Source organism: Micromonospora sp. URMC 106, assembly GCF_051386395.1.
Classification (GTDB): domain Bacteria; phylum Actinomycetota; class Actinomycetes; order Mycobacteriales; family Micromonosporaceae; genus Micromonospora.
The window spans coordinates 57,672-173,014 of sequence record NZ_JBPQTP010000001.1 but is presented as its reverse complement, the minus strand read 5'-3'; the positions used below and the strand labels follow the sequence as shown (position 1 = coordinate 173,014).

The 115,343-nt window shown below is 74.1% G+C and carries 92 protein-coding genes (2 of these 92 cut by a window edge); 51 read left to right on the top strand and 41 right to left on the bottom strand.

The features are described 5' to 3' along the window. The 5 genes from ACSNOB_RS00650 to ACSNOB_RS00630 all read left to right on the top strand — a co-directional run. Positions 1 to 146, top strand: the final stretch of a protein-coding gene (locus ACSNOB_RS00650; protein ID WP_436684502.1) for a Dyp-type peroxidase. The gene continues 1,087 nt to the left of window position 1, outside the view; 146 of the gene's 1,233 nt are visible here — the last part of the coding sequence; the start codon falls outside the window, past its left edge; its stop codon occupies positions 144 to 146. A 28-nt stretch (positions 147 to 174) separates the two neighbouring features. Next, a complete protein-coding gene (locus ACSNOB_RS00645; protein WP_436684500.1) occupies positions 175 to 771 on the top strand; it encodes a copper resistance CopC family protein in 597 nt (198 codons plus the stop codon). Positions 772 to 1,043: 272 nt separating this feature from the next. Continuing rightward, positions 1,044 to 3,017 (top strand): cytochrome c oxidase assembly protein, encoded by a 1,974-nt coding sequence (locus tag ACSNOB_RS00640; protein WP_436684499.1) that lies wholly within the window; start codon positions 1,044 to 1,046, stop codon positions 3,015 to 3,017. Between the two features lie 135 nt (positions 3,018 to 3,152). Then, positions 3,153 to 3,488, top strand: a complete 336-nt coding sequence (locus ACSNOB_RS00635) for a YnfA family protein (protein WP_436684497.1) — start codon at positions 3,153 to 3,155, stop codon at positions 3,486 to 3,488. 456 nt (positions 3,489 to 3,944) lie between these two features. After that, positions 3,945 to 4,496 (top strand): winged helix-turn-helix domain-containing protein, encoded by a 552-nt coding sequence (locus ACSNOB_RS00630; protein ID WP_436684496.1) that lies wholly within the window; start codon positions 3,945 to 3,947, stop codon positions 4,494 to 4,496. 214 nt (positions 4,497 to 4,710) lie between these two features. Here ACSNOB_RS00630 and ACSNOB_RS00625 read toward each other — a convergent pair whose 3' ends face one another. Further along, positions 4,711 to 9,078: a S8 family serine peptidase gene (locus ACSNOB_RS00625; RefSeq protein ID WP_436684495.1), complete on the bottom strand. Its 4,368-nt coding sequence runs from the start codon at positions 9,076 to 9,078 to the stop codon at positions 4,711 to 4,713. A 355-nt stretch (positions 9,079 to 9,433) separates the two neighbouring features. On the opposite strand from ACSNOB_RS00625, the gene ACSNOB_RS00620 reads away from it, so the two are divergent. The 3 genes from ACSNOB_RS00620 to ACSNOB_RS00610 all read left to right on the top strand — a co-directional run bounded on the left by ACSNOB_RS00620 (position 9,434) and on the right by ACSNOB_RS00610 (position 10,813). After that, on the top strand, positions 9,434 to 9,961 hold the full coding sequence (locus ACSNOB_RS00620) for a winged helix-turn-helix domain-containing protein (protein ID WP_436684494.1): 528 nt from the start codon (positions 9,434 to 9,436) through the stop codon (positions 9,959 to 9,961). A 136-nt stretch (positions 9,962 to 10,097) separates the two neighbouring features. Then, positions 10,098 to 10,409 (top strand): ArsR/SmtB family transcription factor, encoded by a 312-nt coding sequence (locus tag ACSNOB_RS00615; RefSeq protein ID WP_393110628.1) that lies wholly within the window; start codon positions 10,098 to 10,100, stop codon positions 10,407 to 10,409. Then, a complete protein-coding gene (locus tag ACSNOB_RS00610; protein ID WP_436684492.1) occupies positions 10,406 to 10,813 on the top strand; it encodes an SRPBCC family protein in 408 nt (135 codons plus the stop codon). The genes ACSNOB_RS00615 and ACSNOB_RS00610 overlap by 4 nt, the downstream gene beginning before the upstream one ends. A gap of 80 nt (positions 10,814 to 10,893) precedes the next feature. On the opposite strand, the gene ACSNOB_RS00605 is transcribed toward ACSNOB_RS00610, so the two are convergent. The 3 genes from ACSNOB_RS00605 to ACSNOB_RS00595 form a co-directional block, all read right to left on the bottom strand. Then, positions 10,894 to 11,823: a diacylglycerol/lipid kinase family protein gene (locus ACSNOB_RS00605; RefSeq protein WP_436684491.1), complete on the bottom strand. Its 930-nt coding sequence runs from the start codon at positions 11,821 to 11,823 to the stop codon at positions 10,894 to 10,896. Between the two features lie 132 nt (positions 11,824 to 11,955). Further along, the gene (locus ACSNOB_RS00600; RefSeq protein WP_436684489.1) at positions 11,956 to 14,583 is read right to left on the bottom strand and encodes a discoidin domain-containing protein; all 2,628 of its coding nucleotides are present in this window, start codon (positions 14,581 to 14,583) and stop codon (positions 11,956 to 11,958) included. Positions 14,584 to 14,816: 233 nt separating this feature from the next. Next, on the bottom strand, positions 14,817 to 16,016 hold the full coding sequence (locus ACSNOB_RS00595) for an ROK family transcriptional regulator (protein WP_436684487.1): 1,200 nt from the start codon (positions 16,014 to 16,016) through the stop codon (positions 14,817 to 14,819). Between the two features lie 175 nt (positions 16,017 to 16,191). Between ACSNOB_RS00595 and ACSNOB_RS00590 the strand changes: the two genes are divergently transcribed. From ACSNOB_RS00590 to ACSNOB_RS00570, 5 genes are all read left to right on the top strand, one after another. Continuing rightward, positions 16,192 to 17,493, top strand: coding sequence for an ABC transporter substrate-binding protein (locus ACSNOB_RS00590; RefSeq protein ID WP_436684486.1), 1,302 nt, complete (start codon positions 16,192 to 16,194; stop codon positions 17,491 to 17,493). Positions 17,494 to 17,560: 67 nt separating this feature from the next. Continuing rightward, positions 17,561 to 18,544 carry a carbohydrate ABC transporter permease gene (locus tag ACSNOB_RS00585; RefSeq protein ID WP_436684484.1) on the top strand — a complete coding sequence of 328 codons (984 nt, stop codon included), beginning with the start codon at positions 17,561 to 17,563 and terminating at the stop codon, positions 18,542 to 18,544. Further along, positions 18,537 to 19,376 carry a carbohydrate ABC transporter permease gene (locus ACSNOB_RS00580; protein ID WP_436684483.1) on the top strand — a complete coding sequence of 280 codons (840 nt, stop codon included), beginning with the start codon at positions 18,537 to 18,539 and terminating at the stop codon, positions 19,374 to 19,376. The genes ACSNOB_RS00585 and ACSNOB_RS00580 overlap by 8 nt, the downstream gene beginning before the upstream one ends. A 3-nt stretch (positions 19,377 to 19,379) precedes the next feature. Further along, a complete protein-coding gene (locus tag ACSNOB_RS00575; protein WP_436684481.1) occupies positions 19,380 to 20,780 on the top strand; it encodes a GH1 family beta-glucosidase in 1,401 nt (466 codons plus the stop codon). Between the two features lie 270 nt (positions 20,781 to 21,050). Continuing rightward, positions 21,051 to 21,566 (top strand): GNAT family N-acetyltransferase, encoded by a 516-nt coding sequence (locus tag ACSNOB_RS00570; protein ID WP_436684480.1) that lies wholly within the window; start codon positions 21,051 to 21,053, stop codon positions 21,564 to 21,566. A 129-nt stretch (positions 21,567 to 21,695) separates the two neighbouring features. Here ACSNOB_RS00570 and ACSNOB_RS00565 read toward each other — a convergent pair whose 3' ends face one another. Beyond that, positions 21,696 to 22,439, bottom strand: coding sequence for a YqjF family protein (locus tag ACSNOB_RS00565; protein ID WP_436684478.1), 744 nt, complete (start codon positions 22,437 to 22,439; stop codon positions 21,696 to 21,698). A gap of 254 nt (positions 22,440 to 22,693) precedes the next feature. Here ACSNOB_RS00565 and ACSNOB_RS00560 point away from each other — a divergent pair, with 254 nt between their 5' ends. After that, positions 22,694 to 23,035 (top strand): MmcQ/YjbR family DNA-binding protein, encoded by a 342-nt coding sequence (locus tag ACSNOB_RS00560; protein ID WP_436684477.1) that lies wholly within the window; start codon positions 22,694 to 22,696, stop codon positions 23,033 to 23,035. A 93-nt stretch (positions 23,036 to 23,128) separates the two neighbouring features. Here ACSNOB_RS00560 and ACSNOB_RS00555 read toward each other — a convergent pair whose 3' ends face one another. The 3 genes from ACSNOB_RS00555 to ACSNOB_RS00545 are packed head-to-tail and all read right to left on the bottom strand — an operon-like array spanning position 23,129 to position 28,133. Continuing rightward, positions 23,129 to 26,386, bottom strand: a complete 3,258-nt coding sequence (locus ACSNOB_RS00555) for an ATP-binding protein (RefSeq protein WP_436684475.1) — start codon at positions 26,384 to 26,386, stop codon at positions 23,129 to 23,131. After that, positions 26,383 to 27,063, bottom strand: a complete 681-nt coding sequence (locus ACSNOB_RS00550) for a hypothetical protein (RefSeq protein WP_436684474.1) — start codon at positions 27,061 to 27,063, stop codon at positions 26,383 to 26,385. Before ACSNOB_RS00550 ends, ACSNOB_RS00555 begins: the two co-directional genes overlap by 4 nt. Then, positions 27,060 to 28,133, bottom strand: a complete 1,074-nt coding sequence (locus ACSNOB_RS00545) for an endonuclease domain-containing protein (RefSeq protein WP_436684473.1) — start codon at positions 28,131 to 28,133, stop codon at positions 27,060 to 27,062. The genes ACSNOB_RS00550 and ACSNOB_RS00545 overlap by 4 nt, the downstream gene beginning before the upstream one ends. A gap of 189 nt (positions 28,134 to 28,322) precedes the next feature. Here ACSNOB_RS00545 and ACSNOB_RS00540 point away from each other — a divergent pair, with 189 nt between their 5' ends. Continuing rightward, positions 28,323 to 28,502 (top strand): SIP domain-containing protein, encoded by a 180-nt coding sequence (locus tag ACSNOB_RS00540; RefSeq protein ID WP_436684549.1) that lies wholly within the window; start codon positions 28,323 to 28,325, stop codon positions 28,500 to 28,502. A 40-nt stretch (positions 28,503 to 28,542) separates the two neighbouring features. Here ACSNOB_RS00540 and ACSNOB_RS00535 read toward each other — a convergent pair whose 3' ends face one another. From ACSNOB_RS00535 to rpmB, 4 genes are all read right to left on the bottom strand, one after another. After that, positions 28,543 to 31,386: an AfsR/SARP family transcriptional regulator gene (locus ACSNOB_RS00535; protein ID WP_436684472.1), complete on the bottom strand. Its 2,844-nt coding sequence runs from the start codon at positions 31,384 to 31,386 to the stop codon at positions 28,543 to 28,545. A gap of 379 nt (positions 31,387 to 31,765) precedes the next feature. After that, complete coding sequence (gene rpsN, locus ACSNOB_RS00530; RefSeq protein WP_436684470.1) at positions 31,766 to 32,071, bottom strand: 30S ribosomal protein S14; 306 nt, start codon at positions 32,069 to 32,071, stop codon at positions 31,766 to 31,768. After that, on the bottom strand, positions 32,071 to 32,238 hold the full coding sequence (rpmG, locus tag ACSNOB_RS00525) for a 50S ribosomal protein L33 (protein WP_436684468.1): 168 nt from the start codon (positions 32,236 to 32,238) through the stop codon (positions 32,071 to 32,073). The genes rpsN and rpmG overlap by 1 nt, the downstream gene beginning before the upstream one ends. Continuing rightward, a complete protein-coding gene (gene rpmB, locus ACSNOB_RS00520; protein WP_436684467.1) occupies positions 32,238 to 32,474 on the bottom strand; it encodes a 50S ribosomal protein L28 in 237 nt (78 codons plus the stop codon). Before rpmB ends, rpmG begins: the two co-directional genes overlap by 1 nt. A 188-nt stretch (positions 32,475 to 32,662) precedes the next feature. Between rpmB and ACSNOB_RS00515 the strand changes: the two genes are divergently transcribed. Next, the gene (locus tag ACSNOB_RS00515) at positions 32,663 to 33,964 is read left to right on the top strand and encodes a CobW family GTP-binding protein (protein WP_436684466.1); all 1,302 of its coding nucleotides are present in this window, start codon (positions 32,663 to 32,665) and stop codon (positions 33,962 to 33,964) included. Between the two features lie 23 nt (positions 33,965 to 33,987). On the opposite strand, the gene ACSNOB_RS00510 is transcribed toward ACSNOB_RS00515, so the two are convergent. Both ACSNOB_RS00510 and ACSNOB_RS00505 read right to left on the bottom strand, forming a co-directional pair. Then, positions 33,988 to 37,062: a BTAD domain-containing putative transcriptional regulator gene (locus ACSNOB_RS00510; RefSeq protein WP_436684465.1), complete on the bottom strand. Its 3,075-nt coding sequence runs from the start codon at positions 37,060 to 37,062 to the stop codon at positions 33,988 to 33,990. A 447-nt stretch (positions 37,063 to 37,509) separates the two neighbouring features. Continuing rightward, on the bottom strand, positions 37,510 to 37,953 hold the full coding sequence (locus ACSNOB_RS00505; RefSeq protein WP_436684464.1) for an STAS domain-containing protein: 444 nt from the start codon (positions 37,951 to 37,953) through the stop codon (positions 37,510 to 37,512). Positions 37,954 to 38,132: 179 nt separating this feature from the next. Between ACSNOB_RS00505 and ACSNOB_RS00500 the strand changes: the two genes are divergently transcribed. The 9 genes from ACSNOB_RS00500 (at position 38,133) to ACSNOB_RS00460 (ending at position 48,479) form a co-directional block, all read left to right on the top strand. Next, positions 38,133 to 38,885, top strand: coding sequence for a GAF and ANTAR domain-containing protein (locus tag ACSNOB_RS00500; protein WP_436684463.1), 753 nt, complete (start codon positions 38,133 to 38,135; stop codon positions 38,883 to 38,885). 620 nt (positions 38,886 to 39,505) lie between these two features. After that, the gene (bla, locus tag ACSNOB_RS00495; protein WP_436684462.1) at positions 39,506 to 40,453 is read left to right on the top strand and encodes a class A beta-lactamase; all 948 of its coding nucleotides are present in this window, start codon (positions 39,506 to 39,508) and stop codon (positions 40,451 to 40,453) included. Between the two features lie 102 nt (positions 40,454 to 40,555). Further along, positions 40,556 to 41,155, top strand: coding sequence for a TetR/AcrR family transcriptional regulator (locus ACSNOB_RS00490; RefSeq protein WP_436684461.1), 600 nt, complete (start codon positions 40,556 to 40,558; stop codon positions 41,153 to 41,155). Then, a complete protein-coding gene (locus tag ACSNOB_RS00485; RefSeq protein WP_436684460.1) occupies positions 41,152 to 42,780 on the top strand; it encodes an isovaleryl-CoA dehydrogenase in 1,629 nt (542 codons plus the stop codon). Before ACSNOB_RS00490 ends, ACSNOB_RS00485 begins: the two co-directional genes overlap by 4 nt. 223 nt (positions 42,781 to 43,003) lie before the next feature. Continuing rightward, positions 43,004 to 43,426, top strand: a complete 423-nt coding sequence (locus ACSNOB_RS00480; RefSeq protein ID WP_436684459.1) for an acyl-CoA thioesterase — start codon at positions 43,004 to 43,006, stop codon at positions 43,424 to 43,426. Positions 43,427 to 43,523: 97 nt separating this feature from the next. Continuing rightward, the gene (locus ACSNOB_RS00475; protein ID WP_436684458.1) at positions 43,524 to 44,801 is read left to right on the top strand and encodes an MFS transporter; all 1,278 of its coding nucleotides are present in this window, start codon (positions 43,524 to 43,526) and stop codon (positions 44,799 to 44,801) included. A gap of 232 nt (positions 44,802 to 45,033) precedes the next feature. Then, positions 45,034 to 45,789: an alpha/beta fold hydrolase gene (locus ACSNOB_RS00470; RefSeq protein ID WP_436684457.1), complete on the top strand. Its 756-nt coding sequence runs from the start codon at positions 45,034 to 45,036 to the stop codon at positions 45,787 to 45,789. Continuing rightward, positions 45,786 to 47,105, top strand: a complete 1,320-nt coding sequence (locus ACSNOB_RS00465) for a cytochrome P450 (RefSeq protein WP_436684455.1) — start codon at positions 45,786 to 45,788, stop codon at positions 47,103 to 47,105. The genes ACSNOB_RS00470 and ACSNOB_RS00465 overlap by 4 nt, the downstream gene beginning before the upstream one ends. A gap of 84 nt (positions 47,106 to 47,189) precedes the next feature. Then, positions 47,190 to 48,479, top strand: a complete 1,290-nt coding sequence (locus tag ACSNOB_RS00460; protein ID WP_436684454.1) for a carbohydrate-binding protein — start codon at positions 47,190 to 47,192, stop codon at positions 48,477 to 48,479. Positions 48,480 to 48,540: 61 nt separating this feature from the next. Here the strand turns inward: ACSNOB_RS00460 and ACSNOB_RS00455 are convergent, their stop codons facing one another. Both ACSNOB_RS00455 and ACSNOB_RS00450 read right to left on the bottom strand, forming a co-directional pair. Next, positions 48,541 to 49,629 (bottom strand): hypothetical protein, encoded by a 1,089-nt coding sequence (locus tag ACSNOB_RS00455; protein ID WP_436684453.1) that lies wholly within the window; start codon positions 49,627 to 49,629, stop codon positions 48,541 to 48,543. A gap of 66 nt (positions 49,630 to 49,695) precedes the next feature. Continuing rightward, on the bottom strand, positions 49,696 to 50,286 hold the full coding sequence (locus tag ACSNOB_RS00450; protein WP_436684452.1) for an RDD family protein: 591 nt from the start codon (positions 50,284 to 50,286) through the stop codon (positions 49,696 to 49,698). Between the two features lie 315 nt (positions 50,287 to 50,601). On the opposite strand from ACSNOB_RS00450, the gene ACSNOB_RS00445 reads away from it, so the two are divergent. After that, on the top strand, positions 50,602 to 51,774 hold the full coding sequence (locus ACSNOB_RS00445; protein WP_436684451.1) for a sensor histidine kinase: 1,173 nt from the start codon (positions 50,602 to 50,604) through the stop codon (positions 51,772 to 51,774). After that, positions 51,771 to 52,433 (top strand): response regulator, encoded by a 663-nt coding sequence (locus tag ACSNOB_RS00440; RefSeq protein WP_436684450.1) that lies wholly within the window; start codon positions 51,771 to 51,773, stop codon positions 52,431 to 52,433. The genes ACSNOB_RS00445 and ACSNOB_RS00440 overlap by 4 nt, the downstream gene beginning before the upstream one ends. A gap of 163 nt (positions 52,434 to 52,596) precedes the next feature. Here ACSNOB_RS00440 and ACSNOB_RS00435 read toward each other — a convergent pair whose 3' ends face one another. The 4 genes from ACSNOB_RS00435 to ACSNOB_RS00420 all read right to left on the bottom strand — a co-directional run bounded on the left by ACSNOB_RS00435 (position 52,597) and on the right by ACSNOB_RS00420 (position 55,873). Continuing rightward, a complete protein-coding gene (locus ACSNOB_RS00435; RefSeq protein WP_436684449.1) occupies positions 52,597 to 53,019 on the bottom strand; it encodes a DUF6223 family protein in 423 nt (140 codons plus the stop codon). Positions 53,020 to 53,184: 165 nt separating this feature from the next. Continuing rightward, positions 53,185 to 54,207, bottom strand: a complete 1,023-nt coding sequence (locus tag ACSNOB_RS00430; protein ID WP_436684448.1) for an ATP-binding protein — start codon at positions 54,205 to 54,207, stop codon at positions 53,185 to 53,187. A 171-nt stretch (positions 54,208 to 54,378) separates the two neighbouring features. Then, positions 54,379 to 55,491 (bottom strand): LLM class flavin-dependent oxidoreductase, encoded by a 1,113-nt coding sequence (locus ACSNOB_RS00425; protein WP_436684447.1) that lies wholly within the window; start codon positions 55,489 to 55,491, stop codon positions 54,379 to 54,381. Continuing rightward, positions 55,481 to 55,873, bottom strand: a complete 393-nt coding sequence (locus ACSNOB_RS00420; protein ID WP_393112610.1) for an SCO5389 family protein — start codon at positions 55,871 to 55,873, stop codon at positions 55,481 to 55,483. Before ACSNOB_RS00420 ends, ACSNOB_RS00425 begins: the two co-directional genes overlap by 11 nt. A gap of 210 nt (positions 55,874 to 56,083) precedes the next feature. On the opposite strand from ACSNOB_RS00420, the gene ACSNOB_RS00415 reads away from it, so the two are divergent. The 7 genes from ACSNOB_RS00415 to ACSNOB_RS00385 all read left to right on the top strand — a co-directional run bounded on the left by ACSNOB_RS00415 (position 56,084) and on the right by ACSNOB_RS00385 (position 63,890). Next, positions 56,084 to 57,067, top strand: a complete 984-nt coding sequence (locus ACSNOB_RS00415) for an ABC transporter substrate-binding protein (protein WP_436684446.1) — start codon at positions 56,084 to 56,086, stop codon at positions 57,065 to 57,067. Further along, positions 57,064 to 58,038, top strand: a complete 975-nt coding sequence (locus ACSNOB_RS00410) for a FecCD family ABC transporter permease (protein ID WP_436684445.1) — start codon at positions 57,064 to 57,066, stop codon at positions 58,036 to 58,038. The genes ACSNOB_RS00415 and ACSNOB_RS00410 overlap by 4 nt, the downstream gene beginning before the upstream one ends. Further along, positions 58,035 to 59,009 carry a FecCD family ABC transporter permease gene (locus ACSNOB_RS00405; RefSeq protein WP_436684444.1) on the top strand — a complete coding sequence of 325 codons (975 nt, stop codon included), beginning with the start codon at positions 58,035 to 58,037 and terminating at the stop codon, positions 59,007 to 59,009. The genes ACSNOB_RS00410 and ACSNOB_RS00405 overlap by 4 nt, the downstream gene beginning before the upstream one ends. Further along, entirely contained in the window at positions 59,006 to 59,803 is a 798-nt protein-coding gene (locus ACSNOB_RS00400; RefSeq protein WP_436684443.1) for an ABC transporter ATP-binding protein, read from the top strand. The genes ACSNOB_RS00405 and ACSNOB_RS00400 overlap by 4 nt, the downstream gene beginning before the upstream one ends. Beyond that, positions 59,800 to 61,521, top strand: coding sequence for an ABC transporter ATP-binding protein/permease (locus ACSNOB_RS00395; protein ID WP_436684442.1), 1,722 nt, complete (start codon positions 59,800 to 59,802; stop codon positions 61,519 to 61,521). Before ACSNOB_RS00400 ends, ACSNOB_RS00395 begins: the two co-directional genes overlap by 4 nt. Next, positions 61,521 to 63,362, top strand: coding sequence for a thiol reductant ABC exporter subunit CydC (gene cydC, locus ACSNOB_RS00390; protein WP_436684440.1), 1,842 nt, complete (start codon positions 61,521 to 61,523; stop codon positions 63,360 to 63,362). Before ACSNOB_RS00395 ends, cydC begins: the two co-directional genes overlap by 1 nt. 72 nt (positions 63,363 to 63,434) lie before the next feature. Beyond that, positions 63,435 to 63,890, top strand: coding sequence for a hypothetical protein (locus tag ACSNOB_RS00385; RefSeq protein WP_436684439.1), 456 nt, complete (start codon positions 63,435 to 63,437; stop codon positions 63,888 to 63,890). Between the two features lie 96 nt (positions 63,891 to 63,986). On the opposite strand, the gene ACSNOB_RS00380 is transcribed toward ACSNOB_RS00385, so the two are convergent. Then, on the bottom strand, positions 63,987 to 64,541 hold the full coding sequence (locus ACSNOB_RS00380; protein ID WP_436684438.1) for a hypothetical protein: 555 nt from the start codon (positions 64,539 to 64,541) through the stop codon (positions 63,987 to 63,989). Between the two features lie 485 nt (positions 64,542 to 65,026). Between ACSNOB_RS00380 and ACSNOB_RS00375 the strand changes: the two genes are divergently transcribed. Both ACSNOB_RS00375 and ACSNOB_RS00370 read left to right on the top strand, forming a co-directional pair. Next, positions 65,027 to 65,557 (top strand): hypothetical protein, encoded by a 531-nt coding sequence (locus ACSNOB_RS00375; protein WP_436684437.1) that lies wholly within the window; start codon positions 65,027 to 65,029, stop codon positions 65,555 to 65,557. Between the two features lie 189 nt (positions 65,558 to 65,746). Next, a complete protein-coding gene (locus tag ACSNOB_RS00370) occupies positions 65,747 to 68,497 on the top strand; it encodes an AAA family ATPase (RefSeq protein WP_436684436.1) in 2,751 nt (916 codons plus the stop codon). A 26-nt stretch (positions 68,498 to 68,523) separates the two neighbouring features. Here ACSNOB_RS00370 and ACSNOB_RS00365 read toward each other — a convergent pair whose 3' ends face one another. The 3 genes from ACSNOB_RS00365 to ACSNOB_RS00355 form a co-directional block, all read right to left on the bottom strand. Next, a complete protein-coding gene (locus ACSNOB_RS00365) occupies positions 68,524 to 70,002 on the bottom strand; it encodes a hypothetical protein (protein WP_436684434.1) in 1,479 nt (492 codons plus the stop codon). 276 nt (positions 70,003 to 70,278) lie between these two features. Next, complete coding sequence (locus ACSNOB_RS00360; protein ID WP_436684433.1) at positions 70,279 to 70,959, bottom strand: ABC transporter ATP-binding protein; 681 nt, start codon at positions 70,957 to 70,959, stop codon at positions 70,279 to 70,281. After that, positions 70,956 to 72,026 carry an ABC transporter permease gene (locus ACSNOB_RS00355; protein ID WP_436684432.1) on the bottom strand — a complete coding sequence of 357 codons (1,071 nt, stop codon included), beginning with the start codon at positions 72,024 to 72,026 and terminating at the stop codon, positions 70,956 to 70,958. Before ACSNOB_RS00355 ends, ACSNOB_RS00360 begins: the two co-directional genes overlap by 4 nt. A 180-nt stretch (positions 72,027 to 72,206) precedes the next feature. On the opposite strand from ACSNOB_RS00355, the gene ACSNOB_RS00350 reads away from it, so the two are divergent. After that, positions 72,207 to 73,406 (top strand): sensor histidine kinase, encoded by a 1,200-nt coding sequence (locus ACSNOB_RS00350; RefSeq protein ID WP_436684430.1) that lies wholly within the window; start codon positions 72,207 to 72,209, stop codon positions 73,404 to 73,406. Then, a complete protein-coding gene (locus ACSNOB_RS00345) occupies positions 73,403 to 74,035 on the top strand; it encodes a response regulator transcription factor (RefSeq protein ID WP_436684429.1) in 633 nt (210 codons plus the stop codon). The genes ACSNOB_RS00350 and ACSNOB_RS00345 overlap by 4 nt, the downstream gene beginning before the upstream one ends. Before the next feature lie 147 nt (positions 74,036 to 74,182). Here ACSNOB_RS00345 and ACSNOB_RS00340 read toward each other — a convergent pair whose 3' ends face one another. Next, positions 74,183 to 74,476, bottom strand: a complete 294-nt coding sequence (locus ACSNOB_RS00340; protein WP_393112582.1) for a DUF1330 domain-containing protein — start codon at positions 74,474 to 74,476, stop codon at positions 74,183 to 74,185. Between the two features lie 111 nt (positions 74,477 to 74,587). After that, positions 74,588 to 75,376: an SIR2 family NAD-dependent protein deacylase gene (locus ACSNOB_RS00335; RefSeq protein WP_436684428.1), complete on the bottom strand. Its 789-nt coding sequence runs from the start codon at positions 75,374 to 75,376 to the stop codon at positions 74,588 to 74,590. 264 nt (positions 75,377 to 75,640) lie between these two features. Between ACSNOB_RS00335 and ACSNOB_RS00330 the strand changes: the two genes are divergently transcribed. Then, positions 75,641 to 76,363, top strand: coding sequence for a VOC family protein (locus ACSNOB_RS00330; protein ID WP_436684426.1), 723 nt, complete (start codon positions 75,641 to 75,643; stop codon positions 76,361 to 76,363). Positions 76,364 to 76,508: 145 nt separating this feature from the next. Here ACSNOB_RS00330 and ACSNOB_RS00325 read toward each other — a convergent pair whose 3' ends face one another. Further along, positions 76,509 to 78,785, bottom strand: coding sequence for a DUF6461 domain-containing protein (locus ACSNOB_RS00325; RefSeq protein ID WP_436684425.1), 2,277 nt, complete (start codon positions 78,783 to 78,785; stop codon positions 76,509 to 76,511). 271 nt (positions 78,786 to 79,056) lie between these two features. Here ACSNOB_RS00325 and ACSNOB_RS00320 point away from each other — a divergent pair, with 271 nt between their 5' ends. Next, complete coding sequence (locus ACSNOB_RS00320; protein WP_436684424.1) at positions 79,057 to 80,748, top strand: glycoside hydrolase domain-containing protein; 1,692 nt, start codon at positions 79,057 to 79,059, stop codon at positions 80,746 to 80,748. 121 nt (positions 80,749 to 80,869) lie between these two features. Here ACSNOB_RS00320 and ACSNOB_RS00315 read toward each other — a convergent pair whose 3' ends face one another. The 8 genes from ACSNOB_RS00315 to ACSNOB_RS00280 all read right to left on the bottom strand — a co-directional run bounded on the left by ACSNOB_RS00315 (position 80,870) and on the right by ACSNOB_RS00280 (position 90,223). Further along, complete coding sequence (locus ACSNOB_RS00315) at positions 80,870 to 81,844, bottom strand: acetylxylan esterase (protein ID WP_436684422.1); 975 nt, start codon at positions 81,842 to 81,844, stop codon at positions 80,870 to 80,872. Between the two features lie 93 nt (positions 81,845 to 81,937). After that, positions 81,938 to 82,627 carry an N-acetylmannosamine-6-phosphate 2-epimerase gene (locus tag ACSNOB_RS00310; protein ID WP_436684421.1) on the bottom strand — a complete coding sequence of 230 codons (690 nt, stop codon included), beginning with the start codon at positions 82,625 to 82,627 and terminating at the stop codon, positions 81,938 to 81,940. After that, positions 82,624 to 83,574: an ROK family protein gene (locus ACSNOB_RS00305; RefSeq protein WP_436684419.1), complete on the bottom strand. Its 951-nt coding sequence runs from the start codon at positions 83,572 to 83,574 to the stop codon at positions 82,624 to 82,626. Before ACSNOB_RS00305 ends, ACSNOB_RS00310 begins: the two co-directional genes overlap by 4 nt. 2 nt (positions 83,575 to 83,576) lie before the next feature. Beyond that, positions 83,577 to 84,515 carry a dihydrodipicolinate synthase family protein gene (locus ACSNOB_RS00300; RefSeq protein WP_436684417.1) on the bottom strand — a complete coding sequence of 313 codons (939 nt, stop codon included), beginning with the start codon at positions 84,513 to 84,515 and terminating at the stop codon, positions 83,577 to 83,579. Then, positions 84,512 to 85,588 (bottom strand): oligopeptide/dipeptide ABC transporter ATP-binding protein, encoded by a 1,077-nt coding sequence (locus tag ACSNOB_RS00295; protein ID WP_436684415.1) that lies wholly within the window; start codon positions 85,586 to 85,588, stop codon positions 84,512 to 84,514. The genes ACSNOB_RS00300 and ACSNOB_RS00295 overlap by 4 nt, the downstream gene beginning before the upstream one ends. Next, positions 85,585 to 87,543 carry a dipeptide/oligopeptide/nickel ABC transporter permease/ATP-binding protein gene (locus ACSNOB_RS00290; RefSeq protein ID WP_436684414.1) on the bottom strand — a complete coding sequence of 653 codons (1,959 nt, stop codon included), beginning with the start codon at positions 87,541 to 87,543 and terminating at the stop codon, positions 85,585 to 85,587. Before ACSNOB_RS00290 ends, ACSNOB_RS00295 begins: the two co-directional genes overlap by 4 nt. Then, positions 87,543 to 88,499, bottom strand: a complete 957-nt coding sequence (locus tag ACSNOB_RS00285) for an ABC transporter permease (protein ID WP_436684413.1) — start codon at positions 88,497 to 88,499, stop codon at positions 87,543 to 87,545. Before ACSNOB_RS00285 ends, ACSNOB_RS00290 begins: the two co-directional genes overlap by 1 nt. A gap of 98 nt (positions 88,500 to 88,597) precedes the next feature. Then, positions 88,598 to 90,223: an ABC transporter substrate-binding protein gene (locus tag ACSNOB_RS00280; RefSeq protein ID WP_436684412.1), complete on the bottom strand. Its 1,626-nt coding sequence runs from the start codon at positions 90,221 to 90,223 to the stop codon at positions 88,598 to 88,600. 204 nt (positions 90,224 to 90,427) lie between these two features. Between ACSNOB_RS00280 and ACSNOB_RS00275 the strand changes: the two genes are divergently transcribed. From ACSNOB_RS00275 to ACSNOB_RS00260, 4 genes are all read left to right on the top strand, one after another. Further along, complete coding sequence (locus ACSNOB_RS00275) at positions 90,428 to 91,093, top strand: FadR/GntR family transcriptional regulator (protein WP_436684410.1); 666 nt, start codon at positions 90,428 to 90,430, stop codon at positions 91,091 to 91,093. Then, positions 91,090 to 91,245 carry a hypothetical protein gene (locus tag ACSNOB_RS00270; protein WP_436684409.1) on the top strand — a complete coding sequence of 52 codons (156 nt, stop codon included), beginning with the start codon at positions 91,090 to 91,092 and terminating at the stop codon, positions 91,243 to 91,245. The genes ACSNOB_RS00275 and ACSNOB_RS00270 overlap by 4 nt, the downstream gene beginning before the upstream one ends. A 75-nt stretch (positions 91,246 to 91,320) precedes the next feature. After that, positions 91,321 to 92,505 (top strand): NAD(P)/FAD-dependent oxidoreductase, encoded by a 1,185-nt coding sequence (locus ACSNOB_RS00265; RefSeq protein ID WP_436684407.1) that lies wholly within the window; start codon positions 91,321 to 91,323, stop codon positions 92,503 to 92,505. A 199-nt stretch (positions 92,506 to 92,704) separates the two neighbouring features. Continuing rightward, a complete protein-coding gene (locus tag ACSNOB_RS00260) occupies positions 92,705 to 93,526 on the top strand; it encodes a hypothetical protein (protein WP_436684405.1) in 822 nt (273 codons plus the stop codon). A gap of 10 nt (positions 93,527 to 93,536) precedes the next feature. Here ACSNOB_RS00260 and ACSNOB_RS00255 read toward each other — a convergent pair whose 3' ends face one another. Then, positions 93,537 to 93,956 carry a hypothetical protein gene (locus ACSNOB_RS00255; protein WP_436684404.1) on the bottom strand — a complete coding sequence of 140 codons (420 nt, stop codon included), beginning with the start codon at positions 93,954 to 93,956 and terminating at the stop codon, positions 93,537 to 93,539. A 571-nt stretch (positions 93,957 to 94,527) separates the two neighbouring features. On the opposite strand from ACSNOB_RS00255, the gene ACSNOB_RS00250 reads away from it, so the two are divergent. From ACSNOB_RS00250 to ACSNOB_RS00230, 5 genes are all read left to right on the top strand, one after another. After that, positions 94,528 to 94,899 (top strand): MmcQ/YjbR family DNA-binding protein, encoded by a 372-nt coding sequence (locus tag ACSNOB_RS00250; RefSeq protein WP_436684402.1) that lies wholly within the window; start codon positions 94,528 to 94,530, stop codon positions 94,897 to 94,899. Positions 94,900 to 95,348: 449 nt separating this feature from the next. Next, positions 95,349 to 96,032 (top strand): HAD family hydrolase, encoded by a 684-nt coding sequence (locus ACSNOB_RS00245; RefSeq protein WP_436684400.1) that lies wholly within the window; start codon positions 95,349 to 95,351, stop codon positions 96,030 to 96,032. Next, positions 96,029 to 96,910 carry a metallophosphoesterase gene (locus ACSNOB_RS00240; RefSeq protein ID WP_436684398.1) on the top strand — a complete coding sequence of 294 codons (882 nt, stop codon included), beginning with the start codon at positions 96,029 to 96,031 and terminating at the stop codon, positions 96,908 to 96,910. The genes ACSNOB_RS00245 and ACSNOB_RS00240 overlap by 4 nt, the downstream gene beginning before the upstream one ends. Beyond that, on the top strand, positions 96,858 to 97,931 hold the full coding sequence (locus tag ACSNOB_RS00235) for a threonine ammonia-lyase (RefSeq protein ID WP_436684396.1): 1,074 nt from the start codon (positions 96,858 to 96,860) through the stop codon (positions 97,929 to 97,931). The genes ACSNOB_RS00240 and ACSNOB_RS00235 overlap by 53 nt, the downstream gene beginning before the upstream one ends. Before the next feature lie 100 nt (positions 97,932 to 98,031). Beyond that, complete coding sequence (locus tag ACSNOB_RS00230) at positions 98,032 to 98,742, top strand: SAM-dependent methyltransferase (protein WP_436684394.1); 711 nt, start codon at positions 98,032 to 98,034, stop codon at positions 98,740 to 98,742. Between the two features lie 104 nt (positions 98,743 to 98,846). Here ACSNOB_RS00230 and ACSNOB_RS00225 read toward each other — a convergent pair whose 3' ends face one another. Genes ACSNOB_RS00225 through ACSNOB_RS00210 form a run of 4 tightly spaced genes read right to left on the bottom strand, consistent with a single transcriptional unit; the run spans position 98,847 to position 109,308 of the window. After that, the gene (locus tag ACSNOB_RS00225) at positions 98,847 to 99,140 is read right to left on the bottom strand and encodes a phosphopantetheine-binding protein (RefSeq protein ID WP_436684392.1); all 294 of its coding nucleotides are present in this window, start codon (positions 99,138 to 99,140) and stop codon (positions 98,847 to 98,849) included. A gap of 1 nt (position 99,141) precedes the next feature. Further along, complete coding sequence (locus ACSNOB_RS00220; RefSeq protein WP_436684390.1) at positions 99,142 to 102,231, bottom strand: non-ribosomal peptide synthetase; 3,090 nt, start codon at positions 102,229 to 102,231, stop codon at positions 99,142 to 99,144. A gap of 14 nt (positions 102,232 to 102,245) precedes the next feature. Further along, on the bottom strand, positions 102,246 to 103,754 hold the full coding sequence (locus tag ACSNOB_RS00215) for an AMP-binding protein (protein ID WP_436684388.1): 1,509 nt from the start codon (positions 103,752 to 103,754) through the stop codon (positions 102,246 to 102,248). A 1-nt stretch (position 103,755) separates the two neighbouring features. After that, the gene (locus ACSNOB_RS00210; RefSeq protein WP_436684386.1) at positions 103,756 to 109,308 is read right to left on the bottom strand and encodes an amino acid adenylation domain-containing protein; all 5,553 of its coding nucleotides are present in this window, start codon (positions 109,306 to 109,308) and stop codon (positions 103,756 to 103,758) included. A 141-nt stretch (positions 109,309 to 109,449) separates the two neighbouring features. On the opposite strand from ACSNOB_RS00210, the gene ACSNOB_RS00205 reads away from it, so the two are divergent. Continuing rightward, positions 109,450 to 112,251: a condensation domain-containing protein gene (locus ACSNOB_RS00205; protein WP_436684384.1), complete on the top strand. Its 2,802-nt coding sequence runs from the start codon at positions 109,450 to 109,452 to the stop codon at positions 112,249 to 112,251. Between the two features lie 81 nt (positions 112,252 to 112,332). Here the strand turns inward: ACSNOB_RS00205 and ACSNOB_RS00200 are convergent, their stop codons facing one another. Next, complete coding sequence (locus ACSNOB_RS00200) at positions 112,333 to 113,772, bottom strand: protein adenylyltransferase SelO (RefSeq protein ID WP_436684382.1); 1,440 nt, start codon at positions 113,770 to 113,772, stop codon at positions 112,333 to 112,335. 264 nt (positions 113,773 to 114,036) lie between these two features. On the opposite strand from ACSNOB_RS00200, the gene ACSNOB_RS00195 reads away from it, so the two are divergent. Next, a protein-coding gene (locus ACSNOB_RS00195) for a glycosyl hydrolase family 18 protein (RefSeq protein WP_436684380.1) crosses the window boundary here: on the top strand, positions 114,037 to 115,343 show its 5' portion. It continues 1,240 nt past the right edge of the window; the window shows 1,307 of its 2,547 coding nt (coding positions 1-1,307); it begins with the start codon at positions 114,037 to 114,039; the stop codon falls past the right edge of the window.

The following is a 115,343-nucleotide window of genomic DNA, read 5'->3' as shown; positions in this document are numbered from 1 at the left end:
TCGCCCGCCAGTTCCTGCCCATCCAACGACGCCTCGCCGAACGGGACCTGCTCAACGAGTGGACCACTCCGATCGGCTCCGCCGTCTTCGCCATTCCGCCCGGCTGCCCCGACGGCGGCTGGATCGGCCAACAACTGCTCGGCTGAGCAGCACGCACCAGGAGATGCACCGAGAATGAACACCCGGTTCCGTCGCCCGACCACGGTGGGTCTCGTCGCCGCCGCGCTGGCCGCCGTCGCGCTGCTGCTCGTGCCGGCCGCTCCCGCCGCCGCCCACAACACGTTGCGGTCCGCCAGCCCCGCCAAGGAGGCCCGGCTGGCGACGGCGCCGACGCGGGTCACGCTGACGTTCCTGCAGAAGCTCGACCCGGCCTTCACCACCGTCGCGCTGACCGACGCCGCCCAGGAGAGGGTCCCCACCGGCGAGCCCGTCGTCACCGGCACGACGGCTACGGCCACGATCGACCGACCGCTGGCCGACGGCACCTACACCGTCGCCTACCGGGTCGTCTCCCCCGACGGGCACCCCGTACAGGGCTCCTACCGGTTCACGGTCGCGGGCCCCTCCGCGAGCGCCGGCGCGGCGGTCACCGCGCCGAGCAGCGCCCCAGCGGCCCTCGACCCGTCCACCACGTCGGCCGACCCCGCCGTCGCGAGCGGCTCCCGAAACGGCGGGGCGGGCACCCCCGTGCTGGTGATGGCCGCCGGGGTGCTGGCAGTCGTCGTCGGCGGGGTCGCGATCCTGCTACGTCGTCGCCGCGCCAGCGCCTGACCCGCGCGCCGCCACTCGGCAACAGCTCGACGCGCCAACGGCGGACCCGCTCGGCCGCACCGCCGGACAGCCCGGTCGCGCGCTCCGCCGCCATCTGACCTCAGCAAGGGACCGACGTGCCAGACACCATCTCCCACCCGGCTCACCCCGCCCGTTTTCCGGACGCCGATCCCCCTGCCGTGTCGCGGGCGGGCGACGTCGACCAGACGGACGGGTCGCCCTGCCCCGGCACTCGGCCGGCGGCCGGGGGGCGCGTCGGACGGCTCGTACCGGTGGCGGCCGTCGCGTCGGCGGTGGCCGTGCTCCTGCTCGGGCTGCGCGCCGGCGACGCGCTCGCCGTCGCGATCCCCGGCCTGCCGGATCCGGGGCCGGTCACGGCGTGGGCGCTGCCCGTGGTGCGGCTGCTCGCCGACGGCCTCGCCACCCTGACGGTGGGGATGCTGGTGACGGCGGCGTTCCTGCTGCCGGGCGACGGCCGCAGCGTGTCCCCGCGCGGCTGGCTGCTGCTGCGCCGCGCGGGGGCGCTGGCCGCGGGCTGGGCGGCGGTCGCGACGACCCTGATCGTGCTGACGGTCTCGGACCTGCTCGGCGCTCCCGTGGACGAACTCACCGTGGCCACCGTGTTCAGCTTCGCCTTCTCGATCTCCCAGGGCCAGGCGTTGCTGCTGCAGGCGGGGCTCGCCCTGACGGCGGCGGTGCTCGCCCGGGCGGGGGTGTCGCGGGGGCTCGCCGCCGTGGCGGCGCTGGTCGCGCTGGTCGCGCTGCTGCCGCCGGCGTTCACCGGGCACGCCGCCGGCGCGGGCAACCACCAGGTCGCGGTGACCAGCCTCGCCCTGCACGTGCTGGCCGCCGCGCTCTGGGTCGGTGCGCTCGCCGCGCTGCTGATGGTGCGCCGCAGCCGGCAGCTCGCCGACGCCGTCGACCGGTACAGCCGCCTCGCCCTGGGTTGCTTCGCGGCCGTGGCGGTCAGCGGGTCGGCCAACGCCGCCGTGCGCCTCGGCGCCGTGGCGGAACTGTGGCAGTCCCGCTACGGCTGGCTGGTCCTCGGCAAGCTCGGCGCCCTGGCGATCCTCGGCGCCCTCGGCGCCGTGCACCGGTCGCGGACCCTGCCGGCCCTGCGCGCCGGCCGGGGCGGCGCGTTCGTCCGGCTGGCCGCCGGCGAACTGGTCGTGTTCGCCGCCACCGTCGCGCTGGCGGTGGCGTTGTCCCGCAGCCCCACCCCGACGGCGGAGGATCCGCTCGACGCCGACCCGATCACCGAACTGCTCGGCTTCCCGATGCCCGCACCGCCGAGCCCAGCGCTCCTGCTGGGGCAGCCGCTGCCGGACATGTTCTTCCTGACCCTCACCGTCGCGGGCGTCGGCGGCTACCTGACCGGCGTGTGGCGGCTGCGCCGGGCGGGGCACCGCTGGCCTGCCGCCCGCACCGCCAGTTGGCTGGCCGGCATGCTGCTGCTGGCCGCGATCACCAACCTGGGAGTGGCCCGTTACGCGTACGTGCTGTTCAGCGTCCACATGGTGCAGCACATGGTGCTGTCGATGCTGGTGCCGATCCTGCTCGTCGGCGGCGCCCCGGTCACCCTCGCCCTGCGCGCCCTGCGCCGCCCGGCCGATCCGCAGGTCCGCGGCGCCCGGGAGTGGCTGCTGGTGGCGCTGCACAGCCGGCCCGCGAGGCTGCTGACCCATCCCCTGGTCGCGCTGGGCATCTACGCCGGCAGCCTCTTCGGCCTGTACTTCAGCGACCTGCTCGGCACGCTGATGCGGTCCCACGTCGGCCACCTGGCCATGCTCACCCACTACGTGATGGCCGGGTATCTGCTGTTCTGGGTGCTCATCGGCGTCGACCCCGGCCGGCCGAGGCTCGCCCCTCCGCTGCTGGTGATCCTCCACCTGGCCTCGATGATGGCGCACGGCTTCTTCGGCCTCGTCCTGATGCAGACCACCACGGTCATCGCCCCGGACTGGTACGTGGCGGTCCACCCCGGGTGGGCGTCGTCCCTGCTCGACGACCAGAAGCTGGGCGCGGGCATCGCGTGGGCCTTCGGGGAGGTACCCGCCGCGGTCGTCATGATCGTGCTGGTCCGGCAGTGGATCCGCGCCGACCAGCGGGAGCAGGGCCGCCTCGACCGGGCGGCCGACCGCGCCGAGGCCACCGGCGAGGAGGACGACCTGGCCCGGTACAACGCCTTCCTCGCCGCCGCCCGGCACCCCGGTCCGGGCGACGGCGGCGGCCCCGCGCGCGCGTGAGCGGCCGATGGCACCGACCGCGCGAGTCGCACTGCTCGCCGGCAACGCCCGCCGCCCCCTGCTGTTCGCGGCACGGGGCCGCGGGGAAGGCCCGCGTCGGCCACAACTGACCGGCCTCCCGCTACGGTCCGAGGCATGACGGTCGTCCGCTCGATCCTGCTGTTCCTGCTCGCCGCGCTCGCCGAGATCGGCGGCGCCTGGCTGGTGTGGCAGGGCTGGCGCGAGAACCGCGGCCTGTGGTGGATCGCAGCCGGGGTCGTCGCGCTCGGGTGCTACGGCTTCGTCGCCACCTTCCAGCCCGACCCGAACTTCGGCCGCATCCTCGCCGCCTACGGCGGGGTCTTCGTCGCCGGTTCCCTGGTCTGGGGAATGGTCGTCGACAAGTTCCGCCCCGACCGCTACGACATCGTCGGCGCGGCCATCTGCCTCGTCGGGGTCGCGGTCATCATGTACGCCCCGCGCGGCGAGTGATCCTCGGCGGCCCGGACGATCCGCTGCCTGGGCGGCGGACCGGAGCGCCCCGATCCGCGGCTCGTTCCCCCGCATCGCCTGCTGATGCGGCGACGCGGATGCGAAAACCGGAATTGTCCTTCGCGCAATTCGAGGTGCGCCGAACCGCATTACCACAGGCGCGTGTCCTGACGGTGTCGTGCGTGGAACGCCGCGAGGCGGACCACGGGAACCCGAACAGCAGCTCACGGCATGGAAACGGGGCAGGTCGAGGAGCGCGGTGGAGCCAGCGCGAAATGTCGCCCGGCGATGCCCTCGGGCGCCGCCGACAGCCATTCATGGATGCCGAAACGTAACTATCCTTGGCCGGAACGAAGTGACACCCTACTAGGGTCACCGTGTCGATTGATCGTCGTCGCGGAGTGTTCCGGAATGGGTGGGGAGCCGGAAGGGGTGGGCATGAGGGGAAGCCCGGCCGTGTCCTTGGTCATCGGCATCGCCTCCTCGCCGGCCGAACGCAGACAGCTCGCGCGACTGCTCGGCGGGACCGAGGCGTTCCTGATCGTCTCGAACGTCGAGCAGGCGCGGGAGTTCCTCGACGTGGCCGAGACGAACCGCACACCGGCAGCCGAGACGACGCGCACGCCCGCGCCGGCGGCCGAGACGCCCGGTGCAGCCGCGGCGGCCGCGCCCGTCCAGACCGTCGTCGCCGAGGCCGTGGCGGGCGCCGCCGCGCCACCCCCGCCCGACCTGAGCGTCGACTCCGACCGGCGGGTGCTGCGCTGGCTGGACCGCGAGATCGGGTTGACCCGGCTGGAGCACGATCTCCTGCTGTGCCTGGTCGGCGCGCCCGGGCAGGTCTGGACCTACGAGCGGCTGCACCTCAAGGTCTGGGGCAACGAGCACCTCGGTCGCGGCTCCGACATGCACTCGGTGGTGCGGCGGGTGCGACGCAAGCTCGCCCGGCTGAACGCCTCCGCGACGATCCACGCGGTCCGCGGGGTCGGCTTCCGCCTCTCCCCGGCCTGACCCTCGCGGCCCGCGGGTCGGTTGCCGTCCCGCCCCCGCCCGACCTCGCGAAGGCGAAATCCACTCCCGCCCCGGCCTGGCCCGACCTCGCGGTCCGCCGGCCCCGCCCCGGCCTCCGGGGCGCCGCCGAGTCGACGGCTCGTGGTCCGCAGAGCTGATCCGGCCCGCCCGGTCGGTGACCAGGCGGGCCGGACTGTCAACTAGCGGTCAGCGCTCAACAGCGGATGGGCGACAGTGCGAAGTCCTCCACCGTCGGGGTGGTGGTGTTGATCCTCGTCTGACGGGTCTGGGGCTTCCAGCCGTCCTTCGCGACGATCATCGTCATCGGGTTGTTCCGGCGGTCCATCCAGTAGGCGTACCTGCCGTCGGCGTCGGTGGCGAACGTCCACGACATCGCCCACGAGTCGACCTGGACGACCGCGCCGGGAAGCGGTGCGCCGGCGCCCTGGCAGCTCGTCCCGGTGACCGTACCCATCAGCTTGCCCCACGTGCTCGGCGGCCGCACGTTCATCGTCACCGCCACCGGCGGCACCGCGTACGGCGTGTTCTCCTTGATGGCCACCGAGGCGGAGTAGGTGCCCGGCTGGTCGACGTTCGCCGTCATCCCGACGGTGACCGTGACCTGCTCGCCCGGCGCCAGCGTGGCCGTGGTCCTGTCGATCGTCATCCAGCTGACGTCGGCGGCACCCTCGGCGCACTCCTCGAACCCGGGCAGCGCCTCGCTGTCCGCGGTGGCGGTGAAGCTGCCGGACGAGCCGCCGACCTTGTAGAAACCGCACGCCGCGGCACCGCGGTACCGCGCGGTGTTGGCGTTCGGCAGGTTGGACCACGAGTCGGTGGCCGGGTCGTAGGCGAAGCCGGCGTTGGTGATGGCCCCGCCCTGCGAGCCGCCGACGACGAGGAGCCTGCCGCCCGCGACCGCGAACGAGCTGGCCCAGTTGTCGGCCGGCGCGTCGGCGATGGCGGTCCAGCTGTTGGCGCCCGGGTCGAAGGCGTAGCCGGCCTTCTGCGCGGCGGAGCCGTCGTTGCCGCCGGTGCAGTAGACGACGCCGTCGATCCCGCCGCAGGAGGCGAAGGCCACCGCCTTCGGATAGTCGGGCAGGGTCTCCCAGCTGTCGCTGCCCGGGTCGTAGCGGACGACGTCGTTCGACATCGGCGTGCAGGACGCCGTGGTGCAGCCACCGATGGCGTACAGCTTGCCGCCGACGACCGCCTGTCCGGCCGCGGAGCGCGGCGCCGGGTTGTCGGCCTTCTCCGTCCAGGTGTTGGCCGCCGGGTCGTAGGACCAGGTGGTGCCGTCGGGGCCCGCCGCCGCCCAGCCACCGGTCGCGATGATCTTTCCGTCCACGACGCCCACCGTCATGGCGGTACGCGCGCCGGGAAGATCGGCGATCGGTGCCCAGGTCTGCGCGATCGGGTCGTAGACGAAGTTCTTCGTCGTGGACGTGGACCCGTTGCTGCCGCCGATCGAGTAGACCTTGCCGTCCAGGTTCACCACCCGGTTGTCCATCACGTTCGCCGGGTAGTCCGCGATGTCGGTCCAGGGCGCGGCCTGTGGGCCGACCGGGGCCGACGACGCCGTCGCCGACTTGCCGGACGCCGTGGCGGCGAACGACGTCGGCGTGGTGAGCCGCTGCTCCGGCGCGCCGGTGGACCCGAGGACCTGCTGCTTGCTCATCCGGGACCCGTCGGCCCGCAGGAGCGTGAACCCGCCGTCGCGCTCGCCGAACTCGACGGTGGCCGGGGCCCCGCCGGTGTTGGTCACCGTGAACGCCTTGCTGACCCTGCCGGTGGGCATCTGGACCGTTCCGCTCACCTGGGCCGGCTTGACCGACAGGCGGCCGGCCGCCAGCTGGAAGTTCGCGGCGGTCGCCCAGTCGGTCTGGACGTCGACCTGCTTGCGCTGGCCGACGTAGTTGGCGGCCTTCGCGGTGAACGGGTGCTGGCCGGTCAGGGAGGAGAACAGCCAGTAGAAGCCGTCCGCCAGCCCCGGGTCGTCGGGGGTCGCCACGGTGGTGGCCTTCTCGGCCGGCCGGTCGTCGCTGGTGACGGTGGCCCCGTTGACGTAGCCGCTGGTGTTCTTGTCGCGGACGTGGCCGAGCACCAGGCCGCCGTTGGTCGGCTCGCAGACGACCTGGCTGCCGATCAGCACGTTGTCGACCTGCCACCACCACTCGTACGAGGCGTCGTAGTAGTGGAACCGGACCCGGGTCTGTGCCTGGCCGGCGGCCTGCGGGATCGGGATCTCGGTCACCCGCGGTCCGCGGACGTCGGCGGCCTGCCGGAGCACGTTCGTCCAGGTGGTGCCGCCGTCGATGCTGAGGTCGACCTCGGCGCGGTCGCTGCCCAGCCAGTTGTAGTCCTGGTTGAACCGGATCACCGGCGTCGCGACGTCGGTCAGGTCGACGACCGGGCTGACGAGCGACGTGTCCTGGCGCCCACCGGAGCCGTACTCGTCACTGTCGATGATGGCGAAGTTGCCGGTGCCGCCGGTCAGGTTGCCGCGGCCACCCTCGTCCGTGAACTTCCAGACCTGACCGCTGCCCGCGTGGTCCACGACGGACCAGCCGGCCGGCACCGTGGCGCCGTTGAAGGTCTCGAACTCGCCGTCGGAGCCGAACGTGTATCCGGGCGCGGTGGTGCAGGCGTTGGCCTGCACCGGCACGGCGACGTTGGCGGTGACGTTGCCGCCGACGACGACGACCTCCTTGGTCACGGTCTGGTAGCCCGGGTACTGCGGCTCGACCTTCAGCTTGTACGTGGCCGAGGCCGGGAGCGTGAGGCTGTAGCGGCCGTTGACGGGCGTGGTGTAGTCGGACACGCCCGACGGGCCCTCGACGGTCACCTTGGCGTACAGCGGCCAGCCGTGACCGGAGCCGTCCGTGACCGATCCGCCGACGGTGACGCTGGGCACGGCCGTCAACGCGACGTCGGTCGTCGTGGTCGCGTCGCGGCTGACGGTTGCCGGCGTCGTCCTGCCCTGGTAGCCGAACGCCGTCACGGCGACCTGGTAGTCGCCGACCGGCAGCAGGGACGAGTACGTGCCGTCGGCGGCGGTGGTCAGCTCGCGCTCCGCCGCGCCGGTCAGGGTGACCGTGGCGCCGGCGATCGGGGCGCCGGTGCCCGCGTCCGTGACGGTGCCGGCGAGGGTGCCGGTGTCGCCGATCGGAGCGGCGTTGAGCAGCGCGAGGGCGTCCAGCCGGCCCTCGCCGTACACGTTGTTGTCGTCGGCGGTGCCACCGCACTGGGCGTCGGCCTTGTCGACCGCCGAGTTGTCCAGCAGCGCGCGGGTCGCGTTGATGTCACCGACGAGCGCCGGTGCCGCCGACCACAGCAACGCGACGGTGCCCGCGAGGTGCGGGGCGGCCATCGAGGTGCCGTTGTAGCTGGCGTAGCCGCTGCCCGGGATGCTGGATCGCACGTTGACGCCGGGTGCGGCGATGTTGGGCTTGAGCTCGCCGTTCTGGCCGGCGCCGCGGGACGAGAAGCTGGCGACGTTGTTGTTGATGTCGTAGGCGCCGGCCGAGTAGTTGCTGACCAGGCTGCCCGGGGAGCCGCTGGTTTGGCACGCCGAGCCGCTGTTGCCGTTGGACCAGATCCCGAAGATGCCGGACGCGGCCCAGGCGAGCGTCACGTCCTCCATGAACGGGTCGTTGGAGGGAGCCGTGGTGCCCCAGGAGTTGTTGATGATGTTGGGCCGCTTGCTGGCGTCGGGGTTCTGGCCGCTGAGGTCCGTCGGCTCGAGCATCCACTGGCCGGAGGTGACCAGGGCGGCGTCGTTCGGGCAGCAGCCGTTCGCCGCGATCCAGGTGACCTCGGGGGCGACCCCGATCTGGTTCGCGCCGGCGGAGCCGGCCATCGTGCCCATCGTGTGCGTGCCGTGGCCGTTGCTGTCGCAGGGCGCGGCGGCGCAGGTGCCGGCGGCGTTGAACCAGTTGTAGTTGTGGTCGAATGTGCCGTCGCCGTTGTTGCCGCGGTAGGAGTTCACCAGCGCGGGGTGGTCGAACTGGACGCCGGTGTCGATGTTCGCCACCGTGATGCCGGCGCCCTTGACGCCGTACTGGGACCAGACGTCGTCGGCGTTGATGTTGGCGATGCCCCACTCGAGGGCGTTCACCGTCTTCTCGTCGGTGCCCTTGGTGACCTCGGGCACCGTGTAGGCCACCGGGGCGTACAGGCCCTCGACCTCGGCGTGGGCGGCGAAGCTCTGCGCCATGGCCAGCGAGCCGCCGCTCACCTTGATCGCGTTGGTCGCCCAGAAGGTCTGGTACTTCGCGCCCGCGCCGTCGAGCTCGGCCCGGATCTTGGTCTGGCTGTCGGCGGCGGTCTTCTTCAACGCCGCCGCGACCGCGGCGCCCCGCTTGTCCCAGTCCTTGATCGCGGTGGCCTGGCTCAGGTCCGCCCGGTCCCGGAAGCGGATCCAGAAGTCCCCTTCGGTCTTGCCCTGGAGTTGCTTGCTGAGTTCCGGCCGGATCTTGTCGGCCGGGGAGGTGGCTCCTGTCCCGGCCGGCGCGGCCTGTGCGCCCGTGCCGGTGGCGGCCAGACCTGTGACGACGAGGATCATCGCCGCGCCGGCGCTCACCAGGGATCTGGCTGTGCGCCTTGTGGGTGGATGTCTGAACATCGGTGGTGCCTCCTCCAGAACGACCCAGAGTTGAACGAGCCATGGTGGAGGGTGCAGGGACTCATCCCATGTGGATGAACCGGAACGGACCCCCTGGTGCCCCCCAAGGCACCGCGCGGGTCACGCCGGCTGCCCGTCTGGACACTATGATCGACACGAGAGGACGATCAAGAACGTGACGTAAGCAATCTGTCACCATCCGTTGGTCCGCTCTCGGGGAGCTTGCCAATTCTTGTCACGATCATGACGAAGCTGGGCAGAAATTTGCCCCTCTTTCCGGGTGGGTGCTGTGGGGGCACACGACGAAAGCAGGGTGCCGGACGGATCCGATCCGGCCGAGGAACCGTTCCCGCTGGTGATCGCGGTGACACCGTCACCGGTCGAGCGGATCCGGCTCGCGGAACGCCTCGAGGGCGTTGCGCCGCTGCTGCTGGTCTCCGACCTCGACGAGCTGCGCAGGCTGATCGCGGCCCCGCAGCGGCTGCCCCCGGCGCCGCCCGGGCGGGCGTCCCCCGCGGTCGAGGCGGCCGACGACACGCTGCTGATCGACTCGGCCCGGTCGACCGCGCGCTGCCGGGGCCGCGAGGTCGGCCTGACGCGACTCGAGCACGACCTGCTGACCTGCCTGAACACCGAGCCGATCCGGGTCTGGAGCTACGCCGAGCTGCACCGGTCGGTCTGGCGCGACGAGGGGCTGCAACGCAAGGCCGACGTGCAGTCGCTGGTGAAGCGGCTACGGCGCAAGCTCACCGGCATCGGCACCGGCGTGACCATCGACGCGGTGCGCGGCGTCGGATTCCGGCTGACCGACCACCAGCAGCCGAGGGTCAGCGGCTCCTAGGGTCCGCCTACGTGCGCAGCCCGCAGCGACGGGATCCGCGACGAGGTCTGCCTGACTTGGGCAGCCCGCGTCGGGGGCCGCGCTAAAGTGTCGGAAATCCGTGACATGTCGGCAACTTCCGACGTATCTTGGGGCGGTGCCCGAAGACGACGTGTTCCTCGCCCTGGCGAACCCTGTTCGCCGCAGGCTGCTGCAACTGCTCACGGAGGGGCCTCGCACGGCCGGGGAGCTGGCCGACCAGTTCGACCTGAGCCGGCCGGCCGTGGCCGAGCACCTGCAGGTGCTGCGGCGCGCGGCGCTGGTGCACGACGAGCCCAGAGGCCGGCAACGGCACTATCACCTGACCCCGGCCCCACTCGCCCAGGTCGGCGAGTGGCTGCACCCGTTCGAACGATTCTGGCGTGAGCGGCTGCGCTCGCTCGCCGATGTCGCCGAGGAGGACCAGTGACCACCACCGACACCATCGCCGTGGACCAGTTCGTCGACGCCCCGCCGAGCAGGGTCTGGCGCACGCTGACCGACCCCGAACTGCACGCCCGCTGGTGGGTGCCCGGCGACATCGCCGCCACCGTCGGCCACCGCTTCCACCTCCAGATGCCGGGCTGGGGAGCGGTGCCCTGCGAGGTTGTCGAGGTGGTCCCCGAACAGAAGCTCGTCTACACGTTCAACGAGACGTGGACGCTGACCTGGCGGCTCGCCGCGGAGGGCAGGGGCACGCGGTTGCTCTTCGAGCACAGCGGATTCGACCTCGATCAGAAGTCCGAGCGTGACGCCTTCAACCGGATGGGCCCCGGATGGCGCGACAAGGTGCTGCCGCAGCTCGCCCGGACCGCCGCTGAACCCGCCGGCTGAGCGTGCGCGGAACTACTGACGTCCTCCCGCGCCCGCGGCGGCGGGCCCGTCGGCCGGGACCGGAACCCACCGGTTGCGCCCTAACGGTCCGGGCTGTCGGCGGAGGCCATGACGCGCAGCGCGTTGGGGTCCAGGCCGATCCGGACCGGGGTCTCGCCGTACGGCTCCCCGTCGACCTCCACCCGCGCCGGCCGGTCGGTCTCCAGCCAGAGTTCGCGTACGGCGAGGAACGGCTCCTCGCCCAGGGTGCGACGGTGGCCGGTCGCCGCGTTGCGGGCCGTGTCGCGCAGCAGCCCACGGCGGGTGGGGCCGCCCACCGGGTACGCGACCAGCAGCCGGTCGTCGGCGTTCGCGTCCGCGGTGATCAGCCGCCCGGCGTGGAAGCCGCCGTTCGCCACGTACAGCTGGTGGGTGACGAAGTCGTGCCGCCGTCCCTCGGCGCGCACGGTGGCGCGCAGTGACCGGTGCCGGGTCAGCAGCGCCAGGGCGGTCATCGGGTACGCGAGCCGGCCGATGACCCGCTTGAGCCGGGGTGGCGTCCTGAGCATCACGTCGGCGGACAGGCCGATGCCGACGTGGTTGGTGAACCGCATGCTGCCCACGAGGCCGAGGTCGACGTCGATCACCTTGCCGTCGGTCAGGACCGCGACCGCCGCGTCGAGATCGAGCGGGATGCCGAGCGTGCGCGCGAAGTTGTTGGTGGTGCCCAGCGGCAGCAGGCCGAGCGCCATGTCGCGGTGGGCGAGCAGGCGGGCGGCGGTGCCGATCGTGCCGTCGCCGCCGCCGGCGACCAGGAGGTCCGGCCCGAGGTCGGCGGCGGCGGCGAGGCTCTGCTCGAGCTCGGCGGGCCGGTCGACCGGGTACGTGGCGAGCAGGGTGAAGCCCGCCGCGACCAGCCGCGACCGGGTCTCCTCGTAGAGCTGGCGGCCTCGGCGGGAATGGGCGTTGACGACGAGCGCCGCTCGCCGCTCCCGCCGGATGGCCGCGCTCAGCTCCTGCTTGGTCCGCATAGGGCCCGACCCTAGCGGCGGCCGGGCACGCGCCCGCGCACGGTCCGGTGCTCGCCGGACGCGGCTTCGCCCTGGGGCACCGGTGGTGGGCGCGGCCGGGACGACCAGGCCCGCGCCCACCACCGGGGACGGTCACGGATAGTTCGTCAGGTACACCTGCTGGTTGCTGGCGTTCGCGGTGCCGCCGGTGTTGTTGACCACCCGGTTGATGGTGCCCACGCCGCCGAGGGAGACGGTGACCATGTTGGTGAACCGCACGTTCGGGTTGGTCGGCGCCTCGATGGCCCGGTCGGCGACGACCGCCGGGTTGACGTTGAAGTAGCAGTAGCTGCCCAGCCCCCACGCCTGGTGACTGGTCACCGAGTCGGCCACCTTGTACGCGGCCCAGCCCCGGGTGGACCCGTTCGTCCAGGCGGCCTGGTTCGGCGGGTCGTACGGCATCTCGTTCTGGTAGAAGTACGTCCGGCCGCCGTTGCCGTTCCAGACGGTCTGGTACTTCTGGTAGTGCTCGACGAAGAGGCCGTACATCGTCACGTTGTCGCCGTTGACGGTGAGGCCGGTGTCGGCGGTGTTCACCGCCCAGCCGACGCCGTCGCCGTGGTCGGCCCGCCACAGCCACATGTGGTCGCCGATCACGTTGTCGCTGTTGACGGTCAGCGTGTTGGTGGCCCGGCCGACGCCCGGCCCGCCGATGCGGAAGAAGACGTCGTGCAGCGAGGTCGGGTTGGCGGCGTGGCTGGCCGCCGAGCCGGGCGGGCCGACCTCCATCAGCACCGGCGAGTTGACCTGGCCGGCCTCGAACATGATGCCGGCCACCTTCACGCCGTCGACGTCCGCCACGCGCATCGCGACGGTGCCGTTGTCGGCCTGGATGGTGGCCAGGCCGAGGCCGAGGACCACCGTGTCGGCGCGGTCGACCCGGATCGGTTCGGTGACGTGGTGCACGCCCGGGGTGAACAGCAGGTGCCGGCCCTGGGCGAGCGCGGCGTTGATGGTGGCCGCGCTGGTGCCGGGCCGCACGACGTAGAACTGGCTGAGCGAGATGGACGAGCCGGCCGGGGTCCTGCCGTACCAGCTGGTGCCGGTGGAGTTGGTGCGCAGCGCGGGCACGAAGACGCGGTACTCGCCGGTGCCGTCGACGTAGAGGAACGGCTTCTCCCGCACCTGCGGGGTCTGCGCGATGACGGTGTGCGACGGGTTCGGGAAGTGCGGCGGCGGCGCGCCGACCACGCCCTGGAAGACCATGTTCCACACCGAGCCGGTCCAGCCGTTGCCGAACTCGCTGTTGCGCGAGTACCACTGCTGCTGGGAGCCGGAGACGACGAGGCCGTCGATGCGGGTGTCGGCCATCAGGCCGCCGCTGGACCAGCCGTCGCCGCCGTTCCAGAGCTGGATCTGGTTCTGCGCGCCGCGCAGGTGCATCCGCCGGTACGGCGCGGCCTGCGACACCGCCCACCGCTCGACGGTCACCCCGGCGGGCAGGGTCACCGACAGGTTCTCCGCCGCGCGCCAGAAGTTCTGGGTGGCGTTGCCCCCCATCCAGAACGCCTCGACCCGGACGTGGCCGTTGAGGTTGACGTCGTCCGGGCTCATGCCGAGGCCGGCGACCTGGGTGAAGAAGCCGAGGTTGACGTCGGCGGTGTAGTTGCCCGGCTTGAACAGCACGGCGTAGCGCTGCGGGCCGAACTGGTTGGTCTCCTGCTGCGTGAAGAGGGTGTCCAGCCGGCTCTGGATGGTGGCGGTCGGCGTGGACGGGTCGAAGACGAAGGTGTTGGGGCCGAAGTTGGGGTTGCGCGGGTCGGTCGGCTCGACCGGTTCGCCGGTGTCGCCGCCGGTGATGTGCACCTGCAGTTCCCAGAGCGAGTAGCCGTAGCCGGTGGCGCGCGCGGTGCCGTACATCCGCAGGTAGCGGCCGGTGCCGGCGACGGTGAGGGTCTGCGTGCCGCCGGTGCCGGTGGTGGTGCTGTGGATGGTGGTCCAGGCGGCGCCGTCGTCGGAGGTCTGGAGCTGGAACGCCCGGGCGTACGCGGCCTCCCAGGTCAGCACGACCCGGCAGATCGTCCGGGTGCCGCCCAGGTCGACGCGCAGCCACTGGGGGTCGCTGGCCGTGCTGGCCCAGCGGGTGCCCGGGTCGCCGTCGACCGCGGCCGAGGCGGGCAGCCCGGCGTTCTCCACCGACGAGGCGGTGGCCGGGCGCCCCTGGGCGGCGTTGGCGCTGCCGCAGGCGGGATCGGCACCGCCGGTCTCGCCGTAGACCTGGAATTCCCACAGCGAGTAGCCGTAGGCGGTGCCGCGCGCGGTGCCGTACATCCGCACGTACCGGCCGGCGCCGCTGACGGTGAGGGTCTGCGTGCCGCCGGCACCGGCGGTGGTGCTGTGGATGGTGGTCCAGGCGGCACCGTCGTCGGAGGTCTGGAGCTGGAAGGCCCGGGCGTAGGCGCCCTCCCAGGCCAGGGTGACCTGGCTGATGGTGGCCCGGGCGCCGAGGTCGACCTGGAGCCACTGGGGATCGCTGAAGGCGCTCGACCAGCGGGTGCCGGTGTTGCCGTCGACGGCCGCCGCGGCGGGGGTGCCGGCGTTCTCGGTGGACGACGCGGTGACGGGGCGGCCCTGGGAGAGCAGGACCGGCGCGGCCTGCGCCGGGGGCGTCAGGCCGGTCGGCGCCAGCGCCGCGACGAGGGCGACCACCAGCCCGATGAGGGTACGCCGGCGGGGCGGCCGGCCCGGTGCCGGGCGTACGGATGTAGCGCGAGATGTCATGACTTCGCCTGTCGATAGGGGGTGCGGACGCCGGGCGCGACGGGGTGACGGGAGGGGCGACCGCGGTGCGTGCAGTGGTGCCACCGGGACGGGCACCGCGATCGGGGAGCGCTCTCGGCAGAGTGTTACGGCGCGGTTGCGACCGCGTCAAGACATCGATCTATAACGCTGTTATATATCCCGAATGCTCGATGCGTCCGGTATCGCCCCGGCGAGCCTCGCGGGCGGGCGCCTCAGGGCCGGACGCCCCCGGCCGCGAGCAGCCGGGCGATCGGCAGGGTGGCCGCGCCCAACGCCACCGCGTCCACGCCGAGCCGGCACAGCTCGATCGACGCCTGCGCGTACGGCTGGCGCAGGGCCTGCCGGCCGGCGGCCTCGCGTACGGCGGGCAGCAGGTCGCCCAGCGCCATCGCCGCCCAGCCACCCAGCACCACCCGCTCCGGGTTGAACAGGTTGATCAGGTTGGCCACCCCGGCCCCCAGGTAGCCGGCGGTCTCGTCGAGCACCCGGCGGGCGGTGGCCGACGTGGCGGCGGCCTCGACCAGGGCGCCGAGCTGGGACTCCTCGTCGTCGCCCGGCACCGCCCGGCCGCGCCGCGCCTCCCGGTACCGGTCGATGATCGCCTCGGCGCCGACGTACGCCTCGAGGCAGCCCCGCGCCCCGCAGCGGCACGGCCGCCCACCGTACACCAGGGTGGTGTGTCCCCACTCCCCCGCGCTGCTCGACGCCCCCCGGTAGGTGACCCCGTTGGTCACCACGGCGGCCCCGACGCCGGAGCCGACCAGCGCGAACACGGCGTGCCGGGCGCCCCGTCCGGCGCCGAACCACATCTCCGCCTGGCCCAGCGTCTTGGCGCCGTTGTCGATGCGCAGCGGCAGGTCGGTGCCGGCGGCGATGAGGCTCTCCAGCGGCACCCCGTCCCAGCCGAGGGCCTGGGCGTGCACCACCGCCCGCTCCCTCTGCTCCACCACGCCGGAGACGCCGACGCCGACGCCGAGCACGTCGTCCGGGGCCACCCCGGCCCGGGTGGTGACCGCGTCGATGCCGGCCAGCACGTGCCCGGCGACCACGGCCGGCTCGGTGCGCACCGGGTCCAGCGGGTACTCGACGCTGGCCAGCAGGGCCATCGCGAAGTCGAACAGCTCGACCCGCACCCGCGTCTCGCCGACGTCCACCCCGACCACGAACGCGAAGCGCGGCGCGACCCGGAGGATCATGCTGGGCCGGCCGCCGTCGGACTCGGCCGCGCCGGCCTCGACGACGAGGCCCTCGTCGATCAGGTCGCCCACCACGTTGCTCACCGCGGGCTGGCTGAGCCCGGTGCTGCGGACCAGGTCCTGGCGGGTCAGCGGGCCGTCGAGGAAGAGCTTCGACAGCAGCGCCGACCGGTTCCGCAGCCGGACGCCGCGATTCGTCGCTCGCGCCAACTCCACACGCCACCTCGATCCCCCGGGTCGTCCGAGGCGACTGTACGACCCCGTGCTTGACGGCTCCCGCCGACAGCCACTTTAATGACGACATTCATTAAGCCGTGATGTAACTCGCGCTACACGTCGGCGAACCGCCGTCGGAACACTCGCCCCACCCCCGTAACCGGAAGGGCAGCTCGTGTCGAAACGGCACCTCGCGATACTCACCGCCGTCGTCCTGGCGGCCGCATCCCTGACCGCCTGCGGCGGTTCGGGCGACGACTCCTCCGCCGGTGGCGCGAAGACGCTGACCTACTGGGCCAGCAACCAGGGCGCCAGCCTGGAGGCCGACAAGCAGATCCTCCAGCCGGAGCTGGACAGGTTCGAGCAGCAGACCGGCATCAAGGTCAACGTCGAGGTGGTGCCCTGGTCGGACCTGCTCAACCGGCTGCTCGCCGCCGCCGCCTCCGGACAGGGCCCGGACGTGGTGAACATCGGCAACACCTGGTCGGCCTCGCTGCAGGCCACCGGCGCGCTGGTCGAGTTCGACGACGCCACCCTCGCCAAGGTCGGCGGCAAGGACCGGTTCGTGCCGGCCGCGCTGGCCGCCGCCGGCGCCCCCGGCAAGCCGCCCGCGGCGGTGCCGCTCTACAGCCTCGCCTACGCCCTCTACTACAACAAGAAGGCGTTCGCCGACGCCGGCATCGCCAGTCCGCCCACCACCTGGGAGCAGGTGGCCGAGGCCGGCCGGAAGCTCACCGGCGGCGGCAGGTGGGGCCTGGCGGTCGAGGGCGCCAACCCGTCGGAGAACGCGCACCACGCGTTCACCTTCAGCCAGCAGTACGGCGGCGAGTGGTTCGACTCCGCCGGCAAGCCGACCTTCGACACCCCGCAGAACGTCGCCGCGGTCAAGCGCTACGTCGACCTGATGGCCACCGACAAGATCGTCAACCCGAGCAACGCCGAGTACGCGCAGAACCAGTCGGTCTCCGACTTCGCCAACGGCAAGGCCGCGATGCTGCTCTGGCAGGCCGCCGGGTCGAACCTGAAGTCGCAGAACATGGCCCCCGACGCGTACGGCGTCGCCCCGGTGCCGTTCCCGGCCGCCCCGCCGGCCGGCGGCAAGAAGGTCAACAGCATGGTCGCCGGGATCAACATGGCGGTGTTCAAGCACACCAGGAACAAGGACGCCGCCCTGGAGTTCGTCAAGTTCATGACCAGCGACGCCGAGCAGATCGCGCTGAACAGGACGTACGGGTCGCTGCCGGCCGTCAAGACCGCCGCCGGGGACGCGGCGTTCGCCGCGCCGGAGCAGAAGGTGCTCCAGGAGACCCTCGCCACCACGGCCGCGCCCCTGCCGCAGGTGCCCGACGAGAGCACCTTCGAGACGCTGGTCGGCACCGCCATCAAGGAGCTGTTCGCCGACGCGGCGAGCGGCAGGCCGGTCACCGAGGACAGCGTCCGGCAGAAGCTGAGCCGGGCCCAGCAGCAGATGCGCTGACCCGCCGGACCGGTGGCCGTGGGAGGGACGCCGACCCTCCCACGGCCACCCAGCGAGAGGACCTGTGATGGCAACCAGCACCACCGGCCGGGACGTCGTCGTGCCCGACCGGCCGACCCGCTCCGGGACAGCGGCCGGGGGCCGCTCCCGGCCCCGCCGGTCGCTCCTGCCGTACCTGCTGCTCGCCCCGGCCGTCGCGCTGGAGCTGGCGATCCACGTGGTGCCGATGCTCGTCGGCGCGTGGATGAGCCTGCTGGAGCTGACGCAGTTCCACATCCGCGAGTGGTCGACCGCCCCCTTCGTCGGCCTGGAGAACTACCGGATGGTGCTCGATTTCGACTCCGCCGCCGGGGCCGAGTTGCTGCACTCGTTCGGGGTGACCGTCGTCTACACCAGCGCCTCGGTCGGGCTCTCCTGGGTGCTCGGCACCAGCGCCGCCGTGCTGCTGCAACGGCCCTTCCGCGGTCGCGGCGTGCTGCGCGCGCTCTTCCTCACCCCGTACGCGCTGCCGGTCTACACCGCCGTGATCACCTGGAGCTTCCTGTTCCAGCGGGACACCGGCCTGGTCAACCACGTCCTGGTCGACCAGCTGCACCTGCTCGACGACAAGCCGTTCTGGCTGATCGGCGGGAACAGCTTCTTCGCGCTGCTGATCGTGTCGATCTGGCGGTCCTGGCCGTTCGCCTTCCTGTGCATCATGGCCGGCCTGCAGAACATCCCCGGCGAGCTGTACGAGGCCGCGGCCATGGACGGGGCCGGCTTCTGGCGCCGGCTGCGCTCGGTGACCCTGCCCATGCTGCGGCCCGTGAACCTGGTCCTGCTGCTGGTGCTGTTCCTCTGGACGTTCAACGACTTCAACACCCCGTACGTGCTCTTCGGCGGCTCGGCCCCGGAGCAGGCGGATCTGATCTCCATCCACATCTACCGCAGCTCCTTCAAGACCTGGGACTTCGGCTCCGGCTCGGCGATGTCGGTGGCGCTGCTGCTGTTCCTGCTCGTGGTCACCGCCGCGTACCTGCTGATCGCCAACCGCCGGAGGAACGATGCGTGAGACCGCCGCCGAGCGCTGGGCCCGCCGGGTGGTGCTGACCCTGCTCGCGATCTTCGTCCTGGTGCCGCTGTACGTGATGGTCAGCTCGGCGCTCAAGCCGCTGCAGGACGTGCAGAACGCGTTCACGTGGTGGCCGCGCCGCCCGACGCTGCAGGCGTTCGTGGACATGTGGTCGACCGTGCCGCTCGGCCGTTACCTGATGAACAGCCTGGTCGTCTCCAGCGTGGCGGCGGTCTTCTCGGTCGCCGTGGCGATCTTCGCCGCGTTCGCGGTGAGCCGCTACCGGTTCCGCGGCCGGGGCCTGTTCTCGGTGACCGTGCTCTCCACCCAGATGTTCCCCGGCATCCTGTTCCTGCTGCCGCTGTTCCTCATCTACGTCAACCTCGGCAACGCCACCGGCATCCAGCTCTACGCCAGCCGGACCGGCCTGATCATCACGTACCTCACCTTCTCGCTGCCGTTCTCGATCTGGATGCTGGTCGGCTACTTCGACTCCATCCCGCGCGGGCTCGACGAGGCCGCGCAGGTCGACGGCGCCGGGCCGCTGCGCACCCTGTTCCAGGTGGTGCTGCCGGCGGCGGTGCCCGGCGTGGTCGCGGTGACCGTGTACGCGTTCATGACCGCCTGGGGCGAGGTGCTGTTCGCCTCGGTGATGACCAACGAGGACAGCCGCACCCTGGCGGTCGGCCTGCAGGGCTACTCCACCCAGTTCAACGTCTACTGGAATCAGGTGATGGCGGCCTCGCTGGTGGTCAGCGTCCCGGTCGTCGCCGGCTTCCTGGCGTTGCAGCGCTACTTCGTCGCCGGCCTCACCGCCGGCGCGGTCAAGTGAGCCATGTTCACCGCGCGCCATGAGGAGAACCGAGAAGTGCCGGACCTGTCCAACCTGCCGCCCGACTTCCTGTGGGGCGTGGCCACCTCGGCGTACCAGATCGAGGGCGCCGTCGACACCGACGGCAGGACGCCGTCCATCTGGGACACGTTCTGCCGCGTTCCGGGGGCCGTCGACAACGGCGACACCGGCGCCGCCGCCTGCGACCACTACCACCGGTGGCCGGAGGACGTGGGGCTGATGCGGCGCCTCGGCGTCGACGCGTACCGGCTCTCGGTGGCCTGGCCCCGGGTGCGCCCGGACGGCGTCGGCGCGGTCAACCCGAAGGGGCTGGACTTCTACGACCGGCTGGTCGACGCGGTGCTGGCCGCCGGGGTCCGACCGTTCGTCACGCTCTACCACTGGGACCTGCCGCAGGTGCTCCAGGACCGGGGCGGCTGGCCGGAGCGGTCGACCGCCGAGGCGTTCGCCGACTACGCCGCCGTGGTGGCCGCCCGCCTCGGCGACCGGGTGGCGGACTGGACCACCGTCAACGAGCCGCTGTGCGTGTGCTGGATCGGGCACCTGGAGGGGCGGATGGCCCCGGGCGAGCGGGACCTGACCCGGGCCGTGCGTGCCTCGCACCACGTGCTGCTCGGGCACGGGCTGGCCACCCGGGCGATCCGGGCGAACGCCGCCCGCCCGGCGTCGGTCGGGCTGGTGCTCAACCTCAGCCCGATCGAGCCGGCGACCGACCGGCCGGCGGACGTCGCGGCGGCCCGACGGATGGACGGCCACGTCAACCGCTGGTGGTTGGACCCGGTACACGGCCGCGGCTACCCCGCCGACATGCTCGCCGCGTACGGCGTGGAGCCGCCGGTGCGCGGCGACGACCTGGCCGTGATCGCCACCCCGACCGACTTCCTCGGCGTCAACTACTACTTCCGTCAGGTGGTGGTCGACGACCCGGCCGGGCCGCCGCCGCACGCCCGGCAGGTGCCGGTACCCGGGTCGGTCGAGACCGCGATGGGCTGGGAGGTGTGCCCGGCCGGGCTGGAGCGGCTGCTCGTCGCGGTGAACGAGGAGTACCGGCCGGCGAAGATCATCGTCACCGAGAGCGGCTCGGCGTGGCCGGACGAGGTCACCCCGGACGGCGCGGTGGAGGACAAGGAGCGCACCGACCACCTGGAGCAGCACCTGGCCGCCTGCGCCGCCGCGGTCGGCCGGGGTGTCCCGCTCGCCGGCTACTTCGTCTGGTCGCTGCTCGACAACTTCGAGTGGGCGTACGGCTACGACAAGCGGTTCGGCCTGGTGCACGTGGACTACCCGACCCAGCGGCGGACGGTCAAGGCGAGCGGTCTGCGCTACGCCGAACTGATCCGCGCTCACCGGCAGCTCACCCGATCGGCCGGCGCCGCCCGGTGAGCCGATGACGGGCCGACGGGGCCCGGGAAACCCTGGGCGCCGCACCGGGCGGCGCCCAGGGACCCCGCCCGGCGGGCCCGGGAAGACAGGAAACGCTTTGCCCCGGACGGGGAGAGGTTGCTAGGGTCGCGCCCACGCGAGAGGCGCGTGACCAGCGGGACAGGGAGGTTGATGAATATGGCCGTCGCCGGCCCCCATCAGCATGCCCTTGTCCGGCCCGCGCCATAGCAGAGCGCGGTCCGGGTCGGTTCCAACGACCAGGAGTGACACGTGCTTTCCTCTTCCTCGTCAGCCCACGCTGACCTGACCACCGCCCGTCTCGTCCTTCGGCCCTGGAGCGCCGCCGACGTCGCCGCCGTCCTCGGCGACACCGGATCGGTCCACTGGGCGGACGACTTCCCCGCCGACGGAGATCGCGTCATCGCCGGCCTCTTCGACCAGCACCCCGCATGGCTCGGCGAGTACGGCCACCGCCTCATCGTCGAGCGGGACAGTGGCCTGGTGGTGGGCTCGGTCGGCCTGTTCTGGCCGCCCGCCGACGGCACCGTCGAGATCGGATACGGCATCGTGCCGTCCCGCCGCGGCCGGGGCTACGCCCCTGAGGCCACCCGGGCGCTGGCGGAGTTCGCCCTCGCCGCCCCGGACGTCCACACCGTGGTCGCCACCGTGGAGTTGTCGAATCCGGCCTCCGTCCGCGTGTTGGAGAAGGCCGGCTTCCACCGGTACGCCACCGAGGAGACGCTGGCCCGCTTCACGATGATTAGCCCGGACCACCGCCAGCAGTGACCCGGCGGGCCGGCGCGGCAACCCCCGCAACCAGTGCGGGTGTTCGCCGCGCCGGCCCTTGCGGCGCTGAGGTCACCGCGGGACGCGACGGGCGGCGGCCACCGGTGCGGCCCACCGCGGGCCCGGCGGTCAGCCGGGTGAGCGCAGCCTGACCGGCGGGCCGAAGCGCACCGGCACGCCCGGCGAGTACAGCACGCTGGCCGGCGGCCCGGCGGGCGGCGGCAGCCCGGCGGCGGCGACCAGTTCGTCGTCCAGGTGCAGCAACTCGGCCCGGTGCAGCGGCCAGCGGGGATGCCAGTTCGGCAGGTGGCGCGTGCGCCCGTACGCCCGGGTGTGCAGTCCCCACCGGGCGGTGACGAAGTGCTCCAGCGGGGTCGGGTCGGCGATGGCCCCACCCACCCGGACCACCATCCGGCTCGTGGCCCCGACCGGGCCGGGCCAGCGGCGCCGGCACCGGTAGGTGTAACGGTCGCCGTCGCGGTCGAGCCGCATCGCCGACCACATGTACGGCAGCCGCAGGGTCGCCCGGGCGACCAGCACCGGGACCAGCCGGGACGCGTCGAGCGAGCGGAACACCACGGCCCGCCGGCCGGTGTCGTCGACCGAGTAGAGCCGGACGTTGGTCTCCCAGAAGCTCCCGAAGTACGGCACCCCCGGCCCCCGACCGAGGCCCAGCCCCACCATGCGGAAGCCGATCAGGCCGACGTAGCTGAGCCCGTCGAGGGTGTCCGGGCGGGTCCCGGCCGGCAGCAGGGGCGCGACGAGCTCCGGCGCGACCGCCCAGTGCAGGAAGGTGAGATCCTGCCAGCGCTGCCGCAGGACCGCTCGCGGGAACGCCTGTTCGGGCGCGCAGTCCACCGGCTCGATGTGCACGTGTTCATCCTGCCCCGGCCGGCCGGCGGCCGGCGACCGGGTCGCGGCACCTCGGGCGCTGAAGCGCCGGTGTCCGGCCCGAGCGCGGCGGGTGTCGAACAACTCGCCGCGCCGCGAAACGTGCGGCGCCCTCGGAACCGGATGACCGCTCGGGGCCCGTCATGGACCTGCCGGCCGCACCGCCCAGGGCCGTCGCCACGTTCACCGGCAGGTCCTCCGACGAATTGTCGGTGGGCGCCGTTACCGTCGTACCCGTGGTGACCGTCGCCGACGTCCGTTCGCTGGCCCGGACGTTGCCCCGCAGCAGCGAGCACCTCGTCCGCGACCGGGTGAAGTTCCGCGTCGGCCCCATCGTCTACGTCGCGTTCTCCCGCGACGAGCTGACGATGGGCTTCGGCTACCCGAAGGAGCAGCGGAACGAGCTCGTCGCCGCCGAGCCGGACCTGTTCTTCCTGCCCGGCGCGTCCGACCTGCGGTTCAACTGGCTGTGCTGTCATCTCACCCGGCTCGGGCCCGAGCAGATGACCGAGCTGGTGACGGAGGCGTGGCGGATGGTGGTGCCGAAGTTCCTCGCGCGGCAGCGGTTGGGTCACTGACCAGGCCCGCGACGGGCATCGGGAGATGCCCGGCTCGCCCCGCGCCGCCTTGCCGCTCCGCGGGGATCCCCGCACGACCGGCGTAGTCGGCGGTCAGCGGTCGGGATGGGCGCGGGCAACGACCTCCTCGGGGCTCAGCGGCGCCTTCGGGTGGTGGGTGAGGCACAGCGGTGTGCGCACCTTGACGAACGAGAACCCCTCCCCAGCCGCGTAGAACTCGCCACTGTTCAGCAGGCCGATGTCGGGGAGCCGCCCACCCTTCGCCTCGGCGAGCTGACGGGCCGCGTCGATCTGCGCGGGCGCGTTGAGCAGCCCGAAGAACTGCGTCGTCGCGTTACCGGAGATCTGGTTGTGCAGACCCTTGGGCGCCTGCGTGGCAAAGACCAGACCGAGCCCGTACTTGCGGGCCTGCGACGCGAGCGCGATCGAGCTGGCCGTGCAGGGCGTGTTGCCGGTCGACGGAGCGAACGTCTGCGCCTCGTCCATGACGAACAGCCCACCCAGTGGCCGGTCACCGGCAGGGTGCCGCTTGATCCAGGCGAAGAGCGCCATCTGCAACTGGTTGACGAAGCTCTGCCGTTCCTGGTCGGAGGTGAGACCGACAAAGCTGATCACCGAAATCCGGGCCCGCCGTCCCGGCGAGGGCGTCAGCAGCAGCCCCGGGTCGGCCGGTGCACCGACCCCACCGAAGAGCGGATCGGTGACCATCGCCGCCTTGAGCGTCTCGGCCAGTTCCTGGGCGAACTTGTCGGCGCGGGCCAACCGGCTGACCCCGTCGGGCAGGTCGGCGAGGAACTCGGTGAAGCCCGGCAGGCCCACCATTCCGCTCCTCGCGTACGCGTGGAGGGCCTCGGTGAGGACGGCCTTGCCCTGCTGGGCCAGCCGGGTCGAGCGGTCGACGCCCGCGCGCGGCGCGAGCGCCTCCACGGCGGAGCGGACCGCCTGGTCGAACTCGTCCGGCCAGTCGCGCAGCGAGGTGAGGTCGGGCAGCGGCTGGAAGCTCAGCGGCCGCCCGGCGGTGACCCGGGGCGTCCACACCACGACCTCGGTGTGGGTGAGGTAGTCCTCGGCCCGTTCGGCGTCGCCCGGACCCCAACCGCTCGGTGGGTCGGGCCACGGGTCGCCGAGCCGGGCGAGGTCGTTGTTGGGGTCGAGCACGATGGCGGAGACGCCCTGCCGCGCGCACTCCTCGACGAGCCGGCGGATGAGCACCGTCTTGCCCGAGCCGGATCCGGCGAACACGACCGTGTGCCGGCGGAGTGACTCCAGGTCGACCCTGAAGGGATGGCCACCCCCGAGGGTGCGTCCCAGCCCGATCGAGCGCCCGTCGGCCGCAGCGGCGACGGGGTGGGGCGTCCGGCCGTCGAGCACCAGGTCGACCGCCTCGGAGCCGGCGGGCGCCGGCACGGCGGCGGGACCGGTCGACGGGCTGCTGGCCGCGTCGGCGGGCGGCGCGGCGACGTCGGCGGGCAACTCGTCCCGCAGTGCGGGCACGGTGGCGCCGGACGCCGGGTCCGCCCCGGGCAGGACCGCCCGAAACAGGGCGGTGCCGCTGGCCGGGCGGCGGAGCACCAGCCACTCCTGCAACGCGGTGGACGGCTCGGCCGCCAGCACCGACAGCGCCGCGAAGACCCGCAGGTCCGCCTCCGCCACCCCGCAGCGGACACCACCGGCCGCGTCGAAGGCGGCCAACACCTCGGTCGTCCGCCTTCCGGTCGGCCACGGGCTGTTGCGCAGCAGCACCAGCCGGCGTTGCGGCAGGTCCCGGTCGAGCCCCGCCATGGTGCAGGCGGCCTTGACCCGCGCGGTGACCGCGATCGCGTTGGGGTGCGCGACCGCCCGGAAGCACCAGTGCGCCTCGTTCTCGGTGGCCTCGTCGAGCACCTCGACCAGCCGCGCGTGCAGGGCGGGCTTGCGCCCCGGCGGCGGATCGTACTTGTAGGTGGCGCCGGTCGGGGCCTGCTCGGCGATCCAGGCGGCCAGACCGGCCGCGAGAAGCGGCGGCATGCGCTCGTCCTCGGTGTGCGGGTCGAGGGCCGCCGCCACGTCCGCCGCCGCGACCAGCCGCGCGAACCGGGCGTCCAGCTCGCGCAGCTGGCGCTCGTCCGTCGCCGGGTCGCCGACGCCCGCGACGGCGACCGACACCGGTGTCGCATCGGCGCCCTCGATGAGCCGGTCGAGTTCCACCACCTCGTCCCGGTCGCGGCACCAGGCGACGTGGCGGTCCACCCGGCGCAGCAGGGCGCGCGGCGTCAGGGTGGGCGCGTCGACGAACGCGGCGGGGTCGATGGGCCACGTGGGGTGAGGCGGTACGTAGTGCGGGCCCGCGAAAGCGGCGGCGAGGCGCTTCGCGACGATCGCCCGGCCGATCTGCGGGGTGGGGATCCGGTCCGGGAGGGTCGCCTGGCGGAACCGGTCGCCGACCGGGGTGGGCGCGCTGCGGGTCAGCAGCTCCCAGGTGTCCGGCAGGCAGGAGACGACCACCAGCGTGCGGCGGGTGACGTCGCGGAGCTTGAGCAGGCCGTCGGCGATCGGGCCGATCACCTTGGCCTGGCCGTCCTCCAGGCCGGCGTGCTGATCCAGCAGCGACGTGCTGGTCTGGGCGAAGAGGGTGTCGAGCTGGTCGACGGCGATGACCGTGGGGTCCAGCGTCAGCGCCATCAGCCGGGAGATGTCCTGGACGACCTGCTGTGGGGTCCGGATCGCGGCGCTCAGTCCCCACGCCGCCCGCCCGGCCGGGTCACCCGGCTCGGAGATCAGGTGGGCGTAGCCGACGTCCTGCGCCTCGAAGTCGACGGCGCCGTGCAGGACCAGCGCCCGCGCGGTGTCCTGGCAGTCCCGCCCGACCTCCCGGTCGCGGGTGCGCAGCGCCCGGACGAAGGCGTCGAGCTGCCCGCGGTCCACCGGTCGGGTGCCCGCCACCGCGTCGCGTACGTCGACCGGGAGGCCGAGCTGCGCGGTGAGCCGGCGCAGGAAGGTACGCAGCTGGGTGCCCCAGCCGATCGCGTCGCGGCCCATGCCCTCGACCAGGGCCAGGGCGACGCTCTCCCAGAACGTCTTGCCACTGACCAGCTCGACCAGGAAGAAGTAGCCGCCGTCGTGCTGGATGCGTTCGCGTACCGCGCCGAGCAGGTGGGTCTTGCCCGCGCCCGCGCGGCCCTGCATGGCCACGCCGAGCGGCACGCTGGTGTCGTCGGTGCGGGCCCGGGCCACCCCGCGCAGGATCTCCGCGACCACCTTCTCGTGCAGCTCCGGCACGTTGTGCCGGCTGGGCCGCCAGACGTCGTCGGGGGTGACCGCCGGGCTGAGACTCACCGCCTCCAGTGCGGTCCGCTGGTCGTCGGGGATCACGCCGGGCCGATCGCCAGGGCGTGGTTGTCCTCGTTTCCGATCCGCACGGCGGCGGCCCGGTCGCGCGGGGTCAGCGACTTGGTGTTCGCCACCGGGATGATGCGAACGTCGTCCCGGCCGACCATGGCCCGCAAGGTGGCGTCCACCATGGCCTGGTCCTGATCGGCGAGGCGGTCCCGGACGTCGGCGAGGCCGACCCAGGCGCCCGGGGCCTTCGCCAGGTCCCGGTACGCCGCGCGGACCAGCCCTTCCACCTGCGCCGAGGCGACCGGAGCGGCTGCCTCCGGCGTGCCGGCGGTGGCGGCGACGGACTCGTCGGTCCGCGTGAAGAAGTCGCCGTGGCTGACCCGGAGCCGGTCCAGCGACCGGTGCAGGTTGGACAGCACGGTGAACAGCGACCGGCTCGCGGAGCCGCCCTGCTTCGGCGGCGTGGCGGTGTGCAGCTGACGCACCACCCGCCAGCCCTCGTCGGTCAGCTCGTGCGCGAACGGCCGATGCGTCCGGTCGGTCTCGACCAGGCCCAGCTTGACGAGCTTCTCGTTGTCCCTGCCGGTCAGCGCGAAGCCAGCCAGCTCACGCAGCTCGACGTTGGTGAGTCGGCGTGCCTCGACCATCAGCACCACAAGGGCGTTGATCTGGTTCGGCGTCAGGCTCGGGACGTCCGCCGGGCTCGTCATGATGTCTCATCTCCGTGGGGGTGCGTGCCGCCCGCGCGTCGCCGGGCCAGCAGACGACGGATCCCGTCGACCACCGCCTGCGCGTCGGACAGCACCTGCTCGTTGGTGAAGCGGAGCACGTCCAGGCCGAGGAGTTGCAGCTGCACGTCCCTCCGCCGATCGTTGGCGAAAGCGATTCGCCCCCGATGTTCCGGGCCGTCCACCTCGACCGCAAGCCCTTCCGCGGGCCAAAAAAGATCCAGCCGGTACGACTCGCCGAGCCTGTGCCACTCGTACGTCTGGTTCCACCGCCGGCCCCGCGCCCACTCGTGTGGCGCGAGCGCACGTTCCAGCGCCTGCTCGGCTGCGCTGTCGCCGCGCGGTACACCCGCGATCGGCGGCCAGGCCAGCACGACCGGATCACGCCGGGCGATGGTGTCGGGAATCCGACCGGCCGGGCCGGCCAGCTCCACGAAGCGCGTCGGCACCGCCACCGGTACCGAACGGACCCGGTCGGCGTGGCGCAAGGGCGCGCCGGCCAGCCAGACCGTGAAACCACCGTGCCGCACCAGCCACTCGGCCGCCGCCACGAGCGTCCGCTCGGCGTCCGGGCCCAGTTCGGGCAGAGCGACCAGGAGTAGACAGCCCTCTCGGTCGTACGCCTCGGCGATCACTCGGGCGAGCCCGGCGGCGCGTACCTCCGCCGGGAAGCGGGTGCGGCCACCGGGCTGGCGTGCGCCGCGTAGCCCACGCTCGGCGAGGTCGGCGAGGAACGGGCCGAAGTGCCGGGAGCGGGCGGCGGCGCGGGCCGCGAGGGCGCGGACCGCCGCCGCGCCCAGCGGCCCGCCCCCGTCGAGGCGGTCGGCTCCCGGCAGCCAGCGGGGGAACATCGCGAGCACCACGGCGTCCAGTTCGTCGAGGAGCACGTCCACCAGGTCGCCGAGGGGGCCCACGACGGTGGGCCGACAGTGCACGATCGCCGGCGCCGCCGGCGGCAGCGGGTCCAGCGCCACCCGGAGCAGCTCGGGGTCGGCGTCCGGCAGGTGACTGACCCGCCGTGGCGGCGGACCGGCCCACCAGTCCGAGGTCACCGCGACGCGGTGCCGTGGAACGGGTGCTCCTCGTTCCGCTCCGCCCCGACCGGGTCGAGCGCGTCGGAAGTGGCCCGGCAGCGACGCAACATCTCCCTACCCTCGCGCCAGTCCTGAAGGTACGCAACCGCGACGGCAGCGCGCGGGTTTCGTCGGCCTCGCGGGCGGCCTCGGGTCACCTGGTCCGCAATCCGGGCCCGATGCCCCGCCCTGTCGAAGCATCGTGGCGGGCCGTGTTGCGGGAGTCGGGCCCACCGAGCAGGCGCGGTGGCCATGGTCACCACCGTCCGTCGGCACCTGTGTGCCGAACGCGGCATCGCCAAGGAACGTGTCTACTTCGGTGGCTACTGGAAGGTCTCCGCGCACTGAGCGTCGAGCTGCCGACGCGTCCCTCCTCGTCCCGGCCCGGTCAGCCGTCGCCGGCGGTCCGCTCCCCCAACAGCGCACGGATCTCGTCGGCCTCGGGGTCGCCGAGTTCGTCGAAGACCGTCAGCGCCTCCCGCCAGCAGGACCGGGCGCCGTCGGTGTCCCCCAGCGCACCGAGCGACCGTCCCAGCGCCAGCAGGGTCCTTGCCCTGCCGTGCTCGTTGCCGGTGGCCAGGTGCAGCCGCACCGCGTCGCGGAAACGCAGGATCGCCCGCTCGTGGTCGCCGAGCTCCGCGTGGGCCTCGCCCAGGTTGGCGATGCAGATGGCCTCGGCGTACCGGTCACCGGCGTCCCGCATGGCGGTCAGCGCCTCCTCGTGGCGGGCGATCGCCTCGCCCGGCTCGCCGAGCAGGACGTGGCACTGCGCCATGTTCTGCAGCGCCACCCCCTCGCCCCGCCGGTTGCCCCGCAGCCGGTGCTCCTGCCGGGCGAGGGCGAACGTCGCCAGCGCCTCGGCGGGCCGACCCGCCTCGGCGTGGGCGACGGCCAGGCTGTTCAGGCTGGTCGGTCGCCAGTCACGGTCACCGCTGGCCTCGTGCAGCCGCAACGACTCCTGGTACAGCTCGATGGCCTCCGGATAGCGCCGGCTCTCGCACAGCGCGGTCGCCAGGCTGGCCAGCAGCGCCCCCTCGGCCCGCGGGTCGCCCAGGGCGCGGGTGGCGGCCACGCCGACGTCGGTCGCCGCCCGCCAGTCCTCTCGGCGCTTGGCGATGTACCAGTACGCCGACGCCGCCAACGCCAGCTGCCAGGCGTGCTCGGGCGCCCCGCCCGTCGCCGCCGCGCAGACCACCGGCACCAGGTTCGTCCGCTCCTCCTCGCACCAGTTCAGCGCGGCCTGGTAGCTCTCGAACCGTACGGGCTCGACCAGGGGCGGCGAGGCCGGATCGAAGTGGGGCCGGTGCGGTTGCAGTACCCGTTCGGCGGCGCTGACCGTGTGCAGGTACCAGTCGAGGAGCCGGCCGAACGCGAGCCGGCGTTCATCGGCGTTCTCCGGCGCGTCGGCCAGCTCCCTGGCGTACGCGCCGACCAGGTCGTGGAACTGGTAGCGGTCCGGTGCCGGCTGCTGCAGCAGGTTGGCCCGGTGCAGCTCGGCGGCCAGGTCCCTGGCCCGTGGCACGGCGAGGCCCGCGAGCGCCGCCGCCGCGCGGACACCGATGCTCTCCCCCGGGTGCAGGGCCAGTCGCCAGAACAGCTCGGCCGCTGGTGGCGACAGCCAACGGTACGACCAGGAGAAGACGGTGCGGAGGTTGGTGTCGGGGCCGTCGCGCGCTTCGAAGGCGTCCAGCAGGCGGCCCCGACGCAGTTCGTCGAGCAGGTCGTCGAGGGGCCGGTCCGGCAGGTCCAGCGCGCGGGCGGCGACGATACGGATCGCCAGGGGCACGTGGCCGCAGTAGTCCGCGAGCGCCTCCCGCTCGTCGGGCCGGGATCCGCGCAGGCATCCGGCGATCAGGTCCATGGACTCGGCCGGGCGCAGCGGCGCGAGCCTCAGCGGCACCGCCTGTTCCCGCACGAGCAGGCCGGAGAGTCGGCGGCGGCTGGTCACGACGACCAGGCCGGTCACGTTTCCGGGCAGCAGCGGCCGGACCTGCGCGGCGTCGTAGGCGTTGTCCAGCACCATCAGCAGCCGGCGACCGTCGGTCAGGCTGCGCATCCGCGCGCACTGGGAGTCGAGGGTGGGCGGCAGGTCCGACGGCGGCACGCCGAGCGACAGCAGCAGACGGGGCAGCGCCTCCGCCGGTGTCATCGGGGTGTCACCGGGGCTGAATCCGCGCAGGTCGAGGTACACCTGGCCGTCCGGGAAGGCGTCCCGCCGCAGGTGGCCCCAGTGCAGGGCGAGGGCGGTCTTGCCGATCCCGCCCATCCCGTCGACCACGACGATGCCGGGGCGGCCGGTGCGTCGGACGGCGTCGAGCTGGGCGTCGAGCGCGGCCAGTTCGGGCTGCCGGCCGACGAATCCGCCGGGCGCGTGGGGAAGCTCCGCGGGGCGTACGGGCGGATTGTCCGGGGCGCGGCGCGACAGCTGCACGGGAGGCGGGGGCGGGGCCGACGGGACGTCCAGCGGACGGTCGGCCCGCAGGATCGCGGCTTCCAGCCGCTGCAGTTCCGGGGTGGGATCCAGCCCGAACTCGCCGGCCAGCCGGGCCCGCAGGTCGCGGTAGGTGCGCAGGGCCTCGTCGGTGCGTCCCTCCCGGTGCAGGACCAGCATGAGCTGACCGACCAGCCGTTGCCGGACGGGATGCTCGGCCACCAGTCGGGTCAGCTCGTCCAGCACCTCCCGGGAGCGGCCCAGCCGGATCCGTGCCTCCAGACGGTCCTCGACGGCCGTCCACATGGTTTCCCGGAGGCCCACGCACAGCCGGTCCCGGACGGCCGCCGGGGCGACGTCGGCCAGCGGATCGCCCCGCCACAGCGCGAGCGCCAGGTCGAACAACTCGACGGAACGCTCGCCGTCGGCCTTCCGCGCCCGGGCGACGAGGTCGGTGAAGCGATGCACGTCCACGGCGTGCGGATCCACCCGCAGCAGGTAGCCCGCACCCGACCGCGCGATCTCGGGGCCGGCGCTCCCCGTCGACCCGGTGCCGACCGGGTCGGCGCCGGCGCGGCGGATGCGGGCGCGCAGCCTGGAGACGAGCGCCTGGAGCGTGCCGCGGGCGGACGGCGGAGGGTCGTACCCCCAGACGAGTTCGACGAGCCGCTCCACCGGGACCGGGTGACCGGGTTCCAGCAGCAGCAGCCCGAGCACCAGACGTTGCTGGCGGCGGGCACCGAGGTCGACCGGTACGCCGGCGGAGTACGCCTCGACCGAGCCGAGGACCCGGAACTCCACGCGGCCACCACCCCCCGGCCGCCCATTATGGCCCATTCGCGGCAAGCGGCCCGCAGGCGGACCGCACGCGGTGGCGGTGGCCCGGTGACCGGCACGGCGGCGCCGCACTCGGCACCAGCCGGCGGAGCGCGGAGCGCGAGGACGCATCCCGGTCGCACGGCTGCGTCGCCCGCTCGGTGAGCCGGCGACGCAGCCGTCGACGCCGCCCGTTCCGGCGCGTACCGCCCCGGTCGTGGACGCTCACAACGGCCGACAGCGAGCGCCGTCGGCGGCCGATGGTCAGCTCTGCGTACGTGCGACGGGACCCGGCGCGTGCCGGCGATCCGGACGGCGCCTCAGGTGCGGGTCCCGAGCGGGACCCGCCCGGGGCGGGGTCGGGTCACCAGGACGCCTTGCGGACGCCCGGCAGCTCGCCGCGCAGGGCCAACTCGCGAAACCGCAGCCGGGACAGGCCGAAACGGGCCAGTACGCCCCGCGGCCGCCCGTCGATGACGTCCCGGTTGCGCAGGCGGACGCGGCTGCCGTCCCGTGGCAGCCGGGCGAGTTGCCGGACGGCGTCGTCGCGGACGGCGGGACGGGTGTCGGGATGGGCGATGACGCGCTTCAGGTCAGCGCGGCGGTCGGCGTGCCGGGCGACGAGTTCCTCGCGGCGCGCCTGCCGGTTGCCGAGGCTGGTGCGCGCCATCAGCGTTCCTCGCGGAAGTCGACGTGCCGACGCACCAGCGGGTCGTACCTGCGCAGCACCAGCCGGTCGGGGTCGTTGCGGCGGTTCTTGCGGGTGACGTACGTGTAGCCGGTGCCGGCGGTGCTGCGGAGCTTGACCACCGGCCGGAGGCCGGTCCGCCGGGCCATCAGAGCTTCACCCCCCGACCGCGCAGACGCGCGACGACCTTCTCGATGCCGTCGCGGTCGACGGTCTTGAGCGCCCTGGCCGTGAGCGTCAGCCTGACCCACCGCCGCTGTGAGGGCAGCCAGTAGCGGTGGCTCTGCAGGTTGGGGTTCCACCGGCGGCGGGTGCGCCGGTGGGAGTGGGACACGGCGTTGCCGAAGCCGGGCATCGCGCCGGTGACGTCACATCGTCTGGACACAGGGACTCCTCACTCACCACGACCGAAGCCGCAACGATAATCGTTTCCATTATCCACACGAGCCGTCGGCCGGTCGGCGCGCGGGGCGCTCGACGATCGGCGCCCCCGGCGAGGACCTACCCCCGCGACCCCCCGCCGACGATCTGCCTAGAATGACAATCGTTTTCAGAAGAGTGGAGAGGACCGTCATGTCGACGTCATCCCTCGCGCCGGCCGACGCCGGCGCCTCGGCAGCCGACACCCGCCCGTCGCTGACCGTGCTGAGCGGCTTCTGGCCGGCCGCGACGTACGCGGTCGCCCGGGCCCTGCTCGCCGCGGACCCGTCGCTGGTGCTGGTCCGGCACGACCTCACCGACGTCCACCACGGCACCGTCCATCGCGTGGTGCGCACCGGCGAGGGAATCTTGGAAGACGAACGGGTGGCGCTGGCGCACGGCTGCGTCTCCTGCACGCTGCGCGAGGACGTGCTGCCCACCCTCGCCCGGCTCGCACGCGCCCACCCCGACCGGGGCCTGCTGCTGATGCTGCCCGAGGTCGTCGAGCCCGAGGCGGTCGCGGCCGCCTGCGCACACTGCCCGGTCGACGGGGCGGCGATCACCGACCTGCTGCGGATCGACTCCTACGTCACCGTCGTCGCCATCGAGCACCTGCTCGACGGCCTGGCCAGCACCGACGACCTGAGGAGCCTCGGCATCCACGCCGCCGAGAACGACGACCGGGCGCTCGCCGACGTCGTGGTGCGGCAGATCGAGTACGCCGACACGTTGGTCCTGTGGGGAGAGTCCCGGGAGGGGGCGTACGACACCAGTCGTCTCGCGCTGCTGCTGGCGCGGATGGCGCCGTGGGCGGCACAGGTCCGCGTGCACGACGACGTCGTCGATGCCGGGGCGCTCAGCCGACAACTGCGCGACACGCGGCGCCACCGCCCGGAGACGCCCGCCGTGCTGGCCCGTGGCCTGGAGGGGCACATCCTCGGCGTACACGAGCCGCAGCCCGACTGCGGGGTGGTCTCCGCGGTCTTCCGCGCGCGCCGACCCTTCCACCCCGCGCGGCTGCACGACACGCTCGAAGACGTCGGCACCGACGTGCTCCGCTCCCGCGGTCACCTCTGGCTCGCCAGCCAGCCCGAGACCGTCGTCGCCTGGGACTTCGCCGGCGGCGGCCTCCGCCTCGGGTCACTCGGCCGCTGGCTGGTCACCCTCCCCCACACCCACTGGGACGACGCTTCCACCCACCGGCAGCTCGCCGCCGCCCTCGACTGGGACCCCTACTACGGGGACCGGCACCAGCACCTGGTCTTCATCGGTCTCGACCTCGACCCGGTCGAGCTGCACCGCGCGCTCAGCGCCTGCCTGCTCACCGACGCCGAACTCGCCGACGGCGAGGACGTCTGGCGGAGCTACGACGACCCGTTCGCCGGCTGCTTCCCGCTCGACGCCCTCGCCCCCGACGACGGCGCCACCGCGACCGGAGGGGGCGCTCCCGCATAGGGCGGGCGGATCGTGCCCCGTGTTCAGCTCGCCGGCGCCAGCGGCTCGTCGACCAGCACGTCACGGGCCTGGCGGGCCAGCAGGAGGTGCTCGGAGCGCCGGGCGAGCTGCTCGCCGAGGCGCGCGTGCCGCTCCGCCTCCGCGTGCCGCCCGGCCGCCCGGTGCGCCGACACCAGGCCGATGTGGGCGCAGACCTCCGCGCGGCGGTAGCCGATCTCCCGGCTCAGCCGCAGCGCCCGGTGCAGGAGGGCGACGGCGGGCGCCGGCCCGTGCAGACCGAGCGCGATCGCCGCGTGGGTGGTGAGCGACTCGGCCTCCACCCGACGCCGGCCGATGGCGCGGGCCGTGGCCAGGGACTCCTCGGCGAGGCGCAGCGCCTTGGCATGGTAGCCGAGATCGGCGTAGGCGGCGGCCAGCTGGTCGAGGTCGGTGGCGGCGCCGTAACGGTTGCCCGTGCGTCGCCGGATCGCCACGGCGCGCGTCAGGTGGACCACGGCCAGTGCCGGGCGGCCCAGCGCGCGCAGGGCGACCGCGAGGTTGTGCAGCACGGTGGCGATGTCGTCGTGCGGCTGCGCGGCCGGATCCAGCGAGGTGTACCCGTCCAGCGCCGCCCGCTGCGCGCGTACCGCCTCCACGACCTGGTCGAGTTCGAGCTGGACCACCCCGAGGTTGCCCAGGCAGCTCCATTCGGCGTGCCGGTTGCCCAGCTCCCGGTAGCGGGCCAGGGCCCGCGCGTAGCAGGCGCCGGCCTCGGTCAGGTTGCCCTGTTCGCGATGCACGATGCCGAGATTGTTCAGGATGGACGCCTGCCCGGCCCGGTTGCCCAGGCGTAGCTGGATCTCCAGCGCCGCGCTGAACCGCCGCTCGGCGTCGGGATAGTCGGCGCGGCTGGCGGCGAGCGTCGCCAGGCTGAGTTCCATCGCCGCGATGCCCTGGTCGTCGCCGTGCCGGCGGGCCTGGTCGAGGCCCAGCTCGGCCACGTCCCGCCACTCGGCGTGCGCACCGATCTCCTGCAGGTGCCCGCGCATCCGGTCGGCCAGGTGCCAGACGAGCTGCGGCGGGCCGTGCCGGGCGGCGTGACGGATCGCCGTCGTCAGGTTGCGGTGCTCGGCGTGGAACCACTGGGCGGGCTCGACCGGCTGCGGGGCGCCGGCCACCGGGGTCAGCCCCGGTGGCGGGGGCAGGAACGTCATCCGGGGATGGCCGCGGCGGGCCAGGGCGTCGGCGGTGGCCAGGTAGGAGTGGAGCAGCCGACTGACGGCGGCGGCCCGCTCGCCGGCGGCGTCCTCGGCCCGGGACAGCTCGGCCGCGTACAGGCGGGTCAGGTCGTGCATGACGAAGCGGTCGCCGAGACTCGGGCGCACCAGGTGGTAGGCGGTCAGCGTGCGCAGCAGCGCGTCGGCCTCGGACCAGCCGACGCCCGCCAGCGCGGCCAGGTCGGTGGCGGTGAAGCAGTCCGCCGGCGACGACGCCAGCAGCCGCAGCGCCCGCTGCTCCCGTGCGTCCAGTCGCTGGTAGGACGGCTCGATCGCGGCGCGCATCGTCACCCGTGGGTCGCCGGGGACGGAGAGGCCGGCGAGCCGGTCGCCGTCGCGCAGCCGTCGCAGATAGTCCCGCGGGTCGGCCTCGCCGGCGGTCGCCAGGTTGGCCGCCGCGATCCGCAGCGCCAGGGGGAGGTATCCGCAGAGCGCGGCGAGGTCGGCGACGGCGTCCGGCGCGATGGTGATCGCGTGTTGGCGCAGGACGGCGGTGAGCAGGTCGGCGGCCTCGTCCGGGTCGAGGGGGCCGAGGTTGACCGCCCGCCCCCCGTGCAGGGCCACCAGGCCGCCGAGCGTACGGCGGCTGGTCACGATCACCGCGCAGCTCGCCGAGCCGGGCAGCAGCGGGGTGACCTGCTCGGCCGTGCCGGCGTCGTCGAGGACGAGGAGGACCCGGCGTTCGGCCAGGGCGGCGCGCAGGGCCGCGGCCCGCGCATCGGTCGTGCCGGGCTGCGCGGCGCCGCGAATGCCGGCGTAGGTGAGCAGTTCGGCCAGGATGTCGTCGGGCCGGGCCGGATCCGCCTGCTGTCCGCGCAGGCGGACGAACCACTGGCCGTCGGGGAACAGCTCGCACAACTGGTGGCCGACGTGGACGGCCAGCGCGGACTTGCCCACGCCCGGGGGGCCCGAGACGGCCACCAGCGGCAGGCGCCCCTCGGCGGCGGCGGTGGCGATCGCCTGCCGGACGGACAGCACCGTGTCGGCCCGGCCGTACAGGCTTCCCGGGTCGGCCGGGAGCTGGAACATCGGGTTCGCCGGCGGCGCGGGGGCGGCCGGGGCGACGGTGGCGGTGGACGCCGGGGGTTGCCAGCGCAGCGCCGGGTCGGACCGGAGCATCGTGGTGTGCAGCTCCCGCAGGGCCGGGGACGGGTCCAGCCCCAGCTCGGTGGCGAGGATCGAGGCGACCTCCTGGTAGGCGTCCAGCGCCTCGGCCTGGCGGTCGCTGCGGTAGAGGGCCAGCATCAGCTGTGCCCAGAACCTCTCGCGCAGCGGGCTGCGCCGGGTCGCCTGGCGTAGCCCGGCGATGATCTCGATGTGGTGGCCGAGGGCGAGTTCGGCGTCGAAGTACGCCTCGCTCGCGCGGAACCACCGCTCGGTCAGCGCCGGCACGTCCTCGCGGTGCAGCACCTCGGAGACCACGTCCGCCAGCGGGTCGCCGCGCCACAGCGTCAGCGCCCGGTGCAGCAGCCGGGCGCGGTCCCCCGGGTCGTCGGTCGCGTTCGCCGCCGCCAGCAGCCCGTCGAACCGGGCGAGGTCGAGGCTGTCCGGCGGCAGGTCGATGCGGTAGCCGTTGGCGCCGGTGGCGATGAGCTCGGCGCCGCCGGCGGCGCCGTCGAGCGTGGCGCGCAGCCGCCGGACCAGCGAGTGCAGGGACGCCTTGGCGTGCGTGGGCACCTCGCCGCCCCAGACCCGGTCGACCAGGACGGACACGCTCACCGGCTCGCCCTGGTTGAGCAGCAGCGTCGCCAGCAGGGCGCGCTGCCGGTTGGCAGGCACTCGCACCACCTGGTCGTCGCGGCTGACGCGCAGCGCGCCGAGCACGGCGAAGTCCCACTCCACGACAGCCCCCAGCGTCGCGTCGGTCGGTCAGGAACCCTGACCGAGGGCGACCGTAACACGACGGTCCGACAACCCCGCCGCCGTGACGACCCGGCCGGGATCTCGTCGCCGTCCGCCGGAAGACCGGCCATTCCGGACACGACGGGTACGCGGTGCGGCTCGAACCGGGTGAGCTGGACCTCGACCGCTTCCACGAGCAGGTGCGGCGGCGCGGACGCCTCTCGCCTCCGCAGGTTTGGGTTTGATCGAGTCCGGGGTATGGCGTCCGCATCGGCAGGGTGTTCGACATGACCCCGGTTGGCCCACCCCGCCGCCGCATTCGACGCCGGCACCCGGCGGTTGGCCGGGCGGCGGGTGGCCGCGGGTCGACGGACGGTTGCCGGCGCACGAGCAGGACCGGCCGGACCAGCCCGGCGTACGACACTCGGAAGCGGAAGGGAAGGCAGGTCACTCGGTGATGAATTCGTCCCTGAGGCCGACGATGTCGAGGACCGCGACGGTGATCCGGGACGGCTGGCGCAGCAGCAGCGCGCAGCCGTTCGCGGCGACCCGCTGGCGCACCGTCAGCAGCGCGGTGACGCCCGCGGCGCAGAAGAAGCTCACCTCGCTCAGGTCGAGCACCAGCACCGGGGGTGGCTGGCCGGCCATCACCGTGTCCACGATGTCGACGAGCAGGCCGACGGTTGCCATGTCGAGTGCTCCCCGGACTTCCACGACCGCCTCCGCGCCGTGCCTGGCGACCGCGAGGGACAGGATCGGCTGGCGGGTGGTCTCCGGCGCGGCCGGGTGGGGCGCCTGATGGACGGACATGAGCTGCTCCTCGGCGAGGATGTCGGGACCGGGTTCGCGCTCACTCCCCCTGTCGGCGGACGGCACGGGTCCCGGGCTCATGTCCGAACCCACCTCGACCTTAGCCGCGTCCCGCCGGATCCGCACCCTGCCCAGCCGGCCGCGGCGGCTCGCCGGCGGCGAGAATGCCTGGCGGGTGGCTCAACCGGGGAGCATCCCGGGGGGTGGTGCCGGCTCCGGTGGAGCCGAGCGGGCACACGGTTGTTGAGGAGGTAGCGGTGGTGTCCGAGGCTGCTGACTCGTACCTGGCCTCGGCGTACGGCCGGCTGTTGACCCTGCTTGCCGATTCGACCGACGTCGACGCGTTCCTCGACCAGGTCGTCCGGGTCGCGACGGAGGTCATCACCCCGGCCGTGGCCTGCGGACTGACGATGCGCCGGGACGGCGGTGTCTTCACGGTCGCCAGCAGCGACGACCTCGCCGCCCGCGCCGACGAGATCCAGTACAGCGCCGACGAGGGCCCGTGTCTCGCCGCCCTGCGCGGTGGCCAGGTCGTCGAGGTCGTCGACCTCCGCGAGGACGAACGCTGGCGCCGCTACCGGGAACACGCGCTCCGGCTCGGCGTCCTCGGCTCGCTGTCGCTGCCGATGACGGTCGGCGGCGAGACCGTCGGCGCCCTGAACCTCTACGCCGCCCGCCCCGCCGCCTTCACCGAGACGGCGCGCCGGCACGCCGTGGCGTTCGCCAGCCAGGGGGCGGCGGCGCTGGCCGTCATCCTCCGCCAGGCCGACCAGGCCCTCCTGCATCAGCAGCTCACCGACGCCATGGCCTCTCGCAGCGTCATCGACCAGGCCCTCGGGGTGCTGATGGGCCAGCAGCGGTGCACCGCCACGGAGGCCTTCGCCCTGCTTCGGCAGGCGTCGCAGCACCGCAACCGCAAGCTGCGTGACGTGGCCGCGGAGATCATCACCCAGGTCACCGGCGAGTCCCCGCAGCCGGCCCCCGGCTTCGTGGTGCCGCGCCCGCACTCCTGACCGGGCGGTGGCCGGCCGGCGCCCCGGTGAGGGCCGCCACCGCCGACCGGTCGCCGCCCGCCGGGGGCCAGCAGGTCGATCGTCCGGCCGACCGGGCCGTCGCGGGGAGGTGGTCCACCCGCGTGATTTGCGAACCGGCGGGACGGGACCGTCGGACGCGATCCTTCCCCCGGTGCGACAGTCGCCCCGCGCGGGCGCAGCCCGAATTGCCGCGTAGGCAACTTCCAGCTACGGCTTGGCCTGCGCCGCGACATGGCGCACGCTGGGCAGAGGTGCCTCGCCGGCGCCCGGGTTCCGGCGTGACCGAGGCCGGGGCGGTTGGGAACGCAGCCGCCCCGGCCGCCCGCCACCCGGTGAGGGACGTGCTCCGGCACGGGTGGCGGGGAGGTGCGGCCCTGATCCACCGCGACGGCGCTGCAACCGCCGTGGGTCGACCGCGCGTGTAACCCAACGATGGAAGATCTTGCGCGGCCGTCCGGGCCAGCGCCAGGGGCCGGTGGCCACCGTCGCGGTGGTGGCCGCCAGCGGGGCGCTGGCTGCCCCTCGCCCGAGTCACCCGACCGACCGCAACGAACCTCAGGGCTCGCTCGCATCCGCGCGCCCCGCGACCTGGAGTGCCCATGACCCGTGACGCATCGTCGCCACCGACCCTCACCCGCCGCGCCCTGCTGGGGGTGGCGGCGGCCCTGCCGTTGGCCGGATGCGCGAAGGACGGGCGGCCCGCCGCCGCCCCATCCACCGCCGCCGTATCCGCGTCCTCCTCCCCCACCGCCGCCGCGGACGTCCGCCACGAGCGCCTGCTCGACCTGGAACGGAAGTTCGGCGCACGCCTCGGCGTGTACGCCCTCGCCACCGGCACCGGCGCGACCATCGCCCACCGGGCGGACGAACGGTTCGCGTTCTGTTCGACGTTCAAGGGGCTGGCGGCAGCGGCGGTGCTGCACCGCAACCCGCTGTCGCACCTGGACACGGTCGTCAGGTACGCCGAAAGCGAGCTGATGAAGAGCTCCGCCATCACCCGCGAGCACGTGGCCACGGGAATGACGATCCGTCAACTGTGCGACGCCGCGGTCCGCTACAGCGACGGCACGGCCGGCAACCTCCTGCTCCGCGACCTCGGTGGGCCGGCCGAACTGACGGCGTACGCCCGCCGCCTCGGCGACGCGGTCACGCGGATGGACCGCACCGAGCCGGAGATCGTGACAGCCATCCCGGGGGACCCGCGCGACACCACCTCCCCCCGGGCCATCGGCACCGACTACCAGAAGATCGTGCTGGGCGACGCCCTGCCGCCCGACAAGCGCGCCTTCCTGCGCGGCCTGCTGGAGCGCAACGCCACCGGCGCGGGCGCCCGGCGCATCCGGGCGGGCGTGCCGAAGGGTTGGACCGTGGCGGACAAGACCGGGACCGGCGACTACGGCACCGTCAACGACATCGCCGTCGTCTGGCCCCCGCAGGCCGCGCCCCTCGTCATCTCGATCATGTCCAGCAAGGCGACCAGGGACGCCGAGTACGACCAGGCTCTCCTCGCCGAGGCGGCCGCCCACGTCGTGGCGGCGCTCACCTGACCCGCACCGGGGGCGGGACGAAGGCTCCCGTCCGCCGTCCGCACCGTGACCGCGAGGAAGCACATCTTGTGGCCAAGGTTTGAATGGTGATTCAATCCTTGCGTGGTCTACCGGAGCACCGAGCGGGTCAGGGCTCGGCTGAACGCGTCACGGGAGCGGATCATCGCCGCCGCGCTGGAGATCATGGCCGCAAGCGGGTACGCCGGCTGCTCCGTCGCCGCCGTCGCCGAACGAGCCGGCGTGGCGACCGGCACCGTCTACCGGCACTTCCCCGCCAAGGCCGACCTGTTCGCCGAGGTGTTCCGCACGGCCTCGCGGCGTGAGGTGGACGCGGTCGCGCGCGCCGCCGCACGGGAGAGCACCGCCGCCGAGCAGGTGTCCGCCGTCGTCGAGACGTTCTCCGGTCGGGCGCTGAAGTCCCCGCGGTTGGCGTACGCCCTGCTCGCCGAGCCGGTCGACCCGGCGGTCGACGCCGAGCGGCTCGTCTTCCGCCGCGCGTACGCCGAGTTGATCGCCGGCTACGTCGCGGCGGGCGTGGCCAGCGGCGAGCTGCCCCCGCAGGATCCGGAGCTGACCGCGACCGCGCTGGTCGGCGCCCTCGCGGAGGCCATGGTCGGCCCGCTGGCCGCCGGGGTCGCCGGGCCGGGCACCATCCCCAGCCTGATCACGTTCATCCACCGCGCAATTGGAGTATCGCCGTGACGACGCACGAGGTCCTCAACCAGGTTCCCCCGCTGGTCGGCTACGACGCGGCGGACGACCCGGCACTGCTCGACGGGCTCGAGCGGGAGGGCGCCGGCTGGGCCGCCGCCGAGCTGCACGAGCTCGGCCGGATCGGCGGCGCCGCGGAGGCGATCGAGCAGGGGCGGCTGGCGAACGAGCACCCGCCGGTCCTGCGCACCCACGACCGCTACGGCCACCGCATCGACGAGGTGGAGTTCCACCCGGCCTGGCACGAGCTGATGCGCACCGCGGTCACGCACGGGCTGCACGCCGCGCCGTGGGCGGACGACCGTCCCGGCGCACACGTGGCGCGGGCGGCCAAGTTCTACACCTGGCGCCCCGACGCCGGGCACGGCTGCCCGATCTCGATGACCTACGCGGCGGTGCCGGCGCTGCGGCACGACCCGGAGTTGGCCGCGCGGTACGAGCCCCTGCTCACCGCCACGACGTACGACTTCGGGCTGCGTCCGCCGCTGGCCAAGCAGGGGCTGCTGGCCGGCATGTCGATGACGGAGAAGCAGGGCGGCTCGGACGTACGCGCCAACGCCACCACCGCCCGCCCCGAGCCGGACGGCACCTACCGGCTCCTCGGGCACAAGTGGTTCACGTCGGCGCCGATGTGCGACATCTTCCTCACCCTCGCCCAGGCGCCGGGCGGACTCACCTGTTTCCTCGTCCCGCGTGTCCTGCCCGACGGCACGCGCAACCCGATGCGGCTGATGCGCCTGAAGGACAAGCTCGGCAACCGGTCCAACGCCTCGGCGGAGGTCGAGTACGAACACGCGGTGGCCTGGCGGGTCGGGGACGAGGGCCGTGGCGTGCGCACCATCATCGACATGGTCAACCTCACCCGCCTCGACTGCGTCGTCGGCGCGGCGGCCGGGATGCGCCAGGGCGTGCTCACCGCCACCCACCACGCCACCCACCGGCAGGCGTTCGGCCGGTACCTCGTCGACCAGCCGCTGATGCGCAACGTGCTCGCCGACCTCGCCGTCGAATCCGAGGCCGCCACCGTCCTCATGATGCGGCTCGCCGGCGCGACCGACCGCTCCGCGCGCGGTGACGTCGGCGAGACCGCCTTCAAACGGCTCGCCCTCGCCGTCGGCAAGTACTGGGTGTGCAAGCGCTGGCCGGGGCACGCCGCGGAGGCCCTCGAATGCCTGGGCGGCAACGGCTACGTCGAGGAGTCCGGGATGCCGCGGCTGTTCCGGGAGTCCCCGCTGAACTCGATCTGGGAGGGCTCCGGCAACGTCGCCGCGCTGGACGTGCTGCGCGCTCTCGCCAGGGAGCCGCAGGTCATGGAGGCGTTCCGGGCCGAGGTGACCGCCGCGGCCGGCGCCGACGCGCGGCTCGACGCCGCGGTACGCCAGGTGCGGGCCGAACTGGCCGACCACGAGGACCTCGAACTGCGGGCCCGGCGCGTCGTCGAACGGCTCGCGCTGGTCCTGCAGGGCTCGCTGTTGGTGCGACACGGCCACCCCGCCGTCGCCGACGCCTTCTGCGCCTCCCGGCTCACGGGCGACCACGGTCAGGCGTACGGCACGCTGCCGACCGGTGTCGACTTCGCCGCCATCATCTCCCGCGCCGCGCCCAAGGTGGCCTGAGCGCGCACCCGGGCGGGGCGGCTCGGCGCGGGCCGGGCGTCGGTGCGCCGACCGGCTGCCGACCTGCTCGCGTCGCGCTGACGGCCCGGTCGGGCGGGCTCACCAGCTCCCGGTCGTCGGCCGGTCCGGCCCGCGTCCGCACGCACGCCCACCACCCGGTCGTGCGCGGCGGGTGCGGCGCCGGTCGGCCGGGCCACCGACCGCCGCCGCTAGGCTCGGGCCCATGGGAGATCCGTTCCGGGTGCGCATCACCGTCCGCGGCTACGAGCTCGATACCCAGGGCCACCTGAACCAGGCCGTCTACCTGCAGTACGGCGAGCACGCCCGGTGGGAGTGCCTGCGCGCGGCCGGCATCTCGCAGGACCGGCTCCTCGCCGCCGGAGTGGGGCCCGTCGCCCTGGAGGTCACCCTGAGATACCTGCGGGAGTTGCGCGGTGGGGACGAGGTGGACGTGTCCTGCGAGTTCCGCTGGAGCGAGGGCAAGACCTTCCGGATCGAGCAGGGCTACACCCGCGCGGACGGCACCCCGGTCGCGACGCTGACCGGGGTGGGCGGCCTGCTCGACCTGTCCGCCCGACGGCTGGTGCCCGACCCGCGGGAGCGGTTCCGTGACCTCGCGACCGACCCGGGTCCGATGAGCCTCTGAGGCACGGCCCGGACCGGCGGCGGTCGGCAGGCGCCTCGCGGGACCGACGGGCCGGGCTACGCCGGCCGGCGCACGGCGTTTCGTTACCCTCGCCCGTGTGAGCGAACGCGCCGGTCCGGCCCACCCTCCCCTGTGGCGCGATCGCGACTTCGGCGCGTACTGGGCGGCGCAGTCGCTCTCCGCCACCGGCGACTCGTTCGCCTACATCGCGGTGCCGCTGCTCGTGCTGCACGCGACCGGGTCGGTCGCCCAGATGGGGCTGCTCACGGCCGTGGCCGGCGCCGCGTCGGTCGGCGCCGGGGTCTTCGGCGGCGTCCTGGTCGACCGGTACGACAGGCGCACCCTGATGATCGCCGCCGACCTGGCCCGGCTGGTGCTCTACGGCCTCATCCCCCTGGCGTGGCTCGGTGGCCCGCAGATCTGGCTGCTCTTCGTCGTCCTGCCGATCTGCGAGGCGGTCGGCATGGTGTTCCAGGTCGCCGCGGTGACCGCGGTGCGCAACCTCGTCGACCGGGACCGGATCACCGAGGCCAACGGGCGCCTGCAGGCCACCTTCGCGGCGGCGGCCGTGGGCGGGCCACTGCTCGCCGGCGTGGTGTCGGCCCGATTCGGCCCCACGGCGGCCATCGCCATCAACGCGGCCAGTTTCGCGCTGTCGGCCGCCGGCCTCTGGCTGGTCCGGCTCCGGCGGCCCACCGAGGGCGAAGGGACCGGCGGCGGCCCGGGACGGGCGACGCGGCTGGCCGAGTTCCTGGCCGGCGCGCGGTTCCTCTGGCGTCAGCCCGTGCTCCGCTCGCTGACCGTCCTGCTGTCGATCTTCATCTTCCTGACGTACGGCCTCACCGACGTGCTGATCTATCACGTCAAGCACGACCTCGGCGGCTCCGACCGCACCATCGGCACGGTGCTCGGCCTGGCGGCGCTGGGCACGATCGCCGGCGCGCTGCTGGTGGCGCCGTTGCGCCGCCGGCGTGGCTTCGGCGTCACCTGGATCGGCGCGGTCTCGATGTCCGGTCTCGCCATCGCCGGCATCGGCGTCGTCGGCACCGTGCCCGGTGTCACCGTGCTGACCGCCGTGTACCTGTGCGGCGTCAGCGTGGGCGGGATCTGCTCGATGTCGCTACGCCAGGAGATCACGCCCGACCACCTGCTCGGCCGGGTCACGTCGGCCTTCTGGAGCACGCACTACGCCCTCGGGCCCGCCGGCGCCGCGGTGCTGACCTGGGCCGCCGGCCGGTACGGCGTCACCGCGGTCACCCTCGCCGCCGGCGCGGGATGCCTCCTGGTCGCGCTCGGCGCGCTGTTCACGCCGATCCGCCATGCCGGGTCGGAGCCCGTCGTCCACCGGTCGGAGCCGGAGCGGGCCACCACCTGAGGTGACGCCGGACGCGCGCCCGACGGGGGCCGGCGCCACGACCCGGAGAGCCGGCGCGTCCCGTTGCTAGCGGACCCGGGCCGACCTCCTCACCATCCTGGCGGGGAAGCCCGGCTCTTCCGTTCGGTCCGCGCGCCGACTACGGTCGCGGGCAGACCGCCAGCGTCCACCGAGTCGGCCCCGCACGGTCGTCCACGTCGGACGCGGTGTCCCGACGGAGAGGGGTCGCCGCATGACGATCAGCCACATCAGCGTCGGTCACGGGCCGCGCAGGGTGCTGGCCCTGCACGGCTGGTTCGGGTCGGCGCAGGGTTGGGGATGGCTGCCCGAACTGATCGACACCGAGCGTTTCACCTGGGCGTTCCTGGACTACCGCGGGTACGGCGCGCGCGCAGGCGTCGCGGGCGACCACAGCATCGCCGAGATCTCCCGCGACGCCCTGGACCTCGCCGACTCCCTCGGCTGGGACGCGTTCTCGGTGGTCGGGCACTCCATGGGCGGCAGCGCCGCCCAGCGGGTGCTCGCCGACGCGCCCGGCCGGGTGGAACGCCTCGTCGGCATCAGCCCGGTCCCGGCCGGCGGGGTGCCCTTCGACCTGCAGAGCTGGGCGCTCTTCGACGGCGCGGCCGCCAACCCCGACAACCGGCGCGCCATCATCGACCTCACCACCGGCAACCGGCTGTCCGGCCGATGGCTGGACGAGATGGTGCGGTTCTCCCTCGACCACTGCACCCGGGAGGCGTTCGGGGCGTACCTCACCGCCTGGGCGCGTACCGACTTCACCGACGACGTGAAGGGCAACCCGGTGCCGGCGCTCGCCGTCGTGGGCGAGCACGACCCGGCGCTGGGCGCCGACACCATGCGGGAGACCTGGATGCGCCACTACCCGAACGCCCGGCTCGAGGTGCTGGCCAACGCGGGGCACTACGCGATGTACGAGACGCCGGTGCGACTGGTCACGGTGCTGGAGGAGTTCCTCGGGCAGTGAGTGCCGATCCGGCGCCCCTCGTCGATCCCCGCACCTACGTCGGCGGTGTCCCGTACGATCTGCTCGCCACGCTACGCGCGGCCGACCCGGTCGTGTGGGTCGACGAGCCACCGCTGCTCGGGCTGCCCGGCGGACCGGGCTTCTGGCTGGTGCTGCGGCACGCCGACGTGACGGACGTGCTCAAGCGGCCACGGCTCTTCTCGTCCTGGCTCGGCGCCACCCAGATCCGCGACCCGGCCACCCCGGAGGACCTGGGTTACGTGCGGCGGATGATGCTCAACATGGACCCGCCGGAGCACGGCCGGCTGCGCCGGCCCGTCGCCCGCTCGTTCACCCCCCGCGCGGTCGCCACGCTGGAGGCGTCGATCCGCGCGAACGCGGCGGCGCTCGTGGAACGCGCGCTCGGCGACGCGGACGAGGGCACCTGCGACTTCGCCCGCGACCTCGCCGCCGACCTGCCGCTGCTCACCCTCGCGGACGTACTCGGGGTGCCGGAGCCCGACCGCTGGCTGCTCTACGACTGGTCGAACCGGGTGATCGGCTTCCAGGATCCGGACTACGCCGTCTCCGCCGCGTTCGACGCGCGGGCCGGTACCGCCGCGGCCCGCGAGGCGCTACGCCACCGGCCCGCCCCGGACGCCGACGGCCGGATGCCGGATCCGCGCACCCGGGCCGGCATGGCCGACCTTTACGCGTACGCGCACCTGTTGGCCGAGTCGAAGCGCCGCAGCCCGGGGCAGGACGTGATGTCCATCCTGCTGGCCCGGCACGGCGACGAGCGGCTCTCGGTGGAAGAGTTCGAGAACATGTTCTGGCTGTTCGCCGTGGCCGGCAACGAGACGATCCGCAACGGGCTGCCCGGCGCGATGATCGCCCTGCTGGAGCACCCGGCGGAGTTGGCACGACTGCGCCGGGAGCCGGCCCTGTTCGACACCGCCGTCGACGAACTGCTGCGCTGGTGGACGCCGGTGATGGTGTTCCGGCGCACCGCCACGACGGACACCGCGATCGCCGGCGTGCCGGTGCGGGCCGGGGACAAGGTGGTGGTCTCGTTCGCGTCGGCCAACCGCGACGAACGCGTCTTCGCCGACCCCGACCGGCTCGACCTCACCCGTCACCCGAACCCGCACCTCGTCTTCGGCCACGGACCGCACTTCTGTCTCGGCGCCCACCTGGCCCGGTGCCAGCTACGCGCGCTGTTCGAGGTGCTGCTCGCGCGCACCGCGAGCGTCGACTACGCGGGCGCGCCCGCGTACCTGCGCTCGAACTTCCAGCGCGGCGTCAAGCGCCTGCCGATCCACTGGCGGCGCCGCTGATCGGCCCGCCGCGCTCCTGCACCGCCACCTTACTTTAAACAAACTTTATTGATAGCCTCCCGTTCATCGACGAGGAGGAATGCCATGGGACTTCGACGCACGATGCCCGCCCTGCTGGCCGGCGCGACACTGGTCGCCGCCGTCGCGGCACTGCCCAGGGTGGACGGCTTCGCGGCGACGGCGAGCGGCCCGACCACCACGCTGGCCGCCTGCACGGCGCCGGCCTGGGCGGAGGGCACCGCCTACGCCGCCGGCAGCCGGGTCACCTACGCCGGCCGGTCGTACCAGGCGCTGGTGGCACACACTCCGCCGCCCGGCGCCGGCTGGAACCCGGCCGCCGCCCCCTCGCTCTGGACCGACCTCGGCGCGTGTGACGGCACCCCGTCGCCCACCGGGACGTCCGGTCCACCCGGTCCGGAGACGTGCGCCGGCAAGCCGAAGCCCGGCGGCAAGGTGCTCCAGGGCTACTGGGAGAACTGGGACGGCGCGGCGAACGGCGTCCACCCGCCGCTGGGCTGGATCCCGATCACCGACCCACGGATCCCCGCCCACGGTTACAACGTGATCAACGCGGCGTTCCCGGTGATCCGCGCCGACGGCACCGCGTTGTGGGAGGACGGCATGGACAGCACGGTCAAGGTGCCGACCCCCGCCGAGATGTGTCGGGCCAAGGCGGCCGGGCTGACCATCCTGATGTCGATCGGCGGCGCCACCGCGGGGATCGACCTGAGCTCGGCCGCGGTCGCCGACCGGTTCGTCGCGACCATCGTGCCGATCCTCAAGCGGTACAACTTCGACGGCATCGACATCGACATCGAGACCGGGCTCACCGGCAGCGGGAACATCGCCCAGCTCTCCACGTCGCAGGCGAACCTGATCCGCATCATCGACGGGGTGCTCGCGCAGATGCCCCCGACCTTCGGCCTGACCATGGCGCCGGAGACCGCGTACGTCACCGGCGGCAGCATCACCTACGGGTCGATCTGGGGCGCGTACCTGCCGATCATCAAGCGGTACGCCGACAACGGCCGGCTCTGGTGGCTGAACATGCAGTACTACAACGGCAGCATGTACGGCTGCTCCGGCGACTCCTACCCGGCCGGCACGGTGCAGGGCTTCACCGCCCAGACCGACTGCCTCAACGCCGGGCTGGTCATCCAGGGCACCACCATCCGCGTCCCGTACGACAAGCAGGTCCCCGGCCTGCCGGCGCAGCCCGGCGCCGGGGGCGGCCACCTGGCCCCGGCGGCGGTGGCCCAGGCGTGGAACACCTACCAGGGCGGCCTGAAGGGCCTGATGACCTGGTCGCTGAACTGGGACGGGTCGAAGGGCTGGACGTTCGGCGACAACGTCAGGGCCCTCCAGGGCCGCTGACACGGCCGCCGGGCACCGGGCGGGTCCGGCATCCGCCGACGCCGGGCCGGAGCCGCGACAATCAGCGCGGCCCGGCCCGGCGCGATCGCCTCACCACCACCAGCCCCAGGACGACCAGGCCCAGCCCGAGCGCTCCGGCCGCCACGACGGCGGCGACGACCGCGGCCCCGAGGCCGTCGGACCGGTCGCCGCCGGCGCCGGCGGCGGCGGGCTCGGGTGTGGCCCGCGGCGCGGTCGACGGGACGGCCGCGCCGAGGGGGTAGCGGAGGATGCCGGGTCTCGTGCCGGGTGGCTGGTCGGCCGTCTCGGAGAGGGTGAGCAGGGACCGCCCGTCGGGGCTGTAGGTGATCGACTCGCCCTGCGGCTCGTCGGGCAACGCGGTGACCCGCGGGGTCCCGCTGGTCAGCGCGGCGATCAGATCGCGGTCGACGACGTCGAACTCGAACGCGTCGGCGTAGGTGCGCAGCACCACCCTGCGCCCGTCCGGGGCGGTGGCGGCGCCGGTGACCGCCGTCCGGCCGAGCGCCCCGAACGGGTTGCTCGTCGTGGAGGCCGGCAGCCGGACCTGCCCCACCCTCGCCAGCGGCACCGTCGCGCCGGGTCGCGGGGCGGCGTTCGGGGCGTACAGGCCGGCCGAGTACTTGGTGACGATCACCGGCCGGCCGTCGGCGGTCAGGAGCAGGGCCTCGGCGTCGTGCGGGCCGTCCGGGTACGCCATGCGGTACAGCACCGGCCGGTCGGTTCCCGGCGGGAGCTTCCACACCGCGACGGTCTGCCGGGAGCGGTCGTTGTCGCCGGTGTCCGCCACCCAGATCGTGCCGTCCGCGCCGACGGCGAGATCCTCGGTGTCCCGCGGTCGCGACGGATACCGCACCGTACGCACGACGGCGCACCCGGAGTCCAGGAAGAAGATCTGGCGACGGGCCGCGTCGTCCGCGCCGTCGTTGACCACGACGTACCCGTCGTTCGTGGCGGCCATCCCGGAGATCTCGGTCAGCCGACCGTCGCGTACCTCGCACACCGGCGCTCCCCGAACGGGGGCGGGCGACGGGGCCGCCCAGGCCCCGCCCGGCAGCGCCATGACGGCGAGGATGACGGCCGCTCCCGCCGCCGTCCGCGGCTTGCGCGTGGTTGCCTTGCTTCGTCGCATCGCCAGCAATCCTGTCATTGCCGGTCCGCCCCCGCCCGACAGGCCGGGCCGACGCGCGGCGCGGGATCAGCGAGCGGGACGAAGCTGTTCCGCGACGGCCGTCGCGTCGGGAACGGGTGCCCGGCCCCGGGCGAGACCGGACCGGAGGTCGACGGCGGTGAACCTGCTCTCGAAGGTGTCACCGCCGCCGCCGCTGAAGATCGCGGCGAAGCTCAGCACCAGGTAGAGGGGCGCGAACGACCACCAGAAGGCCCGCCGGCCGCCCCGCCAGGCACCGACGCGCGCGCCGTCGGAGATCCTGACGGAACGCATGCCGGCGGCGGCGTCCCCGAGGCTGCCGATCGAGCCCCAGACCATCCCGTACGCGAAGACCACCACGAACCAGATCGCGGCCATGACGGCGACGTACACGCCGGTGTCGGCGAGCATGGCCATGGACAACCGGCCGAGCGCGAGGTCCTGGTTGGCCGCGTCGACCGCGCCCATCAGGGCCCCGGCCACCACCAGCACCGCGAGCGCGTCCAGCGTCCGGCCCCAGAAGTGCGGCCAGCCGGCCTTGCGGACGTAGTAGGCCCCGGTGCCCGGGTGCCGGCGTACCGGCAGGCCGGTCGCGGCGTCGATCAACCCGGTCGTGGATGGTGCGGTGGAGCGGCTCATGCTGCCCTTCCGATCGCTTCGGCTGTGCGGGTCGAGGGAACGGCCGTCGGGAGAGCGGCTGGACCGCCGGGAGTACGGCGACCACCGGCCGGGCCGGCCGCGTCCTGGACGACCGCGCCGCCCGACCGCGGCGGCGGGCCCAGACGGTACACGCCCGGCGCCTGCCGGCGGCACAACCGGGGCGGATGCCCTGGTCAACAGCGACCCACCGCCCCGAGCAGTACGAGCGGTGCGTCTGCCGCCGCGCACGCTCCACATGGTCGGCCCCCGGACGGCCGGCCCCTCCCGCCCAGTCGTCGAGGTTAGGCTTCGCGCATGTCGAGGTGGCGATGGCACGGCCCGGCGGCGAACACGGCCCTGGTGCTCGTGGTCGGTCTGGTGGCCCTCCTCGGCCTGGTGGTGCAGTCGCGCGGCATCGACACCGCCGCTGAGTGGGGGGCGCTGCTGGCCGTGCTGGCGTCCGCCGGCGCGCTGTACCTCCGCCGCCGCCACCCGGTAGCGGTGGGCGTGGTGGCGCTGGCCGCCGTCGGCGCGTACGGAGCGTTGCTGCACCGGCCCGGCCCGATCATGCTGGTGTTCGTCGTGGCGCTCTACACCGTCGTCGACGAGGGGCACCTCCCGGTCGCCATCGGGCTCGGGCTCGCCTCGGTGGTCGCCTTCGCCGTCGCGGACAGCTACAACAGGACGGCCGACAGCGTGAACGGGGCGACGCTGCTGCACGCCGGTTGGACCGTCGCGGTCATCGTCGGCGTGACCCGCAACCGCCGGGCCTACCTCGCGGAGGCGCAGGCCCGGGCGCTCGCCGCCGAGCAGCGGACGGAGGAGGAGGCCCGGCGCCGGGCCACCGAGGAGCGGCTGCGCATCGCCCGCGAGCTGCACGACGTGCTCGGCCACCACCTCTCGCTGATCAACGTCCAGGCCAGCGCCGCGCTGCACCGCCCGGACCCCGACCGGTCGACGCAGGCGCTCACCGCGATCAAGCAGACGAGCAGGGAGACGCTGAGCGAGTTGCGCACGACGCTCGGGATCCTGCGGCGGGAGGGCGAGGCGCCGATCGCGCCCACACCCGGCCTGAGCCGCCTCTACGAGCTGGTCACGACGGCCGGGCGGTCCGGGTTGGAGGTCCGCACCGAGCTGACCGAGACCCGGCCGCTGCCGCCGGAGGTCGACCTGGCGGCGTACCGCATCGTGCAGGAGGCGCTCACCAACGTGACCCGGCACGCCGGTGCGACCGCCGCGGTGATCCGGGTCCGGCCCGACCGCGACGGGGTGCTGGTGGAGGTCGAGGACGACGGCGCGGGCGCGGCGGGTACGCCCGGTAACGGGATCCTCGGCATGGGCGAGCGGGCCCGGGCGCTGGGTGGCTCGCTGACCACGGGTCCCGGCCCGGACGGCGGCTTCCGGGTGCGCGCCCGCCTCCCGCTGCGGCCCGGCCCGGTGCCGGTGGGAGCGCCGGCGCCGCGATCGGAGCCGGAGGGCGCGGCGTGATCCGGGTGCTGCTCGCCGACGACCAGACCCTGGTGCGCGCCGGATTCCGGTCCATCCTGGAGGGTGAGGACGGCATCGAGGTGGTCGGCGAGGCCGCCGACGGCGCCGAGGCGGTGCGGCTCGCCCGGCAGCTGCGGCCGGACGTCGTCCTCATGGACATCCGGATGCCCGGGCTGGACGGCCTGGCCGCCACCCGGGACATCGCCGCGAACTCCGACGTCCGCGTGATCATCCTGACCACGTTCGACCTGGACGACTACGTCTACGGCGCGCTGCGGGCCGGCGCGAGCGGCTTCCTGGTCAAGGACACCGAGCCGGCGGAGCTGATCCACGGGGTGCGGGTGGTGGCGCGCGGCGACGCGCTCATCGCGCCGTCGATCACCCGCCGGCTGGTCTCCGAGTTCACCGCCCGGGTCGCGCATCCGGACCCGGGGCCGCGGCTGAGCGCGCTCACCGAGCGGGAGCGTGAGGTGATGGCGCTGGTCGCCGCCGGCCTGTCCAACGACGAGATCGCGGCGCGGCTGGTGCTGAGCCCGGCCACCGCGAAGACGCACGTCAGCCGGATCATGACCAAGACCCGGGTCCGGGACCGGGCCCAGTTGGTGATCCTCGCGTACGAGTCCGGCCTGACCGTTCCCGGCTGGCTCGCCCGCTCCTGACAGCAGCCGCTGGGGGCGGTAGGCCCCGCCGGGGCGCCACATCCGCGGTGGGCCGCCGCCGGGGCGCCACAGCCGCGGGCACGGCGGGTGTCGGCCCGTCTCCGGCCCCGACGGCTGGTGGACGGCCAGCCGGCGGCATCCGGCTGACCCGCCCGCGGCCGGGTCAGCCGGTGCGGCGGGAGCGGGCCAGAGCCAGCCCGCCGAGGACCATGCCGATCAGCCCCAACATCCCGGCCACGACGCCGCCACCCAGCCCGTTGCCGGTGCCGAGACCACCGTCGGCGGTGGCCACGACGAGCCCACCGACGACCACGCCGATGAGCCCCAGCACCAGGGCCACGACGGCCCCGCGTCGCCCGTTGCCGGCGCCGATACGGCCGGCGGAGCGAGCCAGCGCCAGCCCACCGAGGACCAGGCCGACCAGCGCCAGCACGGCGGCCACGGTGGCTCCGATCCGCCCGGGGCCCATGGAGTACGCGCTGGCGGCGGCCGGCTGGGTCGAGGCGTGCGCGGCCGCCGGTGCGGCGAGCCCGAACCCGCCGAGCAGCGCGGCTGCGGCGGCGGCGAGCACGTGACGGATGGTCATCGAGGATCCCTTCTTCGCATGACGAGTACCGCCGGCAGCGTATGTACGGGCGTGGTCGCCGGTCGTCATGCCGGAGTTGCCGATGGGCCTACCACCCGGGTGGTACGCGCCCGGGGCGTCGTACCACCCGGGTTGTCTCCCCCGCTCTCCGTTGTGGTTCAGGGGCTATGGCAACCAACTGGTTGCGTCAACCCGGGCGGGCGGGGTGCCCCCGGACGGTGCGGGGATCGGTGCGCCGAGCGCCTGGGGCCCCATCCGGAACTCGGGATCGATCTGCGTGGTCAGGTCGACGCCGGCGCGTTCGTTGGCCCAGGCGACGGCGTTGCGCCGGTGGAACTCGTGGGCCCACCGGGTGAAGGCCGCCCAGTCCTGGGCGGTGCCGTCGACGGTGTCGGCCACCCGGCCGAGCACGGCACGGTTGGCGGCCTCCAGCTCGTCCAGCGGCCCGACCGTGCCGCGTTCGGCGCGGCGGACGTAGGCGGAGCGGCTCACCCAGGTCAGCAGGTCGGCGCCGACGTGCTCGCGCAGGAACTCGACGTCCGCGGCGTCCTCGACCTTGTTGCCGATCACCGACAGGGCCACGCCGTAGTCGCGGGCGTAGCCGGCGTACTGGCGGTAGACGCCGACGCTGCGCACGGTCGGCTCGCAGACCAGGAAGGTGCGGTCGAAGCGGGTGAACAACCCCGAGGCGAAGGAGTCGGCGCCGGCGGTCATGTCCACCACCACGTACTCGCCGGGCCCGTCGAGCATGTGGTTGAGCAGCAACTCGACGGCGCCGACCTTCGAGTGGTAGCAGGCCACGCCGAGATCCTCGGCGGTGAACTCGCCGGTCACCGCCAGTCGCACCCCGCCGACCGCGCGGACGCACACCGCGTAGATCGGGTTGTCCTCCCCCACTCGCAGCAGGCGGGAGCCGGATCCCGGCGGGGTCGTCTTCACCATCTCGGCGGCGGAGCGGATGCGGGGGTTGTCGCCGCGAAGGTACTCCTTGATGGCGCCCAGGTGCTCGCCCAGCGGTGTCATCGCCGTGGCGACGTGGGCCGGCCCGCCGAGGGCCACCGCGAGGTGCTGGTTGATGTCCGCGTCGATGGCCAGCACGGGCCGGCCCTCGGCCTCGAGGTGGCGGGCGTACAGCGCGGCGAGCGTGGTCTTTCCGCTGCCGCCCTTGCCGACGAACGCGACCTTCATCGCCCCCGCCCCCGGCAGACGCTAACGAGAACCGTTTCCATGAGCGACATGGTAGCGGCTCACGCCGGCGCGGACGGCCGACTCGCCGAGCCCGACGCGATCACGGCGGCGCGGGCGATACCGGCGATGCGGCCGACACCGGCGATGCGGCCGACACCGGCATCGCGCACGTCACGCCCCCTCGGCGGGCCGCGCCGCCGCCGCTGCCGCCGCCACGGTGGGCGGCGCTCCCGTCGCAGCCGCCCGCGCGGGCAGGCCGAGGACATCGGCGGCCACGCGGGCGATCGCCTCCAGGGTGCGGTCACGCCCACCCGCCCCCTCCACCATGAGCAGCAGGTGCCGCACGCCGGGCAGGGCGGCGGCCAGGGCGAGCGCCTCGCGGCACCGGCGAGGGGAGCCGACCGGGTGGATGTCGATCAGGTGGTCCACGTACGCGCCCAGGTCCCGCCGCCCGGCGGGGGCGCCGTCCAGCCGGACGTACTCCCGCGTCCCGGCCAGCAGGGCGGGCAGGCCGGCGCGGATGACGCGCGCCGCCGGCTCGTCGGCCTCCTCGACGTGGGCCAGGTGGGCGCTGGCATGGGCGACGGCGCCGGGGTCGTGGCCGTGGGTGGCGGCCACCCGTGCGTAGCGGTCGAGCAGGTTCCGCTTCTCGGTCAGGTCGGCGTGCAGGCCGAGCAGGAGCGGCAGGCCGTGTCGGGCGGCCAGCTCCACGGTGGTCGGCGAGGTCGCGGCGACCCAGACGGGCATCCGCCGGCGGGGCCGGGGCACCACCGGCACCGGCCGGAACGGGAAGCGGCGGTTACCGGCCACCGTCGGCTCCCCCGACAGCCACCGTGTCAGGATCTCCAGCGCATCGCCGAAACCGTTGTCGAACCGGTCCTGGCCGGTGCCGAAGACCTCGAGGTCCACCCAGGGGCCTCCCCTGCCGACGCCCAACCCGAACCGGCCGCCGGACAACTCGTCGAGCAGCACCGCCTCCTCGGCGAGGGCGACCGGGTGGCGGTTCGACAGGATGCAGGCGGCGGTGCCGACGTCGATGGCGCGGGTGGCGCCGAGCAGGTGCGCGGCGAAGGTGACCGCCGAGGGGCACACGCCGTAGGAGATGAAGTGGTGCTCGGCGATCCAGACGCCGTCGTATCCGGCGGCCTCCGCCGCGCGGCCGTAGTGGTGGGCGTCGGCCAGGGCTTCGGCGTGGGTGCCGCCGGGGCGGTGCCCGGCGAGCAGGAACAGGTGCGTGCGTACGCCCCGCCCCGCCCGCCGGGCCCCGGTCGGGTCAGCAGTCACGCAGCTCTGGGGACTGGTTGAGCAGCTGGCCCCGGATGGAGACGAAGCGGCGGTAGGTGTCCGAGTCGACGGCGGACGGCCGGAACGCCGCCACGCGGTGGCAGTTCTGGAAGGCGAGCCTGACTCCGAAGTGACGTTCCAGGCTGGACCGGATGGCGTCGCTGGCCAGGGCGCGCAGCAACTGGCCCCGCTCCGCCTCGCTCGGCGGCGGAACGACGTTGTCGGCGAACTCGGCGTCGGAAGACTCCAGCTCCGCCGCCACCCGGCTGACGGTCTGCCAGGCGTAGGGCAGCGAGTCGCGTACACAGGCCACGAACGCCTCGTCGTCCACGGGCCCCGACTCGGCGGCCCGCAGCAGGCTCGGCGGCACGGTGAGAGACATGCTCCTCCTCAGACACGTTAACGATCATGGTTGTCATTAGCGTTGCGCAGTGAGCACACCACGTCACCGTCCGCGACGTCAACCACCCGACGACGAACGCGACGACGCGCACCGCCACGGCGGTTCGCGGCCGCGACCCCCGAGCGCAGCCGCTCATGACAACCGTTATCGTTACCGCGTTGCCCCGCCCCCCGACGAAAGCGCTTGGTTGTGACACGACTACGTCTGACTCTGGCCGTCCTGCTCGCCGCTGGTGTCGCCCTGGCCGGCTGTGGTGGTTCCGCCGCGCCGGCACGGCCCGCCGCCGCCCCCGTGCCGTCCGCACCGCCGGTCCAGGCGGTGACCCACACGTTGAGCCTGACCGACGTACGAGGGCAGGCGGTCAGCCTGAAGTCGAAGCCGGAGCGGATCGTCTGCCTGACCGGGTTGTGCGACGACGCACTGGTGGAGCTGGGCCTGACGCCGGCGGCGACCACCACGCCGAAGCTCCTCTCCCGTCCCGACTACCTCGGCGCGGCGGGCAGGTCGGTACCCACCCTCCCGGGCACGTTCGGCAACGAGGACGTGGCGGCGATCGCCGCCGCGAAGCCGGACCTCGTCATGGGTCTCGCCGGGGTGCACGACCAGCTCCGCCCGGCGATCGAGAAGTTCGCGCCACTGTGGCTGGTCCAGGTGAAGACGTACGAGGACTCGGTGCGCTACCTGCGCGACGTGGCGACGCTCACCGACCGCGGTGCCCAGCAGGTGGTGGCCGAACGGACGTTCCGCGACCGGCTCGCCGCCGCCCGGGCCGCAGCGACCGAGCACGGGCTGGCCAAGCGGACCGCGCTGGCGATGTTCGGCGGCACGTCGATCGGCGTCAACACCTCCGACGACCTCCTCGGGCACCTGCTGTCGCAGGTGTTCGACTACCCGTGGCCGAACAAGGGCGGCGGCTTCGACACCGCGCAGGCGTACAGCGTGGAGGAGATTCTCGCGCGCGACCCGGACATCGTGTTCATCCAGTCGTTCACCTTCGGACCGGACGCCAGGACCGTGTCGGCCCAGTACGCCGCCAACCCGGTGTGGAAGCGGATCACGGCGGTGCGGGAGGGCCGCGCCTACGAGGTGCCGGCGGAGCTGTGGGCCTCGGGCCGGGGCACCCGCGCGCTGGGGCTGATCCTCGACGAGGCGGTCGCCAGGGCGACCGCATGACGACGCTCGGCGCCGCGGTGACCCGGCCGGTGCCGCGCTGGTCGGCGGCGCTGACGCTGGTGGCCGCCCTGGCCGGCGCGGTCGGGCTGACCCTGGGCGTGGGCCTGCCCGCGGAGGCGGACGTCGCCCGAGTGGTGCTGTGGGAGCTGCGGATGCCACGGCTGCTGCTCGCGCTGCTGGGCGGCGCGGCGGTCGGGGCGGCGGGACTGCTGATGCAGGCCGCGCTGCGCAACCCGCTGGCCGTGCCGGAGCTGCTGGGGGTGTCCACCGGTGGTGCCCTGGCTGCCGCGGTGACGGTGGTCTGGGCGTTGCCGGTCCCGGCGGCGCTCCAGCCGGTGGTGGCGCTCGTCGGAGCGGTGTGCGGGGGTGCGGTCTGTCTGGCGGCTGCCGGCACGGGTCGCGGTCCCGGGGCGGTGCTGCTGACCGGCGCGGCGGTCTCCACCGCGTTGCAGGCGGTGCTGCTGTCCGTGCTGGCCGCCGCCGACCGGCTGCAGTACGACACGCTGTTCCGGTACCTCGTCGGCAGTCTCACGGGCACCACCTGGGACCACGCCAGGCTGACCCTGCCCTGGCTGCTGGCCTGCGTGCCGCTGGCCGTGCTGGCGTTGCCCGCGCTCGGGGTGCTGCGCCTCGGTGACGAGGCGGCGGCGGCCGTCGGGCTGCACGTGGGCCGGGCCCGGGTCGCCGTGCTGGGGCTCGCCGCCGTCCTGGTCGCCGTGGTCGTGGGACCGTGCGGGCCGATCGCCTGGATCGGTTTCGTCGCCCCCCACGCGGCCCGACGGCTGCGCCCGGCCGCGGACGCGCGCCACCTGCTGCCGTGGGCGGCGGCGCTCGGCGGGCTGTTCACCACGGTCGCCGACCTCGCCGCCCGGCACGTCTTCGCTCCGGCGGAGACTCCGCTCGGCGCGTGGACGGCGGCCGTCGGCATCGTCGCCGGGTTGGTCATGCTGGCACGACGGAGCACGTCGTGAGGTGGTGGTGGGCGGTCGGGGCGCTGCTCGTGGCGGCGGCCGCGGACCTGGTCGTGGGCCGTGGTGTGGACTGGCCGCAGCTCGACCCGTTGGAGCAGCGCATCCTCGTCGAGCTGCGGCTGCCCCGCCTGGCCACCGCGCTGCTCGCCGGCGCCGGGCTGGGTGCGGCGGGGCTGCTGTTGCAGGCCGTGCTGCGCAACCCGCTGGCCGCGCCGGAGCTGACGGGGGTGAATCCGGGCGCGGTGCTCGGCGTGCTCACCGGCATCCAGCTCGGGCTGGTGCCCGCGGATTCGGCCCCCGGCGCGCTCGTCGCGGCGCTGGCCGGCGGCGCCCTCGGTGGCGTGCTGATGTGGCTGCTGGCGCGGCACGGCCCGCCGACGGAGGTGGCGGCGTACGGGTTGCTCGGGTCGGCGGCGCTGGCCGGGGTCACCGCGCTGCTGCTGGCGTACCAGCCGGGTCGGTTCGGCAACGCGATGCGGTGGCTGGTCGGCTCGACCGACGGCCGGGTCTGGGCGCACGTGCGGGCCGCGTGGCCGTGGCTGGTCGCCGCGCTGGTGCTGGCCTGGCTCTGCTCGGCCGCGCTGGGCGTGCTGGCCGCGGGCGACGGGCACGCCGCCGCGCTCGGTGTGCCGCCCCGCCCGGCCCGCGCCCTCGGCCTCGCGCTGGCGGTGGCGTTGGCTGCCGGGGCGGTCGCGCTGGCCGGCGCGCTGGCCTTCGTCGGGCTGGTCGTGCCCCACGTGGCCCGGGCGATGTGCGGGGCGGACCTGCGCCGGGCGTTGCCGGCCGGCGCGCTGCTCGGGGCGACCGCGGTCGCGGGCGCGGACGCGCTCGCGCAGGTGTTGACGGTGACGGTGCAGTCCGGGTCGGCCGCACAGCGGCTGGGCGTACCGGCGGGCGCGGTGACCGCGCTGCTCGGGGCGGTGGCCCTGGTGGTGGTGGCACGCAGGTCGTCTCATGTGGAGGTGTCATGACGCAACCGGTGTTCGTGGCGGAAGACGTCCGGTACCGGTACCGGGTCCGACCGGTACTCGACGGGGTGTCCCTGGTCATCGATCCCGGCGAGTGCGTGGCGCTCGTGGGCCGCAACGGCTGCGGCAAGTCGACCCTGCTGCGGTTGCTCGCCGGCATCGACCCGCCGGAGAGCGGGCGGGTGCTGCTGCACGGCCGCCCGGCGCACGCGATGCGCCGGCGGGACGTGGCGCGACAGGTGGCGGTGCTGCACCAGCAGCTACCGCCGATGCCGGGGCTGACCGTGCGGCAGTTGGTCGCGCAGGGCCGCTACCCGCACCGGGGGCCGCTGGGGATGCTGTGGCGCCCGGACGACGCCGAATCCGCCGCCGCGCTGGACGCGGCGGACGTGGCCGGGCTGGCCGCGCGGGAGGTGGACACGCTCAGCGGCGGGGAACGCCAACGGGTCCGCCTCGCGCTCGCGCTGGCGCAGCAGACCCCGGTGCTGCTGCTCGACGAACCGACCACCTTCCTGGACGTACGGCACCAGTTGGAGGTGCTGTCGCTGGTCCGCCGGCTGCACGCCGAGCGGGGTTTGACCGTGGTGACGGTGCTGCACGAGCTGGACCACGCCGCCCGGTTCACCGACCGGGTCGTGGCGCTCGCCGACGGCCGGGTCGCCGCCGACGGGCCGCCCGCCGAGGTGGTCACCCCGGGCCTGCTCGCCGAGGTGTTCGGCGTACGCGGCCGGGTGGTCGCCGACGCGCACACCGGCGCGGTGCGGGCGCTGGCGGACGACCCGCTGGAGGGGGCGTGATCGTCCATCGGGAGCTGGTCCGGCTCGGCGGCGCCGTCGCCGGACCGGTCGCCGCGTGCGCCGCGCTCGGGGTGGCGGTCTCGGCCGCGTACGTCGGTCAGGCGCTGCTGCTCGCCGCGGCGCTGGCGGCGGTGGCACGCCGCGACCTCGACGCCACTTTCCCGCTGCTGGCCGGAGTGCTCGCGGTGATCGTGGCCCGGGCTGTGCTGCTGTGGTGGCGGGAGGTGGCGACCGCGACGGCCGGCGCCCGGATCCGGGCCCGGCTGCGCGACCGGTTGGTGGCGCGGCTGGCCGAGCTGGGTCCGGCCTGGCTGACCGGGGCGCGCACGGGGCGCACCCAGGCCACGCTGGTCGACGGCGTGGAGGGGCTCGACGCCTACTACAGCCGCTACGTCCCGCAGGTGCTGGTCACGGTGACCGTCCCGACCGCGCTGGTGGCGTGGCTGGCCACCGTCGAGCCGGTCGCCGCCACGCTGCTCGGCGCCGCCGTGCTGCTGGTGCTGACCGTCCCACGGGTGTGGGACGCGACCCTGTTGCGGCGGGGCCGGGGACGGTGGGCCGCCTTCACCGCGCTCGCCGCCGACTTCCTCGACACCCTCCAGGGAGCGGCGACCCTGCGGGCCTTCGGCGCGGTCGGCCGGATGCGCGACCGCATCGAGGCGCGCAACCGCGACCTGCACGCCACCACCATGACGCAGCTGCGGTTGTCGCTGGTCGAGAGCGGAATCACCGCCCTGCTCGTCCAGGCCGGGCTCGCCGCGGCGACCGTCGCCGCGGCGGTGGCCGCGGGCGGCGGCCGTGCCGACGCGACAACGGCGTTCCTGGTGCTGCTGGTCTCGGTGGAGTGCTTCCGGCCGGTGCGCGACCTGGGCGCGCACTGGCACGCCGGGTACCTCGGCGTCACCGCCGTCGACGGCCTCACCGACCTGCTCACCGCGCCGGCCCCGGTTACGCACACCGGCCGCGTCGACCCCCGCTTCACCACGGGTCCGGCGGTCACCTTCGAGGCGGTCGGCTACCGCTACCCGGGCCGGGAGTCGCCGGCGGTGCGGGAGGTGACGCTGCGGCTGGCCCCCGGCGAGACCGTCGCGGTCGTCGGCCGGTCCGGCGCGGGCAAGTCGACCCTGGCCAACCTGCTGCTGCGGCACCTCGACCCGGACGCCGGCCGGATCACCGTCGGCGGCGTCGACCTGCGCGACCTCACGCGGGACGCCCTGCACCGGACGGTCACCGTGGTCGCGCAGGAGACGTACCTCTTCCACGGCACGGTGGCCGAGAACCTGCGCCTGGCGCGCCCGGACGCCACCGACGCCGACCTGGAGGCCGCCGCCCGCGCCGCCGGCGCGCACGACTTCGTCGCGGCCCTGCCACACGGGTACGCGACGCCGGTGGGCGAGCGCGGCGCCACCCTCTCCGGCGGGCAGCGGCAGCGGCTGGCCATCGCCCGCGCGCTGCTCGCCGACGCTCCGGTGCTCGTCCTCGACGAGGCCACCTCCCATCTGGACCGGCGGCAGGAGGCGGCGGTCGTGACCGCGCTCGCCGACGCCGCGCGCGGGCGCACCTGCCTGGTCATCGCCCACCGTCTGGCCAGCGTCCGGCACGCCGACCGGATCGCGCTGATGCAGGACGGCCGGATCATCGCCGCCGGCAGCCACGACGAGCTGCTGCGTACGACCCGCGCGTACGCAGACCTCGTCACCGCCCAGGAGGTGGCCTGATGGTCACGACGGACCTCGCACCCGACGTGCGCCCGGCCGACCCGCCCACCGGCCGTGGCGCGGAGCCCGCGCCCGGCGGCCGGCAGCCCGGCGCGCTGCGGCGGCTGCTGCCCGCGATCGCGGGGCACTCCGGCGCCTTCTGGGCGACCCTGGCCGCGAACCTCGTCGGGCAGCTCGCCGTGGCCGGCGCCGCGGTGCTCGGCGCGTGGCTGCTCGGACGGGCGGTGACCGGCGATGCCACACCGGTCGAGACGGTCGCGGCGGTGCTCGGCGGGCTGGTGGCGGTGATCGCCGCGGCCACCTGGTGGGAGATGCTCGTCTCGCACGACCTGGCCTACCGCGTCCTGGCCGACCTGCGGCTGCGGGTCTACGACGCGATCACCCGGCTCGCGCCGGGCGGACTGGCCGGCAGGCGCTCGGGTGACCTCACCACCGTCGCGCTGTCCGACGTGGAGACCCTGGAATGGCTGTTCGCGCACACGATCGCGCAGCTGCTGACCGCCACCGTCGTCCTGACCGCCGGCACGCTGCTCGCCGCGTCGATCGACCCGTGGTTGCCGTCCGTGGTGCTGCCGCTGGCCGGGCTGGTCACGGTGGTGCCGTGGCTGCTGCGCCGCCACGCCGACCGGCACGGCACGCGCGTCCGGGCGGCGACCGCCGACCTGACGGCCGACGTCGTCGACACCGTGCAGGGCCTGCGGGAGCTGACCGTCTTCGGGGCGATGGAGCGGCGGCGCGCCCACCTGGCCGCCCGGACCCGGCAGCTCGGCCGGGCCCAGCGGGCCAACGCCGCCCGGGCGGGCCTGGAGACAGCGCTCATCGACGTGCTGCTGGCCGTGGCCGGGGTCGGCGCGCTGCTGGCCGTGGCCGACGGTGTGGGTGCGGGCCGCCTGGACCCCGCGCTCGCACCGGTCGCGGTGGTCCTCGCCGGGACCGTGCTCGGCCCGGCCGCCCAGGTCGCGCTGCTGCTCAAGCAGGCCGGCACCCTGCGCGCCGCGGCCGGCCGGATCGACGCGCTGCTGCGCGCCCCGGCGGCCGTCACCGCTCCGGCCGCCCCGCTGCCGGCACCCGCCGGCGGTGAGGTGGCCTTCGACGACGTGCGCTTCGGCTACCTGCCCGGCCGGGCGGTGCTGCGGGGCGTCTCGTTCACGATCCGTCCCGGCGAGACCGTCGCCCTGGTCGGCGCCTCCGGCGTCGGGAAGTCCACCTGCGTCCACCTGCTGCTGCGCTACGCCGACCCCACCGCCGGGCGGATCACCGTCGGCGGCGTCGACCTGCGCGGCCTCACCGACAGCGACCTGCGGCGCACCGTCACCGTCGTACCCCAGGACGTCCACCTCTTCCCCGGGTCGATCGCCGACAACATCCGGCTGGGCCGACCCGACGCCACCGACGCCGACGTACGGCGGGTCGCCGACGCCGCACAGGTCAGCGCGTTCGCCGACGAGCTGCCGCAAGGGCTGGACACTCCCGTCGGGGAGCGGGGCGGGGCCCTGTCGGGCGGCCAGCGGGCCCGGGTCGCCGTCGCCCGAGCCCTGCTCACCGGGGCGCCGGTCCTCGTCCTCGACGAGGCGGTGGCGAACCTCGACGCTCGCACCGAACGTGACCTCGCCCAGGCCCTCGACGCCGCCCGCGCCGGGCGGGCGACCATGGTGATCGCCCACCGGCTCTCCACCATCATGCGCGCCGACCGCGTCGTGATGCTCGACGCCGGCCGCGTCGTCGCCGACGGCACCTTCGACAGCCTGCGCGACCGGGAACCCCTGGCCGGCCTGCTGGCCGACCAGCTCTCGGCTCACCGACAGGCACACCCTCGACAACCTGGGAAGGGAGAACGGTGAGAACTCGACGTTCCGCACGGTCGCGGGTCACGGCGCTACGGTGAGTCCGTCGCGAACAGGAGGAGGTACGGAATGACGGAGCGACATCCCGCGCTCGCCCGGCTCGACGCGCTCGCCGGCCGGTGGACGGTGCAGCCGAGGGTCGACGGTCTCGGTGCCGGGTGGAGTGACTTCTCCTGGGTCGAGGACGGCAGGTTTCTCCGGCAGTTCTCCGACGCCGAGCCACTGCCGCCCGACGCACCCCGGGCCTGGCGGGAGAACAACCCGTTGCCCACGACGTCGCTGATCGGGCTCGACGACGCCGGCGAGGAGTTCACCATGCTGTACGCCGACGCGCGCGGCGTGCATCGGGTCTACCGGATGACCTTCGTCGACGGCGTCTGGCGGGCGTGGCGGGACGCCCCCGGCTTCCACCAGCGCTTCGTCGGGGTGCTGAACCGGGCTGGCGACACCATCGACGGGCGGTGGGAGATGTCCGAGAACGGCGTCGACTGGCGAGTCGACTTCGAGATCACCTACCGGCGCTGACCCCGGAGGCCGCGAGGGCGAGGCGCGCACCGGCCGCGGGTCGCCGGCCACGCTCCGGCGACGACGCCGTGCGCTCGGGGGTCACGGCGGGGTCCTTCAGGCCCTGGCGCCGGGTGACCCGGTCGGCGGGAGCGGCAGCTCGGCGGCGGCCACCGTCTCGACCCGCACGGCGGAATGCGCCGGCGGCAGCTTGCGGGCTCGCGGCGAGCGGCTGTGCAACCGGCCCCGGCCGGCCGGGTCCGGCCGGCCGCTCACCTCGCAGGTCACCATCCGGATCGGCGGAGGCGGCGACGGCAACCGGCCGGAACCCCAGCGCACCCAGAGCGCGATCCGTCCCGCGTCGGCTTCGGCGAGCAACTTCTCCCAGGTCCGGCGGCGCGTACCGTGATCGACCTCGACGACGACCGGCGGGCCGTCCCGGCGCGCGCAGGCCACGTCGAGCACCGACTGCCGCGCGGACATCGGCGGCGGCAACGGCAGCACGCTCGACGCCCGCCGGTAGACCCGCCAGCCCTGCTCTCCCGCCCAGTCGACCACCGCGTCGATCAGCCGGGCAGTGACCTGGTCCGTGGTCAGATCGGTGAAAGCGACCGCGTCGAGCCGGTCGGCCAGCGACGCCGCCAACCGCTCCCCGTCCTCGCCAGCTACCACCGTCGCAGGGTAACCGCGCGACCGGCCGCCCTCGCCGGCAGGGCGAAACGAGGTCGAGCCGCCAGGAACGGAGCACGTCCTCCGGGGCCGGGTCGCCAAGGGCCGCCGAGGCGACCGGCACTCGACTCGGCTGAGGCGCAAGGACGCCCACCCGCCCGAGCGGCGTCAGCGGGGCAGGACGGAGTGCCCGGCGACCGGTCGGACACCGCCGCGAGAATCGTCACGGTCGAGCTGGTGGCGACGTAGGGAATCACCCGATTACCCGGGCGGCGCCGGACCCTAGCGTCGACCGCATGGTCGTCATCCGATCGTCCCCGCCCGCACTCGCCGGCCCCCGCCCGCCATCCCCCCGGGACCGCGCCGGGGGGGATCGGCCGGCCGGGGCTGCTGCCGCTGATCATGAGCAGCTTCGGCATCGACCCGGGCGAGTACGGGCAGCGGCTGCGTCTGCTCCTCGGGGCGGTCCCCGCATGAAGGGAGACCTGATGCGTATTCGCCGCCTGCCCACGCTCGGGCTGGCCGTCCTCGCTCTCGCGCTGCCCACGGGGTGCGTCCGGTCCGCGGACGAGGCTCCTGCCACACCGGCACCACCGCACGCCGAGGCCCCCGCGGTGCCGGCCGCCGAGGAGACCATGGCCCCACCGCCGGTCACGCTCCCCGACGCCTGCGGCCTGGTGTCCAAGGCCGAGGCGCAGAAGCTGGCCGGCACGCCGCTGAACGACGCGGTGCGGGTCCGGGACACGTGCAGCTACACCGCCCCGGCCAGCGGGCCGACCGCGCAGGTCGAGGTGTACGTCGGCGACGGCGCCGAGAAGTACCTCGATATCGAACGTGAGCTCGGGCACGAGATCCGGCCGCTGTCCGGCCTCGGGGACGAGGCGCACCTCAGCGCGGAGGCGTTCTTCATCCGGAAGGCAGCGGTGTGGGTGGCGGTGCGGCTGGTGCGACTCAACGACCCGGAGGAGAACCAGGCGCCGCTGGAGTCCCTCGCGCGTGCCGTCGCCGGCCGGTTGTGAGACCGTTCCGGCGGCTGCCGGCGCCGGAACGGACACCCGGGATCCCACGGACCGCCGCCATCACCCGGCCACGGTGACCTGCCGGGCCCGCACGCCGAGGAGATCGTCGCGAGTGCGGCGGTGTGCGGACACGCGCCCGTCGGCAACCGGCTGCTCCGCGAAGTGGCGCGACTGTGCCATCATCCCGCCATGGACGGCTCCCTGGTCGGCCGTGACGCGACCGTCGAGCAGGTGTGGCAGGCGCTGGTCAGCCGGGCACCGGTGCTCCTGGAGGGTCCGAGCGGGATCGGCAAGACCGCCCTGTGGCGGGCTGTCGTCGCCCGCGCCGAGCGGGCCGGCTGGCTGCTGCTGCCCTGCGCCCCGACCGAGGCCGAGACGGCCGTGCCGTACGCGGCGCTGGCCGACGTGCTGCGACCGTTGGCCGACCGGGTGCCAGCCCTACCCCTGCCGCAGCGGGTCGCCGCCGACGTGGTGCTGCTGGTCGCCGAGCACGACGACGTCGTCGACGAGCGGGCCGTCGGCGCCGCCACCCGCTCGCTGGTCGAGGCCGCCGTGGCCGGGGGCGTACCGGTGCTGCTCGCCGTGGACGACGCGCCGTGGCTCGACCCACCCAGCGAACGCGCCCTGCGCTTCGCGCTGCGCCGGCTCACTCGCCGCCCGGCCGTCCTCGTCACCCGACGCACCGAGGACACCGGACCGCCCGACGTCCCGCTCGGCCTCGACGACGGCCACGCCGGCGGGCGCCCGGTCGTCCGCATCGGCCTGCCGCCCCTCGACCCGGTGGCCCTGCACCGCATCGTGCGGGCACGGCTCGGCGGCACGCTGAGTCGCCCGCTGGTCGCCCGCATCACCCGCGACGCCGGTGGTAACCCGCTGTTCGCCATCGAGTTGGCCCGCGCGGTGCTGCGGCTGCCCCGGCCACCGGGGCCGGACACGGACCTGCCCACACCGCCGCCGGCGCGGCGCCTGCTCGCGGACACCCTGCTGACGCTGCCCCGCCCCAGCCGCGACGCCGTACGCCTGGCCGCCCTGCTGACCGTGCCCACCCTGGACGACCTGCGCGCTACCGGCGTCCCGGCGGACGCCCTCGATGCCGCCGAGGAGGCGGGCGTGCTGACGGTCACGTCCCGCCGGATCAGCTTCGCCCATCCCCTGCACGCCGCCGCCGTTCGCGAGAGCATCCCCCCGGGTGTCCGGCTGCGGCTGCACCGCGTGCTGGCCGACGCGGTCGCCGACCCGGACGAACGCGCCCGCCAGCTCGCCCGCTGCACCACGACGCCGGACGCGACCGTCGCCGACGAGCTGGCTGCCGCGGCGGCTCGGCAGCGGGCCCGGGGCGCCCCGGCGGTCGCCGCCGAGTGGTACGACCGGGCCGCGGACCTCACCCCGCCGACGGCCGCCGCGGACCGGGACCGCCGCCGCCTCGACGCGGTGCAGTGCCGCATCGACAGCGGCGACTACGCGGCCGCCGGCGCAGCGGCGGAAGCCGCCGCCGAACAACTGACCGGCGCGGCCCACACGGAGGCGCTGCTGCTGCGCGCCACGGTCGCCTGGTGCGTCGACGACCTCCCCACCGCGGTCGCCGTCGGGCAACGCGCACTGGCCGCCGCCGACGGCCACCTGGCCGGCCGCGTCCACGCGCACCTGACCCTGTTCCAGGACACGCCGGAGCCCGCCCGCCGGCACGCCGAGGCCGCCATCGCCTACCTGAGCGACACCGACGAGCACCGCCCGCTACTCACCGCCGCGTTGCTGCTCCTGTTCTTCCACGAGGTACGCGCCGGCCGCCCGGCGCGCACCGGCCTGCTCGACCGGGCGCTGGCGCTGGAGGCAGGGGAACCCTCGTTCCTCGCCGGCTCGATTCCGGCGATCTGGTGGAAGGCGACGGACGACCACCACCGGGCTCGCGAACGGCTGCACCGGATGCTCGACCTGGCGGTGGCCCGGGGCGACGAGCCGTGGCAGCACGAGATCCTCACCCACCTGGGCGAGGCGGAGCTGCAGGCCGGCCGGTTCGCCGCCGCCGCGGAGCACATCGCCGCCGCACACGGCCTGGGCGAGCAGCTCGGCACCGGCCTGGTGGGCGAGACCTGGCTGGCCGGCATGCTGGACGCCGGCCGGGGACGGCTCGTCGAGGCCGGCGCGGTGGCCGAGGCCGGGCTGCGCCGGGCCGGCGAACTCGCCGACACCTGGAGCCGCCGCCTGCACCTGCAGCTCGCCGGATTCGTCGCGCTTTCCGCCGGCCGGATGGACGAGGCGGCGGCGGCGTACCGGAGACTCGTCGCGGAACTCGACGGGTCGGGCATCGCCGAGCCGCTGGCGCAACGCTTCGAGCCCGACTGGATCGAGGCGTGCGTCGGGGCCGGCGACCTGGATGCCGCCCGGGCCGGTCTCGCCCGGCTCACCGAGCGGCACGCGCGCCTCGCCCGGCCCTGGACCACCCTCGGGCTCGCCCGGAGCCGGGTGCTCCTGGCGAGTGCTGCCGGAGACGACCCGTCGGCGGCCCTGGCGGCGCTTGCCGACGCGCGGGCGGGGGTGCCGGCGGACGTGCTGCCGTTGGACCGAGCCCGCTGCCTGCTGGTCGCCGGTCGGGCGTACCGCCGGTCCCGCCGTCGGCGGGAGGCCCGCCGCGCCCTCGACGCGGCAGTCGCCGAGTTCACCGACCTGGGTGCGGTGGCCTTCGCCGAGCAGGCGCACGCCGAGCTGGATCGGATCGGCCGGCGCACGCCCACCCCGACCGAGTTGACCGCCACCGAGGAGCGGGTGGCCCGGCTCGCCGCCCAGGGCCGGACCAACCGGGACATCGCCAGCACCCTGTTCATCAGCCCGAAGACCGTCGAGGCCAACCTCGCCCGGATCTACCGGAAACTCGGTATCTCCAGCCGCGCCGAACTGGGGGCGACGATGGGCCGGCCGACACCTCCCGAGTCGCTCCACTGACGCCGCGCGGCCCGTGATGCGCGTCGTCAGCCGGTACACAACGGCACGTCCGGCCTGGTCTGCGAGCTCTTGTCGATCGTGAAGAGGACCTCGGTCTCCAGGTCGAGCTTGAGCTTCTGCCGCCCGGGGATCCGTTTGGTGATCAGCTCGACCAGCTCGCTGTCCAGGTTGAGGCCGACCCCGGTTCCGACCTTGACGACCCGGTCGACGCGCTGGCAGCGGGCCAGCGGAGCGCCGAGCGCCGAGCCGTTGGTCACGCCAATGCTGGCGCGCAACTTCAGGTACGGCCCGGCGGCGACGCCGGGTATCCCGAAACCGACCACGAACCTGAACTCCGACCCGATGACGAGGCCGCTCGGGCCGGTGCTGATGCCGCCGATCGAGTCGATCATCGGGGCTACCGTGGAGAACGTCGTCGCCGAGGGCCTGCTCGCGCTGATCCCGACCGGACCGCCCAACGCCCACTCCCCCTCAGCGGTGAGAGTCGAGTTCCTGCCGGTCAGCGCGGTCTCGAGGAAGAACTTCAGCTTGAGGACCACCACCATGGGAACGCCGCCGACGACGATCTGCTTGGGGGCCATGTCCACTGGCACCTCCAGGCGCACCTTCGCGTTGTCGTCCACACCATTGGCGACGCCGGCCTGCACCCTGACCCGCAACGACTCGATGCCCCGGATGCTCGCACCCGCATAGGAAGCCCTGCCGCCGCTGAGGGCGAGATCCGTAGCCAGCCTCAGTTCCTTGAACTTCAGGGCGATGTCCCCGCCGAACTTGAGGTTCTCGCCTCCGGCGTGGAACGCCGACAGGGTCACTCCCCTCGCGTCGAGCGCGGTGCCGAGCTGCCATTTGCCGACCGTCACTCGCAACTTGCTCTTGGCCGGGGGTGGCAGCTCCCCGCCCCGCGCTGGCTGGAGTCGCCGCCCTTGCTGGCCGATCGCCGCGACTCGGGCATCCGTCCCGTCGCCGGCACTGGCGAACGCCGTCGTCGACGCGGGGGCGGTCGCGCCGCTCACCGGACGCACATCGCGGTCCGATTCGCCCAATGTCCTGACGGTGCCGGGCAGGTCCGGGATCTCCTGCACGGTGACACCCCCGGCGTCGACGTCGCCCGCGTCGATCGGGACGTCAAGCTTGATCGAACCATCGCGGATAACCTCTTGCAGTTGCACCGGTACGAGCGTCAGGCTGACATGGCCGCCGCTGTTCTCCTTCACCGCGACCCGCCCGACCGCGCGCGACGTCAGGAACATGACCTCACCGACGTCCAGGTCGTCCATTCCCCGCGCGCTCCGGTCGATGGTCCACACCAGGCCGTCACCGCTGACCGACCGGACGACGGCGGCACCGCCCTCCACCACGACCACATCCGGCTGGTACGTGAACCCGGAGGGGTTCTTCGCCGGAGCATGGCCGAAGCGGGCCACCAACTCCGGTGAGGGCCCCTCGCTCCGCTCGAACCCCGGCGCCTTGTCCAGCCCGGACGAACAACCGAAGAGCACCAGCACGCAGCACGCCCCGACGAAGGCGCACAACCGCGGGCCCAAGCGCGCCGACCGCCACTGCGCTGCGAACGCCGTACCGATTCGAGCATGACGAGTGGGCCTTGGCATCATCGGTCCCCTCCGCGGATGCGACTCCTGGTGCGGCACTGCCGAGCGCGGGCAACGGTGCCTCAGCCGGGCAGACGCCGCACCGGACCACCGTAGGCCGCCTGCCGCGTCGTGGAATCGGGGAAATCCCTACGTGGTCGACCAGCCGCGCCGCCACGGGACGTTCAGCGATCAAATCCCCGTCGGTACGCGCAGGCGGCCGTCGACCATCTCGGCGACGGCGTCGACGCGGTCGAGGTGTCCCCGCTCGTGGGTGACCAGCACGGTCGCGGTGCCGCGCTGCCGGGTGAGCCCGGTGAGCAGGTCGACGATCGCCGCGCCGCGCTCGTGGTCCAACGCGCTGGTGGGCTCGTCGACGAGCAGCACCACCGGGTCGTTCATCAGGGCGCGGGCGATGTTGACCCGCTGGCGCTGCCCGCCGGAGAGCTGGTGCGGGCGGCGGTCGGCCTGCGCGGTCAGCCCCACCGCGGCGAGCAGCTCCGCCGCCCGGTGGCGGCCGTCCCGGCGCGAGCCGCCGCCGAGGTGGGCGATCACCTCCAGCTGTTCGGCGGCGGTCAGCGAGGCGAGGAGGTGGGGTTGCTGGAAGACGATCCCGACCATCGCGCGCCGCAGCGCGGTGGCCTGCCGGCGGCTGAGGCCGGTGGTGTCGGTGCCGGCGAGGACGACCCTGCCCGAATCGGGGGTGACCAGGGTGGCGGCCACCGCCAGCAGGCTCGACTTGCCGGATCCGGACGGACCGACCACGGCGGTCGTGGTGCCGGCCGGCACACGCAGGCTGACCCGGTCGAGAGCGGTCAGCCGGGCATCCCCGTCCGGGTAGGTGAGGGTGACGTCGGACAGGTCGAGGCTCATCGGGCGCTCCCCAGAGCGGTCAGCGGGTCGACGGAGGTGATGCGGCGTACGGACAGGGCGGCGCCGGCCGCGCCGAGCGCGACCATCACGGCGGCCGGCAGCAGGGCGGACCCGGCGGTGAGCGCGAACGGGACCGTGCCGGACACCGCGGCGCCGATCGCGACCGCCAGCCCGGTGCCGGCGGCCACACCGGCGAGCAGCAGCGCCAACGCCTGCCCCAGGGCGTCGCGCAGCAGGTGGCCGGTGGTGGCGCCGAGCGCCTTCAGCACGGCGACGTCGGGGCCGCGCTGGATGGTCCAGACGGTGAAGAACGCGCCGACGACCAGGGCGGAGATCGCGAACAACATGCCGCGCATGAGCTGGAGGGAGCCGTTCTCGGCGGTGTGCGAGCCGATCGCGGACAGCGCCGCCGTGCGGGTGACGGTGCGGGTGCCCAGCTGCCGGTCCGCGGCGGCCAGGTCGGCGTCGCGGGCGGCGGTCAGCGCGATGACCGTGGCGGAGTCGTCGGGCGCGCCGGGGGCGAGACGCTGCCAGTCGGCCAGGTCGATCCAAATGACCGGGGTGTGGCTGTGGGAGGCGTCGCCGGCCACCGCGGCCACGGTCAGTCGCCGCCCGCCGACGACCACGTCCTGGCCCTGGCCGGCGTCCAGGGCGTCGGCCGCTCCGCGCGACAGCACGGCTCGCCCGGCGGCCACGGGGCCGGGCGCCAGCGGAGAGTCGGGCGCGACGCCGAACGCGGAGAGCGCGGCGGTGCGGTCGCCGGCGCTGACCCTCGTCGTGGTGATGCCGAGCGGGGCGGCACCCGTCACCCCCGGCACGGTGCGCCAGCGCCGCCACTGCTGCGCCGTCACGGTCGACTCGGTGAAGGAGAGCTTCTGCCCGCCGGCCGGGGCGGAGAACGCCAGGTGGTCGGCGGGCAGGCCGGTGATCGCCGAGGTGCTGTCCCGGCCCAGGCCGGCGGTCAGGCCGGAGAGCAGGACGACCAGCAGCGTCATCAGCGTGACGACCGTGCCCATCAGGGCGAACCGGCCCTTGGCGAACCGCAGATCTCTCCACGCGACGAACACGAGCGCATCAGCCTCTCCGGGAGCGGGAGGGCCGCGGCGGCGGCCCGGTCACCAACCCTCGTCCGGTCCGCGCCGGCCGGCATCGGGCGGCGGAGCGGGTTCGCCGCGTCGATGTAGGCGGGTCAGGATCAATCCTTTGGTTGATGGCGGCGGCCGTGCGCGTCCTACCCTGGAGACATCGTGAACCCGGAATCGCTCGCCCGGCCGCTGCGGGTGCTGCGCGTCTGCCTGCACCTGCTGTTCGGGGGTCTGCTCGTGGTGGTCGCCGCACGCGCCCTGGCGGGGCAGGCGCCGCACCGCACCGCCGTGCTCGGCGCGGCGCTGGCGTTGGCCGCCGGCTACGCCGTCGGCGCCGCGCTGCCGCCGGTGCGCCGGTCCCGCCGCGCGGCGGCGGCGTGGCTGGCGGGACTGACCGCCGGGTGGCTGGTGCTGCTCGGTCTGACCCCGGACGCGGTGTGGCTGGCGTTCCCCCTGTTCCTGCTGCACCTGCACCTGCTGCCGGTGCGCTGGGGGATCCTCGCGGTGGTCGTGACGACCGCGGCGGCGGTCGGCGGCGTGACTGGTCACCAGGGGGTCGTCACGCCGGGCGCCCTGCTCGGCCCGGTCCTCGGCGCCGCCGTCTCCGTCGGGACCGTGCTGGGCTACCAGGCGTTGTACCGGGAGAGCGAGCAGCGCCAGCGGTTGATCGAGCAGCTGACCGCCACCCGCGGCGAGCTGGCCGCCGCCGAGCACGCCGCCGGCGTCCTGGCCGAACGCGAGCGTCTGGCCCGCGAGATCCACGACACCCTCGCCCAGGGGCTGTCCAGCATCCAACTGCTGCTGCGTGCCGCCCAGCGGGCCCTGCCGGGTCGGGCCGACGTCGCCGCCGACCACGTCGAGCAGGCCCGCCGGACCGCGCAGGACAACCTGGCGGAGGCCCGGCGGTTCGTCCACGCGCTGGCCCCACCCGGCCTCGACGGCGGGTCGCTGCCCGCGGCGCTGCGCCGGCTGTGCGCCACGACCGCCGCCCGGTCCGGGTTGGCCGTGCGCTTCCGGCTCGACGGTACGGCGGTGCGCCTGCCGACCCCGCACGAGGTGGCGCTGCTGCGCATCGCGCAGTCCGCGCTGGCCAACACGGTGCGCCACGCGGGGGCGACGCGCGCCGAGGTGACGCTGCGGTACGGCGAGCACGGCGTGGCCCTGGAGGTGGTCGACGACGGCGGCGGCTTCGACCCCGGCGACGTCGTCGGTCGCGGCGGCGGGTTCGGGCTGGCGGCGATGCGGGCCCGGGCCGGGGAGCTCGGCGGGACGCTGACCGTGGCGTCGTCGCCCGGCGGGGGCACCACGCTGGCCGTCCGCTTCGCCCACCTGTCGACCGAAGGGACCCCGGCGGGCACATGAGCCGTCTGATCCGGCTACTGCTGGCCGACGACCATCCGGTCGTCCGTGCCGGCCTGCGCGCCGTCCTCGCGACCGAGCCCGACTTCGAGGTGGTGGCCGAGGCCACCACCGCCGAACAGGCCGTCGCGCTCGCCGACCCGGACCGGGTGGACGTGGTGCTGATGGATCTCCAGTTCGGCGCCGGCATGCACGGCGCCGACGCCACCGCCGCCATCACCGCCCGTCCCGGCGGCCCGGTCGTGCTGGTGCTGACCACCTACGACACGGACGCCGACATCCTCGCCGCCGTCGAGGCCGGTGCGACCGGGTACCTGCTCAAGGACGCCCCGCCCGAGGAACTCGCCGCCGCCGTGCGCGCCGCCGCAGCCGGCGGGTCGGCTCTCGCGCCGGCGGTCGCCCACCGGCTGATGGACCGGATGCGCACGCCGGGCACGGCGCTGAGCCGCCGCGAGACAGAGGTCCTCCAGCTCGTCGCCGACGGGCTGTCCAACCAGCAGATCAGCGGGCGGCTGCACCTGAGCCTGGCCACCGTCAAGACGCACCTGGTCCACGTCTACGGCAAGCTCGGCGTCGACTCCCGCACCGCCGCCGTCGCCGCCGCCCGGGCCCGTGGCCTGATCCGCCGCTGACGGGCCGGGCCCGTCCGCTCGTCCACGCGGCCGGTCAGGGCCGGACGACACCGGCGTACGCGACCACGTCCTGCGGCGGGGCCCCGCGCTGCCGGCATCGACGTCCAGGGCGGGCCCGGCAGGCGGCTCGACGCCGTCGGCGCGCGTTCAGGAGACCGCCTCGATGATGCGCAGGTCGCGCTCGGCTCCGTCACCGAGCACTCGCAGCGCCTGCTGGTAGGCGGGGCTGTGGTAGGCGGCGACCGCGGCGTCGACGCTGTCGAACTCGATCAGCGTCGTGCGCTCCACGATCCCGGACTCGAACGCGCGGGCCGGAAGCCCGCGCGCCAGGAACCTGCCGCCCGCGGCGCGCATCGCCGGCCCGGCCAGCTCGATGTAGGCGGCCAGCTTCCTCTCGTCCTTGATCGACTGGAACGTGTTGATCCAGTACGCCTTCGTCATCGTCTCTCTGCCTCTCACTCGGGAGCGTTCGTGCGGCTCCTGCTGGGAATTGGACGGCCGGACACCGGCGCTCGTGACTACGGGGGGTGAGCCGGGCCGAGCCCACCGCGGTCAGTCGTCGGTCTCCCCCCACGCCGCCGCGACCAGGGCCGGGAGGACCTGCGCCGCCGTGCCACGCAGGTTGACGGCGCAGACCTGATCGAGCGGGGTCGGCTGCGGGTTGACCTGGATGACGGTGGCGCCCGAGCGTGCCGCGATGCCGGGGATCTCGGCGGCCGGGTACACGACGCCGGAGGTGCCGACCGCCAGCAGCACGTCGCAGGCGGCGGCCGCGTCGACCGCCGCGGTCAACGCCTCCTCGGGCAGCGCCTCACCGAACCACACCACTCCCGGGCGGACTGGCGCCGCGCAGGAGGCGCACCGCGGCGGCGGCATCCGGCGTCCCTCGTGCGGCTGGGCGAGCTCGTCGTCCGTGGTCTCCTCGACGGCGGCCGGGTGGGCGGCCGCCGCGGTGCAGCGGGGTGCGAACAGGCTGCCGTGCAGGTGGATCACGGGCCGGGCTCCGGCCCGTTCGTGCAGGTCGTCGACGTTCTGGGTGATGACGGCGCTGCCGGGGACCCGGGTCTGGATGGTGGCGATCGCCAGATGTCCGGGGTTGGGCTCGGCTCGGGACACCCGCGCGCGCCGCCACTCGTACCAGCCCCAGACCAGGTCCGGATCGGCGTGGAACGCCTCCGCCGTGGCGAGCTGCTGAGGGTCGAAGCGCGCCCACAGGCCGGTGAGACCGTCACGAAAGGTCGGCACGCCGCTCTCCGCGGAGATGCCGGCGCCGGTGAAGACGACGACACGGCGGGCGCTGCCGAGGAGTTCGGCGGCGCGGCGGAGCAGAACACCTTCCATGTGTGGAGATCATGCCAGCACGCCACGGACCCCGGCCCGCAACCGCCTCGCGGCAGATCCGGATCCCCGTGCCCGGCCCGGCCCGGACCGTCATGAGCTGTCGCCGGCTCCGCGCCGCGCGTCGGCGGCATGCCGTCGGGTGGTCCGGCTGCCGTCGAATACTCGGCTGCGGGTGGCCCGGCTCACCCGTAGGCTCCCGCTCGACGGGCCGGTGGGGCTCCTGTCGACAGCGGTCGGTCAGCGGGGTCGGAGATGAGCAGAGGTATGACCAGTCAGTTGTTCGCAATCAGCTTCGACGCGAACCAGCCACTGCCTCTCGCCCGGTTCTGGTCCGGGTTCCTGGGGTGGGACCTGGCCGACGACCCACACGACGGTGTCACGCTCCTGCCCAACGATGACACCGGGTTCCGCATCCGCTTTCTGCCGACCCGGAACCCGAAGGTCGGCCAGAACCGGATGCACTTCGACCTGACGAGCACGTCCCCGGAGGACCAGCGGCAGACGGTGGCCCGGGCGCTGAGGCTCGGCGCGCGGCACATCGACATCGGCCAGCGCCCGGAGGAGGGTCACGTGGTGCTTGCCGACCCCGAGGGCAACGAGTTCTGCGTCATCGAGCCGGGCAACACGTTCCTCGCCGACTGCGGCTTCATCGGAGCGCTCGCCTGCGACGGTTCGCAGGAGGTCGGGTACTTCTGGAGCGAGGCGCTGGGGTGGCCGCTGGTCTGGGACCAGGACCAGGAGACCGCGATCCGTTCGCCGTCCGGCGGCCCCAAGATCACGTGGGGTGGCCCGCCGCTGATGCCGAAGACCGGCAAGCAGCGGCTGCACTTCGACCTCGCCCCGCCTGCCCACGGTGATCAGCAGGCAGAGGTCGACCGGCTGATCTCCCTCGGGGCGACCCGGATCGACATCGGCCAGGGCGAGGTCGGCTGGGTGGTGCTGGCCGACCCCGATGGCAACGAGTTCTGCGTGCTGACGCCCCGGTAGCGGTGAATGCACCGTCGGCGGCACGGGGTACCGCGACCCTGGTGGCGGCGCGACGGTGGTCCCGACCTGGAGGTCCACCAGCGGCCCGTCGTGGCGGCTGAGGGCCAGCGACAGGTGTCGGACGTGTCCGACCGGCGCCGAGCCGTCACCGCCCGGCGGGCCTGACGATCCTGGCCTGCGCGTCGGCGACCAGGTTGGCCGCGTGCGGGCCGGCGGCGTGGCGGGCCGCGTCGACGGTGTCCGTGACCGCGGCGACCGGGTCCGGGTTGGTCGCGCGGTGCAGGGCGAGCCAGACCCACCGGTGTTCGCCGTCGTCGAGCTGCGACCGGCGGGCGCGCAGGTGCGCGGGCGGGGTCAGGGCGCGGGCGGCGACGCTGGCGGCGATGTCCGGGTCGTCGCCGAGTCCCGCGTAGCGGGCCGCCGCCGCGGCGGCCCACCAGGCCAGGTCCCGCAGTTCCGGTTCGGGCAGTCCCGTCAGCAGCTCTGGTTCGGGCAGCCCGGTCGGCAGCTCTGGTTCGGGCAGCCCGGTCGGCGCCTTGACGGCGGGACCGAGCGGTCTGCCGAGCCGCGGCCGGCGCGGGTGCAGCGCGGGCAGGTCCGGCACGATCCGGAAGCCGATGTCGGCGGCCTCGATCCGGGCCAGGTCCTCGGCGGTCAGGCCGTGGCCGGTGAATCGCTGCACCGCGACCAGGCCCATCATCGGCTTGCCGCGGTGGTGGTCGGCGAAGTCGAGGCCGGCGAGTGCCGCGGCGACCGATGGTGGCGCGTCGAGGTCGCCGAACGGCTCCACCGACAGCAGCACCTCGCCGCGTTCGGCGAACGACAGCCGGGTCACCGCGTTGACGTTCCAGAACATGCTGGCGGCCCGCCCCCCGGCGGACGCGCGGGTCAGCACCGACGCGGTGGAGCCCTGCCAGCCGTTGTACTCGACGGCGAGCACGGCGCCGCCGACGTCCAGCACCGCGACCCACGGGTCGATCGACTGCCGCCGCATCAGGTCCTCGCTGATCGCCCGCATCGACTCCGGTCGGGCCGGCTCCGCGCCGAAGGCGCGCAGCACGTCCGCGGCGCTCGCCCCGGTCACCACCGTGACCGTCGCGGCCTCGCCGAGGGCGCTGCGGCGCAGCCACCGGTACGCGGTCTCGGGCCGTTCGGGCCGCGCCGGCTCCGGCTCGCCGCGCAGCCGATGGCCGAGCCGGTCCGTACGGGCGTACACGATCTCGGGCCCGGCGGGCGCCTGCCACACCACCAGCTCGTAGTGCTCGGTGTCGCCCTCGTCGGCGTCGTCCCGACCGCGGGCGTGCACCCGTAGCCGGTAGTCGCCGGGCCAGGGCGGGGTGACCCGGCGCAGGTGCGGCTCGACCGCGTGGGACCCGACCACCGAGGCGGCGCCGACTGCCGCCCGCCAGCTGACCTCGACGATCTCCTCCCACCCGGTCGCGACGTCCGGCGGTGGTCCGTCCAGGATGCTCAACGTGATCCGGACGTGCCCGGTCCGCACGCCGGTGCGGATCACCGCGCCGCCCGGGACGACCGCGACCAGCCCGTTGCCGCCGAAGTCGACCTCCGGGACGGCGGCGCCCTCCGACAGCGCGAACCGGTGCCCTGCCACCGGCGCCGATCCGCTGCAGTGGCGGGGCAGCAGGTACTCGGCGCGGGCCCGGTCGAGCAGCGCGGCGGCGTAGCCGGCGGGCATCGGGGATTCGCGCAGCAGGAGGACCGCGGTGCCGATCGCGACGCCGAGCACGGCCGGTGGTTCCGTGGCCCAGGCCCGGATGCCGACCCGGCGCAGGACGGCGGCGGCCGTGGCCACGGCCAGCGCGAGCTGGGCCGCGCCGTGCGCCGCGGCGATGTCCCGCTCGTCGGTGATGCCAGGCGCCACCGTCAGCAGGGGGGCCACCCGCGAGTGAGAGGCCAGCCGGCGGGCCAACGCGGCGACCAGCGGCACCGCGCCGGGCCGGATTTGCTCCAGCACGGCCACTCCGGTGACCGCCTCGCTCTGCCCGCTCACGCTCGCGACGCCGAAGCTGCCGGTGACCGGCTCACCCAGGAAACCGGTCAGGTCCGGGGCGTCTGCCAGGTCCAACTCCGCCACGGTCAGTTCCAGCGCGCCGAGCAGGCGTTCGGTCAGCAGCGGCGGCAGCGAGCCGAGCGCGTCTCGCACCGACGGGTCGCCCGACCGGGCCGGAGCACCGGGGCGGAACCGGGCCACCGCCGGGTGCGCGACCGACGACCCGCGGATCGGCCAGGTGTCACCGTCCTCGACCGCCCGCAGCCGGCCGAGTTCGGCCGCCGGTCGCGTTGGGATGCGGGCGACGATGAGCGGCAGCGCCGCGGCGACCGGGCCCGACAACTCCGCCAGTACCGCATCAGGAACCTCGATCACCCGCGCCCCGCCGCCCTCCCGTACCGGAGGGCACATTCTAGTCCTCGACGATCATGTCCGGCGCCGCCTGCTACGGGGCCACGGGTCGACGCGGTCCCGTCCTTGTCGGTCCAGAGTCGACAGCGGCCGGGCGGTGGTCGCCGACGCCGCGGCGTTGCCCACGGCGCCCCGCCCCCGCCGGACCGGCGCTCCCGCCCGCCGCCCCCGCACCACATTGACAAACATCTCTAGCGCGAACGGCACCCGCATGGTAGGAATCTGCCAAATCTCTTCTCGGTTACGAAATTTTTCCACAGAGAGGGACCCGATGACGACAAGACGGATCATGGCCACCCTCGTGGCTGCCGCCGTCGGCCTGGCCGTGGCGGCCACACCGACCTGGGCGGCCCCCACGGACGAGCGAACCGTCAGCTACCGCGGCTATCACCTGTCGGTCCCCGCCGACTGGCAGGTCGTCGACCTGGCGACCGACCCGCACGCGTGCGTCCGCTTCGACCGGCCCGCGGTCTACCTCGGCCACCCGGGGAACGAGCCCTGGTGCCCCTCCGGACTCGTGGGACGAACGGCGGGACTGATCGTCGAGCCGATCGACTCCGTCACCGCCGAACGACTCACGGCCGACACGGCGGTCACGGCGAGCGGGAGGGCGACCGTGGGCAGCCCGGCCTCCCGCGACGGATCGATCCAGGTCGCGGTCCGGGACGCGGGCGTACTCGTCACCGCCCTGCACACGCCGGACACCGAGCCGACGGTCCGCCGGATCCTGGCCTCCGCACGCCTCGGCCCGGGCGCACGGCCGGTGCCGGTGGACGACGTCCGCGCCGAGGCGAGGTCCGCCACGGTGACCCCGTCGGCGGCGCCCGGCCCGCAGCCGGGCACCTACACCGGCAAGGGCTTCGACACGTGCACCGCTCCGGCGCAGTCGACGATGGACGCCTGGCGGAACAGCTCACCGTACCGCGCGGTCGGCATCTACATCAGCGGCTCCAGCCGGTCCTGCGCGCAGGCCAACCTGACCGCGAGCTGGGTGACCAACCAGACCAGCAACGGCTGGCACCTCATCCCCATCGAACTCGACCGGCAGGCGCCGTGCGGCACCCGCACGCCGAAGATGTCGTACGACCCGGCCACCGCGCGGTCCGAGGGAGCGGCCCGCGCCAGCAGCGCGGTGAGCGCGGCCCGGACGCTGGGCATCCCCGGCGGAAGCGTGATCTACAACGACATCGAGCACTACCCGTCGAGTGAGTCGTGCAAGGCCGCCGTGCTGTCGTACCTCTCCGGCTGGACCGAGCGCCTCCACGCGCTCGGCTACCTCTCGGGCATGTACTCCAGCGGCTCCTCCGGCGTCCGGGACCTGTGCAGCGCCTACCACGACAGCCGCTACGCCCGCGTCGACCACCTCTTCTTCGCCTGGTGGAACGGCGTGGCCGACACCGACGCCGGCGACTACTGCGCGGACGCCTACTACGCCAACCGGCAGCGCATCCACCAGTACACCGGCGACAGCCACGAGACCTGGGGCGGCGTACGGATCTACATCGACCGCGACTACCTCGACGTGTCGACCGGCACCACCCCGCCACCGGACGGCTTCAGCACCACCGTCGACAACACCACCACAGGTCGCTTCACGGCGAGCGCGAACTGGGGAACGTCGACCTACTCGGCCCAGCGGCACGGTACCGACTACCGGTTCGCCACCCCGACCCCCGCCAGCGACACCGCCTGGTACCGGGCGGACGTACCGGAGACCGGCTCCTACGAGATCTCGGTCTGGTACCCGGCCGACCCCGGCTACAACGACGCGACCCCGTACATCGTGGCCACGACGGGCGGTAACCAGACGGTACGGGTGAACCAACGCCTCAACGGCGGCCGATGGGTGTCGCTCGGCGTGTTCACCCTGGGCGCGGGCGACGGCAACAAGGTGGGCGTGAGCCGGTGGACCAGCGGCGTCGGCTATGTCGTCGCCGACGCGGTCCGCATCACCCGCGTCTGACCGGTGCCATGTCACCGCGGCGGGGTGCCTCCGCCGCGGTGACGCGTCGCTCCCCCGTTCGACGAGGGCTGGGCCGCCGAGGTCGAGTCGAGCCGCCACGTCGCCCGGTCGGGCCCGCCGGTCAGGGCGTCTTCGCGCCGAGCGTCTTGTGCAGCCAGGCGAGTTGCTCGAGCTGGTGGCCGCCCCCGCCGCCCTCGTGGTCGTTGAACTCGTACACGCGCAGCTCCTTGTCGCCGCCATAGCGGTGGTAGCCGGCGAAGCAGGTCGAGGGTGGGCAGGTCTGGTCCATCATCGCGATGGAGAACAGCGCGGGCGCGGTCGCGCGGGGCGCGAGCACGGCGGCGTCGAAGTACGACAGCGTGTGGAACACCTGGCCGGTCCGGTCGCGGTGCAGCTTGAGGTATTCGACGATCTCGCCGTACGGGCCGCGGCCGGCGACCTGCGCGCCGCGCCGGAAGTCGCACAGGAACGGCACGTCCGGCATGACCGCCGCGACGCTCGGCAACAGCGCGGCCACCGCCAGCGCGAGGCCCCCTCCCTGGCTGATGCCGGTGACCACGACGCGGTCGCCGTCGACGGCCGGATGCTCCTGCGCAGCCTGGGCGAACCGCACGGCGTCGGTGATCAGCCTGCGGTAGTAGAAGCTGTCGGGGTCGGTGATGCCGCGGGTGAGGAACCCGGGAACGGTGCCCGCGGGGTACGGGTGCGGGTCCGCGGTGACGCCGGAGGAGGCGCTCCAGCCCTGACCCCGGGTGTCCATGATCAGGTGGGCGAAACCCGCCGCGGCCCAGAACAGCTTCTCGTGGGGCAGGCCACGGCCGCGACCGTAGCCCAGGTACTCCACGACGCAGGGCAGCGGCGCCGTGGCATGCGTCGGCAGATGCAGCCAGCCGTGCACGGGTTCGCGGGCGTAGCCGGCGATGGTGACCGAGAAGGTGCGGATCTGGGTGAGACCGGTGTCGACGGGCTCGTACGCCGCCCGGCCGGGTTCGTCGGCGGTCAGCGTTCGCGCCCAGAAGTCGTCCAGGTCTGACGGAACAGCCAGTTCGGGTCGGTACGCCCGGCACTCGGCCAGGGTGAGATCGGTCAGCGCCACGGCACAACCTCCTGCACGGCGGACGTCGGATGTCGATTGCGGCAGGACGCCGTTGGGCATCCTGCCGGAGGCGGTACGGGTCGCACCTGCTGGTCACGCCTCCGCGGTGGCGTCGGCCACGGCCGACGCGAACCAGCCCGTGATGGTGGCCGGGTGGGTGATGGCGGTGCCGACGACCACGGCCCACGCTCCGGCGCGTAGGGCCTGGGCCGCCTGGGCCGGGGTGTGTATCCGCCCCTCGGCGAGCACCGGCACGTCGACGGCCGCCGCCAGCCGGGCGACCAGTTCGAGGTCCGGGCCCTCTCCCCTGGTGGTGTAGGCCGTGTACCCGGCCAGCGTGGTGCCGACCAGGTCCGCGCCCGCGTGCGCGGCGGCGACGCCCTCGTCCAGGGTGGAACAGTCGGCCATGACGAGGGCGCCGGTCCGCTCGTGGACGGCGGCGATCGTCTCGGCGAGGGTCAGGCCGTCGGGCCGCGGCCGGCACGTGCCGTCGAGCGCGACGACGTGGGCGCCCGCCCGGGCGACGGCCACCGCATGCCCGAGCGTGGGGGTGATGAAGACGTCGTCGTCGCCGTCCTTCCACAACCCGATCAGCGGGAGGTCGACCGCGGTCCGGATCGCGGCGATGTCGTCGAGTCCCTGGGCGCGGATGCCGGCGGCTCCGCCCCGGGCGGCGGCGAGGGCGACGCGGCGCATCGTGTCCGGATCGCGCATCGGCTCACCCGGATACGCCTGACAGGAGACCACCAGCCGGTGGCGGAGTTGCTCGACCAGCGAGGTCATGACACGGTCTCCCAGGCCAGCGAGGCGGCGCCGAGAAGCGGGGCGTCCGCACCGAGGGCCGAGGCCAGGACGGGCACGGCGTCCAGGCCGGGCAACGCCTCCCGCTTCACCGCGTCCCGGAGCGCCTGCCACCAGGGCTCGCCGAGGCCCGTCACGCCACCGCCGATCACGACGGCGTCCGGGTCGAGCACGTTGACCAGCCCACCCACGGCGGAACCCACGGCCGTCCCGCCGAGCAGGACGACCGCTCCGGCCGCCGCGTCGCCGCCCTGCGCGAGCGCGGCGACGGCCCGCAGGTCGTCGACCGGCCGGCCGGTCCGCCGCGCGTACTCGGCGGCGAGTCCGGGTCCGGCCGCGATCGCCTCCAGGTGCCCGCGTCCACCGCAGGTGCAGGGCAGCGACCCGGCGTATCGGGAGGGCTGGTGACCGGCGTGCCCGGCCGCGGAGTGCGCGCCGGCGAGCACCTTGCCGCCCACGACGAACGAGGCGCCGACGCCGGTGCCGACGGCGACGAAGAGCACCGTCTCGCAGCCGGCCGCGACGCCGTGGCGCGCCTCGCCGAGGGCGTGCGCGTGCACGTCGTTGACGACCGTGACGGGCAGGCCCAGTAGCCGGTGCAGCCTCCCCCGCAGGTCCGTGCCGGCCCAGCCGGTCAGCACGTCGGTGGCCGAGAGCACCCGGCCCGTCGTACGGTCGACCACCCCGGCGCTGCCGACCCCGAGCGCACGCACGAGCGTCCCCGCCGACCTCGCCCGCAACCGGTCGACGAGGTCGGCGGCGGTGTCGAGGACGGCGGACGCACCGGCCCTGCCGGGGGTCGCGGCGGTGACCCGGTCGACGACCTCGCCCTGCCTCGCCACGACGGCGGCTGTCGTCTTGGTGCCGCCGATGTCGAGCGCGGCCACCGCCTCGGCGGCAGCGGCTCGGGGCTTGCTTGCCTCGGCCATGGTCAGAGGAGCCCCGCCAGTTCCAGCTGGGTACGCACCCGGGCCGTCTCGTCGGCGTCGAGCGGTCGCAGCGGAAGGGACACGGCGTTGCTGTCGATGACGCCGAGCAGGGCGAGGGCGGTCTTGAACGCGCCGACGCCCCTGGTCGCTCCGGCAGCCGTGGCGGGGTCGGCGGCGTCGACGATCCGGAACAACCGGGTCAGGCGGTCCTGCTCGCGACGGGCGGCGTCCCAGTCGCCACCGACGCAGGCCCGGTGCAGCCGCACGTAGCCGGCCGGGTCCACGTTGCCCAGCCCCGGGACGGAGCCGGAGGCGCCGGCCAGCATCATCGCGTCGACGACCACCTCGTGTCCGGTCAGCAGGCCGAAGCCGGCGCCCGGTGCGTGCTCCGCGATCGCCAGCACCAGCTGGCGGAAGGCGACGTCGTCTCCGCTGGAGTCCTTGACGCCGGCGAGCACCCCGTCCACCGCGAGACGGGTGAGCAGGTCGGTGGTGAGCTTGGTGTGCACGCAGACCGGGATGTCGTAGGCGAGCACGGGCAGCTCGGCCGACGCGGCGACCGACCGGAAGTGCCGCTCGACCTCGTGCGGGCCGACGATGGCGTAGAAGGGGGCGGTCACCACCAGCGCGTCGGCGCCCAGCCGCGCCGACGCCCCGGCCCGGTCACGCACCCGCCGGGTGGTCGGCTCGATGCAGCCCGCGATGACGGGTACGGCGCCCCCCACGGTCTTGACGATGGTTTCGAGAGCCTGGTCCCGCTGCCGGTCGGTGAGGAAGACGGTCTCGCCCGAGCTGCCCAGCGCGAAGATGCCGTCGACCCCGGCGGCGAGCAGCCGCTCGACGAGCCGTTCGAGGGAGTTGACGTCGACCTCGCCCTCCTCGGTCAGGGGGGTGACGGTCGGCGGCACGACTCCGGCGAACCGTGGGGCTGGGATGGTCACGCTGTCTCCTCGACGTGTAGGGGGGTGGTGCGGCCCGTCACCGCGCTGGCGAGCTCGACCAGCTCCGCGTTGCTGGTCCCGGCGGGAACGGGGTGATGACACCGGAACTCGTGGGTGTCTGCGCCGTCGGTGTTCGCCCGCTGTGCCGGCGGCATCTCGGTGGCGCAGTGGTCGGTGGCGTTCCAGCAGCGGGTCCGGAACGGACATCCGCTGGGCGGTCGGGTGGCGGACGGGACGGGGCCGACGAGCGGGATGGGATCGATGGGCGAGAGCAGACCCGGCGTGGCGGAGAAGAGCGCGCGGGTGTACGGGTGCCGTGCCTCCTCGGGGAGCAGGGCGGCCGGCGCCTGCTCCACGATCCGGCCGAGGTACATCGTGATCACGCGGTCGCTGATCCGTTTGACGGTCTGGATGTCGTGGGAGACGAAGACCATCGCCAGCCCGAGCCGGTCCTTGAGGTCCAGGAGCAGATTGAGGATCTGGGCCCGGACCGAGACGTCGAGGGCGCTGGTGGGCTCGTCGGCGATGACCAGTCCCGGTTCCAGGGCCAGGGCACGCGCGATGGAGACCCGCTGGCGCTGGCCGCCGGAGAGCTGGCTCGGCAGCACCTCGGCCACCGAGCGCGGCAGGCCCACCAGGGCCATCAGCTCCGCGACCCGCGCCTCGCGCTGCGCCCTGGTGCCGCGGCGGTGCACGTCGAGCGGGTCGCGCAGGATGTCGCGGACCGGCATGCGGCGGTTCAGCGAGGTGGCCGGGTCCTGGAAGACCATGCCGACGCCCGCGCCGATGTGTCGGCGGCGCTCCGCCGCGCTCATCGACCACACGTCCTTGCCGGCGAAGCTGACCACGCCGCTCGTCGGCCGCTGGAGCCCGACGAGCACCTTGGCCAGGGTGGACTTGCCGCAACCGGATTCGCCGACGATGCCGACGGTCTCGCCGCAGCGGACGGCCAGGTCCGCGCCGGTGAGGGCGTGCACCCGCGCCCGGTTGAACAGTCCGCTGCCGCGGGTGCGGTGGAGTACGTGCACGTCGTGCAGCTCGACGATCGGCTCGCGCAGGGATGTCGCGCTCATCGGATCAGTTCCTTGTCGCTGACGGTGACGGCCGGGTGGTGGCAGGCGTACCCGTGCTCGGCGGTGCCGGTCAGCCGGGGCACGGTGTCCCGGCAGACCTCGGTCGCCATCGGGCACCGGTCGGCGAACCGGCAGCCGGACGGGAAGTCGGCCGGCGCCGGCACCACGCCACGGATCTGGGTGAGCCGCTCCGCGCCGGCCTCCAGGGAGAGGACGGACCCGAGCAGCCCCCGGGCGTAGTGGTGCGCCGGGGCCTCGATCACGTCGGCGGTCACCCCGGTCTCCACGATCTGCCCGCCGTACATCACGACGACCCGGTCGGAGACGTCGCTGACCAGCGCGAGGTCGTGGCTGACCAGGATCAGGGCGAAGCCCAGCTGCTCCCGCAACCGCAGCAGCAGCTCCATCACCTGCGCCTGCACCGTGACGTCGAGCGCGGTGGTCGGCTCGTCGGCGATGATCAGGCTCGGGTCCCGGGACAGGGCCATGGCGATCACCACGCGCTGCCGCTGCCCGCCGGAGAGCTCGTGCGGGTACGCCGCCAGGGTGCGCCGGGGGTCCAGGCCCACCAGCCGCATCAGTTCCTCGGCCGACCGGGTGCCACCGCGGCGGATCATCTGCGCGAGCTGGGCGCCGACGCGCAGCGCGGGGTTCAACGCGGAGAGGGCGTCCTGGTAGACCATCGTGATCTCCCGCCCCATCAGGGCGCGCCGGCGCTTCGTGCTCATCGCCAGCAGGTTCTCGCCCTGGAAGTGGATCTCCCCGCGTACCCGCGCCCCCTGGGGCAGGAGGCCCATGACGGCCAGGGCGGTCAGGGACTTGCCCGAGCCGGACTCCCCGACGAGACCGACCACCTCGCCGGGACGGACGTCGAACGTCATGCCGTCGACGATGTCGACGCCCTGGTGACGCCCCTCGAAGCCGATCGACAGATTCTTGATCTCGAGGACGGGCCGACCCTGCGGTAGGGGTCGTGCGCGCTCACGCAGCCGCTGCGCCGCGAGGTCGAGACCGGGCAGCGGCACGACCTCGCCGGAGCCCGGCAGCGCCGGCTCGGCCGGGTCGGCGACCGACGCGGTGGTGGCCCGCCGGGCGGCCGGGGCGGCCCAGGCGTCGGACATCCCTTCGGAGAGCACGTTCAGGGCGAGCACGGTGAGCAGGATGAGCAGACCGGGGAAGAAGGTGGCCCACCAGCCACCGATCTGCACCATCTCCTTGCCGAAGGCGATCACCGAGCCCCACGAGGACTCGGCCTCCTGGGGCGCCAGCCCACCGCCGATGAAGGAGAGGGACGCCTCGAAGACGATCGCGTCGGCGACCATGACGGTGACGAAGACCAGGATGGGAGCGGCGCAGTTGCGCAGCACGTGTCGCCAGAGGATGTGGGGCCGACGCGCCCCGATGATCCGCTCGGCCGCCACGTAGTCCTCGCGGTACTGCGAGAGCACGTTGGCGCGGACGATGCGCGCGATGGACGGGGTGAACACGAAGCCGATCGCCAGTACGAGGACCAGCAGGCTGTTCTTCCCGAACGAGATGATCAGCAGGGCGGAGAGCACGATGGCGGGGAAGGCCATGACCACGTCGAGGCAGCGCATGACCACCTCGTCGACCGCGGTCCGGCTGGTGCCAGCCAGCGCGCCGAGGAGCCCGCCGACGAGCAGGGCGATGCCGGCCGCCCCGAACCCGACGACCAGGGAGCGTCGGGTGCCGGCGACCAGCCGCGAGAAGACGTCGCGGCCGAGCTTGTCCAGGCCGAACCAGAAGTCGCCGCTCGGTCCGGTGAGCGCGGGGCCCAGTCCGGCCTGCGCCGGATCGTGCCGGAGCAGGAGCGGGGCGAAGACGCCCACCACGACGACGAGCAGGACGAAGCCGAGCGCGACCCGGGCGGTGGGGCGGAGCCGGGTGAAGGCGACGCCGGGGCGGGAGAGCTGAGCGGTGAGCGTCCGGCGCATCAGTGGCCTCCGCGCAGTCGGGGGTTGGCGAAGAGGTAGAGGATGTCGACGATCAGGTTCACCACGACGAACCCGAGGGCGATCGTCAGGACGGTTCCCTGCGCGAGGGCGGTGTCGTTCTGCTGCACCGCGCTCATGATCTGGGTGCCCATGCCGGGCAGCGAGAAGATGGCCTCGATGACGACGGTGCCGCCGATGAGGTAGCCGATCCGCAGGCCCAGCGCGGTGAGCGGGTTGACCAGCGCGTTGCGCAGCACGTTGCGGCCGATCACCACGCGCGGCGGCAGGCCGGCGCCGATCGCGGTGCGGACGTAGTCCTTGTCGAGCTCCTCGACCATGGACGTCCGCACGATCCGGGCGAGCGAACATCCCACTGGTACGGCGAGCGCGAGCGCGGGCATGACGAGGGACTGGAACCAGAGGCCGGGCGAGTCGGCCGGGTTGACGTATCCGCCGGTGGGGAAGATCGGGCGGCGGACCGCGAGTTCCTGGATGAACAGGAGGGCCAGCCAGAAGGACGGCATGGCGATCCCGGCCATGGAGACGAACCGGATGGCCTGGTCGGGCCAGCGGTCCCGGTACAGCGCGGCCGGGATGCCGAGGGCCAGGGCGATGACCAGCGCGCCGAGCACGCCCAGCGCCGTCAGCTGGATCGTCAGGGGCAGCGCGGTGGCGATCTTGTCGGCGACCGGCACCGAGGGCGGGAAGGTCATGCCCAGGTCGCCCCGGACCAGGTCGCCCAGGAAGTGCAGGTAGCGCAGCGGCAGTGGGTCGTCGAGGCCGTTGGCGGCCTTGAACGCCGCGACCTGCGCGGGGGTCGCTTGGTCCCCGAGGACGGACAGTGCGGGGTCGATCGGGGAGAACTGCATGATCACGAAGACGAACAGCGTGATGCCCAACCCCAGGGGAATCAGGGTCAGGAGTCGTCGCGCGACCAGGCTCAGGACGGTCAGCATGGTGTCTCTTTCTCGTCAGCGGGCACCGGGGTCCCGCCCCGCCCGGGACAGCCAGGGTCGGGGCGGGACGGCAGGGTTCCGGGCCCCCCATCCGGGGCTCAGCCGCTGCGGCTGGTGTCCAGGAAGTACAGGCCGGTGGTCGCGGCGCCGGAGAAGCCGGTGACCTTGGCGGGGTCGTAGGCCGTGACGACCTTCGTGTGCAGGATCGGGTAGAGCGGGACCTCGTCGGCCACCATGTCGAGGGCCTGCTTCCACAGGGCCTTGCGGGCCGTCTCGTCGGAGGTCTGCGCCGCCTTGTCGAGCAGGGCGGCCATGGCCTTGCGGTCCGCGTCGTTCCAGCGGTAACGCTTCCCCGGCCAGGTCTCGCCGTAGTAGAACCAGCGCATCAGCAGATCGGTGTCGACGCCGAAGACGCTCGGGTCGCCGGTGGCCATCAGCACCCGGAAGGTGTCCTTCGGCACGACGTCGCCGTAGATGGCCGCGGACGGCACCGTGTTCAGGCTGGCGTTGACGCCGATCTTCTTCCACTGCTCGACGACCAGCGGGGCGACGTCCTTCACGACGGAGTTGTCCGTGGTGTCGAGCTGGATCGACAGGTTCGTGACCCCGGCCGCCGCGAGCAGGGCCTTGGCCTTGTCGGGGTTGTGGTCGTAGACCGTCGCTGCCTTCTGGTAGTCCTTGTTGCCCTCGTCGAGATAGCTCGTCGCCGGGCTGCCGTACCCGCTGAGCGCCGTCTTGATGACCGCGTCCTTGTCGATCGCGTAGTGCAGGGCCTGGCGTACCCGCTTGTCGTCGAACGGCGCCGCCTTCGTGTTGAACATGAGGAAGACCTGGTTGAAGGCCTGCTTCACGTCGACGGTGTACTTGCCCTTGAGCGAATCGACGTTGAGGTACGGCACCGACTCGATCGCCTGGACCCGGCCGCCCTGCAGATCCGACACCCGGGCCGCGGCCTCCGTGGTGGTGTTCCACGTCATCGTGTCCGCCTTGGCCGGGCGGGGGCCGTTGTAATTCGGGTTCCGGCTCAGCTTGATACCCGACTCCTTCGACGCGCTGTCCATCTTGAAGGGACCGGAGCCGATCGGCGCCGTGTCGAAGGCCTTCGCGGCGGCCGCGTCGGCGGTCTTCGCCCTGGGGAGGATCTTGATGACGGCGATACGCTCGGCGAACAGGGCGAACGGGTACTTCAGCGTGAACTCGGCGGTCGTCGCGTCCTTGGCGGCGACCGAGTCGATGAACGGGACGAACCCCTGCATCAGCGGCGGAGCCGCGGGGTCTGCCGGCTTCAGCACCCGGTTGAAGGACCAGGCGACGTCCTCGGCCGTGACCGGGGTGCCGTCGGAGAACTTGGCGCCGTCACGCAGGGACACGGTGTACGTGCGTCCGTCGGCGCTGGCGACCGGGAACGCCTTGGCCAGCGCGAGATACGGCTCGCGGGTGATCGGGTCGAGGTCGACGAGACCTTCGAAGATGTGCTGGTTGACCGCGGTCGCCACCGCTGACGAGGCGTTCGCGGGATCGAACCCGCTGGAGAGGGTGAAGGCCATCGTCGCCTCGATCGACTTTGCGCCCTTGCCGTTCGAGACGGCGTTGGTCGAGGCGGGGCCGCCGCTGCACGCTGCCAGCCCCAGCGCCAGGGTCGCCGCGGTAGCCACCGTGGCCAGCGAGCGAACCTGGCGCGGTGCGCCGAACCGTCTCCTCAACGGCGGGTGGGTGGTGCTCACGTAAATGCCTCCATAGGCTCTTCATGCGCTCCGCGTGACCGCTCAGCGCTGCGGGGGTTTGCGGTAGGGGTATGACGTCTGACGTCTGATGCCGATAGGCTGAGCGTGACAGATCCGTGAAGGAAGGGCAAGGGGCAGATGACGACGATTGACGCGAGTCCGCTACGCGGGCAGGAGCGCCCGGGTCCCCGCCGCCAGGAGGTCGTGACGGGGATCAAGGAGTACATCCTGCGCAATCGCCTCAAGCCGGGTGATCTCCTGCCCACCGAGACGGAGCTGTGCGAGGCCGTCGGCGCCAGCCGGTCCAGCGTCCGCGAGGCGGTCAAGATCCTCTCGGCCCTCGACATCGTCGAGGTGCGACACGGGCACGGCACGTTCGTCGGCCGCATGTCCCTCAACGCACTGGTGGAGAGCCTGGCCTTCCGCGGCCTGCTCAGCGGCGAGGAGGACCACCACGTGCTGGGGCAGGTCGTGGACATCCGGCAGACGCTCGAACAGGGCCTGGCGGCCGAGATCATCGACGTCCTCGACGACGGCCACCGCGCAGACCTCTCCGCACTCGCCGAACAGATGGCCGAGCTGGCGGCCCAGGACAAGGACTTCCTCGAGATCGACCGGGCATTTCACCTGAAGTTGATGGAGCCCCTGGGCAACGACCTGCTTCTCCAGCTGACCGAGGCGTTCTGGCAGGTCCAGGCCATTGTGGCCCCCACGCTGCGCACGGAGCCCGAACACCGGGTGATCACCGCCCAGCGGCACCAAGCCATCGTGGACGCCATCCTCGGCGGGGATCCGGCGGTCCTGAAGGCTGCCGTGGCCGATCACTATGCGCCCATTCGCGCGAGCATCGCACGTGCCGTGCAGGAATGAGGACGGAAACCACCCGCTACCTGCCACACCCGATCCGCGCCGCGCCGATCGCACCGGCCGGACGCCACGGCTCGCTGATCGACGTCGGGGACGTACCGGCCCGGCCCGCGCTCGCCGACAACTCGGCGTGCCGGGCCGGCGCCCCGCAGTGACCCGTCTCACCCCTTGTCACAACGATCCCTCGTGCGGTGTCTCGTACCCGAACCCCCTGAGACGCAGGAGACACCATGACTGGGAAAACCGATGTGGTCGTGATCGGCGGCGGATACGCGGGCGTCCTGGCGGCCAATCGCCTGACCGGGCGTGACGATGTGGCGGTGACCCTGATCAACCCGCGCGGGATCTTCGTCGAGCGGATCCGTCTGCACCAGCTGGTGGGTGGTTCCGACGACGCGGTCGTCGACTACCGGGAGGTCCTGGCCGAGGGCGTCCGGCTGGTGGTCGACACCGCGACACGGATCGACGCGGCCGAGCGCAGCGTGGCGTTGGCGACCGGCGGCACGGTCGGCTACGACTACCTGATCTACGCGGTGGGCAGTGGGAGCGCCGACCCGGGTGTGCCCGGCGCGGCCGAGTTCGCCTACCCGATCGCCAGCCTGGAGGAGGCGCAACGGCTGCGGCCGGTTCTCGACGCCACCCCCGGCACGGCCCCGGTGACGGTGGTCGGAGCAGGTCCGACCGGCATCGAGACCGCCGCCGAGTTGGCGGAGGCGGGCCGCACCGTGACCCTGGTCTGCGGCGCGGTGCTCGGCCCGTACCTGCACCCTCGGGGTCGTCGCGCGGTGGCCAGGCGGTTGGCCAAGCTCGGTGTGACCGTGCTCGAAGGCCGCGACGCGACGGCGACGGCTGTCACTCGCGACGGCGTACAGCTCAGCGACGGTCGCGGGTTGCCGAGCGCAGTGACCATCTGGACGGCCGGATTTGGCGTGCCGGACCTGGCCGCGCGCAGCGGGCTGCGCACCGACGCCCTGGGCCGCCTGCTCACCGACGAGACGTTGACGAGCGTGGACGACGTGCGCATCGTCGCGGCCGGGGACGCGGCGGCGCCGTCGGATCTGCCGTTCCGGATGAGCTGCCAGGCCGCCACGAGGATCGGCGCACATGCCGCCGACACGGTGCTCAGGCGGCTCGCGGGTGAGCAACCCGCGCCCATCAACCTGGGTTTCTTCGGCCAGTGCGTCAGCCTGGGCCGTCGCGGCGGCATCTTCCAGTTCGCCGCCAGAGACGACACCGCGAGCAGGTTCCACCTCGCCGGCCGCCCGGGCGCGACGCTCAAGGAACTCGTCTGCAAGCACACGATCAAGCATCTGGCGGACGAGGCACGCGTGCCCGGCTCGCTCACCTGGGTCAGGGACGACAAGCGCCAGGAGTTGCTGCGGGACAGGCACGGCGAGGCGCTCGGCCGCCGCTGAACGGCAGCCGAGACAGGGCACTCGTGGAAGATCCGTCCGACTACGACGAACCGGACCGCATGTCGTGCAACGGCGCCCCTGCCGCCTGGCACCGTTGCACGACATGCGTTCATCACCGGTCCTTGGGCGACGCACCGTCGTCGGCCTGGCGGGCACAGCCGCGCCGGGAAGTGTCCCTCTCTGATTTAGGAGCCCACGAGTGCGCGTCAGCATGGCGACCAGCGCCGGCAGGGCCGGCCGGCCGAACGAGGACTTCGCCGGCGCTGTTCCCGGCGCCGCCGTGCTGCTGGACGGCGCCGGCATCCCGGGTACCGAGTCGATCTGCTGCCACGGTGTCGCCTGGTACACGCACCGTCTCGGCGGCGCGCTGCTCGGTCGGCTGGCGCGCGACGACGGGCGAGACCTCGCGGACATCCTCGCCACCGCGATCGGCGAGATAGCCGCCGACCACCGCGGCACCTGCGACATCACGCACCCCAGCAGCCCGCAGGCGACCGTGCTGATCGTCCGCGCGCACCGGGGCCGCCTGGACCATCTCCTGCTCGCGGACTCCTTCCTCGTCCTCGACCAGGTCCGCGGCGGCCCGCGGGTCATCACCGACGAGCGCGAGGTCACCGCCAGGCGCACCTGCTCAGCGCCTCTGGATGGCGTTCCCCGGGGAACGGCGGAGTACGACCGCATCCGGGAGTCCTGCGTCGAGGCGCTGCGCGCTCGCCGGAACCGGCCAGGTGGCTACTGGATCGCGAAGGACGATCCACGCGCGGCGGAGGAAGCGGTGACCGGCAGCCTGCCCCTTCCCGACCTGGGCAGCGTCGCCCTGCTCAGCAACGGCGCCAGCCGCATCGTCAGCCCGTACGGCCTGACCGACTGGCCCGGCGTGTTGGAACTGCTCGACACAGGCGGGCCGGCCGACATCATCCGCCGCGTCCGGCAGGCCGAGGCCCTGATCTCCACAGACCCCGATGCTCCGGTTCCCGACGACGCCACGGTCGCCCACTGCACTGGTGTCTCGTTGCCGTGAACCTGCGACGTCAGCCGGTGGCCTCCGGCGAAGGCGGCGTGTCGAACGGCCATGGCTGGGGGCCGAAGAGGCCGGTACACGCCGAGAGCAACCCCTGCTGCGCCTCGGCCAAGCGCTCGTTGGCCGGCCCCCGGTCGACGTCGGGGTCGTTCTCCACAAAGAGCCTTTCGACCTCGAGACCGGCGGCGAGCAATTGCCGGCCGGCCTCTCGGACGCCCGGGTCGGTGGCGTTGACGGCTCGCGAGGCGGCCCGCGTGCCCGTGCCGAACCGGACATCGTGCTCCGCTGTCGCGCGGGCCACCAGGATGCACGCGGAGGCGGCGTGGCGGTCGGCCGGCGCGCTCGGGCTGGCCGGGGCGGAGGCGGGGGCCTCGGTCGAGGCGCAACCGGCCACGAGCAGCAGCGAGACAGCGGCGAGTCTGCGGATCACCGCGAGAGAATAGCGATCATCCGTCCGTGGCCGGGACACGAGGTGCCCCTGCGCCGGTCATGCACGAGGTCGTCGGTGTCGGTCGGTCTCGGCGGTGGCTGCGCGGTCGACGTCCCCGGACGCGAACGGACTGCGCATGCGGGTCATCGCGGCGGCGCTCACGTCCACGGCCTGCCCTCGGTCGCGGTCGGTATCCACGTCTCCCTCCGGGCCGAAGGGGTTCAGGGCGGGCGGTGTCACATCTGCCAAAGCGCACTCCAGGGATCTACAGTGCGGCGCGCAACGGATTCGCTGGTTGCTGCGGGCCGGGAAGGAAGCGGGTGGTGGGGGCGGGCCATCGGCCGTCGCTCACCCGCCCCGACAGCCTACCGCTCCCGGGCACCACAGCGACGGCTGGCCGCGCGAGCGGATGCCGCGGACGGGTGGAGTGCGGACACGTGCGCCGACGGGGGTGGTGCCCGCCGCCGCCACCGGCGGGTCGCCGTCCGGTCTCCGCGGGCCGACGGAGATCGCCTTCGGCGCAGCGGTTAGCCTGTGCGGGTGCGGGAGGCGAAGTCCTGGAGCGACCTCGATGGCTGACGCCGACGACGTCCGCCGTCTGGCGCTGGCGCTGCCGCACGTGGTCGAGGTCGACAGCGAGGGCTTCGACTTCCGGGTCGCCGACAAGGGGTTCGTCTGGTCCTACCCCGAGCGCAGACCCGGCACGTCGCGGCTGATCCGCACCGACATCGCGGTGTTGTACGTGGGCGACGAGGCGGAGAAGCAGGCGTTGCTCCTCGGCGAGCCCGAGGTCTTCTTCACCACGCCCGCGTACGACGGGCTGCCCCTGGTCATGCTGCGGCTGGCGCAGGTGGACGTCGACCGGCTGACGGAACTCGTCACCGACGCCTGGCGCATGCGGGTCCCGGACTCGCTCGTCGGCGACCTCGACGAGGGGCACTGATCCGTCACAGGCCGGGATCAGGGCTTGACCCGAACCCGTGGGTGCGGGTCCAGCGTCTGGGCGTGCGAGTGGGAGAGTGCGTGCGCCGGGCCGGGGTGGAGGGGCCGCCGGCAGGGCGCTGCCGTCGGCAGGGCGGACGACGCGGTCGCCGGTGCGCCCGGCCCGCGCCTACGTGGCCTCGCCCGACTGCGGGCACACCCCGGGGACGCCCGATGAGTACGATCGCCTGGATCGGCCTGGGCGCAACGGGCGCCCGCCTGGCGCGTCGGCCGCAGGGGGGTCACGCTGGTGAATGCTCCCGTGCTGGACAGTCTGGACCGCACGGCGAATCCGGACTCCATCCCGTCCTCCGGCGGGAAGCCGGAGTCCACCGCTGTCCACGTGCGGCACCACCCGTGGGAGGACGGTGACGGGCCACGCCCCGCGCCGCGCGAGCTCGGGGAGCAGCCGTGACCCGTTCGCCCCGCCCCGCCGCCGTCGTCTTCGACCTCGACGGCACCCTGCTCGACACGATGATCTTGGCCCCCACCGCGTACACGAACACCATCCGCGCCCTCGGCGGCCCGAAGGTGCGGCCGGCCGACATCGTCGCCACCTGGCACATCGGTCCCACACCGACGGTGCTCGCCCACTTTCTCGGCCGGCCGGCCTCGGTCGACGACATCGAGTGCTTCTACCACCACTTCGAGGTACTCGGCGCGCACGCACGGCCCTTCCCCGGCGTGGTGGACATGGTCGACGCTCTCCGCCGTGCCGGCTTCCGCCTCGGCATCTTCACCAGTGCGACGCGGCGAGCGGCCACGCTCGTGCTCTCCGCCGCGGGGCTCGACGCCCACTTCCCGACCGTCATCTGCGGTGACGAGGTCGCGGAGCCCAAGCCCGCGCCAGAGGGCCTCCGGCTCGCCTGCCGGCGCCTGGGCGTCAGCCCGGCCGCGACCACGTACGTCGGCGACGCGGAGGTGGACCTCCGGTGTGCCGCGAGCGCGGGAACGGCGGCTGTCCACGCCCGCTGGGACGGCTCGACCACGGCGGTGGAGGACGCCCCGATGGTGGCCGACCACCCCGGCGACATCGTCGAACTGCTCGGTGGCCGGGTGCCGGCGGATTCCCGCATTGGAGTGCTCGCCGAATGACGCAGCCACCTGGAAACAGCGATCCCACCGGCACTCTCCGGATACTGCACCTGTCCGATCCGCACCTGACCGAAGGCGGGTTCGACGAGGACGGCGTGGACGCCGCCCGAGCCCTCGACATCCTCATGGAGACGCTGGACGACGTCGAGGACGTCGACCTGGTGCTCACCACCGGTGACATCGCCGATGACGGCTCGGTAGGGGGTTGTCGGCGCGCGCGAGACGTCATCGGCGCCTTCGCCCGACAGCGCGACGTGCCACACGTCTACACCACGGGCAACCACGATCGGCGGGCCTCCTTCGTCGAGGTGTTCGGTAGCGGCCACCTGGCCGCCGACGGCACGGACGTCGCCGCCGCCAGGGGCCCGGCCGACACCTGCACGGCCGTCAGCCACGTCCGGGGCCTCCGCGTCGTGACCGTGGACAGCCTGGTTCCCGGCTGTGGCCACGGCCACCTCGGGGAGGAGCAGCTCAGTTGGCTTCGGGAGGTGCTCGCGACCCCCGCGCCGCGGGGAACGATCGTCGCCCTGCACCACCCACCCGTCGCCGTCGCCCGGCATCCCCTGTCCGGCCTCCTGCTGCGCAACCCCGGTGCGTTCTCGCATGCCCTGGCGGGCAGTGACGTACGGGCTGTGCTGTGCGGGCATCTCCACCATGAGATGTCCGCCACGATCGGAACCGTCCCGGTGCACGTCGCGCCCGGAATCGTCACCCGCATCGACCTTGCCGCCCCCGTGGGATACGTGAAGGGTGTCCTGGGGCCCCGGGCGGCGGTCGTCGAGCTGGGCGCCGAGCGGGCGCCCGTCACCTACACCGTGACGGCGCGTGATCCTCGTGCCGGCGAGGAGGTCTATCTTGTCGCACTCGCGGCGTCGTGACCCGAGCATGACGCGGGAACGACGTGACGGTGGCCGCGCGACGCCGTCCGTCGCCGATGTCCACGAGGCCGCGGCCGCGCTGTCCGGGCACGTGGTGCGTACGCCCGTGCTCCACTCCCCCGAGCTGGACGCGTGGGCCGGCCTGTCGGTCCGCGCGAAGGCGGAAGCGCTGCAGCGGACGGGCAGCTTCAAGGTGCGGGGGGCGCTGAACAAGGTCCGTACGTTGGGCGCGGCGGAGCGCGGTCGTGGACTCATCACCGTCAGCGCCGGCAACGCCGCGCTGGGCGCCGCATACGCGGCGAAGGTCTACGGTGCCGCCCTGACCGTGGTCATGCCCGCGACAGCGGTCCGCGAGAAACGTGAGGCAGTGGCGGAGCTGGGCGCGCACGTCGTCACCGAGGGCATCCGTGACGCTGCCGCGGCCTTCGACCGAGCCGCTGAACTGCAAGCCGACGGCGGCCTGGTCTTCCTGCACCCGTTCGACGATCCCATGGTCATCGCCGGTGCCGCGACCGCCACCCTCGAACTCCTGCAGGACTGTCCCGATCTCACGCGCCTGTACGTTCCGTGCTCCGGCGGCGGCCTGCTCGCGGGCGCCGTGATCGCCGCACGAGCGGCCGGCGCGGACATCGAACTGGTCGCGGTCCAACCCGTCGGCGCGGCCAGCCTGACTCGCTCGCTCGAAGCGGGAACCCCTCTCCGCCGGCAACGCGTCGACACGGTCGTCGACGGATTGACGGCGCCGGCCCCGGGCGAGCTCAACCTGCGGATGATCGCAGCGGCCGACGTACGGGTGAGGACGGTGACCGACGACGCCACCCTCGCGGCCGTGGCGGCACTGGCCCGCCGTTCCCGGCTGATCGCCGAACCGGCGGGTGCGGCTGCCCTCGCCGGGGCGCGAGCGGACGTCGAGGACGGGCTCGGCGCAGGTGGCCCGGTCGGGGTGCTGGTGTCCGGCAGCAACGTGTCATGGCAGTTGCTGGCCGACCTTCTCGTCGGGCGCCCCGGCGGTGCCAACTGATCATCGCCGGCACCGGCGGCGTCCGGTCCCGGTGGTCGCGCCACCCGGCGACGTCATCACCTGGGAACAGGTGCATCAATGAGAAGGGTGTGGATGTCAGGTGACTGACCAGGATCTGAAGCCGTACCTGGCCGCCGCCGCGGCCAACCTGACGTACAACGCGCCGCTGGGCCGGGAGCGGGCGGCGGACCTGATCCGGCGGCTGGCCCCCACCGGGGCGTCCTGGCGAGCCCTGGACCTGGGCTGCGGCAGCGGCGAGTTGCTCCTGCGACTGTGCGCGACCCACGGCATCGCCGGTGACGGGGTGGAAAGCGACGCCGACGCCGTCGCACGGGCCCGCCTGCGCGCGACCGAGCTGGGAGTCGCCGACCGGGTCACGTTCCACAGTGTGAATGCCGCCACCTGGGACCGGCCCGCGGACCTCGTCGTCAACATCGGCGCCGGCCACATCTGGGGCGACACCACGCAGGCCCTCGCCGCGCTGCACCGCCTCACCCTGCCCGGCGGCCGACTGCTGTTCGCCGGCGGCTTCTACCAGGCCACCCCCAGTGACCGGGTCCGCGAGACGTTCGGCGAGCTTCCCGACCTGTCGGGCCTGACCCGGCTCACCGTGGACGCCGGGTTCCGGCCCCTGCACGTCGCCGTGTCGACCCTCGCCGAGTGGGACGACTTCGAGTCCGACTGGCGTGCGGGCATCGAACACCTGCGCACGCCGGGGGCACGGGCGTTCGCCGACCAGCGGCGCGACGAGTACCTCGACGGCTACCGCGACGTCCTCGGCTTCGGATGGCTGGTCCTGACCCCGGCCTGATCACCGGCCCGCCCCGCACGACCGACCGCCCCGGAGGTCGTCGAAGCTCGGCCGGTCGGTCGAGTCGACCACCACCGGGCCCGGCCGTCCTCCGACACGGCGGATCAGCTCAGCTGCCCGCCCACCTCGGCGGACCCGGTTGCTGCTCCGCCGGCCCCGGCCGCGCCCACCAGCGCCACCAGGTCGTCCAGGGTGTCCAGGGGGCGGCCGGGGCCGTTCAGCTCCACCTCGACGCCGTACTCCAGCTCGATCGCGTCGACCAGGCGCAGCAGGCCGAGGGAGTCCACCCCGAGGGCGACCATCGACCCGCCGGCCAGCACGTCGGCCGCCGCGACCTCCCCGGCCGTGGCCTCGCTCACCAGCTCCGCGATCCGCTCGCGCAGGTCGGTGCCACCCATGTCAGAACTCCTTTGCGGACTGCCGGACGATCTCGGCGATCTCGGCGATGGTCGGGGTCTCGAAGAAGTCGTCCAGCGGCACCTCGACCCCGAGCCGCTGCTGGATCCGGCCGCTGATCCGGGTGATGGTCAGCGAGTGCCCGCCCAGGTCGAACAGGTCCTCGTGCACCCCGATGTCGGGAATGCGCAGCACCTCCTGCCAGATCTGGCGCAGCTGCTCCACCACCGGGTCGTCGCCAGTCGCGTCGGCGGCGGTCCCGACCGGGTCCCGGGGCGCCGGGGCGGGCAGCGCGGCCCGGTCGACCTTCCCGTTCGGGCTCAGGGGCAGCCGGTCGAGCGCCACGTAGTCGGTGGGGAGCACGGCCTGCGGCAGGCTCAGCGCCAGGTGCTGTCGCAGCTCCGCCGGCTGCGGGGCGGCCCCGGCGCGGCCCACCACGTACGCGACGAGGCGCGGCTCGCCAGCGTCGTGCCGCAGCGCGGTGGCCGCCGCGGCCACGCCCGGATGGTCGAGGAGCCGGGCGTCGATCTCCCCCAGCTCGACCCGGTGCCCCCGGATCTTGACCTGGTCGTCGAGGCGACCGAGGAACTCGATCCGCCCGGCGGGCAGCCACCGGCAGCGGTCGCCGGTGCGGTAGAGCCGCTCGCCGGGCAGCCCGAACGGGTCCGGCACGAACCGCTCGGCGGTGAGGTCGTCGTGCCCGAGATAGCCGGCGGCCAGCCCGGCCCCGGCCAGGTACAGCTCGCCGGGCAGCCCGAGCGGCACCGGTCGGCGGGCCTCGTCCAGGACGTACGCCCGCACGTTCGGCAGCGGCCGACCGATGGTGACCTCGTCGGGATCGGCGGGGATCTCCGCCATGGTCGCGTAGACGGTCGCCTCCGTGGGGCCGTACCCGTTGACCAGGCGGGCGGTGCGGGCTCGCAGGTCGCGCGCGAGGGCCACCGGCAGCGCCTCCCCGCCGGCGACGGCGACCAACGACGGCGCGGTGCCCCCGGCGTCCGGGGCCGGCGCGCCGAGACCGGCGTCCAGCAGCACCCGCCAGCCGGACGGGGTGGCCTGGGCGTGGGTCACGCCACTGTCGCGGAGGAGCCGCAGCACGCCCGCACCATCCAGCGCGCTGACGGCCGAGGCGACGACCACCCGGCCGCCGGTGACCAGCGGCAGGAACACCTCCACCGTGGAGATGTCGAACGACAGCGACGTCAGGTGCAGCCACCGGTCCCGTGGCCCGCTGCCCAGCAGGTCGCGGACGCCCAGCAGCAGGTTGGCCAACGCGCCGTGCCGCACCGCCACGCCCTTGGGCCGGCCGGTCGAACCGGAGGTGTAGAGCACGTACGCGAGGTCGTCGGCGTCGGGAAGCCCGTCGGCGGGTCCGGTCCGCTCCGGGAGCGGACCGTCGAGCAGGTCGGTCCCGTCGAGGGCGAGGGTGGGCCGGTCCGTCCCGACGGCGGGACCCGTCACGACCAGCGCCGGGGCGGCGTCGGCGAGGATCGCCTCCCGCCGGGCCGGCGGGAGGCCCGGGTCGACCGGCAGGTAGGCGGCGCGGCAGCGCAGCACCGCCAGCACGGTGACCACCGCCTGCCAGGAGCGGTCCAGCGCGACGGCCACCAGCGCGCCGGGGCCGACCGCGCGCCGGCGCAGCAGCGCGGCGAGCCGGAGGACGGCGGCGTCGAGCTGGGCGTAGGTCAGCGTCCGGTCGCCGTCGACCAGGGCCGGCGCGTCCGGTTCGGCGGCGACCCGGGCGGCGAACAGGGCCGGCACCGTCACGGCGGGGTACGCCCGGGCGGTGTCGTTGCCGGCGCGGGTGACCCGGTCGAGTTCGTCGGCGGGCAGCAGCGGCAGGTCCGCCACCGGGCGGTCGGGGTCGGCGACCACGGCGGCGAGCATGGTGCGCAGGTGCCCACCGATCCGGCGTACGGAGTCGGAGTCGATGGCCGCGGGGCTGTGCTGGAGGCTCACCGTGACACCCGTCGGGGCGTCGACGATCTGCACGTGCAGGGCGTTGCGGGCGGCGCCGCAGAACAGGGTCCACTCGACCTCGCTGGCCACCCCGGGGAACGCCGGTTCCGCACCGCGCCGCCGGTAGGCGACGCTGACCGGGGTGAGGGCCGGGGCGGGCCGCAACCCGGGCACGGCGTGCGCCAGCGGTACGGCGCGGTGCCGGTACACCTCGCGCAGCCGGGCCCGGACGGCGAGGGCGTGGTCGCGGAACGTGCCCCGCGCCGGGGCGACCGCGACGGGCAGCTCGTTGACGAACAGCCCGACCCGGTCGGCCTGGTCCGGGGTGCGGGTGGACAGGGCCACCCCGACCGGGGTGCCCTGGTTGCCGTAGCGGTCGAGCAGGGCGTGCAGCACGGCGAACAGCAGCTCGAAGCGGGTCACCCCGATCGACCGGGCGGCCCGGTCCACGCCGTCGACCAGGCCGGCGGGCAGGTCCAGGGTCACCGCCTCGCCGGGCTCCGCGCCGGTCGGCAGCCGACGCAGGCCGGGCAGGACGACGTCGCCGGGGCCGGACCAGTGCCGCGCCCAGTGGTCGCGGGCGGCGGGCAGGTCGGCCGCGACGCGTTGCTGCTCGGCGGCGGCGAGGCCGGCGTACCCGTCGGTGTGGGTCGACGGCGCGGCCGGGCCACCGGCGCGGGCGGCGGCGTAGGCGGCGGCCAGGTCGCGCACGAGCACGTCCTTCGACGTGCCGTCGAAGGCCAGGTGGTGCGCGGTGACGAGCAGCAGGTGGGTGCCGTCTGCGCCGGTCAGCAGGGTGAACCGGGCCAGCGGGCCGGTGCCCGGGTCGTGCGGGCGGGCGATCTCCTCGGTGACCCGGGCGTCGGTCCACTCCCCCACCGCGACCGCCGGGCCGGTGTCCGCCGGGGCCAGGTGGGGGACGCCGGCGTCGTCGGTGACGACGCGGGCGGCCAGGACCGGGTGCTGTTCGGTCACCGCGGCGCACGCCGCGACGAGGGCCCGACGGTCGAGTTCGGCGGCGAACCGTATGCCCAACGCCATGTGGTAGGCCGTGCCGGCGACGCCGGCCTGCTCGGTGAACCAGACGGCGTGCTGCGCGGAGGTCGCCTCGGCGGTGCCCACATGTGCTCCCATGGTCGTGCTGGTGGTCAGTTGTCGAAGAGGTCGGTGAGCTGCCGCTTGAGCACCTTGCCGCCCTCGTTGCGGGGCAGCCGGTCCAGCAGCAGGAGCCGGGCGGGCAGCTGGTAGTCGGCCAGCCGGTCGGCGAGGAAACCGCGCAGCACCGGCAGGGACAGCCCGTCCGGGCCGGTCGGCGGGCGGGGCACGACGGCGGCGGCCACGGCCGAGCCGAGCACCGGGTGCGGGACGCCGACGACGGCCGCCTCGGCGATGAGGGGGTGCTCGTGCAGGGCGGCCTCGACCTCGATGGTGGAGACCTTGAACGCGCCGGTCTTGATGACGTCCTGGTGCCGGTCGGTGAGGTACAGGTAGCCGTCGGCGTCGATCCGGCCGACGTCGCCCATCCGGACCCACCCGTCGCGGAAGGTGGCCCGGTTGGCCGCCTCGTCCCGGTAGTACGCGCGGGGGTGGGGAGCGCGCAGCCACACGTCGCCGGTGGCCCCGGCGGGCAGCGGGTTCCCGTCGGCGTCGGCGACCATCAACTGCCCGCCGGCCGGCCGCCCGACCGCGTCCCGACGGGACGGGTCGTAGATCATCGTGGTCTGGGCCGGGGCCGCCTCGGTCGAGGTGTAGTAGTTGACGATCGTGGCCTGCGGGAACGCCTCGGCCAGCCGGGCCGCGACCGCCGGGGCGAGCGGGGCGGCGGTGGAGCCGATGAGCTGCACGCCACCGGTGTCCCGCCCGTGCAGCGCCCCGGAGTCGAGCAGCTCGACGGCGATCGACGGGACGACGAACACGGTCCCGGTGCCGGGCGTCTCGACCAGCCGGGCGAACCGGGCCGGGGTGAACCGGGGCAGGGTGAGCGCGGCGGCCTTCGCGGTGAGCGCGTTGACCAGCATGGTCTGCCCGGCGTTGGTGCCGATGGCGAACGCGTGCAGGAACCGCTGCGAGTGGGCCAGCGCCAGCCGGCGCGGGTGTGCCGGCGCGCCCACGGTGAGGTTGGCGTGGCTGGCGGCCACCCCCTTCGGGCGGCCCGTGGTGCCCGAGGTGTAGAGGATCTGGGCGAGGTCGCCCGGGCGGGGGCCGGCGCTGTCGAGGGCGGTTCCGGGGCCGGCGAGCAGGTCACCGGCCGTCCAGGTCGCCACGCCGGGCGGGACCGGCGGGACGGTGGTGTCGTCGCCGTGCACAACGGCGGTGGCCGCGCAGTGGGTCAGGGCGTACCCGAGTTGCCCGGCGGCGAGCCGGTCGGACAGCGGCACGGCGACGCCGCCGGCCCGCAGCACCCCGCAGTACGCGACGGCGAACCGGGTCCAGTCGCGGGCGCCGAACAGCAGGCCGACCCGGTCGCCGTGGCGCAGGCCCCGGCGCCGCAGCGCGGCGGCCACGGCGGTCGCGCCGGCGGACCACTGGGCGAAGGTCAGCGTCGCCACGTTGTGCACCTCGACCGCGACCTGGTCGGGGTGCAGGCTGGTGCGCCAGTCGAGCAGCTCGGGCACGGTACGGAGAGCGGCCCGGCCGGTGGTCGTCGGGGCGGTCATCTCAGGCGGCCCGCCGCCCGGCCGTGGCGGCGGGCGCCCGACGGTCCCGGGCACCGGCGACCCGGGCGCGGCGCTCCTCGATGCCCACCAGGTCGTCCGGCGGCGCGTCGGGCACCTCGTCGTCGAACCGGGCGAGGGTGGGCGTGAGCAGCGACACCAGCGCCGTCAGCGCGATGCAGACCCCGAACAGCACGTACAGCAGGCCGTGGCCGCGGCCCGGACCGACGCCGATCACCGCGCCGACCGTGGCGGCCAGCGCGCCGTCGGGCAGCAGCATCGGCTCGGCGACCCGGGCGGCGAACGGGGCGACGACGCCCCAGCCCAGCGGCAGGGTGGACTGCGCGACCATCTGGTTGAGCGCGAAGACCCGGCCGTGCGCGCGCGCCGGCACCTTGGTCTGGATGATCGTGTGGTAGACGCCGTTGACGATGCCGAGGGCCAGGTACATGCCGAACGCGCCCGCGCCGATGAGCAGCAGGTTCGGTCGCAGGCCGGTCAGCACGGCCGCCCCGGCGATGCCGCAGGTGCCCAGCAGCACCGCCCGCATCCGGCGCCGGCGGGGGCCGCCCCAGACCAGCATCACCAGGCCGCCGACGGCCGCGCCGACCCCGCCGGCGAGCGCGACCCGGGCCACCTCCTCCAGGTCGGCGAAGCCGAGCACGAGCGGGGAGAGCAGGAACAGCACCGGGAAGAGGAAGAAGTTCAGCGCCGCGAAGAACGCCAGCATGGCGCGGAACTCCCGGCGGCGCAGCGAGTACCGGAAGCCGGCCACGATCTCGGCGCCGATGCCCTCGCGCCGTTGCAGCGCCAGGGTGCGCGGGAACCGCACGGCCGCCAGGACACCCATCGCGAACAGGTACGACGCCACGTCGATGAGCAGGATGCCGCGCAGCCCGACGGCCTGCAGCAGGGCCACGGCGAGCAGCGGCACCGTGAACTGGGTGAGGCCGACGGCGGTCTGGGTGAGGCCGTTGGCGTGGCCGAGGTAGCGCTTGGGCACCAGTTGCGGCACCGCCGAGACGAACGCGAGGCGCTGGAACGCCAGCGCCACCGACAGCCACGCCGTCAGCGGGTAGAAGTGCCACACCTCGGCCCGGTCGGCCAGCACGAGCCCGGCCATCACCGCGTTGGCGCCGCCGGCGGCGGCGTTGGCCAACAGCAGGACGCGTCGCCGGCTGCTCCGGTCGACCAGCGCCCCGGCCAGCGGGGCGACGAGCAGGCCGGGCAGCAGGCCGAGTACGGCGAAGAGGGCGAACCGGGCGAGTGACCCGGTCTCGGTGTAGATCCACAGCGGGATCGCGAAGGTGGTCAGCGCGGTGCCCAGGCCGGAGACGATCTGGCCGGTGGCGACCAGGCCGAAGCGGCGCATGCTGGGCGGCGGCGCGGTGTCCGTCGGGGTCCGCGCGCCCGGTGGTGGGGGGCCGGCGGGCCGGTGGGAGACGGCGGCGAGCTGCCAGGCGGGCCGGTCGGCGTCCGGTTCGGCCGGTGCGGGTGGCGGCACGTCGAGGCGCCGGTGTACGGCGGTGACGATCTCGGCCAGCTCGGCGGCGCGGTACTTGAGGAAGTAGTGACCGCCCTCGTCGATGACCGCCAGGGCGGTGCGGTCGGCGAGGAAGTGCCACTCCCGGTACCGCTCCTCGTGGTAGTCGGTGCTGCGGTCGCGGTCGCCGACCACCGAGATCACGGGCGCGCGCAGCGGGGTGACCCGCTGGCGCATCAGGTCGGTGAAGTAGTCCTCGGAGACCTCGGCATCATGGCGCATCGCCCGGACCAGGAACCGGACCTCGTCCGGCGCGAGCGACCCGACGGCGGTGCCCTGCGCCTGCAGCCAGGTGCGGTAGATCCGATCGCTGCGGAGGCGTTCGGCCAGCCGCAGCCGCAGCAGCGGGCCGAGCGGCCCACCGGCCGGCCGGGCGAACGGGAAGACCGCGCCGAGGTACACCGCCAGCAGGTCCCGGCCGGCGGCCTCCAGCCGGCGGGCGACCTCCACGGCCAGCGCGCCGCCGGGGCCGCAGTGTCCGTAGAGGATCAGCGGGCCCTCCACCCGGGCCAGGACCTCCGCGACGACGTCGGCGGCGACGTCGGCGACGGGCGCGGGTTCGTCGGCGAGGCCGATGTCGTGCCCGGGCACGGCCACCGACAGCAGCCGGTACCCGGCCGGCAGCGCGTCGGCCAGCGGTTGGTACACCACGGCGCTGCCGCCGCCGTAGGGGACGCAGAGCAGGGTGGCGACCCGGCCGTCGGCCGGCGCCGGTGGGGTCAGCTCGTGCAGCAGCCCGGCGGGGCCGGCGCCGGCCCCGCCGACGAGGGCGGCCAGCTCGCGTACGGTGCGGTGGCGGAAGAGGTCCATCACGCTGACCGCCGGCGCCCCGGCGCCCACGACGGCGGGCAGCTCTCGGCGCAGTCGGGCCACCACCTGGGTGGCCAGCAACGAGTGCCCGCCCAGGTCGAAGAAGTCCTCCGTGGCGCCGACCTCGGCCACCCCCAGCACGGCCCGCCAGATGCCCGCCACCAGCGTCTCCACCGGCCCGACCGGCGCCACCCGCTCACCGCCCGGCGGTGCGTCGGTCGGCTCGGGCAGAGCCCGCCGGTCCACCTTGCCGTGCTCCTGCAGCGGCAGCCGGTCCAGGACCATCCAGCGGGTCGGCACCATATGCTCGGGCAGCCGGTCGGCGAGGTGGCGGCGCAGGCGCGCCGGGTCCGGCCCGTCCGCGTCGGGCATCGGCTCCAGATAGGCCACCAACCGGTCGTCGCGCAGCAGCACCGCCGCCTGCCGCACGCCGGGGCAGCCCCGCAGGGTGGCTTCGACTTCCCCCAGCTCGACGCGGTAGCCGCGGATCTTCACCTGGTGGTCGCGGCGGCCGAGGAAGACCAGTTGCCCGTCGGCGTTCCAGCGACCCAGGTCGCCGGTGCGGTAGAGGCGGGTGCCCGGGGGCCCGTACGGGTCGGGCACGAACCGCTCGGCGGTGAGGCCGGGCCGGTTCAGGTAGCCGCGCGCGAGCCGGTCGCCGCCGAGGTACAGCTCGCCGGGCACCCCGACCGGCACCGGGCGCATCCGTTCGTCGAGCACGTACACACGGGCGTGCGGCAGGGGCCGGCCGATCGGCACCGGGCCGGTGCGCGGGCTGTCGGCGACCACCTCGTGGGTGGCCACGCCGACGGTGGCCTCGGTCGGACCGTAGTGGTTGAAGACCCGGGCCGGGCCGGCGAGTGGACCGACGCGGTCCAGGTCGGACGCCTCGCCGCCGAGGATCAGCGCGCGGGCGGGCAGCAGCTCGGCCGGCTCGGCGTCGGCGGTGAGCGCCGCCAGGTGCGACGGGGTGATCTTCAGGTAGTCGATGTGCCCGTCGCGCAGCCGCCCGGCCAGCTCGGCGCCGGTGCCGCGGCGGGGCAGCAGGTGCACCGCGCCACCGGTGGCCAGCGCCAGGTAGAAGAGGGTGACGCTGAAGTCGAACGACATCGACTGCAACAGCCCGTACCGGGCGGCCGGGACGACCGCGAACCGGTCGGCCACCCCGTCGAGGTAGCGCAGCACCTGCCGGTGCGCCACGGCGACGCCCTTCGGCGTGCCGGTGGAGCCCGAGGTGTAGATGACGTACGCGAGGTTCCCGCCGGTCGCCCCGGTCTCCGGTGGGGTGTCGGGCGCCGCGGCGGCCTCCACCGCGACCTCGTCGAGGCGGGCCGCCGGGGCCTCGGCGGGCAGCCGGTCGCGCAGGTCCGCGCTGGTGAGCACCACCGTCGGGCGGGCGTCGGCGAGCATCAGGGCCAGCCGGGCGGTGGGCTGCTCCGGGTCCAGCGGCAGGTACGCGCCGCCGGCGCGGAGCACCCCGAGCAGGGCCGCGGCCAGGTCGACGGACTGCTCCAGCAGGACCCCGACCAGGCGCTCCGGGCCCACGCCGCGGGCGCGCAGCGCGTGGGCCAGCCGGTTCGCCCGCCGGTCCAGCTCCCGGTAGCTGAGCGTGTCCGACCCGCAGACCACGGCCGGCGCGTCGGGGGTGGCGGCGACGAAGGGGTCGATCAGCTCGGCCAGGGTGTCCGCCGGGCCGGTGACGCCGGCGCCGGCGGCCGGGCGGTCGGCGCGCTGGTCAGCGCGTGCCTGGCCGGCGCCGGCCCCGCCACGCTCGGGCCGGGCGAGGGCGAGCGCCCGGTCCCGCTCGGCGGGGCCGAGCAGGTCCAGGTCGACGACGGGCAGGTCCGGCCGGGCGACCGCGGCCCGTAACAGCGTCTCGAGGCTGTCGGCCAGCCGGCGTACGGTGGCGGTGTCGAACAGGTCGGTGTTGTGCACGACCATGCCGCGCAGGCCGCCGGGGGTCTCGCTGACGTAGAGCGACAGGTCGAAACGGGCGGTGGCGGCGTCCGTGCCGACGCCCTCGGCGTGCAGGCCGGCGGGCCAGGGGTCGCCGCCGCGGGCGTAGTTCTGGAGGGTGAACAGCACCTGGAAGACCGGGGCGCGGCTGACGTCGCGGGCGACGTTGAGTTCCTTGACCAGTCGTTCGAACGGGATCTCCTGGTGGGCCAGGGCGCGCACCACGGTGGTGCGGGTGCGCCGCAGCAGGGCCGCGAAGCTGGGCTCGGTGGCCGGGGCGTCGGCGGTCGCGGCGACCGGGGAGAGGTCGGCGCGCAGGGCGAGGGTGTTGACGAAGAGGCCGACGAGGTTCTCCAGCTCCGGCACGACCCGGCCGGCGACCGGGGACCCGATGGCGAAGTCACGCTGCCCGCTGTACCGGAACAGCACCGCCTGCAGGCCGGTGAGCAGGGTCATGTAGAGGGTGGCCCGGTGGGCGCGGCTGAGCCGGCGCAGGCCGTCGGTGAGGTCGGCGTCGAGGGTGAAGCGGTGGGTGCCACCGGCGTACGACTGCACGGCCGGCCGGGGCCGGTCGGTGGGCAGCTCCAGCGCGGGCACGCCGGCCAGCGCGCGGGTCCAGTACGCGAAGCCGTCACCGGTGGCCGGCCCGTCGAGTCGGTCCCGCTGCCAGGCGGCGTAGTCGACGTAGTCGACGGCCGGGGACGGGGGTGCGGCGCCACCGTCGCGCAGCGCGGCGTAGGTGGCGGCGACCTCGCCGAGGAGCAGGTCCAGCGACCAGCCGTCACTGACGATGTGGTGCATCGCGAGGTGCACGAGGTGCTCCTCGTCGCCGAGCCGCACGACGAGGGCGCGCAGCAGCGGGGCGTGGCCGAGGTCGAAGGGGGTGGCGACGGAGGCGGCCACCAGCGCGCGGGCGGCGGCCTCCGACGGCGCGGCGGTGACGGTGACCGGCACCCGCACCCGCGGGAGCACGTGCACGACGGGTTCGCCGTCGACGTTCTCGGTGAACCGCATGCGCAGGCTGTCGTGCCGCTCGGCCGTGGCGTCCAGGGCGGCGCGCAGGAGACCCACGTCCAGCGGCCCGCGCAGCCGGGTGGTCGAGTAGACGACGTACGCGGCGGTGCCGGGGGTGAGCTGTTCGGTGAACCAGATCCGTTCCTGGCCGAACGACAGGCGGGGGTCTGCGGGGGGACGGGTGGCGGTCGGCGCGAGGGCAGGGCTCCGCGACGGTACGTCGACGTTGGTCACACGGCGCCTAACTCGGTACGGTGACGGACGGGAGCCATGAGTGTGCACGCCGCGACAAACCCATCGGATCGGCTGATCGGTCCACAGTGGAGTACATGATCGAGCGATCCGGCGCCGGAACGGACCGTCGTACGGTCGGGAATGCGATTCACCGAGATGGTGGTGCCCGCCGAGTGGGCGTCGGAGGCCCTGGTGCAGGCCGAGTTCGCCGGCGCCGGGGCCGGCACGGCGCCGCTGACCTGGGCCCAGCAGGTGCTGTGGCGGGCGCTCACCCGGTTCGGGTCCAACCACCGCTTCCTGAACCTGCGGCGTACCGTGACGGTCTCCGCGCGGGCCGGCGCGGACGTGGCCGCCGCGGCCCGCGCGGTGGGTGAGCTGGTCGGCCGGCACTCCGCGCTGCGCACCCGGCTGCGGCTGCGCGACGGCGAGCCGCGCCAGGAGACGGCGGCGGCCGGCGTGCTGCCGCTGCTGGTGTGCGCCGGTGCCGGCGACGGGTCCGGGGCCGCGCGGGAGGCCGCCGGCCGCCTCGGCGACGTCGCGTTCGACCACGCCGAGGAGTGGCCGCTGCGGGTCGCGCTGGTCACGGTGGACGACCGGGTACGGCAGATCGTGGTGGTGTTCAGCCACACCACGGTGGACGCGCACGCCGCCGAGGTGGTGCTGCGCGATCTGCGGCTGATCCTGCTCCGGGGCGCGCTGCCCACGCCGCCCGGCCCGCAGTCGGCGGAGGTGGCCCGCCACCAGCACGGGCCCGACCGGCGCCGCTCGGAGCGGGCCGTGGCGTACTGGCTGCGCGAGTTCCAGCGCCTGCCCCGCCGGCCGCTGACCCCGACGGGGCCGGGGCTCGACCCTCCGCTGCGCCGGGGTGTCCTGGTCTCCTCCGCCCTCGACACCGCCGCCCGGCTGATCGCCGCCCGGCGACGGGTCAGCGTGTCGGCGGTGTTGCTGGCCGGGTACGCGGCGCTGGCCGCCCGCGAGTCGGGCCACGACCTGTGCGGCCTGTTCCCGATGGCCCACAACCGGTTCCGCAGCCGGTACGCCGACGCGGTCGCCAACCTCGGCCAGATCGGCTTCTGCGTGGTGGACCTGACCGGGCGTCCCGACTTCGACGAGCTGGTGTCCCGGGTCTGGGCCGCGTCCCTGGACGGCCTGCGGCACGCCTACTACGCCCCGCCCGCGCTGCGCCACGCGTTCGCCGCCCAGGGCGTCGACATCGACTCGGCGTTCCTGCCGTACCACTACTTCAACGACGTCCGGCTGCCCGCCGGCGGTGTCGACCCCGCGCCCCGAGCGACCCGCGACGAGCTGCGGACCGCCATGGGCCGCAGCACCTTCTCCTGGGCCGCCGGCCTGCAACAGGCGGCGTGGCACCTGCTGGCCCACGTGGTCGACGAGCCGACCGGGGTCGGCGTCACGCTCACCGCCGACACCCGCCACCTTCCGATGGACGCCGTCGAGCCGTTCCTGCGCGGGCTGGAGGAGCTGCTGGTCGAGGCGGCCTTCGCGGCGGTGCCGTGGCCGTGGTCGTCCGCCCGCGCCGGGCTCCCGGCCGCCGCCGGTCCGGTCGTCCCCGAGGTCGCGGGCGCCGAGGAGGTGGCGTACGCGTCGTTCGCCGGCGGGCGCGACGCGAGCGCTCCGCTGACCTGGGGGCAGCGCGCGATGTGGCGCACGGTCGAGGAGTTCGACTCCCCCGCCGCGTACCGGGTGCTGGGTCTCCCCCGCAGCCTGGCGGTCCCGGCGCGGGCCGAGGTCACCGTCCCCCGCGCGCTGCTCGCCGTCGGCGCGCTGGTCGCCCGGCACGAGTCGCTGCGCACCCGGTTCCGCCGCCGGGACCGCGAGCTGCACCAGGAGGCGGCGGCCACGGGGCGGCTGCCGGTCCTCGTCCACGCCGTGGCCCGACCGGCCGACGACCCGGACGGCCGGCGGGTCGCGGCCGCCCTGAGCGACCGGCTGCGCGAGCCGCGCTTCGACCACGTCGCCGAGTGGCCGCTGCGCGTCGCGCTGGTCACGGTCGACGAGCGGGTACGGCAGATCGTCGTGGTGTTCAGCCACTCCGTCGTGGACCTGCACGCCGCCGGCACCGTGCTGGGCGACCTCCGGGCGCTCCTGCTGCGCGGCGCGCTGGACACGCCGCCCGGTCTGCAGTCGCTGGATCTCGCCGAGCGGGAGCGCGACGTCGCGGTGCGGCGCTCGCAACGGGCGGTGGCGTACTGGGTCCGGCAGTTGGCCGGCCTCACCGGGAGCCTGTCCGACCCGGCACGGCCCACGGCGGCGGCCCGCCACCTGCGCGGCTCGCTGGTGTCCGCGGCGCTGCACCACGCGACCGGCCTGGTGGCGGCCCGGCACGGGGTCAGCACCTCCGACGCCCTGCTGGCGGCGACCGCCGCCGTGCTGGACGCGGGCAGCGGACGGGACGCCTGCGGGATCGTCGTCATGGCCAACAACCGCTTCCAGACCGACCACGACCGCGCCGTCGGCACCCTGAACCAGATCGGGCTCTGCCGGCTGGACCTGGCCGACCGGCCCGGCTTCGCCGAGCTGCTCTCCCGCGCGCGGCGCTCGGCCCTGGACGCCTACCGGCACGCCTACTACGACCCGGCGGCGTGGGAGCACGCGATCACCGAGCTGGGCCACGACCACCGGAGCTTCCTCGCCCCGTTCTGCTACCTCAACGACGCCCGGCTGTCGCGCCCCGCCCGCCCCTCGACCGCCGGCCCGGACGAGGCCGGCCTGCGGGCCATGACGGCCCGGACCGCCTTCCGGTGGCTGCCGGAGCTGGCGGGGTTCCCGTGGCGCTGCCGCCTCCAGGTGCGCGACGCGCCCGGCGCGGTCGAGCTGATAGTCACGGCCGACGCCCGCTACCTCCCGGCCGGGCGGGCCGAGGGGTTGCTGCGCGGCGTCGAGGCGCTGCTGGTCGAGGCGGCCTTCGGCGACACACATTGACGGCGAACACTCGACGCGATCCGCGCCCAGCTGGCCGACCTCCTGGCCGCCCAGCAGGCCCCGGCACCAGGGCGGCCCGCCTCAGGTGCCGCAGAACGTGCGGTAGGCGCCGAAGTCGGGCGGGGCGGCAGCGGCGTAGCGCTCCAGCCCGGGGCGCTCGCGGTAGGGGGCGGTCACGGCGTCCAGCAGTCGTTCGAGCGGGGCAAGCTCGCCGTCGGCAGCGGCGGCGAGCGCCTCCTCGACGAGGTGGTTGCGGGGGATGTAGACCGGGTTGACCAGATCCATCGCGTCGGCGTCCGGGCCCAGGGCACGCCAGCGCGTCAGCCAGTCGTCGATCGCCGCGGGGTCGGGGAAGAGGCGGCGGGCGGGCTCGGCGTGGCCGCGGGCGGCGACGGAGAGCGCGCGGAAGAACGACGTGTAGTCGACGCGGCCGCTCTGCATCAGGGCGAGCAGCTCGTCGACCAGCGGTGCGGCGATGGTGGGGTCGAGGTCGTCGGGCAGGCCGAGCTTGGCCCGCATACCGGCCGTCCAGGCGGCGTGGTACTGACGGGGAAACCGGTCGAGCGACTCCGCGGCGACGGCGACCGCCTGCTCCTCGTCCTCGTGCAGGAGCGGCAGGAGTGCCTCGGCGAGCCGGGCGAGGTTCCACTGGGCCGCCAGCGGCTGGTTGCCGTAGGCGTAGCGCCCACCCCGGTCGATGGAGCTGTAGACGGTGGCCGGATCGAACGCCTCCATGAAGGCGCACGGTCCGTAGTCGATGGTCTCGCCCGAGATGGTCATGTTGTCGGTGTTCATGACCCCGTGGACGAACGCGACGAGCATCCAGCGGGCCACCAGCGAAGCCTGCGCGGTGATCACCGCCTGGAACAGCGCGACGTACGGCCGCTCGGCCCCGGCGGCACCGGGGTGGTGCCGCGCGATCGCGTGGTCGGCGAGGCGGCGGAGCAGGCGCACGTCGCCGGCGCCCCGGGCGTACTGGAAGCTGCCGACGCGCAGGTGGCTGCTGGCGACCCGGGCGAGCACGGCGCCCGGCAACAGGGTCTCCCGGCGCACCGTCTGCCCCGTGGCCACCACGGCGAGGGAGCGGGTCGTGGGGATGCCGAGGGCGTGCATGGCGCGGCTGACGACGTACTCGCGCAGCATCGGGCCGACCGCGGCCAGGCCGTCGCCCCCGCGGGCGAACGGGGTGCGCCCGGAGCCTTTGAGATGCAGGTCGCGGACGCGGCCGTCGGCGTCGACGAGTTCGCCGAGCAGCAGCGCGCGCCCGTCGCCGAGGCGCGGGACGTACCGGCCGAACTGGTGTCCGGCGTAGGCCTGGGCCACCGGGGTGGCGCCGCGTGGCACGCCGGCGCCGACCAGCAGGCGCACGCCGTCACGGGTGCGCAGCCAGGCGGGGTCGAAGCCCAGTTCGCCGGCCAGCGCCTCGTCGAGTACGAGCAGCCGCGGGTCGGGCGGCTCGCCGGCCTGCCAGGGGACGGCCAGCTCGGCGAGTTCGTGCGCGAATCGGCTGCCGAGGGTCACGGAACGTGACGGTGCGGGGCTCACCCCTCGACAGTACGGGGTCTACGGCGGAGCCCCACCCGCCGCCGGCCGGCTCCGTTCGCGCCGTCAGCATGGCCGCCCGGCGAGGCCGGGGCGCGCCTCCGCCACTGGCGGAGTGCGTCTCCTGCGGCGGGGGACGTGGCCGCCCCACCACCGCTGCCCACCCTTGCGCCGGCACCGCATCGACCGGTATACATACACCACCCTAATAGTTAACTTTCTTAAGAGTTGGAGGTGGACGCGGTGCGGACACGGAAGACCTTGCTGGCCGCCGGCGTCGCGGGCCTGCTGGCCGCGGCGGTGGCGCTGGTCGCGGTGCCGATCGCCCACTCCGCCGTCGTCGACGACGAGGCGTGCCGACCCGACGGGCTGTACCGGACTCCGGGCGTGGCCGTCCCCTACTGCACCGTCTACGACACCGCCGGGCGCGAGCGCCTGGCAAACGGCCACTCCCGGCGCGTCATCGGCTACTTCACCAGTTGGCGGACCGGACGCAACGGTGCGCCCGCCTACCTCGCCAACCAGATCCCCTGGGACAAGGTCACGCACATCAACTACGCGTTCGCGCACGTCGACGCCGGCAACCGCATCTCCGTCGGCAACCCGACCGCGCCGAACAACCCCGCCACCGCCATGACGTGGCCAGGCGTTCCGGGCGCCGAGATGGACCCGGCGTACGCGTACACCGGGCACTTCAACCTGCTCAACAAGTTCAAGAAGCAGCACCCGAACGTCCGCACGCTGGTGAGCGTCGGCGGGTGGGCCGAGACCGGCGGCTACATCGACGACAACGGCAACCGGCTCGACGCGGGCGGCTTCTACCGGATGACCACGACCGGCACCAACACGGTCAACACCGCGGGGATCAACACCTTCGCCGACTCCGTGGTCGCGTTCCTGCGCACGTACGGCTTCGACGGCGTCGACATCGACTACGAGTACCCCACCTCCAACAACAAGGCCGGCAACCCGCTGGACTTCGCGCAGGCGGACGCCAAGCGCGCCGGGCTGAACGCCTCCTACCAGGTACTCATGAAGACCCTGCGGGAGAAACTCGACGCGGCTGCCGCCGCGGACGGAAAGTACTACCTGCTGACCGTCGCCGCCCCCGCGTCCGGCTGGCTGCTGCGCGGCATGGAGTCCCACCAGGCGGTGCAGTACCTCGACTACGTCAACATCATGTCGTACGACCTGCACGGGTCGTGGAACCACTTCGTCGGCCCCAACGCCGCGCTGTACGACAACGGCGACGACGCCGAACTTGCCGCGGGTGGCGTCTACGGCGCCTACGGCAACATCGGCTACCTCAACACCGACTGGGCGTACCACTACTTCCGCGGCGCGATGCCGAGCGGCCGGATCAACATCGGTGTGCCGTACTACACCCGCGGCTGGCAGGGCGTCACCGGCGGCGCCAACGGGCTCTGGGGGCGGGCGGCCCTGCCCGACCAGACGAAGTGCCCGGCCGGCACCGGCTCCTCCGTCGGTTCCACCACCCCGTGCGGCAACGGCGCCGTGGGCATCGACAATCTCTGGCACGATCTCGACAC

Coding starts and splice junctions, on each gene's coding strand:
- ACSNOB_RS00645 (WP_436684500.1), top strand. CDS start 175: ATGAACACCCGGTTCCGTCGCCCGACCACGGTGGGTCTCGTCGCCGCC.
- ACSNOB_RS00635 (WP_436684497.1), top strand. CDS start 3,153: ATGACGGTCGTCCGCTCGATCCTGCTGTTCCTGCTCGCCGCGCTCGCC.
- ACSNOB_RS00605 (WP_436684491.1), bottom strand. CDS start 11,823: ATGCGGACCAAGCAGGAGCTGAGCGCGGCCATCCGGCGGGAGCGGCGA.
- ACSNOB_RS00600 (WP_436684489.1), bottom strand. CDS start 14,583: ATGACATCTCGCGCTACATCCGTACGCCCGGCACCGGGCCGGCCGCCC.
- ACSNOB_RS00585 (WP_436684484.1), top strand. CDS start 17,561: ATGGCAACCAGCACCACCGGCCGGGACGTCGTCGTGCCCGACCGGCCG.
- ACSNOB_RS00580 (WP_436684483.1), top strand. CDS start 18,537: ATGCGTGAGACCGCCGCCGAGCGCTGGGCCCGCCGGGTGGTGCTGACC.
- ACSNOB_RS00575 (WP_436684481.1), top strand. CDS start 19,380: ATGTTCACCGCGCGCCATGAGGAGAACCGAGAAGTGCCGGACCTGTCC.
- ACSNOB_RS00550 (WP_436684474.1), bottom strand. CDS start 27,063: ATGACGAGCCCGGCGGACGTCCCGAGCCTGACGCCGAACCAGATCAAC.
- rpsN (WP_436684470.1), bottom strand. CDS start 32,071: ATGGCGCGCACCAGCCTCGGCAACCGGCAGGCGCGCCGCGAGGAACTC.
- rpmG (WP_436684468.1), bottom strand. CDS start 32,238: ATGGCCCGGCGGACCGGCCTCCGGCCGGTGGTCAAGCTCCGCAGCACC.
- ACSNOB_RS00515 (WP_436684466.1), top strand. CDS start 32,663: ATGTCGACGTCATCCCTCGCGCCGGCCGACGCCGGCGCCTCGGCAGCC.
- ACSNOB_RS00505 (WP_436684464.1), bottom strand. CDS start 37,953: ATGAGCCCGGGACCCGTGCCGTCCGCCGACAGGGGGAGTGAGCGCGAA.
- bla (WP_436684462.1), top strand. CDS start 39,506: ATGACCCGTGACGCATCGTCGCCACCGACCCTCACCCGCCGCGCCCTG.
- ACSNOB_RS00480 (WP_436684459.1), top strand. CDS start 43,004: ATGGGAGATCCGTTCCGGGTGCGCATCACCGTCCGCGGCTACGAGCTC.
- ACSNOB_RS00470 (WP_436684457.1), top strand. CDS start 45,034: ATGACGATCAGCCACATCAGCGTCGGTCACGGGCCGCGCAGGGTGCTG.
- ACSNOB_RS00460 (WP_436684454.1), top strand. CDS start 47,190: ATGGGACTTCGACGCACGATGCCCGCCCTGCTGGCCGGCGCGACACTG.
- ACSNOB_RS00455 (WP_436684453.1), bottom strand. CDS start 49,629: ATGCGACGAAGCAAGGCAACCACGCGCAAGCCGCGGACGGCGGCGGGA.
- ACSNOB_RS00450 (WP_436684452.1), bottom strand. CDS start 50,286: ATGAGCCGCTCCACCGCACCATCCACGACCGGGTTGATCGACGCCGCG.
- ACSNOB_RS00445 (WP_436684451.1), top strand. CDS start 50,602: ATGTCGAGGTGGCGATGGCACGGCCCGGCGGCGAACACGGCCCTGGTG.
- ACSNOB_RS00435 (WP_436684449.1), bottom strand. CDS start 53,019: ATGACCATCCGTCACGTGCTCGCCGCCGCCGCAGCCGCGCTGCTCGGC.
- ACSNOB_RS00430 (WP_436684448.1), bottom strand. CDS start 54,207: ATGAAGGTCGCGTTCGTCGGCAAGGGCGGCAGCGGAAAGACCACGCTC.
- ACSNOB_RS00420 (WP_393112610.1), bottom strand. CDS start 55,873: ATGTCTCTCACCGTGCCGCCGAGCCTGCTGCGGGCCGCCGAGTCGGGG.
- ACSNOB_RS00410 (WP_436684445.1), top strand. CDS start 57,064: ATGACGACGCTCGGCGCCGCGGTGACCCGGCCGGTGCCGCGCTGGTCG.
- ACSNOB_RS00400 (WP_436684443.1), top strand. CDS start 59,006: ATGACGCAACCGGTGTTCGTGGCGGAAGACGTCCGGTACCGGTACCGG.
- cydC (WP_436684440.1), top strand. CDS start 61,521: ATGGTCACGACGGACCTCGCACCCGACGTGCGCCCGGCCGACCCGCCC.
- ACSNOB_RS00385 (WP_436684439.1), top strand. CDS start 63,435: ATGACGGAGCGACATCCCGCGCTCGCCCGGCTCGACGCGCTCGCCGGC.
- ACSNOB_RS00375 (WP_436684437.1), top strand. CDS start 65,027: ATGCGTATTCGCCGCCTGCCCACGCTCGGGCTGGCCGTCCTCGCTCTC.
- ACSNOB_RS00370 (WP_436684436.1), top strand. CDS start 65,747: ATGGACGGCTCCCTGGTCGGCCGTGACGCGACCGTCGAGCAGGTGTGG.
- ACSNOB_RS00360 (WP_436684433.1), bottom strand. CDS start 70,959: ATGAGCCTCGACCTGTCCGACGTCACCCTCACCTACCCGGACGGGGAT.
- ACSNOB_RS00345 (WP_436684429.1), top strand. CDS start 73,403: ATGAGCCGTCTGATCCGGCTACTGCTGGCCGACGACCATCCGGTCGTC.
- ACSNOB_RS00340 (WP_393112582.1), bottom strand. CDS start 74,476: ATGACGAAGGCGTACTGGATCAACACGTTCCAGTCGATCAAGGACGAG.
- ACSNOB_RS00335 (WP_436684428.1), bottom strand. CDS start 75,376: ATGGAAGGTGTTCTGCTCCGCCGCGCCGCCGAACTCCTCGGCAGCGCC.
- ACSNOB_RS00330 (WP_436684426.1), top strand. CDS start 75,641: ATGACCAGTCAGTTGTTCGCAATCAGCTTCGACGCGAACCAGCCACTG.
- ACSNOB_RS00325 (WP_436684425.1), bottom strand. CDS start 78,785: ATGTGCCCTCCGGTACGGGAGGGCGGCGGGGCGCGGGTGATCGAGGTT.
- ACSNOB_RS00320 (WP_436684424.1), top strand. CDS start 79,057: ATGACGACAAGACGGATCATGGCCACCCTCGTGGCTGCCGCCGTCGGC.
- ACSNOB_RS00310 (WP_436684421.1), bottom strand. CDS start 82,627: ATGACCTCGCTGGTCGAGCAACTCCGCCACCGGCTGGTGGTCTCCTGT.
- ACSNOB_RS00305 (WP_436684419.1), bottom strand. CDS start 83,574: ATGGCCGAGGCAAGCAAGCCCCGAGCCGCTGCCGCCGAGGCGGTGGCC.
- ACSNOB_RS00295 (WP_436684415.1), bottom strand. CDS start 85,588: ATGAGCGCGACATCCCTGCGCGAGCCGATCGTCGAGCTGCACGACGTG.
- ACSNOB_RS00290 (WP_436684414.1), bottom strand. CDS start 87,543: ATGCGCCGGACGCTCACCGCTCAGCTCTCCCGCCCCGGCGTCGCCTTC.
- ACSNOB_RS00285 (WP_436684413.1), bottom strand. CDS start 88,499: ATGCTGACCGTCCTGAGCCTGGTCGCGCGACGACTCCTGACCCTGATT.
- ACSNOB_RS00270 (WP_436684409.1), top strand. CDS start 91,090: ATGAGGACGGAAACCACCCGCTACCTGCCACACCCGATCCGCGCCGCG.
- ACSNOB_RS00265 (WP_436684407.1), top strand. CDS start 91,321: ATGACTGGGAAAACCGATGTGGTCGTGATCGGCGGCGGATACGCGGGC.
- ACSNOB_RS00250 (WP_436684402.1), top strand. CDS start 94,528: ATGGCTGACGCCGACGACGTCCGCCGTCTGGCGCTGGCGCTGCCGCAC.
- ACSNOB_RS00240 (WP_436684398.1), top strand. CDS start 96,029: ATGACGCAGCCACCTGGAAACAGCGATCCCACCGGCACTCTCCGGATA.
- ACSNOB_RS00225 (WP_436684392.1), bottom strand. CDS start 99,140: ATGGGTGGCACCGACCTGCGCGAGCGGATCGCGGAGCTGGTGAGCGAG.
- ACSNOB_RS00220 (WP_436684390.1), bottom strand. CDS start 102,231: ATGGGAGCACATGTGGGCACCGCCGAGGCGACCTCCGCGCAGCACGCC.
- ACSNOB_RS00215 (WP_436684388.1), bottom strand. CDS start 103,754: ATGACCGCCCCGACGACCACCGGCCGGGCCGCTCTCCGTACCGTGCCC.
- ACSNOB_RS00205 (WP_436684384.1), top strand. CDS start 109,450: ATGCGATTCACCGAGATGGTGGTGCCCGCCGAGTGGGCGTCGGAGGCC.